Below are 115343 nucleotides of genomic sequence, written 5' to 3'. Positions count from 1 at the left end.
CGGGCATCGAGGCGCGCGTGAACCCCGTGCGGTAAATGGCTGGGTACTGCGCGCCAGGCGCTCGGCGCGCAGACGGGAAACGGCATGGCTCATTGCGGATCACGGTAGAGTCTGGGGGCGCGGATTCTAACAGAGCTGGCTCCGGAACGATGTCGATGGTGAGCAGACGTGCCGCGCCGTATAATCGGCTACCCTCAGAGGTGGGTGAACGCCTGCGCCATTGGCAGGTCTTACGCCCACTTGTCTTGCCCGGCTTTTCGCCCAGGAGTGTTTCATGCTGCGCTTTATCGCCCCGTCCCTCGCCTTGCTGCTTGCCTTGCCGCTGGCCGCCCACGCTGCATCGCTGAAGGAACTGGAGCTGTCGAAAAACCTGCAGAAAGTGGCTCAGCAAAGCAGTGTGGGTACACCGCGCGCAATCAATGAAGACATCCTCGATCAGGGTTTCACCGTCGAAGGCAACCAACTGGTCAATCACTTGAGCGTTCGCGAAAGCCAGGCCTACGAGATGCGCCGCGACCCCAAAACCGTTTACCTGCAACTGGGCGCAAGCGTATGTCGCAACAAGGGTTTTCGTGATCTGATGGCACAGGGCGCCGTGATGCGCTATGACTTCACCGAATACAAGACCAATCGCGCCATCGGCAGCCAGTCCTACACTGCCAAGGACTGCGGCAAGTAATACTCCAGGAAATGTGGCGGTGCTACTCGACGAACACCGCTGCCTCATCGGCAGAAGGGATCAGTCCAGATCCTTGCCGTTGAGCAGGCGAGAAATCAGCTCCATCGGGTAGCCCCGATAGGCCAGAAAACGCGTCTGCTGGGCGCGCTCCTTGAGTTCAACGGGAAGCCTGGCAGCGAATTTGCGCTCCCAGAGCTCGCGTAGCTGCAACGCCCAATCGAATCCGCTTTGACGAAGTGCCTGCTCGACATCGGCGCGCTGCAAACCGCGCTGGGTCAGGTCTTCGCGTATTCGTGCGGGACCGTAGCCGGAGTTGGCCCGATAGCGAATGAAGCTTTCCAGGTAGCGTGCTTCCGACAACAAGCCTTCGTCGGTCAGACGATCAAGCTCGGTATCGATCATTTCGGGAGGGGCGCCGCGCTGACGCAATTTGCGCGTCAGCTCGACTCGACCATGCTCGCGACGTGCGAGCAGGTCCATGGCAGACCGTCGCACGGCGACGGGTGTATCCAATACGACAGGTGGCATGAGGCTGATCAGAAATCGGCTTCAGCTTCAGCCGTATCGGCAGCTGGTGCAGTGGCGGAAGCCTTGTCAGCTGCAGCCTTGTCGGTACCGCCAGTCAGCAGCTTGTCGCGGATCTGCTTTTCCAGGGTGGCCTTGATCTCGGGGTTGTCTTGCAGGAACTTGGCCGAGTTGGCCTTGCCCTGACCGATCTTGCTACCTTGATAGCTGTACCAGGCGCCCGATTTCTCCAACAGGCCGTTGGCCACACCCAGGTCGACGATTTCACCGTTGAGGTAGATGCCCTTGCCGTACAGGATCTGGAATTCAGCCTGACGGAATGGCGGTGCCACCTTGTTCTTGACGACCTTGACGCGGGTTTCGCTGCCCACCACTTCGTCGCCTTCCTTGACCGCGCCGGTCCGGCGAATGTCCAGACGAACCGATGCGTAGAACTTCAGCGCATTACCACCGGTGGTGGTTTCCGGGCTGCCGAACATCACACCGATCTTCATGCGGATCTGGTTGATGAAGATGACCAGGCAGTTGGCGTTCTTGATGTTACCGGTGATCTTGCGCAGTGCCTGCGACATCAGGCGTGCCTGCAGACCGACGTGCATGTCGCCCATCTCGCCTTCGATCTCGGCCTTGGGTACCAGTGCAGCGACGGAGTCGACGATGATGACGTCAACCGCATTGGAGCGCACCAGCATGTCGGTGATTTCCAGCGCCTGCTCACCGGTGTCCGGCTGGGATACCAGCAGGTCATCGACATTGACGCCCAGCTTGCCGGCGTACTCGGGATCCAGCGCGTGCTCGGCGTCGACGAAGGCGCAGGTTGCACCGGCCTTCTGGGCCTGGGCGATGACCGACAGCGTCAACGTGGTTTTACCCGACGATTCCGGGCCATAGATCTCGACGATCCGGCCTTTTGGCAGACCACCGATACCCAGCGCGATATCCAGGCCGAGCGAACCGGTAGAGATGGCCGGGATCGCTTGGCGCTCGTGGTCACCCATGCGCATGACAGCGCCTTTACCGAATTGACGTTCGATCTGACCCAGGGCCGCAGCCAAGGCACGCTTCTTGTTGTCGTCCATTGAAGTCCTCACGTAATCAATAAGGCCTGACGGCCATAACACCTGTATAAGTAGCCAGTATTATTCCACACACCATGCCCCTCGCCTACCCCTGAAATGGTTTTTCTCCAGTGGCAAGGTGTAACAAACCCTGCAGGGCTGCCACGACGGTTTGCCGGCGCACGGCCTCGCGGTCGCCGGCAAACTGCTCGCGTCGACAAAACGTCTGCGCACCGTCAGCCCAGGCCAGCCATACCGTGCCGACAGGCTTTTCAGCGGAGCCGCCGCCGGGGCCGGCAACGCCGCTGACCGCCACCGCAAAGCGCGCTTTGCTGTGGCCCTGAGCACCGCGCACCATGGCTTCGACCACTTCGCGGCTGACCGCCCCGACCTGCTCGAACAGCTCGCTCGGAACCTGCAGCTGAGCGGTTTTCTGCGCATTGGAATAAGTGACGTAGCCGGCCTCGAACCAGGCCGAACTGCCGGCGATGCGAGTGATCGCCTCGGCGATACCGCCTCCCGTGCAGGACTCCGCCGTGGTGGCTTGGGCGCCCAGGGCAAGCAGGTGCTGGCCGAGTTCGGCAGAGAGTGAGGTCGAGGCGTCCATAACAGCTCCTTGATCAGGCGGCCGATGAGGCTACGCCCTCCTGCCATGCAGGTCAAAAGTCGCCATGGCGTGCCTGCGTATGACCGGCCCGAAGGGCAATCGTGCCACCGCGTAACCGGTGCCAACGTCCTACATGGTGAAAAAAATCCCTGTACTATTGGCGCCTGCCTTACGTCCCCAAGACACCCGCGAGCTAAGTCCTTGAATGTCCGATTTTTCTAACCACACCCCGATGATGCAGCAGTACTGGAAGCTGAAGAATCAGCATCCCGACCAGTTGATGTTCTACCGCATGGGCGACTTCTACGAAATCTTCTACGAGGATGCGAAGAAGGCTGCCAAATTGCTCGACATCACCCTGACCGCCCGTGGACAGTCGGCGGGGCAGTCGATCCCCATGTGCGGTATTCCCTACCATGCCGCCGAGGGCTACCTGGCCAAACTGGTCAAGCTGGGCGAGTCGGTGGTGATCTGCGAGCAGATCGGCGACCCGGCCACCAGCAAGGGGCCGGTCGATCGGCAAGTGGTACGGATCATCACGCCCGGCACGGTCAGTGACGAAGCACTGCTCGACGAGCGCCGCGACAACCTGATCGCGGCCGTGCTGGGCGACGAGCGCCTGTTTGGCCTGGCGGTGCTGGACATCACCAGCGGCAGCTTCATGGTCATGGAGTTGGCGGGATGGGAAAACCTGCTGGCGGAGCTCGAGCGGATCAACCCGGTCGAACTGCTGATTCCCGATGACTGGCCGCAAGGGTTGCCGGCGGAAAAGCGCAAGGGCTCGCGCCGCCGGGCGCCCTGGGACTTCGAACGGGACACTGCGCACAAGAGCCTGTGCCAGCAGTTCGCAACCCAGGATCTCAAGGGCTTCGGCTGCGAGAAGCTGACGCTGGCCATCGGCGCCGCCGGCTGCCTGCTCGGCTACGCCAAGGAAACCCAGCGCACCGCCCTGCCCCACCTGCGCAGCCTGCGTCACGAACGGCTGGACGACACGGTGGTGCTGGACGGCGCCAGTCGCCGCAACCTGGAGCTGGACACCAACCTTGCCGGCGGACGCGACAACACCCTGCAATCGGTCATCGACCGCTGCCAGACCGCCATGGGCAGCCGCCTGCTGACCCGCTGGCTCAATCGACCACTGCGTGACCTCAAGGTGTTGCAGGCGCGTCAGGGCTCCATCGGCTGCCTGCTCGAGGGCTACCGCTTCGAAAGCCTGCAACCGCAGCTCAAGGAAATCGGCGACATCGAGCGAATTCTCGCGCGAATCGGCCTGCGCAACGCCCGACCGCGGGACCTGGCGCGACTGCGCGATGCGCTGGCCGCCCTGCCCGAACTGCAGGTGGCAATGGCCGAACTCGAAGCGCCGCACCTGGCGCAGCTGGCGGCCATTGCCGGGACCTACCCGGAACTGGCCGATCTGCTGGCCAAGGCCATCGTCGACAATCCGCCCGCCGTCATCCGCGACGGCGGCGTACTGAAAACCGGCTACGACAGCGAGCTGGACGAATTGCTGTCGCTGAGCGAGAACGCCGGCCAGTTCCTGATCGACCTGGAAGCCCGGGAAAAAGCCCGTACGGGCCTGTCCCACTTGAAAGTGGGTTACAACCGCGTCCACGGCTACTTCATCGAACTGCCCAGCAAGCAGGCCGAACAAGCCCCGGCGCACTACATCCGGCGGCAGACGCTCAAAGGTGCCGAGCGCTTCATCACCCCTGAACTCAAGGCCTTCGAAGACAAGGCGCTGTCGGCCAAGAGCCGTGCCCTGGCCCGTGAGAAATCGCTGTACGAAGCGTTGCTGGAAAACCTCATCGGCCATCTGCCGCCACTGCAGGACACCGCCGCGGCGCTGGCTGAACTGGACGTGCTGAGCAACCTCGCCGAGCGAGCGCTGAACCTGGACCTCAATTGCCCCCGCTTCGTCGACGAGCCGTGCCTGCGTATCAACCAGGGTCGCCACCCGGTCGTGGAACAAGTGCTCACCACACCCTTCGTGGCCAACGACCTGAGCCTGGACGACAGCACCCGCATGCTGGTGATCACCGGTCCGAACATGGGCGGTAAATCCACCTACATGCGCCAGACTGCCTTGATCGTGTTGCTGGCGCACATCGGCAGTTTCGTGCCAGCGGCCAGTTGCGAGTTGTCGCTGGTGGACCGTATTTTCACCCGAATCGGCTCCAGTGATGACCTGGCTGGCGGCCGCTCGACGTTCATGGTGGAGATGAGCGAAACCGCGAACATCCTGCACAATGCCACCGAGCGCAGCCTGGTGCTGATGGACGAAGTGGGCCGCGGCACCAGCACGTTCGATGGCTTGTCGCTGGCCTGGGCTGCCGCCGAATGCCTGGCCGGACTGCGCGCCTATACCTTGTTCGCCACTCACTACTTCGAGCTGACCGTGCTGCCGGAAAGCCAGCCACTGGTGGCCAACGTGCACCTGAGCGCCACCGAACACAACGAGCGCATCGTTTTTCTACACCATGTGCTGGCTGGCCCTGCCAGCCAGAGCTACGGGTTGGCGGTCGCGCAATTGGCCGGGGTACCGGCCGCAGTCATCCTGCGCGCCAAGGAACACCTGAGCCGTCTGGAAACCACAAGCCTGCCCCATGAAACCCCAACGCCCATGCCCGGCAAGACAGCGAAGCCCCATCAGGCTGACCTGTTTGCCAGCCTGCCGCACCCGGTGCTGGAACAGATTGCCAAGACCGACATCGATGGACTGACCCCGCGGCAAGCGATCGAATTGCTCTATGCACTGAAGAACCGGGTCTAACGCTTATTCCTACAAGCTGATAGAATCCCGCGCGGTTTGGGAATGCCAATGGCTTTTAGCCTGGTCTGCGGCTGACCTGCCCAAACCAAGCGGCCCTGTGAAGGGCTTCGCTGCCGCCGCCTGAGGAGAGAAATAGAAATGACCTTCGTCGTCACCGACAACTGCATCAAGTGCAAATACACCGACTGCGTGGAAGTCTGTCCGGTGGACTGCTTCTACGAAGGCCCGAACTTCCTGGTGATTCACCCGGATGAGTGCATCGACTGCGCACTGTGCGAGCCTGAATGCCCGGCCCAAGCCATCTTCTCCGAAGATGAAGTGCCCGAGGACATGCAGGAATTCATCCAGCTGAACGTGGACTTGGCCGAAGTCTGGCCGAACATTACCGAGAAGAAGGATGCGCTGCCCGAGGCTGAAGCGTTCGACGGCGTGAAAGGCAAGATCAAGGACCTGGAGCGCTAGGGCACGCTCGTTGCCTCGTGCCAGCTGATAGCGACCGCCACGCCTGCCGCGCAGGCGTGCGTGACACCGGACGGCGCGGCTGGCCACTCGCTCTCGACCTCAAAAAAAAGTCAAAAAAAGGGGCGGTAATGAGCCGCCCACCTTTCCCTGTCCCTTTTATCCCTGTCATCGTCCTGATGAATCGCGTCACTGCGATATCCCTTTTGGGCGCTCGATCCTGAGCACCTGTGTCGTCCCTGAACACGCCTTGATATTAACGCATCCGGTGCGTAGGACAACCGTGAATAATCCCCATCATAATCTGACTTGGGTGTCAGCTTATTCGATAATGTGTTCAAGAACGTGCAGTTAGATAGACAAGAGTTCCAGCTTACAAAACTTTGACTGGATAAATAGCCAAAGGCTTACACAAGGTCACAGTGAACACTGACAACATCGCACTGCGACTAGGCCAACAATAAAAACGCCCCTTGAAAAAGGGGCGTTCAAGTCGTGCGGTAACGGCGGCTATTGAAACAATGACTCGCTGGACAGCCCGTTCTTTTCGAGTATCTCGCGTAGTCGCTTGAGGCCTTCCACCTGGATCTGTCGCACGCGCTCGCGGGTCAAGCCGATTTCCAGGCCAACGTCTTCCAGCGTGCTGCTCTCGTGGCCCCGCAGGCCAAAACGGCGTACCACCACCTCGCGCTGCTTGTCGGTCAGCTCGGACAGCCACTGGTCTATGCTCTGCGAGAGGTCGTCGTCCTGCAGCAGCTGCAAGGGGTCGGTGGGCCGGTCATCGGTCAGGGTGTCGAGCAAGGTCTTGTCCGAATCCGGCCCGAGCGAGACATCCACCGAGGACACCCGCTCGTTGAGCCCAAGCATGCGCTTGACCTCGCCCACCGGCTTTTCGAGCAGGTTGGCGATTTCTTCGGGGGATGGTTCGTGATCGAGTTTCTGGGTCAGTTCGCGCGCGGCGCGCAGGTAGACGTTGAGCTCCTTGACCACGTGAATGGGCAGGCGAATGGTCCGAGTCTGATTCATGATCGCCCGTTCGATGGTCTGTCGGATCCACCAGGTGGCGTAGGTCGAAAAACGGAAACCACGCTCGGGATCGAATTTCTCGACCGCACGAATCAGCCCCAGATTGCCCTCCTCGATGAGGTCGAGCAAAGACAGGCCGCGATTGACATACCGGCGGGCGATCTTGACCACCAGGCGCAGGTTGCTCTCGATCATGCGTTTGCGACCGGCCGGGCATCCGCTCTGGGAAAGTCGTGCGAAGTGCACCTCTTCTTCGGGAGAAAGCAGAGGCGAAAAACCGATTTCATTCAAATACAGCTGGGTCGCATCGAGCGCCCGCGTGTAGTCAATGTATTTATGCTGTTTGAGCGATGTGGAATTGCGTGCCTTGGTGCGAACCGCAGGTGCAGCAGGTTCTTCGTTCGACATCACATCCAATACGACGCCGGGTTCCATAAGGAGCACCTCATCGTCGATGTCAAACTCCGGCGCTTCTTTGCTGAGAGCCATTGTTATAGTCCTTTGCTGAGTTCGACCTCAAGCTCCAGCGGCGCCAATCTCCATGGCAGCGCGTGAGCCCGTCCCCACTACGTGGAGGAACAGGCTGGTAGTGCAAATCAACGACGTGGCAGGAATTGCAGCGGATCTACGGGCTTGCCTTGGCGGCGAATCTCAAAATGCAGCTTCACCCGGTCCGTCCCCGTTGAACCCATTTCGGCAATTGTCTGACCGACCTTGACCTGCTGACCCTCCCGAACCAACAACCTGCGGTTATGACCGTAGGCACTGACGTAGGTATCGCTGTGTTTGATGATGACCAATTCGCCGTAGCCCCTCAAACCACTCCCGGCGTAGACCACCGCACCATCAGACGCAGCAAAAACAGGCTGTCCCAAATCACCGGCGATATCAATTCCTTTATTCAAACTGCCGTTTGAAGCGAATTTTCCGATCAAAACACCGTTTGCCGGCCACGCCCAGCCGCCCTGGGTGCGCTCGCCGGCAGGTACCGGAGTGGGCGAAGGCACGGGAATGGCAACGCTGCTGGTGGCGGTCGGTGCTGGGGTGAGCGGACGGCGGGTGACGGTGGTGCGGCTCGAGGAAGACGCAGACGCGCCGCTCTGGGTAGTCACCACGGTGGTGGCTGGCGCGCCCGAGTTGCCGTCGAAGCGGATCACCTGGCCTGGGCGGATGGTATAGGGCACGGGAATGTTATTGCGCGCAGCCAAGGCCTTGTAGTCCCAGCCGTAGCGAAAGGCGATGGAAAACAGCGTATCGCCTCGCCTGACTGCGTATTGGCCTGTGGTCACGGGCTGTCGCTGCGCCGCTTTGGCCGCGTTGTTGCGATCGACCACGCTGACCTGGCTGGAGGTGCTGGAACAGCCGGACAGAAAGGCTGCGACCGCAACCCCGAGCATCAGGAGCTTGACGCTCGAACTACCTGCACGCTGCCCAATGATTGTGAGGCTCACCCGCCGCTCCTTTGTTGTGGTGACAAGAAAATATCCAACTTCACTACTCGACTACAAGGCGCATGGGTGCAAGCTGTGGCCATGCCTGCGCCATGACCCGCTGTCAGACAGACGGCGCCGCGCAGAATTCACTGCAGGAGCCCGGGCCGGTCACGCCAGCGGACCATTGAGCAACGGCACGAACCGCACGGCTTCCAGAACATGCCGGGAGAACCCGTGCTCTTCGCGTACGATCAACATCAGTTGCTGAACGTCGCCGGAGCCTACCGGGATCACCAGCCGGCCACCGGGCGCGAGCTGATCGAGCAGGGCCTGGGGCACATCGGTCGCCACTGCGGTAACGATGATGCCGTTGTACGGTGCCAGGGCCGGCCAGCCTTCCCAGCCATCGCCCCAGCGAAAGACCACGTTGCGCCGCTCGAGCGTCTGCAGGCGTTCCTTGGCGCGATCCTGCAGGACCTTGATCCGCTCGACCGAGAACACCCGCTCGACCAGCTGCGACAGCACGGCGGTCTGGTAGCCCGAGCCGGTGCCGATCTCCATGACCTTGTCCAGTGGCCCCGCCGCCAGCAGCAGCTCGCTCATGCGTGCAACCATGTAGGGCTGGGAAATGGTCTGGTTGTGGCCGATCGGCAGTGCGGTGTCTTCGTAGGCGCGGTGCGCCAGTGCTTCGTCGACGAACAGATGGCGCGGTGTGCGACGCAGTACCTCGAGCACCTGGGTATTGGCCAGGCCTTCGTCGCACAGGCGCTGAATCAAGCGTTCGCGCGTGCGCTGCGAAGTCATGCCGATGCCATGGTGCTGATTGTCTCTCTGGCGCATCAGCCAAGCTCCTCCAGCCAACCTTGAACGTGGCCGAAGGCCGCGTTGAAGGTGCGATCCAGTTGCAGTGGCGTGACCGACACGTAGCCCTGCATGACGGCATGGAAATCGGTGCCCGGGCCGCCATCTTCGGCGTCGCCGGCCACGGCGATCCAGTAGCCCGGCTTGCCCCGCGGGTCGACCATGCGGATCGGCGCCGCAGCCCGTGCCCGATGGCCCAGGCGAGTCAGCACCATGCCGCGGATACGCTCGATCGGCAGGTTGGGGATGTTCACGTTGAGCACGGTACGAGGCGGCAGGTTCAACCGGTCTCGGGCCTCGATCAGCTTGCGCGCGTAGTAGGCTGCCGTCGGCAGGTGCTCAGGCTGGCGAGACAACAACGAGAACGCAAACGAGGTATGCCCCAGAAAACGCCCCTCGAGGGCAGCAGCCACCGTGCCCGAATACAGCACGTCGTCGCCCAGGTTGGCCCCCAGGTTGATACCTGAAACCACCAGGTCGGGCTCGAAAGGCAGCAGGCCGTTCAGGCCCAGGTGCACGCAGTCGGTGGGTGTGCCGTTGACGCTGATGAAGCCGTTGGGCAAGGTCTGCGGATGCAGCGGCCGGTCCAGCGTGAGCGAACTGCTGGCGCCGCTACGGTCCTGATCGGGGGCGATCACCGTGCACTGGGCATAGTCCTGCAACACGTCGTGAAGCGCGGCCAGGCCGGGGGCGGTGACCCCATCATCGTTGGAAATCAGAATACGCATGGACTTTCCGTCTGCCCTGTCGGCACCAGATCGACGAGTTCGCGCACCACGACAGTGGCGAAGCAACCGGCCGGCAGGACGAAGTGCAACTGCAGGATGTCAGGCTCGGGATAATGCCACGTCAGCTCGCCGATGGGCAGCCGCAGGATGCGTCGCTCCTGTGCCAGGCCCGCTTTTGCAAGCCAGGCACACAGCGCCGGGTGCTGGTCGCCGATGGCATTTTCCAGCTCGGCGCAGCGACCGGCGGCGACCGATGCGCCCTCGCCCCACAGCGCTCCGGTAGGGTGCAGGTCGAGGATGTCCAGGCGTGGATCACTGCATTCGGCTTCACCGGCGGGAAAGAAGCTGCGGCTGTCGGTGAACGCCAGCAGATCACCGATCCGGGCGCGGTTCCAGGTACCGTCGGCGACGCGCGCGGCAAGTATCTGGTTGAACAGGAAACTGCGCGCCGTGGAGAGCAGCCGCGAACGCACATTGCGCTGCTCGGGCAGCGCCTGGCGTTCGGCATACTGCTGAGCGTCGAACACATTGCCGCCCTGGAAACCGAAGCGCTGGGTGCCGAAATAATTCGGTACGCCGGTCTGCTGGATTTCTCCAAGGCGCGCATCGAGCGCGGCCCGGTCGGCCTTGAGCGCGGTCAGGCGCACGGTGAAGCCGTTGGCCGAGTGCGCACCGCGTTGCAGTTTGCGCGAGTGCCGGGCCTGCTTGAGGATGGCCAGGGTGTCGCCCTGCGCCGCGCTCAGGTCCGGATCGGCCTTGCCTGGCAGATGCAGGCTGAACCACTGCCGGGTCAGCGCCTGGCGATCCTTGAGGCCTGCATAGCTGACCGTGCGCAACGGCACGCCAGCGGCCTTGGCCAGACGGCGGGCTGCCTCTTCGGTATTGAGGTTGCGTTTCTCGACCCAGAGCCAGAGGTGCTCGCCCTGGCCGGCCAAGGGAATGTCCAGCACTTCGTCGACCTGGAAGTCTTCGGCGCTGGCCTTGAGTACGGCGCTGCCCAGGCTGTCGCCCGTGGCCCGCGGACCCAGCAATTCGAATTCGGTCATGCGCGCAGCAACAAGGCGACCGCATGCACGGCGATACCTTCCTCGCGCCCGGCGAACCCGAGCTTTTCGGTAGTGGTCGCCTTGACGTTGACTTGATCCAGCTCCACGCCCAGGTCGGCGGCGATCCGTTCACGCATGGTTTCTATGTGGGGCGCCATTTTCGGCGCCTGGGCGACGATGGTGGCGTCGACATTGCCGACCTTCCAGCCTTTGCTCGCCACGACCGCGAGCACGTGGCGCAACAGCACGCGGCTGTCCGCGCCCTTGAACTGCGGATCGGTGTCGGGAAAATGCTTGCCGATGTCGCCCAAGGCAGCTGCGCCGAGCAAGGCATCGCTCAAGGCATGCAGTACGACGTCGCCGTCGGAATGAGCCAGCAGGCCGAACTTGTGTGGGATTCGCACGCCACCCAGGGTAATGAAGTCACCCTCGGCGAAACGGTGCACGTCGTAGCCGTGGCCAATACGCATAGAAAAAAACGCCCCGATTGAGTCAGGGCGTGATTCTACCTGCTTTGGCGCAGGTTTGGCGGATCAAAACATCTGCAGGTGACTGTGCTGGCGCCTTCGCGGGCAGAGAGCGCCAGCGCCGTCACTTCAAGGCCTTTGCATGATGGCGCAAATGGTCATCGATGAAGCTGGCGATGAAGTAGTAGCTGTGGTCATAGCCCGGTTGCATGCGCAGCGTCAGTTCATAGCCGGCCGACTTGGCCGCCTGACTCAGAGCCTGGGGCTTGAGCTGGCTCTCGAGGAAATCATCGCGATCGCCTTGATCCACCAGCAGCGGCAGATGTTCCGCCGCATCGGCGATCAGCACGCTGGCATCCCATTCGCGCCAACGCGAGCGCTCCTCGCCCAGGTAATGGGAAAACGCTTTCTGGCCCCAGGGGCAATCCATCGGATTGCTGATGGGCGAGAACGCCGAGATCGACCGATACCGCCCCGGATTGCGCAGCGCGCAGACCAGCGCTCCGTGGCCACCCATGGAATGGCCACTGATGGAGCGCTTGTCCGACGCGGGGAAATGCGCCTCCACGATGGCTGGCAATTCATGCACCACATAGTCATGCATGCGGTAATGCTGCGCCCACGGCTGCTCGGTGGCGTTCAGATAAAACCCGGCACCCAGACCGAAATCCCATGCCTGGTCCGGATCATCCGGCACTCCCGCCCCGCGTGGGCTGGTGTCGGGCGCAACGATGATCAAGCCCAACTCGGCAGCCAGCTCCAGGCCGCCGGCCTTCTGCATGAAGTTCTCGTCGGTACAGGTCAGCCCCGACAGCCAGTACAGCACCGGCAACTTGCCGCCCTGCTCCGCTTGCGGCGGCAGGTACACGGCGAAGGTCATGTCGCAACCCAGCTCCTTGGAGCGGTGCTTGTAGCGTTTGTGCCAGCCGCCGAAGCTCTTCTGGCAGGACAGGTTTTCCAGGCTCATGGCAGACCTCAGAAGTGGATGACCGAACGAATGCTCTTGCCTTCATGCATCAGGTCGAACGCTTTGTTGATGTCTTCCAGGCCCATGGTGTGGGTGATGAAGGTATCCAGCGGAATCTCGCCGGTCTCGGCCATTTCGACGTAGCTGGGCAACTCGGTACGCCCGCGCACGCCACCGAATGCCGAACCGCGCCAGACCCGTCCGGTGACCAGCTGGAAAGGGCGCGTGGCGATTTCCTGGCCAGCGCCGGCCACGCCGATGATCACCGACTCACCCCAGCCCTTGTGGCAGCATTCGAGCGCCGCACGCATCAGTTGCACGTTGCCGATGCACTCGAACGAGAAGTCCACGCCGCCATCGGTAAGGTCGACGATGACTTCCTGGATCGGCCGGTCATATTCCTTGGGATTGATGCAGTCGGTTGCACCCAGCTGGCGGGCGATCTCGAATTTGCTTGGGTTGATGTCGACGGCGATGATGCGACCGGCCTTGGCCTTGACCGCACCGATGATGGCCGACAGACCGATACCGCCCAGGCCGAACACGGCCACGGTATCGCCCGGCTTGACCTTGGCCGTGTTGAGCACCGCGCCGATACCGGTGGTGACGCCACAACCCAACAGGCAGACCTTTTCCAGCGGCGCCTGCTTGTCGATCTTCGCTACCGAGATCTCCGGCAACACGGTGTACTCGGAGAACGTCGAGGTGCCCATGTAATGGAACAGTTCCTTGCCGTTGTACGAGAACCGCGTGGTGCCGTCCGGCATCAAGCCCTTGCCTTGGGTGGCGCGAATGGCCTGGCACAGGTTGGTCTTGCCCGATTTGCAGAACTTGCACTGGCGGCATTCGGGCGTGTACAGCGGAATGACGTGATCGCCCACCGCAACCGAAGTGACCCCTTCGCCTACCGCTTCGACGATGGCGCCACCTTCGTGGCCCAGTACCGACGGGAAGATGCCTTCAGGGTCCGCACCCGACAGGGTGTAGGCATCGGTATGGCAGACCCCGGAAGCGACCACGCGCAACAGGACTTCGCCTGCCTTGGGCATGGCCACGTCGATCTCGACGATTTCCAATGGCTTGTTGGCTTCGAATGCAACCGCAGCGCGGGACTTGATCATCAATGCTTGCTCCTGAAATGAACGGGACTGCCAACAGTGTAATTCATGGGCGGATGCGGAATAATCGCCCCTTTCGCAAAACATTGATGCCGTACAGGGATAATCGAGTGAATGAAAACCGCTGGGAGGGTATCGACGAGTTCGTCGCAGTGGCCGAGTGCGCGCACTTCACGGCCGCAGCGCAGCGGCTGGGCGTGTCGTCGTCCCACGTCAGTCGCCAGATCGCTCGATTGGAAGAACGCCTGCAGACCCGCCTGCTCTATCGCAGCACGCGACGGGTAGCGCTGACCGAGGCAGGGCAGACATTCCTCCAGCATTGCCAACGCCTGCAGGACGGTCGCGACGAAGCCTGGCGCGCCATGAGCGACCTGACCGGTGAACCCAAGGGACTGCTGCGCCTGACCTGCGCCGTGGCCTATGGCGAGCGCTTCATCGTGCCGCTGGTCACGCGCTTCATGGGGCTGTACCCGCAACTGCGCGTGGAGATCGAGCTGAGCAACCGCACCCTCGATCTGCTTCACGAAGGTCTGGACCTGGCCATCCGCCTGGGACGCCTGCAGGACTCGCGACTGGTGGCAACCAGGCTGGCGCCGCGGCGAATGTTCCTGTGCGCTTCACCGCACTACCTGGCGCGCTATGGCCGGCCCCACAGTGTGTCGGAGTTGACGCGGCACAACTGCCTGGTGGGCAGTTCGGATATCTGGCCGCTGCAGGTCGATGGCAAGGAGCAGGCACAACGCGTGCAGGGCAACTGGCGCTGCAACAGTGGCCAGGCGGTCCTCGACGCGGCGTTGCAGGGCGTCGGGCTGTGTCAGCTGCCTGATTACTACGTGCTGGAACACTTGCGCAGCGGCGCACTGGTGTCGCTGCTGGAGGCGCACCAGCCGCCCAACACGGCGGTGTGGGGGCTTTATCCGCAACAGCGGCACTTGTCGCCGAAGATCAGGAAGCTGGTCGATTATCTCAGAGAAGGGTTGGCCGAGAGGCCAGAGTATCTGTAGGAGCGGTCATCGGCCGCGAACGACGCCACCTCCCCTTCCCTCAGCCACGCATCGCCCAACGCTGGCGCAGCCACTCCAGATCTTCAGGCCGGGTGACCTTGAGGTTGTCCGCCCGGCCCTCCACCAGCTTCGGCGCGAAACCGGCCCACTCGATGGCCGAGGCCTCGTCGGTAATCGCCACTCCGGCCACAAGGCTATCGGCCAGAGCCCGATGCAGGGCGCCCAGACGAAACATCTGTGGCGTGAACGCTTGCCAGATCGTGCTGCGATCCACCGTATGCTGAACCCGCCCAGTCGCATCGGCACGCTTGAGCGTGTCGCGCGCGGGCACGGCCAACAGACCGCCGACGCTGTCATCAGCCAGCTCGGCAAGCAGTTTGTCGAGGTCGGTGCGAGAAAGGTTGGGCCGCGCCGCATCGTGCACCAGCACCCAATCACTGCCGTCGGCGCCCTGGGCGTGTAAATGCAGCAAGGCGTTGAGCACCGAGTCGGCACGCTCGCGACCACCGGCAACGCGCTGGATCAGCTCGTTGCTGGCACTGGGCAGGTCGGGCCAGAACGGGTCATCGGCGGCGATGCTGACGAGCACGCCCTTGAGCTGTGGATGGCCGAGGAAACAGTCGATGCTGTGTTCCAGGATCGTGCGACCGCCCAAGGTCAGGTACTGCTTGGGGCGGTCCGCTGCCATGCGCGCACCTACGCCCGCAGCGGGAATCACTGCCCAGAAGGCTGGCAGCGAGGTATTCATTGGGCCAACTGGTAGAGGGTTTCACCCTCCTTGACCATGCCCAGTTCATGGCGAGCGCGTTCTTCGACGGTCTCCATGCCCTTTTTCAATTCGAGTACTTCGGCGTCCATCACGCGATTGCGCTCCAGCAGCCGTTCGTTCTCGGCATGCTGTTCGGCGATCTGCTGTTTCAGCTCGGCTACCTGCTTGAGACTTCCGTTTCCGACCCACAGGCGATACTGCAAACCACCCAGGAGCAGAAGCAAGACAAGAAACAACCAATAAGGACTGCGCATCACGTTACCCAGTGGTAAAAAACTTCAACTCTGCGACCAGATAGCACGAAGCCTGGCATCCGCCAGGCTCCGCATGTCGTCTTTCTACCATCTATTGCTTAGCCGCGAAACTCGTCGCGACCACGATAGATCGCCTTGGAACCCAACTGCTCTTCGATACGCAGCAGTTGGTTGTACTTGGAAACACGGTCCGAGCGGCACAGCGAGCCGGTCTTGATCTGGCCCGCAGCGGTGCCCACGGCCAGGTCGGCAATGGTCGAATCTTCGGTTTCACCGGAACGGTGCGAGATTACCGCGGTGTAGCCGGCAGCCTTGGCCATCTGGATGGCTTCCAGGGTTTCGGTCAAGGTACCGATCTGGTTGAACTTGATCAGGATGGAGTTGGCGATCTTCTTGTCGATGCCTTCCTTGAGGATCTTGGTATTGGTCACGAACAGGTCGTCACCCACCAGCTGGACTTTTTCGCCGATCTTGTCGGTGAGAATCTTCCAGCCAGCCCAGTCGGATTCGTCCAGGCCGTCTTCGATCGAGATGATAGGGTAGCGCTCGGTCAGGCCCTTGAGGTATTCGGCGAAACCTTCGGCGTCGAACTTGTGGCCTTCACCGGCCAGGTCGTAGGTGCCGTTTTCGAAAAACTCGCTGGCGGCGCAGTCCAGGGCCAGGGTCACGTCGGTGCCCAGTTTGTAGCCGGCTTTCTCGACGGCTTCGGCAATGGCGCTCAAGGCATCTTCGTTGGACGCCAGGTCCGGCGCGAAACCACCTTCGTCACCGACAGCAGTGCTCAGGCCGCGAGCTTTCAATACCGCCTTGAGGTGGTGGAAGATCTCGGTGCCCATGCGCAGGGCGTCGGAAAAGGTCTTGGCGCCAACCGGCTGGACCATGAATTCCTGAATGTCGACGTTGTTGTCGGCGTGCTCGCCACCGTTGATGATGTTCATCATCGGCACGGGCATGGAGTAGACGCCCGGCGTGCCGTTGAGGTTGGCGATGTGCGCGTACAGCGGCAGGTCCTGATCCTGTGCGGCGGCCTTGGCTGCGGCCAGGGACACGGCGAGGATGGCGTTGGCGCCCAGCGAAGCCTTGTTCTCGGTACCGTCCAGGGCAATCATGGCGTGATCCAGACCCTTCTGGTCGACCGGATCCTTGCCCAGCAGCGCATCGCGGATCGGGCCATTGATGTTGGCCACAGCCTTCAGAACGCCCTTGCCCATGTAGCGGCTCTTGTCGCCGTCACGCAGCTCCAGCGCTTCGCGCGAGCCGGTGGAAGCGCCCGACGGTGCGCAGGCGCTGCCGATGATGCCGTTTTCCAGAAGCACGTCGGCTTCTACGGTAGGGTTGCCACGGGAGTCGAGAACTTCACGACCTTTGATGTCGACGATTTTTGCCATTGTTATGAACACTCCAAAGTAGACGAGACGACGCAGCTTGGGCTTTAGCGATCCCCTCGCGGGCATAGACCCGCTCCCACCGGGCTCGATGTGGGAGCGGGTCTCTGCCCGCGAAAGGGTCACCGCAACAAATCGGGCACTACTTTACCGCAATCAGGCCGTTTCGATCGCCGGGAAACCTTTGACCAATTCATCCAGCGCCTTGAGCTGGGCAAGAAACGGTCCCAGCTTGTCCAGGCGCAGCGCGCAGGGGCCGTCGCATTTGGCGTTGTCCGGGTCCGGGTGGGCTTCCAGGAACAGACCGGCCAGGCCCTGGCTCAGGCCAGCCTTGGCCAGGTCGGTGACCTGGGCGCGACGGCCACCGGCCGAGTCGCTGCGACCGCCCGGCATCTGCAGGGCGTGGGTCACGTCGAAGAACACCGGGTACTCGAACGACTTCATGATGCCGAAGCCGAGCATGTCCACTACCAGGTTGTTGTAGCCGAAGCTCGAACCGCGCTCGCAGAGGATCAACTGGTCGTTACCGGCTTCCTCGCACTTGGTCAGGATGTGTTTCATTTCCTGCGGCGCGAGGAACTGGGCTTTCTTGATGTTGATGACCGCGCCGGTCTTGGCCATGGCCACCACCAGGTCGGTCTGGCGCGACAGGAAGGCAGGCAGCTGAATGATGTCGCAGACTTTGGCAACCACGGCGGCCTGTTCAGGCTCGTGCACGTCGGTGATCAGCGGCACGTTGAAGGTCTTCTTGATCTCTTCGAAGATGCGCATGCCCTCCTCCAGGCCGGGGCCGCGGTAGGAGGTCACCGAAGAACGGTTGGCCTTGTCGAAGCTGGCCTTGAACACGTAGGGGATGCCGAGCTTGTCGGTCACACGCACGTATTCTTCACAGACCTTGAGGGCCATGTCGCGTGATTCCAGCACGTTCATGCCACCGAACAACACGAACGGCTTGTCGTTGGCGATCTCAATATCGCCAACGCGGATGATCTTCTGCGCCATGGTGATCAGGCCTTCTTCTGATGTTGAGCCAATGCGGCCTTGACGAAGCCGGTGAACAACGGATGACCGTCACGCGGCGTCGAGGTGAACTCGGGGTGGAACTGGCAGGCCACGAACCATGGATGGTCCTTGGACTCGACCACTTCGACCAGCGCGCCGTCACCCGAGCGCCCGGAGACGACCAGCCCGGCTTCGACCAGTTGCGGCAGCAGGTTGTTGTTCACTTCGTAGCGATGACGATGACGCTCGACGATCACGTCGCGGGCGTAGCAGTCGTGGACCTTGGAGCCGCCGACCAGCTGGCAGTCCTGCGCGCCCAGACGCATGGTGCCGCCCAGGTCGGAGGCTTCGGTGCGGGTTTCCACGGCGCCGGTGGCGTCTTCCCACTCGGTGATCAGACCGACGACCGGATGGCCGCTGGCGCGATCGAATTCGGTGGAGTTGGCGTCTTTCCAGCCCATGACGTTACGGGCGAACTCGATGACCGCCACCTGCATGCCCAGGCAGATACCCAGGTACGGCACCTTGTTCTCGCGAGCGTACTGCACGGCGGTGATCTTGCCTTCCACGCCACGCAGGCCAAAGCCGCCGGGGACCAGAATGGCGTCGACGCCTTCGAGCAGGGCGGTGCCCTGGTTCTCGATGTCTTCGGAATCAATGTAGCGCAGGTTGACCTTGGTGCGGTTGCTGATGCCGGCATGGCTCATCGCTTCGATCAGCGACTTGTAGGCATCGAGCAGCTCCATGTACTTGCCGACCATGGCGATGGTCACTTCGTGTTCAGGGTTCAGCTTGGCATCGACCACCGCTTCCCATTCGGACAGGTCGGCGCCGCCGCATTGCAGACCGAAGCGCTCGACGACGAAATCGTCCAGACCCTGGGAGTGCAGGATGCCCGGGATCTTGTAGATGGTATCGGCGTCTTCCAGGGCAATCACCGCACGCTCTTCGACGTTGGTGAACTGAGCGATCTTGCGGCGCGAAGACGTGTCGATTGGGTGATCGGAACGGCACACCAGCACATCAGGCTGCAAGCCGATGGAGCGCAGTTCCTTGACCGAATGCTGGGTAGGCTTGGTCTTGGTCTCACCCGCGGTGGCGATGTAGGGGACCAGCGTCAGGTGCATCAGCATGGCGCGCTTGGCACCGACCTCGAAACGCAGCTGGCGGATCGCTTCCAGGAACGGCTGGGATTCGATGTCGCCAACGGTGCCGCCGATTTCGACCATGGCCACGTCGGCATCGCCGGCGCCCTTGATGATGCGCCGCTTGATCTCGTCGGTGATGTGCGGGATGACCTGGATGGTCGCGCCCAGGTAATCACCACGGCGCTCCTTGCGCAGCACGTGCTCGTACACCCGGCCGGTGGTGAAGTTGTTGTTCTGGGTCATGGTCGTGCGGATGAACCGCTCGTAGTGCCCCAGGTCCAGGTCGGTCTCGGCGCCGTCGTGGGTGACGAACACTTCACCGTGCTGGAACGGGCTCATGGTGCCCGGGTCGACGTTGATGTACGGGTCCAGCTTGAGCATGGTGACTTTGAGCCCCCGCGCCTCCAGGATGGCCGCCAATGAAGCCGAGGCAATGCCTTTCCCCAATGAAGAAACAACACCGCCCGTGACGAAGATGTAGCGCGTCATGAAAAACCCTAGAAGTCTGCGTTAAAGCGGCAGAAGCCGCCGGGGAAAGCGAAGGAAGGCCGAAGCCCCCGACGGCCAAAAACGGTTTGGCAATCGGCAACGTCCGTGAATCCGGTGGGTTCACAGAAGTTGTATCAAGAAGGGAGCGTAGTCTACCGGATTCCCCCTTTCATCTCAAACTCTGCTCGCCGGTTGTCGGCGACCAGAGCAGTCGTCCTTCGATGGCAGACAGCGGCAGGTTGGCCACGGCAACCAAGCGGTCGTGGATGAACAGCAGCGGCAAACGATCGCGCACGAACCCTGGCAGCCGGCTTTCATTGAGCAAGCGCTTGAGGTCACGCTCGCCGCGAACGGGCAGGCGCAGGCGCTCGCCGCCCTGGCGGTAGCGGATCTGCGCGTGCCCCGGCAACGGGCCGCCCTGCCAATGCACCTCGCCGTTGCCGACCAACTGCAAGGCTTGTCGGGTGTCTGGCCAATCCTGAGACGGGGGCTGGGCCTGCGACCATTGGCCACTGACCCACCAGATCCGCCCGTGGGCCCTGTGCAGCTCGCCGTCGGCCAGGCGCCAGACGGGCGTAGCGGCGGGATCCGCGTCGCGCAGGGACGTCCAGCCAACCCAGTGCTGGGTATCGGGCAAGCGCGTCAGAGGCGCAAGCCAGTATTGCAGGGCATTGCGCTGACGGCTTTCGGACAGGGTACGAAGCGGCGCCAGGGTCAGGCTGGGCAATGCCAGCCAGGAAGGTTCGCCAGCTGCGTGCGCAGGCGCAAGGTCCGCGGCGGCCAGTTCATCCAGCAGCTGCGCCGCCTCGCTCAGGTGCGCGGCGGCCCTGGCGATACTGCCGGCAGCCTGGGGCCAGCGCGCCGTGATCACGGGCAGGACCTCGCCACGCAGATAGTTGCGAGAGAAACGCGTGTCGGCGTTCGAGGGGTCTTCGATCCACTGCAGGCCATGGTTGCGAGCGTAGGCAAGCAACTCGGCGCGAGGCTCGTCGAGCAACGGCCTCACCAGTATCCCCTGCCCTTGCGGTCGCTGCCTGGGCATTGCCGCAAGCCCTCGCACACCGGCGCCGCGCAGCAGACGAAACAGTACGGTTTCGGCCTGATCGTCCTGATGCTGGGCTGCGAACAGCACATCAGCGGCGCCGAGCAGCGCATCGAAAGCGCGATAGCGCGCCTGGCGTGCGGCTTGCTCCAGGCTGGCACCGTCCTGCACTCGAACCTTGATCACTTGCAGGGGCACATCGAGCTGATCGCAGAGTGCCTGGCAGTGGGCAGGCCAGGTGTCGGCAACCGCTTGCAGGCCGTGATGGATATGAATGGCGGCCAGCGCTGGACGGTTGGGCACGCTGGCCAACAGGTGCAGCAGGACGGTGGAATCAAGGCCACCGGAGAGGGCGAGGTGCCAGGCGGGGGATTGCAGATAAGGCTGCAGCCTGTTGCTCAGGCGCTGGGCCAGGGCGGAGGGTTCACGCATGGGGCGACCCCTTTTCAGTCCATGGTTCGGGATCGGCGGTGCGCTCTTCGCGGGCAGAGGGCTCAGCCCGCGAAGGGCGCGCTGCGGTCTGAACCCTTACAACCCGTAGCTCATCAAACGGTCATAGCGGCGGCCGAGCAAGGTCTCGGTGTCGAAACCCTTGAGCATGTCCAGCTGGCTGGTCAGCTCGGCGCGAATAAGGGCCGAGGCAGCGGCCGGATCGCGATGGGCGCCACCCAGGGGCTCATCGATCACCTTGTCGACGATGCCCAGGTGATTCAAGCGTTCGGCGGTGATGCCCATGGCTTCCGCAGCGTCCGGCGCCTTCTCGGCAGTCTTCCACAGAATCGACGCGCAGCCTTCGGGCGAAATCACCGCATAGGTCGAATACTGCAACATGTTCAGCTGGTCGCAGACGCCGATGGCCAGCGCACCACCGGAACCCCCTTCGCCAATGACCGTGGCGATGATCGGCGTCTTCAGCCGCGCCATCACCCGCAGGTTCCAGGCAATCGCTTCGCTCTGGTTGCGCTCTTCGGCATCGATACCCGGATAGGCGCCCGGCGTGTCGATGAAGGTGAGGATCGGCATCTTGAAGCGCTCGGCCATTTCCATCAGGCGGCAGGCCTTGCGATAGCCTTCAGGGCGCGGCATGCCGAAGTTGCGGCGAACCTTCTCGCGCACTTCACGGCCTTTCTGGTGGCCGATGATCATCACCGGCTGATCGTCGAGGCGTGCGACACCACCGACGATGGCGGCGTCGTCGGAGAAATGCCGATCGCCATGCAGTTCATCGAACTCGCTGAAGATGTGCTGGATGTAGTCCAGGGTGTACGGGCGGCGCGGGTGACGCGCGAGCCGGGCAATCTGCCAACTGGTCAGGTTGCCGAAGATGCTTTCGGTCAGCGTGCGGCTTTTGTCTTGCAGACGAGAGATCTCGTCGCCGATGTTCAACGAATTGTCGTTGCCTACCAGGCGCAGCTCTTCGATCTTGGCTTGCAGGTCAGCGATCGGCTGTTCGAAATCAAGAAAATTCGGGTTCATAGGCATCCGTCTTGGGTCGACGGCCAAGCGGCCGGCCGGTTGATCCGTTTGGCGCCATACCTTAAAGGAAACGGCGCGTTCAGGTCGAGTTTATTAATTGTGGTCGAACCCGCCCCGCAGGGCCAGTTCAACGATATTGCAGAAAGACGTTCTCGCGGCCGAACTGGTCACGCAGCGCTTGAATCAAGCTGTCGGCCGGGTCGATGCGCCAGCCCTCGCCGAACTGCAGCGTCGCCTTGGCATCGCTGCTGGTGTACTCCATGGTGATCGGGCAGGCGCCACGGTGCTGACGGCACAATTCGCCAAGCCAGCTCAACCGGTCCCCCCCCAGCCCATCGGCGTGCACCTTGAGGCGCAGGCTTTCGGCCAGGTTGGTGCGCGCATCCTCCATGCTCATCACGCGCTTGACGCGCAGGCGCAGGCCACCGGAGAAATCGTCGTTACTGACCTCCCCTTCCACCACCACCATGGCATCGGTCTGCAGCAGCGACTGAGCCGACATGAAGGCATCGGCGAACAACGACGCCTCGATACGTGCCGAACGGTCATCGAGGGTGATGAAGCCCATCTTGTCGCCCTTCTTGTTCTTCATCACCCGCAGGGCGATGACCATGCCGGCCACTGTCTGGGTCTCGCGCGAAGGCTTGAGGTCGATGATGCGCTGGCGTGCGAAGCGGCGGATCTCGCCTTCGTATTCGTCGATCGGATGCCCGGTCAGGTACAGCCCCAGGGTTTCCTTCTCGCCGCGCAGCCGCTCCTTGAGCGTGAGTTCCTTGGCCTTGCGATGGCTGGCATAGACATCGGCGTCGGCTTCGACGAACACCCCGCCAAACAGGTCGTCGTGGCCGCTGTCGTGGGTGCGTGCAGTCTGTTCCGCTGCCTTGATCGCCCCTTCCATGGCCGCCAGCAAGACCGCGCGGTTGCGGTCGATGTTGGCCTGGTAGGCCTTGGTTTCATCATGGAAATGCGGGCCCAGGCGGTCGATCGCGCCACTGCGGATCAGGCCGTCGAGTGTGCGCTTGTTGATGCGCTTGAGGTCGACGCGCTCGCAGAAGTCGAACAGGTCCTTGAACGGGCCGGCCTGACGCGCCTCGATGATCGCCTCCACCGGGCCTTCGCCGACACCCTTGATCGCGCCCAGCCCATAGACGATGCGGCCGTCGTCGTTGACCGTGAACTTGAACTCGGAATTGTTCACGTCCGGCGCGTCCAGGCGCAGCTTCATGGTGCGCACTTCTTCGATCAGGGTCACGACCTTGTCGGTGTTGTGCATGTCCGCCGAGAGCACCGCAGCCATGAACGGCGCCGGGTAGTGGGTCTTGAGCCAGGCGGTCTGGTAGGACACCAACCCATAGGCGGCAGAGTGGGACTTGTTGAAACCGTAGCCGGCGAATTTTTCCACCAGGTCAAAAATGTTCCCGGCCAGGTCCGGGTCGATATTGTTGCTCGCGCAGCCTTCGATGAAGCCACCGCGCTGCTTGGCCATCTCCTCGGGCTTCTTCTTGCCCATGGCGCGGCGCAGCATGTCGGCGCCACCGAGGGTGTAGCCCGCCATGACCTGGGCGATCTGCATCACCTGCTCTTGATACAGGATGATGCCGTAGGTCGGCGCCAGCACCGGCTTCAGGCCTTCGTACTGGTAATCCGAATGCGGATAGGCCAGTTCGGCGCGGCCGTGCTTGCGGTTGATGAAGTCGTCCACCATGCCCGACTGCAGCGGCCCCGGTCGGAACAGGGCCACCAGGGCGATGAGGTCTTCCAGGCAGTCGGGCTTGAGCTTCTTGATCAGCTCCTTCATGCCGCGCGACTCGAGCTGGAACACCGCCGTGGTCTCGGCCTTCTGCAGCAGCTGGTAGGTCGGTTTGTCGTCGAGCGGAATGAACGCGATGTCCAGCGGCGCTTCGTTGACCTTGGCACGGTCGCGGTTGATGGTCTTCAACGCCCAGTCGATGATGGTCAGGGTGCGCAGGCCAAGGAAGTCGAACTTGACCAGGCCGGCGGCTTCCACGTCATCCTTGTCGAACTGGGTCACCAAGCCGTCGCCGGCCTCGTCGCAGTAGATCGGCGCGAAGTCGGTCAGTTTGGTCGGCGCGATCACCACACCACCGGCGTGCTTGCCGACGTTACGCACCACGCCCTCGAGCTTGCGCGCCATGTCCCAGATTTCCGCGGCTTCTTCGTCGACCTTGATGAAGTCGCGGAGAATTTCTTCCTGTTCGTAGGCTTTTTCCAGGGTCATGCCGACTTCGAACGGAATCATCTTGGACAGCCGGTCGGCCAGGCCATAGGACTTGCCCTGCACCCGCGCCACGTCGCGCACCACCGCCTTGGCCGCCATGGAACCGAAGGTGATGATCTGGCTCACCGCATTGCGGCCATATTTGTCGGCCACGTAGTCGATGACCCGGTCGCGGCCATCCATGCAGAAGTCGACGTCGAAGTCGGGCATGGAGACCCGCTCGGGGTTGAGAAAGCGCTCGAACAGCAGGTCGTATTCCAGCGGATCGAGGTCGGTGATCTTCTGCACGTAGGCCACCAGCGAACCTGCGCCCGAACCGCGGCCCGGACCGACCGGCACGCCGTTGCTCTTGGCCCACTGGATGAAGTCCATCACGATCAGGAAGTAGCCGGGAAAGCCCATCTGGATGATGATGTCGAGCTCGAAATTCAGCCGGTCGACATAGACCTGGCGGCGCGCCTCGTAATCCTCGGTGGTGTCCCTGGGCAACAGCACGGCAAGGCGTTCTTCCAGGCCGTCGAACGAGACCTTGCGGAAATATTCGTCAATGGTCATGCCATCGGGAATCGGATAGTCGGGCAGGAAGTGCTTGCCCAGCTTGACGTCGATGTTGCAACGCCTGGCGATCTCGACCGTGTTTTCAAGCGCCTCGGGCAAGTCGCTGAACAGCTCGGCCATTTCCTCGGCGCTCTTGAGGTACTGCTGGTCGCTGTAGTTCTTGTTGCGGCGCGGGTCGTCCAGCGCCCGGCCTTCACCGATGCACACGCGGGTTTCGTGGGCTTCGAAGTCTTCCTGCTTGATGAAGCGCACGTCGTTGGTGGCCACCAGTGGCGCGCCCAGACGGTCGGCCAGGGCCACGGCCGCGTGCAGGTATTCTTCGTCGTTGGTGCGATTGGTCCGCTGCACCTCGACATAGAACCGCTCGGGGAAAATCGCCATCCATTCGCGCAACAGGTTGTCGGCATCGCCCGGGTAACCGCCCAGCAGCGCCATGCCGATCTCGCCCTCCTTGCCCGCCGACAGGCAGATCACCCCTTCACTGGCTTCGGCCACCCACTGCCGTTCGACGATCACCTGGCCATTGCGCTGGCCCTCGATGAAGCCACGGGAAATCAGTTCGGTAATGTTGCGATAGCCGACTGCGTTCATCGCCAGCAGGCTGATGCGGCTCAACTGGCCATCGGGGTCGCGGTTGGCCAGCCACAGGTCGGCACCGCAGATCGGCTTGATGCCGGCGCCCATGGCTGCCTTGTAGAACTTCACCAGCGAACACATGTTGTTCTGGTCGGTCACCGCTACCGCCGGCATGTTCATGCCGGCCAGCGCCTTGACCAGCGGCTTGATCCGCACCAGGCCGTCGACCAGCGAGTATTCGGTGTGCAGGCGAAGATGAACGAAGGAAACCGACATGTTGATCCTATGGGTTGCGGTAGAACGACAAGGCCCGGATTGTACCGGGCCTTGATCAAAACATCAGCCTGCTAGACCCACGCGGGCGCTTGATCGCTGCTTTCGCGCGCCTGCCATGCGGCACGAACCGGTGCGAACGATCGCCGGTGAATGGGCGTCGGGCCCAGCCGGGCCAAGGCTTCCAGGTGCACCGGTGTAGGGTAGCCCTTGTGCCCGCCCATGCCATAGCCGGGGTAGATCAATTCGAATGCAGACATTTCCCGGTCGCGGCTGACCTTGGCCAGGATCGAAGCGGCGGCGATCGCCGGGACCTTGGCATCACCCTGGATCACCGGAGCGCTGGGCACGTCCAGTTGCGGACAGCGATTGCCGTCGATCAGTGCAAGCCTTGGCGTGATGCTCAGGCCCTGCACCGCCCGCTGCATGGCGAGCATGGTTGCGTGCAGAATGTTCAGACGGTCGATCTCTTCGACTTCGGCGCGAGCGATGCACCAGGCCAGGGCTTTCTCGCAGATCTCTTCGTAAAGCAGTTCACGACGCGCTTCGGTGAGCTTTTTCGAATCGTTGAGCCCGAGGATCGGCCGTCGCGGATCGAGAATCACCGCTGCCGTCACCACCGCGCCGCACAGCGGCCCGCGGCCGACTTCGTCGACACCGGCAACCAGCTCTTCGACCAGATCGAAATCCAGCCCCATCTGCAGTTGCCTGCTTGTCTGTGGAGGCTTAGCCATCGTTCCTGCCTATCAGTTGCAACACGGCCTCGGCCGCCTGGTTGGACGCATCACGGCGCAGCGTGCGGTGAATAGCATCGAAGCCGCTGGTCTGTTCTTCACCGCTCGCCAGCAGGGGCAGCAGCCGGTCGGCCAGGGCCTGGGGCGTGGCCTCATCCTGCAGCAGCTCGGGGACCAGCATGCGCTGGGCCAGCAGGTTGGGCAACGACACGTAGGGGCTTTTGACCATACGCTTGAGAATCCAGTACGTCAGGGGCGCCAGCCGGTAGGCGACTACCATCGGGCGCTTGTACAACAAGGCTTCGAGGGTGGCCGTGCCGGAGGCGATGAGTACCGCATCACAGGCGGCCAGCGCGGTGTGCGAGTCACCGTCGAGCAAGGTCACCGGCAACGTCCGCCCGACGAGCATCTGCTCCAGTTGCGCGCGGCGCTGTGGGTTGGCGCATGGGATGACGAAACGCATCTGCGGGTGCGCCTGCAACAGCAACTGGGCGCTGTCGAGGAACAACTCGCCCAGGCGACCGACTTCGCCGCCGCGGCTGCCCGGCATCAGCGCCACGACCGGAAAATCACCCGCCAGGCCCAGCTGTGCGCGGGCCTGACCGCGATCGGCGTGCAGCGCAATGGTGTCGGCCAAGGGATGGCCAACGAAGCGCACCGGCACGCCCTGCTCCTCGTAGAACCTGGCCTCGAAGGGCAGCAGCGTCAGCATCAGGTCGCAGCCCTGGCGAATCTTCAGCACCCGCTTCTGCCGCCACGCCCACACCGAAGGGCTGACGTAGTGCACGGTCTTGATACCGGCCTGGCGCAGCTTGAGCTCGATGTTGAGGGTAAAGTCAGGAGCGTCGATGCCGATGAACACGTCCGGCTTGCACGCGATCAGCTCGGCAACCAGCTGCTTGCGCCGGGCCAGCAGTTCGCGCAGGCGACCCAGCACCTCGACCAGGCCCATGACCGACAGACGCTCCATGGGGAAGCGACTGACCAGCCCTTGGGCTTCCATCAGCGGACCCCCGACGCCGATGAACTGGATGTGCGGATGGCGTGCCTTGAGCGCGCGCATCAGCCCCGAACCCAGGATATCGCCGCTGGCTTCACCTGCCACCAATGCCACGGTCAGCGCTGCGGGGTGAGACATCAACGGGTGATGCCGCGGGTCGAGGACTGGATCGACTTGAGGAAGACGTCGACCTCGGGGTACAGACGCGCTGGCTCGGCCAGATCGAGCAATGCCTGCTCGACGGTCAAGCCTCGGCGATAGACCGTCTTGTAGGCACGGCGCAGGGCGTGGATGGCGTCGTCGCTGAAGCCGCGGCGGCGCATGCCTTCGAAATTCATGCTGCGGGCTTCGGCCGGGTTGCCGAACACCGTGACATAGGCCGGCACGTCCTTGCCGATGGCCGTGCCCATGCCCGAAAAGCTGTGGGCACCGATGTGGCAATACTGGTGCACCAGGGTAAAGCCGGAAAGGATCGCCCAATCGTGCACGTGCACATGGCCGGCCAGTGCCGTGTTGTTGACTAGGATGCAGTGGTTGCCGATCACGCTGTCGTGCCCGATGTGGGCGTAAGCCATGATCAGGTTGTGATCGCCCAGCGTGGTTTCGGCGCGGTCCTGCACGGTGCCACGGTGAATGGTCACGCCTTCGCGGATGACGTTGTGGTCACCGATGACCAGACGGGTTTCTTCGCCCTTGTACTTGAGGTCCGGCGTGTCTTCCCCGATGGAGGAAAACTGGTAGATGCGGTTGTGCCTGCCGATGCGGGTCGGCCCCTTGAGGATGACATGGGGACCGATCACGGTGCCCTCGCCGATTTCCACGCCCGCACCAACGATCGACCAAGGGCCGACTTCGACGCCATCTGCCAGAACGGCGGACGGGTCGATGATGGCGCGAGGGTCAATCAAACTCATAGCTTGCGTTCCGCACAGATGATCTCGGCCGAGCAGACCGGCTTGCCGTCGACCGAAGCCTTGCAGTCGAACTTCCAGATCTGCCGCTTGCAGCTGATGAACTTGGCTTCCAGGATCAGTTGGTCGCCGGGCAGCACGGGCTGGCGGAAACGCAGCTTGTCCGAACCCACGAAGTAGTAGAGCGTACCGTCGGCCGGTTTGACATCGAGCATCTTGAAACCAAGGATGCCGGCGGCCTGGGCCATGGCTTCGATGATCAACACGCCCGGCATGATCGGGTGCGCGGGAAAGTGACCATTGAAGAACGGCTCGTTGATGCTGACATTCTTGTAGGCGCGAATGCTCTGGCTTTCGACGTCCAGCTCCACTACGCGATCCACCAGCAGAAAGGGATAGCGGTGCGGCAGGTATTCGCGAATCTCGTTGATGTCCATCATTTCGGGGGGAAGCCTGTAGTAAAGATAGGGAGCGCGCGGCTGACGCGCGACACTCCTATTGCAAATCAAGGGGCAGTCTAGCGGCTGGGCACACTTGATATGGAAAGGGTATCAGCCATCAGATGACGCTTTACCGCCTTGGGTCACTGCCTCGACACGCTTTTCCACCTGCTTGAGGCGGCGCGCCATGTCGTCCAACTGCCGCAGTCGCGCGGCGCTCTTGCGCCACTCGGCCGCTGGCTGCATCGCCGTACCCGAGGAATAGGCACCGGGTTCGGTGATCGAATGGGTCACCATGGTCATGCCGGTGATGAATACCCCATCGCAGATCTCGATGTGCCCGACCAGGCCTACACCGCCTGCGAGCATGCAATTCTTGCCGATCTTGCTGCTTCCCGAAATGCCGACACAGGCGGCCATGGCTGTGTTGTCGCCAATCTGCACGTTGTGGGCAATCTGGATCTGGTTGTCGAGCTTCACACCGTTGCCGATCAGGGTATCGGCCAACGCGCCGCGGTCCACGGCGGTGTTCACGCCGATCTCGCAGTCGTCACCGATGCTGACCCCGCCGATCTGGGCGATCTTCTGCCAGACGCCCTTCTCGTTGGCGAAACCAAAGCCCTCGCCACCCAGCACCGCACCGGACTGTATGACCACGCGCTTGCCGATGCGCACGTCGTGATAGAGGGTCACGCGCGGCGCCAACCAGCCACCTTCACCGATCTCGCACCGCGCACCGATGAAGCAATGCGCGCCGACGGTTACCCCGGCAGCGATCCTGGCACCGCTTTCGATCACGGCAAACGGCCCGACACTGGCGGCGGCATCGACCTGTGCGTCGTCTGCAATGACGGCCGTCGGATGAACACCGGCGCTGGCGCGGGGCTTGGGATCGAACAGGTGGGAGATCCGCGCATAGGCAAGGTAGGGATCGGGGACGATCAGTGCATCGCCTTGAAAGCCTTCGGCATCGGCGGCCTTGAGCAGTACGGCGCCGGCATGGCTGTCGGGGAGGAACTTGCGGTACTGCGGGTTGGCCAGAAAGCTCAGCTGAGCTGGGCCGGCCTCCTGCAAGGTGGCCAGCCCAGTGATGATCTTCTCCGGGTCGCCACTGACCGTGGCCCCCAGGAACTCGGCCAATTGGCCGAGCTTCATGGTCGCTGTCATATCAGCGCGACTGATTCATGCGCTCGATGACCTGGCGCGTGATGTCGAACTGAGGCTTGACATCAATCACCGCACCGCGCTCCAGAACCAGGTCGAAGGCGCCCTTCTTGATGACTTCTTCAACGGCGCCGTCGAGCTTGGGCTTGAGCTGCTTGAGCATTTCGCGGTCGGCAACGGCCTTGGCTTCGTTCAGTTCCTTGGACTGGAACTGGAAGTCGCGGGCTTTCTGCTTGAATTCAAGCTCCAGACGCTCGCGCTCGGGCTGGGCCATCTTGTCGCCACCGGCAACCAGACGGTCCTGAATGCTCTTGGCGCTGCTTTCCAGGGTTTTCAGCTTGCTCAGCTGCGGGCCGAATTTCTTCTCCGCGTCGACCGCGTATTTCTTCGCGGCGTCGGACTCGAGCAAGGCCATCTGATAGTTCAGAACGGCGATTTTCATGTCGGCGAAAGCCGGAGTGGCACCCAACGAGGCGGCGAGGGTCGCGGCCAGAACAACCATTTGAGTCAACTTGCGCACAATAAACTCCTACAAAATCCGTTGTTGTTGCCAAGGAGCAGACCTTAGAAGGTCTGGCCCAGAGAGAATTGGAAGACCTGGGTTTCGGCATTGTCAGGCTTCTTGACCGGCATCGCCAGGCTGAAGCTCAGTGGGCCGAGGGCGGTGATCCAGGTCACACCCAAGCCGGCGGAGACGGCCATGTTGGCAATGTCGATGTCGTTGCAACGCACCGTTTCGCCTGTCGACGTCTTGCTGTCATTGCAGTTGGTGTCGAACACGTTACCCACGTCGACGAACAGCGAGGTTCGCAGCGAGCGCTGATCCTTGACGAACGGCAGCGGGAAGAGGATTTCGGCACCACCGGTGATCTGTACGTTGCCGCCGAAGGCCAGGGGGTCCTGATCCGGGTCTTCGAGCGTGCCGCGCGCGTCGTTACGCTGACTCGGGGTACTGCGCGGGCCCAACGTGCTGTCCTTGAAACCACGGACCGAGTTGAAGCCACCGGCATAGTAGTTCTCGTAGAACGGCAGGCCGTCGGTGGAACCGTAGCCATCGCCGTAGCCCAGTTCGGTGTGGAAGCGCATGGTGTAGTTTTCGGTGATCGGCACGAACGCCTGGTTGCGGTAGTCGATCTTGAAGAACGACAGGTCGCTGCCAGGAATGGTCACTTCACCGGTCAAGCTTTGCGAAGCACCGCGGGTTGGCAGTACGCCCTTGTTCAAAGTGGACGACGACCAGCCGGCCGATGCCTTGAAGTTGAGGAACTTGTCGCCTTCCTTCTCGGTGAAATCGAAGATCTCTTCGACGGTGTAGTTACCCGTCTTGATTTCGTCCTGCTGGACGCTCAAGCCGAAGGTCAGTCGCGAGGTCTCGCTGATCGGGTAGCCGAAGTTCATGCCGGCGCCGAGGCTGTCCACGGCGTAGCTGGCCACGTCGACGTCGAGGTCGTCGTAGTCGGTGGTGCGGTAGAACGCGTTGTAGCCCAGGCTGACGCCGTCCGGCGTGTAGTACGGATCGGTGTAGCTGAAGTTGTAACGGCTCTGGTATTCGCTGCGGGTCAGGCCGATGGACACACGGTTACCGGTACCCAGGAAGTTGTTCTGGCTGATCGAACCACCGAGGATCAGGCCGGCGCTCTGGGCGAAGCCGACGCTGGCGGTGATCGAACCGGAGGCTTGCTCTTCCACGGCGTAGTTGACGTCGACCTGGTCGTCGGTGCCCGGTACGGCCGGCGTCTCGACGTTCACTTCCTTGAAGAAGCCAAGGCGCTCGAGGCGGGTCTTGGATTGGTCGATCAGGTAGGTCGACGCCCAGCCGCCTTCCATCTGGCGCATTTCGCGACGCAGCACTTCGTCTTCCGACTTGGTGTTGCCGCGGAAGTTGATGCGGTTGACGTAGGCACGCTTGCCCGGATCGACCACGAAGGTGATGTCGACCGTGTGGTCCTCGTCGTGCGGCTGAGGCACGCCGTTGACGTTGGCAAAGGTGTAGCCGTCGTTACCCAGGCGGCGGGTGATCAGCTCGGACGTGGAGGTCATGACCTTGCGCGAGAACACCTGGCCCTTCTTCACCAGCATCAGCTGCTGGACCTGATCTTCGGGGACCTTGAGGTCGCCGCTGAGCTTGACGTCGCGAACGGTGTACTTTTCACCTTCGTTGACGTTGACGGTGATGTAGACGTGTTTCTTGTCCGGGGTGATCGACACCTGGGTGGACGCGATGTCCATGTTGATGTAACCGCGGTCCAGGTAGTAGGAACGCAGACGCTCCAGGTCACCGGACAGCTTTTCCCGTGCGTACTTGTCATCGTTGCGGAAGAACGACAGCCAGTTGGACGTCTTGAGTTCGAACAGGTCGGTCAGGTCTTCCTCGGGGAACACCGAGTTGCCCACCACGTTGATGTGCTGGATGGCCGCGACCGTGCCTTCGTTGATGTTGATCTTCAGGGCCACGCGGTTGCGCGGCTGGGTGACCACTTCGGTGTCGACCGACGCCGAATAGCGACCCTGAGCCACGTACTGGCGCTGCAGTTCGTTGCGCACGCCTTCGAGGGTGGCACGCTGGAAGATCTCGCCTTCGGCCAGGCCGGACTGCTTGAGGCCCTTCATCAGGTCTTCGGTGGAGATGGCCTTGTTGCCTTCGATGTCGATACTGGCCACCGAGGGTCGTTCGACCACGGTGATCACCAGGACGTTACCGTCCCGGCCCAGCTGGATATCCTGGAAGAACCCGGTTTTAAAGAGTGCACGGGTCGATTCCACCAGGCGACCGTCGTCGGCCTGGTCACCTACGTTCAACGGCAACGCGCCAAACACGCTGCCGGCGGAAACCCGCTGCAGCCCGTTGACACGGATATCGGAGATGGTGAAGGACGCGGCGTGAACTTCAGCGATCATCAGTACGGCAAGAACCGCAGTTAGCAGCAGACGTTTCATGAAGTCCTTTCTTATTCCAACTGGCAATAAACAAACTGCCGCAGAAGCGGCAGGTTCGCAAACGAGCGAAGCGTTACAGTCGACCCAGATCGTTTATCAGGGCAAGCAGCATGACCCCAACCACCAGACTGATGCCGATCTGGATTCCCCAACCCTGTACCCGATCGGAGACTGGGCGACCACGCACCCACTCGATCAGGTAGAACAGCAGATGCCCCCCATCCAGTACTGGAATGGGCAGCAAATTGAGAACTCCGAGGCTTATGCTCAGGTAGGCGAGGAAATTCAGGAAATCCCCAAAACCCGACTGGGCCGAAGCGCCCGCCACTTTAGCAATGGTTATCGGTCCACTCAAGTTTTTTACCGAGAGCTCGCCGAACAGCATTTTCTTCAGGGAATCAAGGGTCAGCACGCTCATGGTCCAGGTACGCCTGGCGCCCTCGACCACGGCATCGAGCGGCCCGTAGCTGACTTCACGCAGCATCTGCGGTGGCCACTCGACCGGTTTCACCCCGGCGCCGAGGTACCCGGCGGCCTTGCCTTCACCTTTGGAAACCAGGTTGACCGGGACATCCAGTGGCGCGTTGTCGCGCTCCACGCGCAGCACGATTCGGCTGTCGGGACGCTCGCGGACCAGGTCCACGACCTGCTGCCAATCGCCCAGGGGCTGGCCGTCCAGCGCCAGCAGACGGTCCCCGGTACGCAAACCGGCGGCCTGCGCCGGGCCGTTGGGATCAAGCTCGGCGAGTATCGGCGCCAGCGCCGGACGCCACGGCCGAATGCCCAGCGAGCGAATCGGATCAGGCTCGTCGGAACCTTGCAACCACTGGTTAAGGGCCAGCGAGCGAGTGGCTTCATTGCTGGAGCCAGGTTCGCGCACGGTCAACTGCAAGGCACCGGTTTCGCCCAGGCGCCGTACCATTTGCAGGTTCACCGCAGCCCAACCGGCGGTGCTTTCGCCATCCACCGCAACGATTTCCTCACCTGCCATCAGACCGGCGGTTGCCGCGATGCTGCCCGGCTCGACCGAACCGACCACCGGCTTGAGCTGCTGGGTGCCGAGCATCGCCAGCAGCCAGAAGAACACTAGGGCGAGCAGAAAGTTGGCCGCAGGCCCGGCGGCGACGATGGCGATGCGCTGACGCACACTCTTGCGATTGAACGACTGCTCGACCTGATCGGCCGGCACGTCGCCCTCGCGCTCGTCGAGCATCTTGACGTAGCCACCCAGCGGAATCGCCGCCACCACGAACTCGGTGCCCTGGCGGTCATGCCAGCGCAACAGGGGCGTGCCGAAGCCCACGGAAAAACGCAGCACCTTGACGCCACAACGCCGTGCGACCCAGAAATGGCCGAACTCGTGAAAGGTAACCAGCACACCCAATGCCACCAGGGTGCCGATAATCATGTAGAGCGCACTCATAACTCTCTCCGAACTACGGCCATGCAGGGGTCAGCACCCGTGCTGGTTCAACCATTGCTGGGCCAGGTCCCGCGCGCGAGCATCCGCGGCGAAGACCGTGTCGAGCGTATCCAGCGCCACCACCGGTTCCCGATTGAGGACGTCCTCGATCATACGCGGGATCTGCGGGTAGCGTATGCGACGCTCGAGGAACGCCGCTACCGCGATTTCGTTCGCCGCGTTGAGCATGGCCGGGGCGCTGTCGCCCGCCTCCGCGGCCTGCCGAGCCAGGCGCAGGCAAGGAAAGCGTTGTTCATCGGGCGCTTCGAAATCGAGCCGCGCAATGGCGAACAGGTCCAGGGGTGCCACACCCGAATCGACACGCTGCGGCCAGGCCATGGCATGGGCGATCGGCGTGCGCATATCAGGGTTGCCCAGCTGAGCCAGCACCGAGCCGTCGACATAGTCGACCAGGGAATGGATCACGCTCTGCGGATGCACGACCACTTCGATCTGCGCGGGTCGCGCGTCGAACAGCCAGCACGCCTCGATCAGCTCCAGGCCCTTGTTCATCATGCTGGCCGAGTCGACGGAAATCTTGCGCCCCATCGACCAGTTGGGATGAGCGCACGCCTGCTCCGGCGTGACCTGTTCCAATTCTTCCAGCGGTGTCTGCCGAAACGGACCACCCGATGCAGTCAGCAAGATGCGCCGCACGCCGACATTGCCCAGGCCGCGCTCGAAATCACCGGGCATGCACTGGAAAATCGCGTTGTGTTCGCTGTCGATAGGCAGCACCACGGCCCCGCTGTCGCGTACGGCCTGCATGAACAGTGCCCCGGACATGACCAGCGCTTCCTTGTTGGCGAGCAGCACTTTCTTGCCGGCATGGACCGCGGCCAAGGTCGGGCGCAGCCCGGCTGCGCCGACGATGGCCGCCATCACCGCATCCACTTCCGGCGCAGCGGCCACCTGGCACAGCCCTTCTTCACCCACCAGCACTTCGGTGCGCGAGCCGGCCTGGCGCAATGCCTGCTGCAAGGCGCTGGCACGTTCCTGACTGGGCACCACGGCAAACACCGGGCGATGCACAAGGCACAGTGCCAACAGCTCGTCCATGCGCGAGAAGCCGCTCAGGGCAAATGCGCTGTAGCGGTCCGGATGCCGGGCGATGACGTCGAGTGTGCTCAGGCCGATGGAGCCGGTCGCGCCCAGCACGGTAATGCGCTGCACGCCGCTCACATCACGCCCCAGCCGGCAGCCCACAGCAGCACGGCAAACACCGGTACCGCCGCGGTCAGACTGTCGATGCGATCGAGCACACCGCCATGGCCCGGCAACAGATTGCTGCTGTCCTTGATGCCGGAGCGACGCTTGAACATGCTTTCGGTCAGGTCACCGACGACCGAGAGGGCCACCACGATCGCCGCGCCGATCAGGCCCGCGAGCGTCTGGCCGATTCCCCAGTCGCGCACCAGGCCGATCGCCAGGGTGATCAGCAGGCTGGTCACCAGCCCGCCGTAGAAACCTTCCCAGCTCTTGCCGGGGCTGACCTGGGGCGCCAGCTTGCGCTTGCCCAGGGCCTTGCCGGTGAAGTAGGCGCCGATGTCGGCACCCCATACCAGCACCATGACGGTCATGATCAGCCAGTTGCCCAGCGGCCAGCCCTTGAGCAGCACCAGCCCTTGCCAGGCCGGCAGCAGGATCAGCAGGCCAATGAGCAGCTTGCAGGCAAGGCTGGCCCAATGTTCGCTGGTGCGCGGGTAGGTCAGCACCAGGAACGTGGCCAGGCACCACCACAGCACCGCCGCGCCGAGCACGAACGGCGCCAGGCCCGGCGTCAGGTAGAGGAAGAACAACAGACCCGCTACCACAGCGGCGAAGGCAATGCGCGCCGACTGTTTTTCGAACCCGGCCAGCCGCGCCCACTCCCACGCGCCCAAGGTAACCACCAGGCCGATGAACAGGGCGAACCCTGCGCCTTCGAGCAGGAAGAAGCCGCACAGGGCAATCGGCAGGAGGATCAGCGCAGTGATGATGCGTTGTTTAAGCATTAAGCACGGGCTCCGGCTTCGACCTGCTCGCTCGTTTTACCGAACCTGCGCTGGCGCGAAGCGAAATCGGCCAGCGCCGTGCGCATGGCCTCGTGTTTGAAATCCGGCCAGAACAGGTCGGAAAAATACAGCTCGGCGTAGGCCAGTTGCCACAGCAGGAAGTTGCTGATGCGATGCTCGCCGCCGGTACGGATGCACAGATCCGGCAAAGGCAGGTCACCGGTGGCCAGGCAGGTCTGCAACAGATCGGGAGTGATCTCCTCCGGCTTGAGGTGACCGGCCTGGACTTCCCGGGCAAGACGCTGCGCCGCCTGGGCAATGTCCCACTGGCCACCGTAGTTGGCGGCGATTTGCAGCACAAAACGGTCGTTACCGGCGGTGGCCGCTTCGGCTTCGCGCATGGCGGCCTGCAGGTCGGGGTGGAACCGCGAGCGATCACCGATGATCCGCAGGCTGATGCGGTTGTCGTTCAGCCGCCGTGCCTCGCGGCGCAGTGCACTGAAGAACAGCTCCATCAACGCCCCGACCTCGTCGGCCGGGCGCTGCCAGTTCTCGCTGGAAAAGGCGAACAAGGTCAGTACCTCGACCTTGGCCTCGGCACACACCTCGATGACCGCGCGCACAGCATCCACACCGGCCTTGTGCCCAGCGACACCGGGCAGCAAACGTTTCTTGGCCCAGCGATTGTTGCCATCCATGATGATCGCAACATGCCGCGGTACCGTGGAAGGTACAGCCAACTTGGTCTTTTCCATGAGACGGACTAATTCCTTAAACGGCCATCAGGTCCGCTTCTTTCTGCTTCACGGCCGTTTCGATGTCCGCGACGAACTTGTCGGTCAGCTTCTGGATGTCATCGGCGGCGCGACGTTCTTCGTCTTCGCTGATTTCCTTTTCCTTGACCAGATCCTTGTACTGGCTCAGTGCGTCACGGCGAATGTTGCGCACGGCCACGCGGGCGTCTTCGGCAGCGTCACGCGCCTGCTTGGTGAAGCCCTTGCGGGTTTCTTCGGTCAGCGCAGGCATGGAGATCAGCAGCAGCTCGCCCAGGTTGGTCGGGTTGAGGTTGAGACCGGCGGCACCGATGGCCTTGTCGACCGCGCCGAGCATGTTGCGCTCGAACGCGACAACCTGCAGGGTGCGCGAATCCTTCACGCTGATGCTGGCGACCTGGTTGATAGGGGTGTCGGCACCGTAGTAAGGGACCTGAACGCCTTCCAGAATGCTGGGGTGCGCCTTGCCGGTACGGATACGACCGAACGCGTGCTGCAGCGACTCCAGGGATTTCTGCATGCGCGCCTGCGCATCTTTCTTGATTTCGTTGATCATACTTCGCCTTCCTCGATCAGAGTTCCTTCGGCGCCGCCCACTACGATGTTCAGCAGAGCGCCAGGCTTGTTCATGTTGAATACCCGCAACGGCATCTTGTGATCGCGGCACAGGCAGATGGCGGTCAGGTCCATCACGCCCAGCTTGCGATCCAGTACTTCATCGTACGTCAGGCGGTCGAATTTCTCAGCATGGGGATCCTTGAACGGATCGGCCGTGTAGACACCGTCGACCTTGGTCGCCTTGAGCACCACGTCGGCATCGATCTCGATGGCGCGCAGGCAGGCTGCGGAGTCGGTGGTGAAGAACGGGTTGCCGGTGCCGGCGGCGAAAATTACCACATCGCCGGAATTGAGGTGACGAATACCCTTGCGGCGATCGTAATGATCGGTCACGCCGACCATCGAGATGGCCGACATGACGATGGCGGCGATGTTGGAGCGTTCCAGCGCATCGCGCATGGCCAGGGCGTTCATCACGGTCGCCAGCATGCCCATGTGGTCGCCGGTGACACGGTCCATGCCGGCTGCGCTCAGGGCGGCACCGCGGAACAGATTGCCACCGCCGATGACCAGACCCACCTGGACGCCGATGCCTACCAACTGGCCCACTTCGAGGGCCATGCGGTCCAGCACTTTCGGGTCGATCCCGAAATCTTCGGACCCCATCAGGGCCTCGCCGCTAAGTTTGAGCAAAATGCGTTTATAGCGAGGTTGACGACCACTCACCTGCTGAGCCATTGCGTGTCTCTCCTGCGGCGTTTAATAAATTCTGGACGGGCCGATGTACGGCGCGCCTAACTCTAGCTTGCGGCACTGCGACAGTACCACCGGACCTGCGCCTTGTAAGCGGCTAAATCCGGGTGCCAACTTTGAAAAAGAGGCTGCGCGCGTAAGCGGGCAGCCTCTTTGGGGCAACAGGACGAATCCGTCTTATTGCTTGCTGGCAGCGGCCACTTGTGCGGCAACTTCGTCAGCGAAGTTGTCGACAGGCTTCTCGATGCCTTCGCCTACCTTGAAGTAGGTGAACGAAACGATTTCGGCACCGGCTTTCTTGGCCAGGTCACCGACCTTGACTTCAGGGTTCTTGACGAACGCCTGCTCGACCAGGCTGGCTTCGGCAAGGAACTTGCTGATGCGACCGGCAACCATCTTCTCAACGATCTCGGCTGGCTTGCCCTTGATCTTGTCTTCGTTGAGGCTCATGAAGACGCCCTTCTCGCGCTCGATGGCCTCGGCCGAAACCTGCGATGGCAGCAGGAATTCCGGGTTGCTGGCTGCAACGTGCATGGCGATATCGCGAGCCAGTTCGGCGTTGCCGCCGTTCAGGGCCACGATGACACCGATCTTGTTGCCATGCAGGTAGGCATCGACAACGTCGCCTTCCACACGCACCAGGCGGCGGATGTTGACGTTTTCGCCAACCTTGCCGACCAGGGCTTCACGCGCTGGCTCTTGAGCGGCGATCAGTGGAGCGGCGTCGGTCAGCTGGTCGGCGAAAGCCTTTTCCACGCTGGCGGCGACGAAGTTCTTGAAGTCGTCCTGCAGAGCCAGGAAGTCGGTCTGCGAGTTGACTTCCAGGATGACTGCGGACTTGTTGTCGGCAGCAACCTTGACGGCAATGGCGCCTTCGGCAGCAACGTTGCCTGCTTTCTTGGCGGCCTTGATGGCGCCGGAAGCACGCATGTCGTCGATGGCTTTTTCGATGTCGCCGCCGGCCTTGGTCAAGGCCTTTTTGCAATCCATCATGCCTTCGCCGGTACGCTCGCGCAGTTCTTTGACCAACGCTGCAGTAATCTCTGCCATTTCAAATTCCTCTTGGATAGGTGTCTAACCATTCCACCCGTTAACGGGCGCTCAATTCTTGACCTTGCCAGCGGCTCTTTACAATTGGAGCGGTGACGATGCCGGCAATGGTTCTCGAGGTGGCAAAAAGGGGGCCTAGCCCCCTTTTTGCGTACCGAGTAAACGCTGGGCGTCTAGACTCAGCCTTCTACCGCTGCGGCAGGTGCGTCCTGAACGTATTCTTCAGTACCGCCAGCCACGTGGTTGCGACCACGGATGACCGCGTCGGCCATCGAACCCATGTACAGCTGGATGGCGCGAATGGCGTCATCGTTGCCTGGGATGATGTAGTCGACGCCTTCAGGGCTGCTGTTGGTGTCGACGACGCCGATGACCGGGATACCCAGCTTGTTGGCTTCGGTGATCGCGATGCGCTCGTGGTCAACGTCGATGACGAACAGTGCGTCAGGCAGGCCGCCCATGTCCTTGATACCACCCAGGCTGCGATCCAGTTTTTCCAGATCACGGGTGCGCATCAGCGCTTCTTTCTTGGTCAGCTTGGTGAACGTGCCATCTTCGGCCTGGGTTTCCAGGTCACGCAGACGCTTGATCGAAGCGCGGATGGTCTTGAAGTTGGTCAGCATGCCGCCCAACCAGCGATGGTCGACGTACGGCGAGCCGCAACGTGCTGCTTCCTCGGCCACGATCTTGCCGGCGGAACGCTTGGTGCCGACGAACAGGATCTTGTTCTTGCCCTGGGCCAGGCGCTCTACGAAGGTCAGTGCTTCGTTGAACATCGGCAGGGTTTTTTCGAGGTTGATGATGTGGATCTTGTTACGCGCGCCGAAAATGTACTTACCCATTTTCGGATTCCAGTAACGGGTTTGGTGACCGAAGTGCACACCGGCCTTCAGCATATCGCGCATGTTGACTTGGGACATGATAGTTCCTTGATAAGTCGGGTTAAGCCTCCACGTATCCCAATGACCAACCGGCGGCATAACCTCCGGCACCCAGGTCATCGTGTCGACACGTGTGTGGGTTTGGTTGCTTCCAGGGCATCCCCGGAAAGCGGCGCATTTTATACCATAGCCGCCCCGATATAGAAACCTGAAATAGCGTCGATGCACAACGGCTTTTGCGCCGCTGCCTGATTCGCGCGACAATGCGCGCCATCACCTCTTATATAGAGGCGCCGCCAGCGCCGCGCGGCAGTCCGCGGCGGCTCTGGTAGAATCGCCTCGATTTCCAGCCTGCGAACGCGCGCAAGCGCTCAGAGAGCCCCGAATGACCGTTACCATCAAGACCCCCGAAGACATCGAGAAGATGCGAATTGCCGGCCGCCTGGCGGCCGATGTGCTGGAGATGATCGCGCCTCACGTCAAGCCCGGTGTCACTACCGAAGAGCTCGACCGCCTGTGCCACGACTACATCGTCAACGAGCAACAGGCCATCCCTGCCCCGCTCAACTACAAGGGTTACCCCAAGTCGATCTGCACCTCGATCAACCATGTGGTCTGCCACGGCATTCCCAATGACAAGCCGCTGAAGAATGGCGACGTGCTGAACATCGACGTCACCGTGATCAAGGACGGCTACCACGGCGACACCAGCCGCATGTTCCACGTCGGCAGCGTGCCGGTGTGGGCCGAGCGCCTGTCGCAGGTGACCCAGGAATGCCTGTACAAGGCCATCGAGCTGGTCAAGCCCGGATGCCGCCTGGGCGACATCGGCGAAGTCATCCAGAAGCACGCCGAGAAGAACGGTTTTTCCGTGGTACGCGAATTCTGCGGCCACGGCATCGGCAAGGTGTTTCACGAAGAACCGCAGGTGCTGCACTACGGGCGTGCCGGCACTGGCATGGAGCTCAAGGAAGGCATGACCTTCACCATCGAGCCGATGATCAACCAGGGCAAGGCCGACACCAAGGTGCTGGGCGATGGCTGGACGGCCATTACCAAGGACCGCAAGCTGTCCGCGCAGTGGGAGCACACCCTGGTGGTGACCGCCAGCGGCTACGAAATCTTCACCTTGCGCAGCGACGACACCATTCCCCGCGTCTCGGCGTGAAGCCACGCGTGCGGGCAACCCGTTCAGGCCACTAATCTCTTCAGGAATACGACATGCCGCAGGTGGATCCGGAGTTGTTCGATCGCGGCCAGTTCCAGGCCGAACTGGCGCTCAAGGCCAGCCCTATCGCAGCCTTCAAGAAGGCGATTCGCCAGGCTCACGATGTGCTCGACGAGCGTTTTCGCAACGGACGTGACATTCGCCGGCTGATCGAAGACCGTGCCTGGTTCGTCGACAATATCCTGGAGCGGGCGTGGAGCCAGTTCGACTGGGACGAGGATGCCGACATCGCCCTGGTCGCCGTGGGCGGCTATGGCCGCGGCGAACTGCACCCCTACTCCGACATCGACCTGATGATCCTGCTCGAGAGCGCCGACTACGAGGTGTTCCGCGATTCGATCGAGCGTTTTCTCACGCTGCTGTGGGACATCGGCCTGGAAGTGGGCCAGAGCGTGCGCTCCATAGATGAATGCGCCGAGCAGGCGCGCGCCGACATCACGGTCATCACCAACCTGATGGAAAGCCGCACCATCGCCGGCCCGGAACGGCTGCGCAAGCGCATGCTCGAGGTCACCAGCACCGAGCGGATGTGGCCCAGCCGCGAGTTCTTCCTGGCCAAGCGCGCCGAGCAGAACGCCCGCCACCACAAGTACAACGACACCGAGTACAACCTGGAACCCAACGTCAAGGGCTCGCCCGGTGGCCTGCGCGACATCCAGACCCTGCTGTGGGTGGCGCGCCGTCAGTTCGGCACGCTGAACCTGCACGCGCTGGCCGGGGAAGGCTTCCTGGTAGAGAGCGAGAACAACCTGCTGGCCTCTTCCCAGGAATTCCTCTGGAAAGTGCGCTACGCCCTGCACATGCTTGCCGGGCGTGCGGAAGATCGCCTGCTGTTCGATCACCAACGCTCCATCGCCGGCTTGCTGGGCTACAAGGACAGCGATGCGAAACTGGCCATCGAGCGGTTCATGCAGAAGTACTACCGCGTGGTGATGAGCATCGCCGAACTCAGCGACCTGATCATCCAGCATTTCGAGGAAGTGATTCTCGGCGACCCCGAAGCCGGCTCCACGGTGCCGATCAATTCGCGCTTCCAGCTGCACGATGGCTACATCGAGGCCACCCACACCCAGGTCTTCAAGCGCACACCGTTCGCCATGCTGGAAATCTTCGTGCTGATGGCGCAGAACCCGGAGATCAAGGGCGTGCGCGCGGACACCATCCGCCTGCTGCGCGAGCATCGCCACCTGATCGACGACAGCTTCCGCAACGATATCCGCAACACCAGCCTGTTCATCGAGCTGTTCAAGTGCGAAGTCGGCATTCACCGCAACCTGCGCCGCATGAATCGCTACGGCATCCTGGGCCGCTACCTGCCCGAGTTCGGCGATATCATCGGCCAGATGCAACACGACCTGTTCCACATCTATACAGTGGATGCGCACACGCTCAACCTGATCAAGCACCTGCGCAAGCTTCAGTACACCCAGGTTTCGGAGAAATTCCCGCTGGCCAGCAAGGTCATGGAGCGCCTGCCCAAGCCGGAGCTGATCTACCTCGCCGGGCTGTACCATGACATCGGCAAAGGCCGCAACGGCGACCATTCCGAGCTTGGCGCAGTGGATGCCGCGCAGTTCTGCCAGCGCCACCAGTTGCCCGCCTGGGACAGCCGCCTGATCGTCTGGCTGGTGCAGAACCATCTGGTGATGTCGACCACCGCGCAGCGCAAGGACCTGTCCGACCCGCAGGTCATCCATGACTTCGCCCAGCAGGTGGGCGACGAGGTGCACCTGGACTACCTCTACGTGCTCACCGTGGCCGACATCAACGCGACCAATCCCAGCCTGTGGAACTCCTGGCGTGCCAGCTTGCTGCGCCAGTTGTACACCGAAACCAAGCGCGCACTGCGTCGCGGGCTGGAGAACCCGCTGGATCGCGAAGAACAGATCCGCCGCACGCAGAGCGCGGCGCTGGAGATACTGGTACGCGGCGGCACCGATCAGGACGACATCGAGCAGCTCTGGTCGCAGCTTGGCGACGACTATTTTCTGCGCCACAACGCCGGCGACGTGGCCTGGCATACCGATGCCATCCTGCAGCAGCCCGCCAATGGCGATCCGCTGGTGCTGATCAAGGAAACCACCCAGCGCGACTTCGAGGGCGGCACGCAGATCTTCATCTACGCGCCCGACCAGCACGATTTCTTCGCGGTGACGGTGGCGGCCATGGACCAGCTCAACCTGAACATCCACGACGCCCGCATCATCACCTCCAGCAGCCAGTTCACGCTCGATACCTACATCGTGCTGGACAACGACGGCGGCTCGATCGGCAACGACCCGCGCCGCATCGCGCAGATTCGCCAGGGCCTCAGCGATGCGCTGCGCAACCCCGATGACTACCCCAACATCATTCATCGCCGCGTGCCGCGTCAGCTCAAGCATTTCGCGTTCCCCCCGCAGGTCACCATCCAGAACGATGCCCAGCGTCCGGTCACCATCCTGGAGCTGAGCGCGCCCGACAGGCCCGGCCTGCTGGCACGCATCGGCAAGATCTTCCTGGAGTTCGACCTGTCGTTGCAGAACGCCAAGGTTTCCACGCTGGGCGAACGCGTGGAAGACGTGTTCTTCATTACCGATGCGAACAATCTGCCCCTGTCCGACCCGCAACTGTGCAGTCGGCTGCAGGCCACCATCATCGACCAACTCAGTGTCAGCCAGGCGCCCGGCGTCGAGCTGTCCCGTTTGAGCATTTGATATGAACCACGCGTTGAACCAGCTGCAGCCCTACCCTTTCGAGAAACTGCGCGCCTTGCTGGCGGGCGTCACGGCCGCTGCGGACAAACGTCCGATCGCCCTGTCCATTGGCGAACCCAAGCACGCCTCGCCAGCCTTCGTGAAGCAGGCACTGGCCGACAACCTCGACCAGATGGCGGTGTACCCGACCACCCAGGGCATTCCAGCACTGCGCGAAGCCATCGCCGCGTGGTGCGAACGACGCTTCCAGGTCCCGGCGGGCTGGCTGGATCCGGCGCGCCACGTATTGCCGGTCAACGGCACCCGCGAAGCGCTGTTTGCCTTCACCCAAACCGTTGCACAGCGTGACGTCGACGGGCTGGTGGTCAGCCCCAATCCGTTCTACCAGATCTACGAAGGCGCCGCCCTGCTCGCCGGTACCACACCGCATTACCTGCCTTGCCTGGACCAGAACGGCTTCAACCCGGATTTCGACGCGGTACCGGCCGAGGTCTGGCAGCGCTGCCAGATCCTGTTCCTGTGCTCGCCCGGCAATCCAACCGGTGCCCTGGTACCGATGCCGACCTTGAAGAAACTCATCGCCCTGGCCGACGAGCATGACTTCGTGATCGCTGCGGACGAGTGCTACAGCGAGCTGTACTTCGACGAAGACGCGCCACCGCCCGGCCTGCTGACCGCCTGTGCCGAGCTGGGGCGCAGCGATTTCAAGCGTTGCGTGGTGTTCCACAGCCTGTCCAAGCGCTCCAACCTGCCGGGTTTGCGCTCGGGCTTCGTGGCCGGCGACGCCGACATTCTCAAGGCCTTCCTGCTGTACCGCACCTATCACGGCTGTGCGATGCCCGTGCAGACCCAACTGGCCAGCATCGCCGCCTGGGAAGACGAAGCCCACGTACTGGCCAACCGCGACCTGTACCGGGAGAAATTCGATGCCGTGCTGGATATCCTCACCCCGGTAATGGACGTCAAGCGCCCCGACGGCAGCTTCTACCTGTGGGCCAAGGTGCCCATGGACGACGCGCAGTTCTGCCGCGAGCTGTTCGAGCAGGAGCACGTCACCGTGGTGCCCGGCTCCTACCTGTCGCGCGACGTCGATGGGCTCAACCCAGGCGCCGGACGCGTGCGCATGGCGCTGGTCGCACCGCTGGGTGAGTGTGTCGAAGCCGCCCAGCGCATTCGTCGCTTTCTCGAGCGTCGATAACACATAGCTACGCTTTTGCATGGCGTTTGAACGACATCATCGGTGGCTCTTTTCAAGGAGTCATCGATGATGTGCAATCCCCTGTTCTGCAAGACCCTTCCTGAACTGGATGCCGAGGCATCACGCCGCGTTGCCATGGCCGAACGCCCGACCAATGCGCTGAGTGCTTCGCCGAACGGACGCTCCAAGCGCGCCCTGGGCCAGTTCTCGAAATTCTGGGCGCCCGGCCGCACGCTGACCATTGGTTTCTTCAACGACACCCCTATCGTGCACAAGGCAGCCATCGAGAAAGTGGCGCGACAGTGGCTGCGGTCGGCCAACCTGAAGTTCGATTTCGTCGACGGCATGCTTGCCGATATCCGCATCTATACCGACGGCGACGACAACTACAGTCAGGTCGGCACCGATGCGCTGCTGGCCAGCCCGATGGATGCAACCATGGCCCTGGGCGTCAAACCGGACGATCCGTTGTTCGGGCGTACCGTCTTGCACGAGTTCGGCCACGTGCTGGGGCTGCTGCACGAGCATCAGCACCCCAAGGCAAACATCCCGTGGGACATCCCCAAGCTGTATGCGTACTTCGCCGCCAAGGGCGTTGATCAACAGACCGTCGACATCAACCTGCTGGACAAGACCGACAAGGCGCTGGCCAAGGGCACGGCCTATGACCGCGCGTCGATCATGCATTACTCGGTGCTGCAGGAGCAGACGGTGGGCGACTGGGAAGTGGGGATCAACCATACCTTGAGCCGCCGCGACCGGATGTTCGCTCGGCGCATCTACCCCAAGGTCGTGGCCTAGCGTGCGTGGCCGAGGCTGGCTTGGTTGATGTCGAACTCGGCCAGCGCCTCATTCATGGCCGCACTGTCCATCAGCCGATGTCGACGCACTACCGGGCGCACCGTATAACGCGGTAGATGCGCGAACTCCTCTTGCGCCCACGCCTGCTGGTGGCCGGTGCGCTGGAAATCGGGCCACTCGCCAATCACCAGAAAAACCACCTGCGGTACCAGCGCGATAGCCAGCAGGGTATTGAAGTCAACCAGGCCCAGCCCGCCCAGCGCCGAGCCAACGACCACGGGTACAGCGCTACCAACGGCAGTCCACAGTTTGGATAATCGGCGCATGGGATGTGACCTCGCATGAGTTACTGTATGCATATACAGTACACAGAACCGGCCGCGTGTTCAATCCCTGAAAGCGCATCGATAACCCGTCCAACGCCTGCATCAGATCAAGCGAACGCCCCAAACATGTCCGCCACCGCCTGCTCGCCCAGAGCCGGTCCGACGCTCATGCCCACTCCGCTGTGCATCAGCGTCGCACTCAAGCCTGGCGCGATGTTCAAGCGGGAAAACGGCTGGGGCCCCTTGGCACCATAGACACCTTGCCAGCGCTCTATTACCTGAATGTTGCAACCCAGGGTGTCCTGTGCCAGCTCCAGCATCCACTGGTCGACCTGCTCGGCATTGAACGGCGAAGCGTCCACACCGTATTCATGGGAATCGCCGATGATCAGGTCACCGTAGGGTGTCGGACTGATCAGCAAGTGAATGCCGTGCGTTTCGAGGTGCGGACTGTCGCGCTCGATTTCGTGGCGGATGGCAGCCGCTTCGGGCAGATCGGCGAAAGCCCCGTAGTGAACGCAACTCAAACCGGTAAGTACCGAGTGCTGCAGGTTCAGGTTCGACACAGGGCGAGCGCGGAGCATCTGTAGACGGCACACCTGGGGCTTCAGCGCAGCCATGGCTTCGGCGAGCAGCGTCAGGTAATCGTGACCGGAGCACACCACGACCTGCTGGCCGCGAAAGGGGCCAGCAGTGCTCTGCAGCTTTCCGGGCTCGACGCCATTGACCAACGTCGAGAAGTGAAACTCCACGCCCAGCTCGCGCTGCAGATAGTCAACCAGCTTGGGTATGGCTTCGCGCGAATACAGTTGCTGGTCGTCGATGCCGTGCAAGGCCGCTCGGTGGTGGCTGAATCGGCCGCCGTACAAGTCGTCCAGCGGCTTGCCGCGCAACAGCTCGACCCGGTAGCCGTGCTCCGTGGCGCGTCCTGTACTGAAGGCGGCCAACAGGTTCTCCTCAGCTTCGGTACGGGCGAACAACAGCGAGCCGTTACGCTTGAGTTCGAAGCCCGCTCGAGCGCTCCAGTTCGCCCAGATACCGCGGCTGGCTTTGGCCAGGTCGAGCATGATGCCCGGTGGCTGACCGGTCACCAGGGCTTGACCGAAGTTGCGCACCGACGCGCCGATCGGACTCGCCGAACGCTCGAACACCCGCACTTTCAAGCCACGCCTGGCCGCCGCATAGGCGTGGGAAAGCCCGAGAATACCCGCACCCACCACCAGCAAATCACTTTCATACCGATTCATTTCAACCCACTCCCTACGGCTTGGCCGATTTGCCGTCATAGCGTTTGCGCCATTCGGCCAGAATGTTGTCGCGCTCTTTCGAGGCCCAGGCAAAGTCATTCTTGATCAGGCGCTGCTCGTAGTCGGCAGGCAGCTCGGTGGGAGGCTTGGCCAAGCCTTCCTGGGCCAGCACCGCGAAGTTTTGCTTGTACAGTTCCATGCCCGCCGCGCTGGCGGAGAAATCAGCCAGGCGCTTGGCGGCCTCGGGATGGGCGGTGCCCTTGATCACGGCAGTGGCCTCGATCTCCCAGCCAAGGCCTTCCTTTGGCAGGATGATGTCCAGTGGCGCACCCTGACGTTTGAGCTGTACCGCCGGGTATTCGAATGAAATGCCGATAGGGAACTCACCCGCTGCGGCCATCTTGCAGGGCTTCGAACCGGAGTGGACGTACTGCCCGATGTTCTGGTGCAACGCGTCCATGTAGGTCCAGCCTTGTGCCTCGCCAAAGGTTTGCAGCCAGGCGCTGACGTCCAGAAAGCCCGTACCGGACGAGGCCGGGTTGGGCATCACGATCTTGCCGCGATAGACCGGATTGGTCAGATCTTGCCAGCTCACCGGGCGCGGCAGGTTCTGCTTCTCGGCTTCGATGGTGTTGAAGCAGATGGTAGCGGCCCAGACATCCATGCCAACCCAAGCCGGCGGATTGGCCGGGTCGCGGTACTTGGCGCCGATCTTGGGCAGATCCTTGGGGGCATAGGCTTCGAGCATGCCTTGCTGATCGAGGATTGCCAGGCTCGAGGCGGCCAGACCCCACACTGCGTCGGCTTGCGGGCGAGCTTTTTCGGCCAGCAGTTTGGCCGTGATGATGCCGGTCGAATCCCTCACCCATTTGATGTCGATATCCGGGTTGGCTTTCTCGAACGCTTTTTCATAGGTCTGCAGCTGCTCGGCTTCCAGTGCGGTGTACACAGTGAGCTCGGTGGCGGCACTGGCGTGAAGGCTGAAGCCTGCGAACACTGCAGCGAAGGCAAGGGGCTTGAACATGGTTTGATCCTGAGTGAAGTGGACAAGGCGGTATCGGTTGGCCGAACAGGTTCTATCAATGGCTGCCGGGGGTTTCACCACGAGCCATGCGTGCGTTGATCCGATCGATGATCGCTGGCAGATCGGCAATGGTGTCGGCCAGGTAATCGGGCCGTACCGGGGCGAACAGGGCATCGATGCGCAGCCTGTGCCGATCGAGCTCGGAGGGCGTGAGCGCCTGGAAGGCTGGATAATCCAGGCCAAGAAAATTGCCGGAAAAGCGCAGCCCGACCGTCCACATCCCTGCGCTGCGGCCTTCGAGAATGCCCGGCAAGGTGTCGTCGACCTTCACGCAGGCAGCGACGTCACCGATGCTCAGCGCGATGACGTTGGCCAACGCCTGGGCGGGGCCGGGGCGGCCGGTTGGCAGATCGTCGGCAGCCACCACATGATCGGGCTGATAGCCCGCCACTGCGGCCAGTGCCACGACGTGGTCCATGACCTGTCGAGGGTATCCGGAGGTGGTGCCGATCTTGAGCCCGGCTTGACGCATGTGCTCGATGGCCGGCAGCGCACCGGGGATGAGCGCGCTGTGCTTGCCGACATTGGCAATCTGCAGCGGCATGAAGCGCTCGTAGATGGCCGTCACGTCCGCGTCGCTCGGTGGCCTGGCGAAACGCTGCTCGAAGCGCGCCGCGATCTGCGGCTGGTCGCACAGGCTGCGAATATGGTCCCACTTGCCCATGCCCATGGGGCCACGAGCTTCATCCAGGCTCAGTTCGATATCGAACGTGGCAAACGCTTCGACGAAGATTCGGGTGGGCGCGAACGAGCCGAAATCGACGACGGTGCCGGCCCAGTCGAGAATGGCCGCTTGCAGTTGGGCAGGGGCTTGATAGTGCATGGTGTTCTCCGAAAATCAGCAGGTAGGCGTGCTCTGGCGCCAGGCTTGTGAACGTCGCAGCAAGCCGCGTGAAACCCAGGCGAGCAAAAGGGAAACGGCTGCCGAGGTGAACAGGATCAGTGTCGACATGGCGGCGGCGCCGCCGACATTGCCCGCGTCGTCCATGTTCAGTACGGCCACCGCCGCGAGGATGCTGTCTGGCGAGTACAAAAAGATGGCAGCGGAAACGGTGGTCATTGCCGAGACGAACAAGTAGCGAATGATGTCCAGCAGCGCGGGCAGGCAAATCGGCAATGTGACGCGCAGGTAGTGCCGATACAGGGGAGCCTTGAGCGATCGCGCGGCCGCCTCGAATTCGCTGTCCAATTGGCGCAGAGCGGTAGTTGCCGTCATGTGCGCGGTGGTCAGGTAATGAGCGATGGTGCAGATCACCAGCAGCGCCATGCTTCCATAGAGGCTGTGCAATGGGTTGTCAGGCAGGTTGAAGAAGAAGACGTAGCCCAGGCCTAGCACCAGGCCCGGCACGGCCATGGGTATGAAGGTGAGTATGCGCAGGGCCAGGTTGAGGGCGGGTTGCCCATGGGTTTTCTCCATCAGATAGGCCCCGGTGAAGATCAGCGCGCTCCCCACCACCGCGCTGCAGCTCGCCAGTACCAGGCTGTTGCGATAGGCCAGCCATCCCCCGCCTGCGGTTTCACTGAACAGGTAGTGCTTGAACGACAACGAAAGGTTGTAGGGCCAGAACTTCACCAGGGAAGAAAACACCGCCATGCCCAGCACCGCCAGCAGGCAGCCGCAGATGAGCATCACGATCAACAGGTAGCAACCGTCCCGTCCTCGCGAGGGCTGGGGCGTGAGTACCTGCGCCCGGCCACTCATGGACGAACGTTGGCGGCGGCGCAACCAGGCATCCATCGAAAAGCTGATCAGTGCGGGCACCAGTAGCACCATGCCGATCAGCGCCCCACGGCCGAACTGTTGCTGACCCACCACTGCCTTGTAGGCTTCGATGGCCAGGACCTGATAGTCACCGCCGACGATCACGGGCACACCGAAGTCAGTGATGGTCAGGGTGAACACCAGGCAGAACGCGGCGAACACGGCTTGTCGCGTCGCGGGCCAGGTGATGCTGTGGAATGACCGCCAGGTGCTGGCGCCCATGCTCGAGGCCGCGTCGAACAGGCGTGCATCGCTCAATGAGAGCGCAGAGAGCAGGATCATCAGGGCGTGGGGAAACGTGTAGATCACCTCGCCGATGACGATGCCCCAGAACCCGTAGATGTTGTCGGTGAACAGGCCGCGCAGCAGCCCCTGGTTACCGAAAAGGTAGATCAGCGCGATGGCCGGCAGCATCGATGGCGCCAGCAGGGGCAGCAGGGATATCCCACGCCACACGCCCTTGGCAGGAATCAGGGTGCGTTGCAGCGCGTAGGCGAACAGGTAGGCCAGGGGGACGACGATGAGCGCAACGCTGACCGAAACGCGCAGGCTGTTACCCAGCAACCAGTGAAAGTTGTCGCTGCCCAGCAGCTCCCGGGCTGCGATCAGCCCCCCGCCCTGCCCTGCATCGTCGCTGAAACCGCGCCAGAAGATCGCCAGCAACGGCAACAGCAGCGCTATCACCAGGAGCAGCAAGAACAGCACTTTGCCCCCGACGACGAATACCCGGTCGCCCAGGTCGGCGCGCTGAACCCGGCGTGCATGACCTTTGCCGGTCAGTGACAGCTTGGCGGTAAGCATCTCAGGCAAACACCTGCAGGCTGTGTGGCGGCAGTGCCACCTGAATATGCCGCGTGCCAGAAGGTGGCAGCTGACGCGCGCTGATTTCGGCGGTCAGCGACTGGCCCGGCAGTTCGTCGAATTCGAAGCTCATTCGGCACCGGTTGCCGAGGAAGGTCACGTCCTGCATCTGCGCCGCGAACAGGTTTTCCTCCGAGTGCCGAGGGTTCACGCAGATCGACTCGGGACGGCAGAACAGGCGCCCGACGCAGCGGGGTGCGACGGCATCGGCCAGTCGCAATTGCAGTGCGCCCACTTGCGCATGACCATTGCCATTGCCTTCGAAAGCCAGCCAGTTGCCCTGCCCCACGAAGTTGGCCACAAACGGCGTCTCGGGACTTTCATAGATCGATTGCGGGCTGGCGTACTGCTCGATGCGCCCCTGGTTCATCACCGCAATCCGATCAGCCATCAGCATGGCTTCTTCCTGATTATGCGTAACCATCAGGGTGGTGATGCCAAGCCGCTGCTGCAGCGTGCGCAGCTCGGTGCACAGGTGTTCGCGCACTTGGGCGTCGAGCGCAGACATCGGTTCATCCAGCAGCAGCAACGACGGCGCGGGGGCCAGCGCACGCGCCAGTGCGACGCGCTGCTGCTGGCCGCCGGAAAGCTGGCCCGGATACTTTTTCTCGCTGCCGGTCAGCCCTACCAGCTCGAGCATGGCAGCGACCCGCTGACGAACGATATCGCGCGCGCTGCCGGCGAGGCCGTAGCCGATGTTTTGCTCGACGGTGAGATTGGGGAACAACGCGTACGACTGAAACACGATGCCATAGTCCCTGGCCTGAGGCGGCAGGTTGGAGACATCCCTGGAGCCCATGTAGATGGCCCCGCGATTCTGCTGTTCCAGCCCTGCGATGCATCGCAACAACGTGGTCTTGCCGCACCCCGACGGGCCGAGCAGGCACACCAGTTCGCCTGGCGAGATCTCCAGCGATACGTCGTCCAGCGCCTTGAACGCGCCGAAGTTCTTGCGCAGACCGGCGATCCGTATCGTCACGCCTGGAGAGGCTTCATCAGTAGGGCTGGAACGCAGCATGGGGCACCTCATCAAGTGGAGCACGCGCCGCCTGTGGAGTGCGGCATGCGTGTCGATGAGGCAATGCTAGGGCGTTATTGCGACGACGATGTGGCAGATAGCCAAAAGCTGGCGATAGTCCTATTGGTGAATTTGCCCAGTCTCCAGGACGGCTACGTCTGACGCGCGACGCTGTCGCGAGCGACGTCGAGAAAAGCCGCTGGCAAACGGGCCTGCCTGCGGTCCTTGAGGCAATACAGATACTCGGCGATCTGCGGCGCGCCTTCTATAGCAATGATCCGCAGATCCGGGTTGACGGGCACTTCCTGGCGAGCGATCAAGCTCACGCCGATATTGCGCAGAACGGCTTCGCGGATGGATTCCCGGCTGCCGATTTCCAGCTCGATGCCTGGGCGAACCTGATGGGTGTTCAAAAACTGCTCGGTCAAGGTTCTGGTGGTCGAGCCATGTTCGCGCATCAACAGGCATTGGCCCGCCAGCGCGCTGGGCGGTACACATTGTTGCACAGCCAGCGGGTGCTGCTTGTGAACGGCCAGTACCAAAGGATCGGTGCCCAGCACCAGGTGCATCAGGCGAGGGTCGTCGAGCCATTGCGAGGAGGCCGCCAGGTCGACCCGGTAGTCTTCGAGCGCCTCGAGTACATCCTGGGAGTTGCCGATCTGCACCGACACATCGATGTGTGGCAGCCGCTCGCGAAATGACTTGATGAGATCGAGGATATAGTAAGGCGCCGTCGCTCCGATCCTCAATGCGCCAAGGGCCTGGCCGCAGTTTCGCAAATGAAACTCGATATCTGCCTCATGCTGCAACAGCGCCTTGACCTTGGGCAACAGCCGGGCACCCTCGTCGCTGACAGTCAAACGACGCCCTCCCCGATAGAACAATTCCACGGCGTAGCGGCTCTCCAGTTGCCGAATCTGCGTGGTGACCGTCGGCTGGCTCAAGCCAAGCTTCTTGGCGGCCTGGGTGACGCTGCCTAGAAGCGCGACGGTGTAGAAAGCCTTGAGTTCTGCACTGAGCATGAGTGGCCGGGTTCCTTGCAATGCAGCGAGATTGGGTTGTCCGCAGGGTGACATGGCGCCAGGTTCTGTCGATGGCCAGGCCCGGGCCTCGAGGTTACACCGCAGCGGCGGCTCGACTCTGCGGCCAACGCTCAGCGCCCACGGCCCAGATTCGCCTCGTTCATGTCCAGTTCGGCCAGCACTTCGCGCACGACGTCGTCGCCGATCTTGCGTTGTCGACGCATTTCATACAACGCCAGGCGTTGCGCACGCAGGGCCTTGATGCGCAGGTGGCGTTCCAGTTGGTCCATCTGCCGGGCCAGCGCCTGGGCTTCGGCGGAGTCTTCGAACACCGCCAACTGCTGCCGGTACTCGGACATGATGCGCGCCTTGAGTTCGGTTGCCAGTGCGGCCTGGCTGGCGTCCTGTTCGGTGGCCTTCTGCGCCTGGTCTTCCTCTTCCAGCGAACGGATGGCCGATTCGGCGGTGTAGCGCCAGGCATCGCGCACTTCTTGGCGCGCACTCTGGTCATCGCTGGCGGCGACTCCGCGCAACAACAGCGGCAAAGCGATGCAGGCCACTACCAGCGAGAGCAGGATGACACCGGCGGCGATGAAGATCAGCAGGTCACGCTGGGGAAAGGTCTGGCCGGGCGCCATCAGCAAGGGCACCGACATGACACCGGCCAAGGTCACCGCGCCACGCACGCCGCCCAGGGTCAGCAAGGCGCAGGAGCGTGCGTCCGGCAGGCGGGTGATGGTGGTCTTGCCGCGCAGGCGACGTACCCACGATATCGCCCGCCAGGTGCTCTGGACCCAGACGAAGCGCAGCAACAGCAGGATGCCGAAGATCGCCAGCACTTCCAGGCAGCGCCACGACAAGGCTGGCCACAGCGTGGGTTCGTGGCTGATCACCGCCTTGACGATGTCCGGCAACTGCAGACCCAGCAGCAAGAAGATCAGACCGTTGAAGGCGAACTCCAGCAAGGCCCAGACGCTACGGTTGAGGATGCGCGTGCGCGTCTGCCGAGGCAGCAAGTCGAGCCAGCTCTGCATCATGCCGGCGGCCACTGCGCTGAGGATACCCGAAGCTCCCAGGCGCTCGGCCAGCACATAGGCGGCGAACGGCAGCAGCAGCATGAACACCACGTGCGTGGCTGGATCGTCCCAGCCACGGGCGATCATCCACACGCGCAGACGCCCTACCACCCAGCTCAGCAGCACGCCCAATGCCAGGCCACCGACCGCGACCAGAACGAACGTCACGCTGGCATCGGCCAGGGAGAATACCCCGGTGATCGCTGCTGCCAAGGCGAACTTGAAGGTCACCAGGCCCGATGCGTCGTTCATCAGTGCCTCGCCCTGAAGGATGCGCATCAAGGGTGTCGGCAAGCGGTCCTGAGCGATGGCCGATACTGCCACCGCATCGGTAGGTGAAAGCACGGCGGCCAAAGCAAACGCCACCGGCAGCGGAATGTCGGGCAGCAGCCAATGGATGAAGTACCCGGCGCCCAGCACCGTGAACAGCACCAGACCCACCGCCAGCATCAGCACAGGGCCGCGGTAATGCCACAGGTCACGCTTGGGGATGCGCCAACCATCGGAGAACAGCAGCGGCGGCAGGAACAGAAACAGGAACAGCTCGGGCTCCAGTGCGACGTGCAGGCCCAGGGTCGGCCAGGCGAGAATCGCCCCGGCGGCGATCTGCAAAAGTGGCAATGGCAGGGGAATGACGCGGGCGACCAACCGCGAAACGCCGACCAGCATGAGCAGGATCAGCACGGTGTAGGCGGTTTGCATGGGGCAGGATTTCCTTTGAATCGACAGACAGTGGCCATGGTAACGGCTTACGCAGGGTCGGCGCATGACATGACACAACGCGACTCGTGCGTGGAGCGGGTCGGCAACCTTCGTCGGGCAGCCCGGCGCTGATAACCCTGGATCATCCTAAGCCCGGCGAAAATGTAGATTCTTGCGCCATGGGCTTGTCCGTAGACTGGACACACCCGTCAGGATCAAGCAGCCAAGGTGGCTGACCCGCAGTGCGCAGTCGTATACCGCGCAACCGCCTGCCCCGAAACGGCTGAAACCGGCGTTTGCCAGTTCCATGACTGGTACTTCGATACCATGCTCGATCGCCTTCAGGGGCCGATCCCTTTGAAGTCGGTTGGCTAGGTTCGAAGCCGGGGGCTCATTTGGGCTCCCAGGCGCCGTCTGCAGCGCGGCATGCGGCTGAACGACCTTGGATGCGCTCCACCAGCCCCATCACCAGAACGAAAAACACCGGTACGAAAATGATCGCCAGGGTAGCGGTGAGCATGCCCCCTATCACCCCTGTACCAATGGCCTGCTGGCTGGCAGAACTGGCCCCCGTCGCGAACACCAGCGGCACGACGCCCAGAATGAACGCCAGCGAGGTCATGATGATCGGTCGCAGGCGCAGACGCGCGGCGCGGATCGCCGCCTCGACGCGGCCCATGCCTTGCTCGTGTAGGTGCTTGGCAAACTCGATGATCAGGATCGCGTTCTTCGCTGAAAGGCCAATGATGGTGATCAACCCGACCTTGAAGAAGACATCGTTCGGCATGCCGCGCAGGGTCACCGCCAGCACGGCGCCGATGATACCCAGCGGCACGACCAGCAGCACAGCGGCAGGGATCGCCCAGCTTTCGTACAGCGCCGCCAGACACAGGAACACCACGATCATCGAAAGGCCCAAAAGCAACGGCGCCTGCCCTCCGGAGATCCGTTCCTGAAGTGACAGGCCCGTCCACTCCAGGGCGAAACCCTTCGGCAAATTTGCGGCCAGCCGTTCCATTTCTTCCATCGCCTGGCCGGTACTGTGCCCGGCCGAAGGCTCGCCCGACAGACTCACCGAAGGGTAGCCGTTGTAACGGTTGAGTTGTGCCGGCCCCCGGGTCCAGTTCGCCGTGGCGAACGCCGACACGGGCACCATTCGGCCCTGGCTGTTTTTCACTTCAAGTCGCAGCACGTCTTCGATCTGCTGACGGCGCTCGCCCTCGCTCTGCACAATGACCTGCTGCATGCGCCCCTGGTTGGGAAAATCGTTGACGTAGGCCGAGCCCAGGGATGTGGACAATACGCTGGCAATATCGGCAAAGGAGATGCCCATTGCGTTGGCTTGCACACGATCGATCTCGATGTCGATCTGCGGCGTTTCCGCCAGGGAGGCCTCGCGTACGCTTTGCAGCAACGGGCTGGACGTGGCCTTGCCCAGCAGCTCATCGCGCGCCTGCTGAAGCGCGGCATAGCCTTGCGCACCCCGGTCTTGCAAGCGCACTTCAAAACCGCCGGAGGTGCCCAGCCCTTCCACCGGAGGCGGCAGCAGGCTGAACGCGATGGCGTCCTTCAAGCCGGAAAACACCGCGCTGGCGCGATCGGCAATCGCTTGCGCGGAGTCTTCGGCGGAACGCTGCGACCAGTCCTTGAGGGTGGTGAACGCCAACGCCGCGTTCTGCCCGCTGCCGGAAAAACTGAAACCCAGAATCATCACGGTGTTGGCGACACCGGGCTCCTGGGCATTGTGCGCCTCGATCTGTTTGGCCACGGCAATGGTCCGGTTCTGGCTGGCACCCGGTGGCAGCTGTATGTCAGTGATGGTGTAGCCCTGATCCTCGACGGGCAGGAAAGATGAGGGCAAGCGGTTGAACAGCAAGACCAGGATGCCGACCAGCATCACGAACACCAGCATGTATCGGCCCACTCGGCGCACCGCGCCGCGCACCCAGCCCTCGTAGCGCTTGCTGGCGCGTTCGAACCTGCGGTTGAACCAGCCGAAGAATCCCTTCTTCTCGTGGTGGGCACCCTCGGCGATGGGTTTGAGCAGCGTGGCGCACAATGCCGGCGTGAGGCTCAGGGCCAGGAACGCCGAGAAGATGATGGCCACTGCCATCGAGATCGAGAATTGCTGATAGATCACGCCGACCGATCCCGGCATGAACGCCATGGGAATGAACACGGCCGTCAGCACCAGTGTTATGCCAATGATAGCGCTGCTGATCTCGGTCATGGCCTTGCGGGTGGCATCCCTGGGCGACAAGCCCTCCTGCACCATCAAACGTTCGACGTTTTCCACCACCACGATGGCATCGTCCACCAGAATACCGATGGCCAGCACCATGCCGAACAGGGTCAGCACGTTGATGGAAAAGCCGAGCAAAAACATCACCGCAAAGGTACCCATCAGCGCCACAGGTACGACCAGGGCAGGAATCAGCGTGTAGCGGATGTTCTGCAGGAACACGAACATCACCACGAAGACCAGTGCCATGGCCTCAAGCAAGGTGTGGATGACTTTGGTGATCGAGACTTTGACGAAGGGTGAGGTGTCGTACGGAATGTCGTACTTGACCCCGGCCGGGAAGAACTTCGACAGTTCGTCGAGCTTGGCACGCACCTGAGTGGCAGTGCTCATGGCGTTGCCAGCAGGGGCCAGCTGCACCCCTACGGCCACGGACGCATTGCCATCCAGGCGTGTGCCGAAGTTGTAGCTCTGGCCACCGACTTCCACCCGTGCAACATCACCCACGGTCACGTTGGCGCCATTCGGGCTTGCCTTGAGCACGATGGAGGCGAATTCATCCGGCGTGCTCAGCTGCCCCTTGACCATGACCGTGGCCGTCAGCTCCTGATCGGTCGAGCTGGGCAGGTCACCGATGCTGCCGGCCGACACCTGCACGTTCTGCTCGGCGATGGCCTGGCTGACATCGGCCGGGGTCAGCTGGAAGGCCACCAGCTTCTGCGGATCCACCCAGATGCGCATGGCACGCTCGGAGCCGAACAGCTGAGCCTTGCCGACCCCATCCAGACGCTTGATCTCGTTGACCACGTTACGCGCCAGATAGTCGCTCAAGGCAATCTCGTCCAGACGCCCGTCGATCGAGCTCAACGTGGCGATCATCAGAAAGCCCGCGGAAGTTTCTTCGATCTGCAGGCCCTGTTGCGTCACGGCGCGGGGCAAGCGCGGCTCTACCACCTTCAAACGGTTCTGCACATCGACCTTCGCCAGCTCAGGGTCGGTGCCCGGCTGGAAGGTGATGGTCAAGGTCGCCGTACCCTGGCTACTGCTGGAGCTGAAATACAGCAGGTGATTGACCCCATTGAGCTCTTGCTCGATCAGACTGACCACGGTTTCGTCGATGGTCTGCGCCGACGCGCCCGGGTAGGTCGCCGTCAGCTCGATCTGCGGCGGAGCCACACTGGGGTACTGCGCCACCGGCAGGTTGGGGATGGCCAACAGGCCGGCCAGCACGATGAACAGCGCAATGACCCAGGCGAACACCGGACGGTCGATGAAGAACGGAGCCATCAGCGTTGTTCCCCGGAATCGGTCCCATTGCCCACGTCCTGCACAGTCACCGCCATGCCGGGTTGAACATGCTGCAAGCCCTCGATGACAACCCGCTCGCCGGCGCTCAACCCGTTCTGCACGACCCAGCGATGGTCTTTGACGCCATTGACCTCGATCTCGCGCTCTTGGACCTTGCCTTGGGCATCGACGATCAGCACGATCGCCTTGCCCGCCGCATCACGCTGCACGGCGCGCTGAGGCACCGTGATGCCGTCCGCATCATGGGCCTGATCCAGTTGGACGCGGATGAAGCTGCCCGGCAACAGCAATTTCTGTGGATTGGGAAACTCGCTGCGCAAGGTGATCTGCCCAGTGCTTTGATCAACCGCCAGATCCGAGAACAGCAGCACGCCCTTGAGTGGGTAAGGCGTGCCGTCCTCCTGGATCAGGGTGGCGCTTATCTGGGGCTTCGCTAACGCCTGCAGCCGTCCACCCTGCAGTGCCTTACGCAACTGGCTGATCTGCCGCGTTGACTGGTTGATGTCGGCATAAATGGGTTCAAGCTGCTGAATCGTGGCGAGTGCGGTGGTATCGCCCTGCCCCACCAGTGCCCCTTCGGTGACCAACGCCTTGCCGATACGTCCGTGGATGGGCGCGGTCACCGTGGCATAGCCCAGATTCAAGCGGGCCCTCTTCAACGTCGCACGTGCTGAAGCAACGTCGGCTTCAGACTGCAGAAAGCCCGCACGGGCGTTTTCCGCCTCCTGGCGGCTCACTGCGTTTATCTTCACCAGCTCTTGGTAGCGCTCGGTTTGCAAGCGGGTCTGGTAGAGATTGGCCTCGGCTTTTTTCACACCGGCTTGCGCACTCTCGACTTCGGCTTGCAGAGGCTCCGGGTCGATGAGAAACAGCACGTCGCCCTGCTTCACGTCGCTGCCCTCGCGATAGACACGCTTGAGGACGATGCCTGCGACCCTGGCACGAACCTCGGCCGTGCGCGGGGAAACCAGACGCCCGTTCAGTTCGGTGGTGAGCGTCAGCGCTTCAGGCTTTACCGATTCGACGGTCACTGCGGGCGGCGGTGCCTGTTCAGGCGCCGCAGGCTCGCCACACGCAGCCAACAGCAGAAAACCAAGGCATGAAAACAGGCGACAGCAAGCAGGACGAAATGGCGAAGACATGATGGGGTTCCCTGAAAGGTCGCCCATGCTAGCGGCACTTGCCCTCGATACTTGTAAAGAAGTGTTGGAAGTTGTTAAGGAGTGTCAAGCCACCGCACTGCCGACGTCTTCGTTGGTTATGCTATCGCTTTCCAAGCTGGCTGAATCGACATGACTAGAATCCTGCTGGTGGAGGACGACGAAGAGCTGGCCGAGCTGATCGCGAGTTATCTGCAACGATCCGACTACGACGTCAGCGTCGTTCATCGCGGCGACCACGTCCTGGCCGCCATGCGCCGGCACGCGCCTGATCTGGTCGTACTGGACCTGATGATTCCAGGCATCGATGGGCTGCAGGTCTGCCGCCTGATCCGTCAGGACAACGCTGAACTGCCGATCATCATGTTGACCGCCCGTCACAACAGCGACGACCAGATCCTGGGATTGGAAACGGGCGCCGACGACTATGTCGCCAAGCCGTGCGAGCCGCGGGTGTTGCTTGCGCGGATTCGCACGTTGTTGCGGCGCAGCGCCCATGCCGAACCCGCCAACGAAGCCCGGCTGATCGTGCTGGGGCAACTGACCCTGGACCTGGCGGAGCGCCAGGTTCAATGGCGCTCGCAACGGGTCGATCTGTCTTCCGGGGAGTACAACCTGCTGGTTGTCCTGGCTCGGCACACCGGTGAAGTCTTGAGCCGCGAACAGTTGATCCATGAGCTGCGGGGCATCGAGTTCAATGGCATCGACCGGTCGGTCGACGTAGCCATCTCGAAGTTGCGCCGCAAGTTCGAAGAAAACCCAAGCGACCCCCAGCGCATCAAAACGGTATGGGGCAAGGGCTACATGCTGAGTCGACGCGAGTGGGACGAGTAACTCTGCAGACCCTGCGTTTTCCCCACCCTTCGAGTTCGATCGACCATGTTCAAGATGCTGACCCGCCTTTACCTGATCTTGCTCGTGACCTACGGGCTTGCGCTCTACATCGTTCCCGAAGCGGTGCTGAAACTGTTCGACGAGCGTAATTTCACCTACAATATGGAAGAAGCCAGAGGGCCATTGAAGCTCATTCAGCAGCGTTTCCTCGCTGTTCCGGAGACGGCCTGGGCTGACGTCGAACAGGCGCTTCAGGCGGATTTCGCTCCGTTGGAACTGCACCTGATCAGCACTGACGATCCTCGCCTGAGTGCCAAAGAAGTGACTGACCTGAGCCTTGGACGCAACGCAGTGCGGATGGGCTTCTATGGCGAACTGGGCACCGCGCTGACGCCGCTGTCCAGGCGCGTGGCGGTCGAGGTCATCTGGCCGGACCCGCCGGTGGATATCAATGCGATGTACTGGCTGATGAACATTCTCATCGGCGCGGCGCTGCTGGGTTGCCTGCTGATATGGGTGCGCCCGCACTGGCGCGATCTGCAGCGCCTCAAGCTCACCGCAATGCGCCTGGGCCAAGGCGACCTTGGGGCAAGAACGCAGATATCGCAGCACTCCAACATCGGAGAGCTGGCGCAGGTCTTCGACAAGATGGCCCAGGACATAGAAGCGCTTCTCACCCAGCAGCAGGACCTGCTCAACGCGGTTTCCCATGAGCTGCGCACGCCGCTGTCCAGGCTCGAGTTCGGCATGGCGCTGATTCGCTCGGATGAGTTGGCGCCCTCCACGCGCGTCAGGCTCGACCAAATGATCGGTCACGTGAGAGAGCTCGACGCCTTGGTCGGCGAGCTGTTGTCGTATACCCGCTTGCGGTCACCTTACGAGCGCGCCAACCTGGAGGCCGTGCATACCGCGGCGTTTCTGGACAGCGTGTTGATCGGATTCATCGAAGAGCAGGAGCGGCGCGGCGTGGATCTGCTCGTCGATACCGCGCTGGCCGCGGATGCGTTCGTGTTCGATCCCAGGCTGACCGCCCGTGCCCTGCAGAACCTTGTCGGCAATGCCTTGCGCTACTGCCAGCATCAGGTGCGGGTATCGGCGATGAACGGCCAAGACCGCGGCCTGGTGATCCGCATCGAAGACGACGGCATAGGCATCCCGGCCAGTGAACGAGCGCGAATCTTCGAACCTTTCTATCGCATGGACCGCAGTCGCGACCGTGCCACGGGGGGCTTCGGGCTTGGCTTGGCGATCAGTCGGCGCGCCATTCAATGCCAGGGCGGCGAGGTTACTGTCGACGTATCGCCATTGGGCGGCAGCCGCTTCGATATTCATCTGCCCCATACCTCGCCACGCAAGCATGGCGCTGTCACAGTCGATGCCGCATAATTCCCCGATTCGTTTTCGGGAGGCAGTGGGGCGCATTCGTAGCCCCTCCTAGATCAATGGCTCATATTCTCTACGGCATCAAAGCCTGCGACACCATGAAAAAGGCCCGTACCTGGCTCGACGAGCACCAGGTGGAGTACGCCTTTCATGACTACAAGAGCGCCGGTATCGACCGCGAGCACCTGTCCCGCTGGTGCGACGAGCACGGCTGGCAAATGGTGCTCAACAGGGCCGGCACCACCTTCCGCAAGCTCGGCGACGAACAGAAGGCCGATATCGACCAGGCCAGGGCCATCGAGCTGATGCTCGCCCAGCCGTCGATGATCAAGCGCCCGGTGTTGCAGCTTGGCGACAAGACCGTGATCGGCTTCAAGCCTGATATCTACGCAGCGGCCCTTGCCTGACGCGGGCCCGCACTTATTCTGCACGAGGTAATTCCATGTCCAATTCCCTGTTCAGCCTGGCCTTCGGTGTCGGCACGCAAAACCGTCAAGGCACCTGGCTGGAAGTGTTCTATGCACAGCCGTTGACCAACCCGTCCACTGCACTGGTCGATGCCATCGCTCCGCTGCTGGGTTACACCGGTGGCAACCAGGCCGTTGCCTTCAGCAACACCCAGGCCTCGCAGCTGGCCGAGGCGCTCAAGCACGTCGACCCGGCGCAAGCCGCCCTGTTGACCCGCCTGGCCGAGAGCCACAAGCCGCTGGTCGCGACGCTGCTGGCCGAAGACGCCGCGCTGACCTCCACGCCCGAGGCGTACCTGAAGCTGCACCTGCTGTCGCATCGCCTGGCCCAGCCACACGGCCTGAACCTGGCCGGCATCTTCCCGTTGCTGCCCAATGTCGCCTGGACCAGCCAGGGCGCGGTCGACCTGGCCGAACTGGGCGAGCGTCAGCTGGAAGCCCGCCTGAAGGGCGAGTTGCTGGAAGTGTTCTCGGTGGACAAATTCCCCAAGATGACCGACTACGTGGTACCGGCCGGCGTGCGTATCGCCGACAGCGCGCGCGTGCGCCTGGGCGCCTACATCGGCGAAGGCACCACCGTCATGCACGAGGGCTTCGTCAACTTCAACGCCGGCACCCAAGGCCCAGGCATGATCGAAGGCCGTGTCTCGGCGGGCGTGTTCGTCGGCAAGGGCTCGGACCTGGGCGGCGGCTGCTCGACCATGGGCACCCTGTCCGGTGGCGGCAACATCGTCATCAAAGTAGGCGAAGGCTGCCTGATCGGCGCCAATGCCGGTATCGGCATTCCATTGGGCGACCGCAACACCGTCGAAGCCGGTCTGTACATCACGGCAGGCACCAAAGTGGCGCTGCTCGATGAACAGAACCAGCTGGTCAAGACCTTGAAGGCACGGGACCTGGCTGGCCAGCCCGACCTGCTGTTCCGTCGCAATTCGGTCACCGGTGCCGTGGAGTGCAAGAGCCACAAGTCGGCCATCGAACTCAACGAAGCGCTGCACGCTCACAACTAAGTGGCGATATCGGGCCCGGCATCCCTGCCGGGCCTTTTGCCTGGGGTCTTCGACCATGTTCCACGCCTCCCCCTGGCGCTCTGACTTTCCAGCCATCGCCGCCTTGCACCAGCAGCAGCAGACCTACCTGGACAGCGCTGCAACCACCCAGAAACCGCAAGCCCTGATCGACGCCATCGGCCACTACTATGGCCACGGCGCGGCCAACGTACATCGCGCCCAGCATCTGCCGGGATCCTTGGCGACCCGTGCGTTCGAAGCCAGCCGCGAGAAGGTCGCGCGATGGCTGAATGCAGGCAGTTCCGAGCAGATCATCTTCACCCACGGCGCGACCAGTGCGCTGAATCTGCTCGCCTATGGCCTGGCCGAGCAACTGCAGCCCGGCGACGAACTGGTGATCAGCGCCGCCGAACACCATGCCAACCTGCTGCCGTGGCAACAGCTGGCCAAACGTCGTGGCCTGCCACTGCGGGTGCTGCCGCTGGATGCCAGTGGCGTGGTCGACCTGCAGGCGGCCGCGCAGATCATCGGGCCACGTACCCGGCTGCTGGCAGTGACCCAACTGTCCAACGTCTTCGGCGCGTGGCAACCGCTGCCGGAACTGCTGGCGCTGGCGCGTGCGCAAGGGGTGATCACGGTGGTGGATGGCGCTCAGGGCGTCGTCCATGGACGCCATGATGTCGAGCGTCTGCAGTGCGATTTCTATGTATTTTCCAGCCACAAGCTGTATGGCCCGGACGGTGTCGGCGTGCTGTATGGCCGGCGCGAGGCCTTGCAGAAGCTTGCGCACTGGCAATTCGGCGGCGAAATGGTGCACCAGGCCGATTACCAGAGTGCGAGCTTTCACCCGGCGCCCTTGGGCCATGAAGCGGGCACCCCAGCCATTGCCGGAGTGATCGGACTGGGCGCGACCCTGGATTACCTCAGCGGTCTGGACGCCCAGGCCGTGGCCACACACGAAGCGTGCCTGCATGCGCAATTGCTGGCGGGGCTGCACGCGCGCAGCGGTGTGCGCTTGCTCGGCACGCCGCAGATTGCGCTGGCCAGTTTCGTCGTGGACGGCGTACACAACGCCGATCTGGCGCACTTGCTGACCGATCAAGGTATCGCCGTACGCGCCGGGCATCACTGCGCCATGCCATTGATGAAGCACCTTGGCCTGTCCGGCGCCATTCGTGTGTCCTTGGGCCTATACAACGACTCAGCCGACCTGCAACGGTTTTTCGAGGCACTGGACAAGGCGTTGGAGATACTCACATGACCTTGAATCCACAGGCTGAAGACGCACTTCAGGCTTTCAAGCAGGCCGCCGGTTGGGAACAACGGGCGCGGCTGTTGATGCAGTGGGGCGAACGCCTGGCGCCGCTGGGCGAAGGGCAGAAAGTGGACGCCAATCGTGTGCACGGGTGTGAAAGCGTGGTGTGGTTGGTGGCTGAGCGGCAGGATGAGCGCTGGCACTTCAAGGCCGCCAGTGATGCACGGATGATCCGTGGCTTGCTGGCGCTGCTGCTGGTGCGGGTCGAGGGCCTGGATTCGCAGGCGCTGCGCGAGCTGAAGCTGGCCGACTGGTTCGAACAACTGGGCTTGGGCCGCCAGCTGTCGCCTTCGCGCAGCAATGGGCTGAACGCGGTGTTGAAGCGGATGGCCGAGCTGGTGTGAACCTTGTAGGTCCGGTGGGCAGCCCTCTGCCCGCGAAGAAGCCGCCGCGGCGTTATGGCTACCTCTCCCTCAGACTTCCGCCTTGACCCTATCCGCCGGACGCCGCACCCCGGCCACGATCTTGTCGACCGCCTTGGTCGCCGCCACCATGCCAAAGGTCGCCGTCACCATCATCACCGCCCCGAACCCCCCGGCGCAGTCCAGCTTCACCCCGTCACCGACGAAACTCTTCTGCAGGCAAATGCTGCCATCGGGCTTGGGGTACCGCAGCTGTTCGGTGGAGAACACGCAGGGCACGCTGTAATGGCGCGTGACCGTGCGTGAAAACCCATAGTCGCGACGCAGTGTCGAACGCACCTTGGAGGCCAGTGGATCGTTGAACGTACGGTTCAGGTCGCAGACCTGGATCAAGGTCGGGTCGATCTGTCCGCCGGCGCCCCCGGTGGTGATGATCTGGATCTTGCGTCGCTTGCACCAGGCGATCAGCGCGGCCTTGGCATTCACGCTGTCGATGCAGTCGATCACGCAGTCGATGTTTGGCGTGATGTATTCGGCCATGGTGTCGCGAGTGACGAAATCCGCCACCGCGTGCACCGTGCAGTCGGGATTGATGCCGCGCAGCCGCTCGGCCATCACCTCGACCTTGGGCTTGCCCACGGTGCTGTCCAGCGCGTGCAACTGCCGGTTGGCATTGCTGACGCAGACGTCGTCCAGATCGAACAGCGAGATCTCCCCGACCCCGGTGCGGGCGATCGCTTCCGCCGCCCACGAGCCGACGCCACCCACACCGACGATGGCCACGTGGGCGTCACGCAGGCGCTGCATGCCCTCTAGGCCATAAAGGCGGGCAATGCCGGCGAAACGGGGATCTTCTGTACTCATCACACGGCACCTCAAAAAACCGGCGCGCAGTATACACCACCGCCCAATGCAGGAGCGGTCATCGGCCGCGAAGGGCGCACCGCGGTTCGCCTGATACACCGCGCCGCCCTTTTCGCGGCCACGGGCCGCTCCTACGGACGAACGCGGAACCATTCCCACCGTAGGAGCGGTCATCGGCCGCGAAAGGCGCGCCGCAGTCTGCCTGAGGCACCGCAGCGCCTTTTCGCGGCCACGGGCCGCTCCTACGCGAGGGAAAACGTTAATATAGCGCCTGACCGTCATTATCCGAGGTGAACCCCATGAGTTCGTCCACACCCCATACCGCCAAGCTCGATCGCATTCTCGCCGATGCCCAGCGCGAGCGCGAAAGCGGCTACCGCGACAAGGCCCTGCGCATGTACCCGCACGTGTGCGGCCGCTGCGCCCGCGAGTTCGCCGGCAAGCGCCTGAGCGAGTTGACCGTGCACCACCGCGACCACAACCACGACAACAATCCCCAGGACGGTTCCAACTGGGAACTGCTGTGCCTGTACTGCCACGACAACGAGCACTCGCGCTACACCGACCAGCAGTACTACGCCGAAGGCTCCACCAGCAGCCCGACCATCGCCAAGGCGACCCACAACCCCTTCGCGGCCCTGGCCGGATTGATGAAAAAAGACTGAGCGAGCACGTGGCCAACAAACGGTACAGCTGCATCGGGTTGTTCAACCCCAAATCCCCGGAAAACGTCGGTTCGGTCATGCGCGCCGCCGGTTGCTACGGGGTCAACTCGGTGTTCTATACGGGCAAGCGCTACGAGCGTGCACGTGATTTCGTCACCGACACCAAGCGGGTTCACTACGACATTCCGCTCATCGGCATCGACGACCTGCAGAAAATCATCCCGCTGGGCTGCACCCCCGTGGCCGTCGAGCTGGTCGACGGCGCACGCCCGCTGCCCGAATACACCCACCCGGATCGCGCCATCTACATCTTCGGCCCCGAGGACGGCAGCCTCGACCAAAGCGTGCGCGACTGGTGCGAAGACACCATCTACATCCCCACCACCGGCTGCATGAATCTGGCCGCCACGGTCAACGTCGTGCTTTACGACCGCCTGGCCAAGGGCAACAACACGCGCTCCGGGCCCAAATTCAAATAAGCCGATGGAACAGCGTGAAGATTTGGCAGTCAGCTTGTTATCACTGCCCTATCAGGAGATTCACCATGAGCGACAGCAAAACCGTGGACGTCATCAAATCCGTTACCCAGCCCGACTACCATAACGTCAAGGGCTGGGAACGCGCCGGCTCGTTGCTGGTAGGCGTCGTCTCGATCGGCAAGGGTCTGCGCCGCGGCGGGATCTTCGGTCTGATCCAGGTGGCCATTGGTGGCGCAGCCCTGGCCCGCGGCTGGAGCGGTCACTGTGCAGCCAAGTCGCTGGCCGAGAAAGGCCGCAGCGATCTGGAAGAGATCCGCAACAAGATCGAACGCGCTGGCGAAGATCTGCTGAACCTGAAGAAGAATGCCGATTCGGCGACCGACACCGCTACCGTGACTGGCGAAGACCCGGCGGTAACGCCAAAGATCTGACTGCCTCGAGCCTCAAACGCGCCCCTCTGCAGTCATGCTGCAGCGGGGCGCAGCTTTATCGGCCGAGCGACCGGCGCGACGAATCAACCCGCGCGAAAGATCAGATAGTCTTCCCAATCGTCTTCGTCGACATCCTTCTCGCTGACCATTTTGCCGGACTGCGAAATACCCTGTTTGTGCACCTGTTCGCGGTCACCGCAGACCAGATGATGCCAAAGCGGCAGGTCCTGGCCCTGGCTGACCAGGCGATAACCGCAGGTCGGTGGTAGCCATTTGAATTGGTCGGCCTGGCCCGGCGTCAGCTGGATGCAGTCCGGCACGAAAGACTTGCGCCGCGGATAGTCGCTGCACTGACAGGTCTTGAGGTCGAGCATCTTGCACGCCACACGGGTGTAGTAGACGCTCTCGTCGTCTTCGTCCTCGAGCTTCTGCAGACAGCACAGGCCACAGCCGTCGCACAGGGACTCCCACTCGAGCGGGTCGAGTTGCTCGAGCGTCTTGCGCATCCAGAAGGGTTCGACGATGGCAGCCATGTGACCGAATGTCCTGTACGAAATTGACGGCTCAGGCGCGGGCAGTACCTGAAAGGGCCGCCAGTCTAGTGCGCCCTGCAGCGCGGGCCAAGCTCTGGCGACTGCCGGTAAGCTTCACTTGTCAGGCGCGATCGATTCGCAGTAGTTTTTACCCCCTGCCCTCCATCACCCTTCAATCAGGAATGCCATGAGCGCCAATCCCCGCATCGCCGACTATGCCATCCACGAGCAATTCATCAATCGCTGGTCGCCGCGCGCGTTCGAGCCGGTCGAAATCGAACAGGACACCCTGCTCAGCTTCTTCGAAGCCGCCCGCTGGGCCGCCTCGGCCTACAACTCGCAACCCTGGCGCTTTCTCTACGCGCGCCGCGGCACGCCGAACTGGGAGCGCTACCTGGGCCTGCTCAATGAATTCAACCGTTCCTGGGCGCAGCACTCGTCGGCCATCGTGATCATCGCCTCGAAGACCACCTTCACCGCCCCCGGCGCCACCGAAGAATCGCCGGCGTTGTGGCACACCTTCGACACCGGCTCGGCCTGGGCGCACCTTGCGCTGCAAGCCAGCATCAGCGGCTGGCACACCCATGGCATGGCCGGCTTCGATCAGGATAAAACCCGTGAAGAGCTGAAGATCCCGGCTGAATATGCCGTGCATGCAGCCGTGGCCATCGGCAAGCTGGGTGACAAGGCCACCCTGGCCGAGTACCTGCAAGGTCGCGAACTGCCCAGCCCACGCCTGCCGTTGAGCCAGCTGGTGGCCGAAGGCGATTTCACGCTGTAAGCCAACCCGTAGACCGATGGGGCGGCAGACTCTGCGCCGCTGCCCCTGACCCACTCAATACCCGCGAGCGAAATCCACTTCGCCGCGCAGCGCCTTGCCGTCCTGCCACGCCTGCAGGTTCTCGACGAACAGCTCGACCATGGCCGGTGGCGAGGTTGGCGCTGCGCTGTGGCCGGTGAGCAGCAAGCCCCAGGCCGTCCAGAACGGGTGCTTGACCGGCAGCGGCTCCTGACGACAGACGTCGATCACCGCTCCAGCCAGGTGCCCTTCCTTGAGCGCTTCCACCAGATCGGCATCCACCACCGCCACGCCGCGCCCGGCATTGATGAACAGCGCCTGCGGCTTGAAGCGCTTGAACAGCGCGGCGTCGAACAGATCGTGGGTCTGCACGGTGTCGGGCAGCAAGTTGATCACGTAGTCGGCCTCTTCCACCAGACGCCCGAGCTCAGCGAGCGGCGCCACCTCGATGAACGGTGACAATTCTCTCGCCGTGCTGGCCACGCCCAGCAGCGTGACCCCGAAGGGTTGCAGGAACCTCGCCACGGCCTGGCCGATCTCGCCGATGCCGACGATCAGCACGCGACGCCCGGCCAGGCTGCAACCGGGACGTGGATCCCACTTGCGCTCGACCTGGCTGACCAGCCGCGCCAGCACTTCGCGCTCATGGCCCAGCATGTAGGTCAGCATGTACTCGGCCATGACCTGGCCGAAGATGCCCACGGCGCGAGTCAGGCGATAGGCACGCGGCAGGCCGTCGCCCAATAGCGGGGTGATGCCCGCCCACGTCGACTGCGCCCATTGCGGGGTCGCGCCGGTGCGCAGCAGGTTGACGAACAGGTCCGGCTGGCCCAGCCAGACCGGGCAGTCCGCCGCCAGCCGCGCCAGCTCGGCAGGGTCGCCGCTGGTGTGTACATTCAAATGGGGAGCAGCTGCGCCGAGCAACTTGGCGTAAACGGCATAATCGTGTTCGGCGATCAGAACGCGGGTCATTGCGAGGCCTTGGTCAAGACAGCTGCGCGACCCCGTATCGGCAGGGCGGCAGCAGGCAGGGTTGGTCAGATAAGGAAAGTCAGATAGGGTCGTTGCGGCGCAGCAGCTCTTCGGGAAGATGCTCGATGTACTCGTCTTCGGCAGGCGGCATCTGCAGGTGGTAACCCTGTGTTTCCAAGTGCTCGAGCACCAGGTTGATGTCTTCGCGCGCCAGGGCACGTTCCGGGCTGAGCACTAGATCGAAGGCGTGCACCGGTTTGCCGAACACGCTCAACAGGCCTTCGGGAACGCGCTCGAGCGCATCGCTCTTGAGCACATAGAGGTACATTCCGTTCTTGCACGGGCTACGGTAGATCGAACAGATACGTTTCATGGCTGGTCTCCAGCGGTGGCCAGGCTATCGAGCAGGGCCTGCCCCATGCGCTCGCGTCGCCATCCACGCAGCGAATCGGGCAATTGATAGGGGCCGTCGGGGTAGCCTGTCTTGAGCAACGCCTCGAGGGTCTTCTTGCGCAGCATCAGCTCGGGCGCCATGTTCAGACGCTCGGCTTCACGCTGGCCAATCGCACGCAACTGCTTGAGCACGGCCGACGCTTCGATCGGCAGCGGCTCGGGCAGCACCGCAGGCCACTGCTCGGGCGCAACGCTGGCCGCAGCCTTGATCAACGCCAGGATCTGCTCGCCATCCTGGCGGACGGTGCGCGGATGCATGTCTTCGATCTTGGCCAGCGTCTGCAGGTTATCCGGTTGCAGCTTGGCCAGCGGCCACAGCGACTGCTCGCGCACGATGCGGTTGCGCGGCAGATCGCGCGCACGGGCTTCCCGTTCGCGCCACGCGCACAGTTCGCGCAGTACCGCCAGTTGCGCGCGTGACAGTTTCCAGGCCAGCTTGGCGTCACGGTACAGCTCGTCGGGGTTCACTTCGCGGCGCAGCTGTGCCACCAATTCGGCGCCGTCTTCGAGGACCCAGGCGTACTTGTCGTCGGACAGCTGCGGGCGCAGCTTCTCGAACACTTCGGCCAGGTGCACGGCATCCTCGGCAGCGTAGCTGACCTGGGTGTCGGACAACGGCCGCTGCAGCCAATCCGAACGCGTCTCGCCCTTGGGCAACTCGATGCCCAGCACTTCCTGGACCAGGCGCGAGTAGCCCATGGAGAACCCCAGGTTGAGGTAGGCGGCGGCCAGCTGCGTGTCGAACAACGGCGCCGGCAGGCTGCCGGTCAGGCGCAACAGCACTTCCAGGTCTTCGCTGCAGGCGTGCAGCACCTTGATGACTGCAGGATTTTCCAGCAGTTGGGTCAGTGGCTGCCACTGGGTAATCGACAACGGATCGATGAGGAAGGCGCTGGCGCCATCGCCGATCTGCAACAGCCCTGCGATGGGGTAGAAGGTGTCGACCCGCATGAATTCGGTGTCGAGGGCAACGTACGGCAAGCTCTGCCAGTGGGCGCAATGCTCAGCCAGGCTGGCATCGTCGCGAATCCAGTGAATATCGATGGCCACAAGGCTCTCCCACGAATAATGGCGCGCAGTATATATCGGCCCTGCTTCCACGGGGACATCCATGCGTGCCTGCGGTCGTTAATCCGGCGAGCGCCCGTTGCGGGCACATGCATTGAACGATCTGCCCCCAACGGGGGGTCGAACCTAGGCATCGGGTCATTTTCCATGGCCCACCATTCTGTCCACCCCACCCAGAGGTGTCGAGATGCCGGTAAAACACAACCTGTTCGCTGATCTGAAACAGAGCAAGGAAGAAGTCGAAACCCGCGCCAAGAGCGACGATCGGCTTAGCCAGCTACTGACCCAGTACCATGTCAGCGATGCCGACGTGGTCAAGGCCGAAGACCGCGCCGCGCCGGACGACGAGGTCAAGAAGCTCAAGGAAAAACGCCTGCTGATCAAGGACAAGATCGTCCAGCATCTGGGCTGACCCTACCCATCGCAGCGGCGCATGCGCGCCGCCTCCCGCCGCACCGATCCTGCACGCTTCACAGCGTCGACGATTCGCGCTTCAGGTCTGCATGGCGAAAGGGCTTTGTCGCCCCGGACAGCGATGTGGCCACTTGATCGAGCCAGTGCTCGGCAGTGAATTTTGGCGCAGCCCCGGCGAGCGTGATCAGCATCAGGCCAGGCAGCAACGTAGCCGGCCCCAGGCGCTGCAGGTTCCAACGCTCCAGCGCCAGCAAGAATCCAAAGGCGGCGCTACCGCCAATCAGCGCACCCATGATGGCCTCCGCCATCGGGTGGATCACATTGCCCACCAGCGTCGCGGCGAACCATACCCCGAAGCCGATACCCGCCAAGGCCGCCGGCCAGCGCAGGTACGGGTGAACCTGCCGCGCCAGAACGCTCGCCAGCACCGGCACCATCAGGCAGGCATTCATCGCATGACCGCTGAACACGGCAATGTTCAACGACGGCAGGCCGATGCCCCAGCCCTTGAACAGGATCTTGCTGGCACCCACCAGGCCATAGGCGCACAGCACCGTCAGCAACCACACCGTACAAGCCGCGCGTGAACCGGCCAACCATAACCAACCGGCAATCACCAGCGCAATTGGAAACATCACGGTGATAGCACCGTATTCCAACAACATGCATCACTCCTTCAAAATCGAACAGGCGGCGCCAGGCATGAAAGCCCGGCGCAACGTCAAAGCGTCTTGTTGAGCGTTATACGCGAGATATCATTCACCGCGATGTACTTCTTGGCATTCTTCGACACACGCATGCAACCAAACACCAGCACGTAGGCGCCGGCCAGGTCTTCCAGCTCATGGATGGGGAAACGCTGGGTGAAATCATCGACCAGCGAACCGTCGACCACCACGCTCAAGTCCTGCCGCCCGCCGGTGTTGAGCCACAGGCTCGGCGGCTGATCGCCCGACTGCGCCGCATCGGACACCAAGCCCCAGTAACCGCGCATGCGCTCCAGCTCATCGAACTCGGCGCGGGCGAACGGCACGAAGAAATCGCGCACCTTGAACAGCCCGCTTTCCACCGAAATCAACTGCTCGGAGCGACGGAAGTCCTCACTCAGGATCAAGTTCTTCAACAGCGTGCTCAACCGACGCTGACGCGTCTGCGCCCCCTGGGCGGCATGCCCGCCACTGTGCCGGCCCACCCCGTAGACCGGCTCGGCACCCTCCTCTACCCCGTAGTGACGCAGCGGCGCACCGAAGGCAAAGTCCACCTCGATGCGCTCGCCACGATTGACCACATCATCCTGCTCCAGCGTATCACCCCGATACGACTCACTTTGCGGGCCGCCCATGTCGCAGAAGTCGGCATGCGGCCGCGCGCCGAAACACGAGGCCTGGCCACTGCGCGCCGCCTTGCGATAGAACCCCGGCCCCAGGCAACGCGGGCACAATAGATTGCGCCGCATGACAGCCACGCAATTGGGGCTCAGCGCCTCGAATCCGGCGATGTCGTAAACGGTGTTGTTGATGGTGCACAAGGCGACGTCCATGCAGCTCTCCGGCTCAAGCGTTTGGTAAGGGAAAGCCGAAGGTTGGCAGGGGGTGGGGTGGGACGATAGGCGAAGAGGGGATTTTCAGATTTGTCCTACAGGGTTTCTTCAATGCGGCGTATGTATGCCGAAGAGCCTGAGTAGCGAGCCGGTAACCGGCTCACCCTGGACGCAGGTAGGGGCTGCTGGACCCATGGAAAAAAATTTCGCCAGACCGCTTTTCAGGCCTTGGCAATCTCTGGCGCCAGCAGCCATTCGGCACTGTCATTCCAGACGTCCATGCGCACTATCTTGCCATTGCGTACCTCGAACCGATCCAGATAACGATTACCCGAGAAACTGCGGCCATCAACCCATTCGCCGAACAGCGTGCCGTTCGAATACACCACGGTGTGATCGCCACGATCCATCCAGTCGAAGTTACCCAAGGCCTTTTTGACCCAAGCGTAACGTGAACCGTTGAACGCAGTGATTGCCTGGGGATCGGGCATCACCCGCCCGCCGGTAAAGGTGATCTGCACATCCTCACTCATGAACGTCGCAGCGCGGACCGGATCCGGCGCCATCGAAGCCTCGAGGAAACTGCTAACAATCTGTACGTCTTCGTTCATATCGATCATTGCCATAACTCCTGAATCAAGGGAAACCCGGCAACCAAGGATGCCTCTGCCTGGTGCGGAACGCTTTATTTTGGCGCGTAAACAGGCGCTCGGATGGCTGGTTAAGCCGTTTTCAAGGATGTAACGACTGGCACCCTACTTGCTAGCAATAAATATGCAAATGCTAGCAATCAGGAGAGTAAACCATGGCCACCTGGCTTCCAAACCTGCAACGTCTGCTGTTCCCCGTGGCTGCGGCAGCCACTCTCAACCTGGCAATGGTTCTGGGCGCGCACGCGGCCGAACCGCCGATCAAAGTCGGTCTGGTAGCCGCCCTCTCGGGTCAGTCGGCCAAGTCGGGCGAAGCCCTGACCCGCGGCCTGAGCATGGCCATCAATGAGGTCAACGCCCGCGGCGGAGTACTTGGCCGTCAGTTGGAGTTGGTGCGCCGTGACGACGAAAGCAACCCGTCCAAAGGTATGCTCGCCGCCCGCGAACTGGTCCAACGCGAAAAAGTCACCGTGCTGTTCGGCGGCTTGGACACGCCGGTTTCTCTGGCAATCGTACCGCTGGCCAATCAGCTGAAAGTACCGTTCATGGGCATCTGGGCAGCAGGTACGAAGATCACCGAGAACGGCGCGGCAGATAACTATGTGTTCCGCGTCTCTGCCGTTGACGAGCTGGTGGACGAGGCGCTGGTGCAATACGGCGTCGCCAACGGCATGAAAAAGCCGGGCATGATCCTTATCAATAACCCATGGGGCGAATCCAACGAGGCAGGTTTCAAACGTGCCCTGGAAAAACGCAGCCTGGCCAATGCCGGTGTCGAGCGCATCCAGGACAGCGATCTGGATGTAGTGCCACAACTGACGCGCCTGAAAAACGCCGGTGCGGACACTTTGCTGATGGTTGGCAATGTGGGTCCATCGGCGCAGGTCGTGAAGTCTCTGGACCGCATGGGCTGGGACGTCCCGGTGGTTTCCCACTGGGGGCCGGCCGGTGGTCGCTTCGGCGAACTGGCAGGCCCGAATGCGTCCAAGGTGCATTTCATCCAGACCTACGTGTTCACCGAACACAACGGCGCCAAGGGCGATGCATTGCTGGCCGCATTGAAAACAGCCTACCCGCAGATCAAGACCGTGGCCGACGTGACCCCGGCAGTCGGCATTGCCAATGCGTACGACGCGCTGCATCTCGCCGCTCAAGCCATCGAAAAGGTCGGCAAAACGGACGGCCCGGCCGTGCGCGATGGTTTCTACGCCATCACCGACTATGACGGCTTGATCAAGCACTACAAGCAGCCGTTCAGCCCATCCAAGCATGACGCCTTGGGGCCTGACGACTATATCTTCAGCCACTTCGTCAACGACCAGATCGTACCGCTCAAGCCGCAGGAGTAAGCGATGTTCACCGCCGCCATTATCACCGGGCTCGGCCTGGGCAGCATGTATGCGTTGCTGGCGTTAGGTTTTCACCTGACCTACGTCGTATCGCGCACCGTCAACTTTGCCCAGGGCAGCGCCATGATGGTCGGTGCGGTGCTCGGCTACACGTTTTGCATCAACTGGGGCTGGCCACTGTGGCTGGGCGTGCCGCTGACACTGATCCTCTGTGCGCTGTATGGCCTGGTGATCGAGCGCTACCTGGTGCGACCTTTCCACAGCCGTGGCTCGCAGGCCTGGCTGATGGCAACGGTCGCGGGCGGAATTCTGGTGGACAACCTTGCGCTGTTTACCTTCGGCAAGGAGCCTCGGCAGTTCGAAAGCGCCTTGGTGAACCTGAGTGTCGAGCTGTTCGGCAGCCACATCAGTGCCCTGCAATTGCTGATTCCGCTGGCGGGCGCAGCCGTCGCCTTGGCGCTGCATCTGGTGCGGCGCTACACCCGGCTGGGCAAGGTACTCGAAGCCTGCGTGCAGAATCCGCGCGCCGCGATGTTGATGGGCATCAACGTCAATCGTGTGGTGGCCATCGCCTTTGCGTTGTCGACCGTCTTCGCGGGGGTGGCGGGCCTGCTGATTGCGCCGCTGTTCAGCGTCAACGCGGAAATGGGCATGTTGTTCGGCCTGAAAGCCTTTGCGGTCGCGATTCTCGGCGGCATCGGCAGCGCCGGCGGGGTCTTTGCCGCCGGATTGCTGTTCGGCCTGACCGAAGCATTGATCACCTTGTACTTCGGCTCTGCATTCACCCAGATATTTACCTTCGCGCTGGTCATTCTGGCGCTGGCGATTCGTCCAAACGGTCTGTTTGGCAGCCGGGCATTGGTGAAAGTATGAATAACCTCAAAACCCTGGTCGCTCCGGCGTTCATCGCCTTGCTCGCTGTGCTGTCTGGCGTTCTGGCGTTCACCCTCGACAGCTACTCGCTGTTGGTTTTCACCCTCTGTGCGCTGGCGGCAGTGGTCGGTGTGGGCCTGAACATCCTGATTGGCCTGAGCGGGCAAATTTCCTTCGGACATATCGCGTTCTACGCGATTGGCGCTTATGTATCGGCCCTGCTGAGCATGGCGGGATGGTCGTTGTGGCTGGCCCTGCCGATGGCCGGTGCCGTGGCGGGTCTGATCGGCGCGCTATTGGCGATCCCCGCGCTTCGGGTCAGCGGCCCGTATCTGGCGATGATCACCATCGCCTTCTCGTTCGTGGTGCACCACGGCTTGATCGAATGGCGGGATGTAACAGGTGGCTCAAATGGCCTGATGGGTATCCCGTTGCCGGAGTTCGCCGGCCTCGATCCGGCGATCCTGCTCGCGCTGCTGGCCGCCGCGCTGATGATCGGCGCGCTGTTGTTCTATCGGCGCCTGAGCCAGAGCGGCTGGGGCAAGGCCATGCTGGCGGTGAAAACCTCGGAAATCGCCGCGCGCTCGCTGGGCTTCAACCCGGTGATAAGTAAAACCCTGGCATTCGCATTGTCGGCGGCCTTGACCGGGCTGGCAGGTGGGTTGCTCGCGCCCTTGCTGATGTTCATCAACCCGGAGTCCTTCCCCTTCTCGCAATCCATCCTGTTCGTTCTGGCCGTGATCGTGGGCGGCAGCGGTATGCTGTTCGGGCCGCTGATCGGTGCCGTGTTGATCGTGCTGGTGCCGGAACTGCTGTCGGATTTCGCCGAATACCGGTTGCTGATCTTCTCCATACTGCTGCTGATCGTACTGTGGATCGCGCCCAACGGGTTGCTCGGTGCCCTCGCCCGGCGCGTGATCAAACCCGCTCGCCTGCTGCCGCCGACGTGCATCGATCACGCACGCATCGCTGCTCATCTGCGCAGCCGCGGCCCGTCCTCAGGGCTGCGGGTTACCGATATCGGCATCCGCTTCGGCGGCGTACAGGCTGCGCAACACGTCAGTCTGCAGGCACCCGCCGGCAGTATCACCAGCATCATCGGCCCCAACGGCGCAGGCAAAACCACGGTTCTGAACATGATCAGCGGGTTCTACGCACCGGACAGCGGCCAGATCGAGTTGCAACAACCGCTGGCTGGGCTGCCTGCCTGGAAGACTGCCCGGGCCGGCATTGCCCGTACGTACCAGACCACCTTGTTGTTCGGCGAACTGTCCGTGCTCGACAACCTGCTCGTGGCGATGCAGAAGGGGCGCCTGGGCCTGCCGTTCAGCCGTGCCCTGGAAGCGCAACGCAGCCTGGCGCTGGAGTTGCTGGCGTTGGTGGGCTATCGCGGCGAAGTGAATATTGCCGCCGAGGATTTGCCCCACGTAGACCGCCGCCTGGTGGAAATAGCCCGGGCGCTGGCGACTGCACCGACCGTGCTGTTGCTGGACGAGCCAGCGGCAGGCCTCAGCCGTCGCGACACCGACGACCTGGCGGTACTGCTGCGCAAGCTGGCGGATTTTGGCCTCACGGTGATTCTGGTCGAGCACGACATGGCGCTGGTGATGTCGGTGTCCGAGCATTTACTGGTGCTCGACGCGGGCAAGCCGATTGCGTCGGGGCCACCCTCGGAAATCCGCCAGAACCCGCAAGTCATCGCTGCGTATCTGGGCGGCACCGACTACCAAGCCACCCCGCGCGCGCAACCCTGGGCGGGTAGCCGCGACGCGCGTTTGTACGTCAAGGATCTGGTCATTGATTACGGCGCGTCCGCCGTGGTCAACAAGGTCAATCTGCTGGTGAATCCCGGCGAACTGGTGGCCATCCTCGGCGCGAACGGCGCGGGTAAATCGAGCATCCTGCAATGCCTGGCCGGCCTGCATCGCGCCAGCAGTGGCAGCATCCTGCTCGACAACGAAAATATCGAACAGACCAGTGCCAGCCTGATCGCCGCGCAGGGCCTGGCGTTGGTACCCGAAGGTCGTCAGGTCTTTCCTTACCTGAGCGTGCGCGACAATTTGTTGCTGGGTGGTTACTCACGTCGCGAAGCCTTCGATACCGACGCTGAAATCGAGGCCATCCTCAAGCGCTTCCCTCGTCTGCGCGATCGCATCGACAACCCGGCCGGTCTGCTGTCCGGTGGCGAGCAACAGATGGTCGCGGTGGGTCGCGGCCTGATGGCAAAGCCGAAAATCCTTCTGCTCGATGAACCGTCGCTGGGCCTGTCACCTGCCATGATCGGCGAGCTTTACGACGCGCTGGCTGCGCTGCGCGACGAGGGTGTGACCATTCTGCTGGTAGACCAGATGGCCAACCTCGCGCTGCAAGTGGCTGACCGCGCGTATGTGCTGGAAACCGGAGCCATTGTGAAGTCCGGCAGCGCCGCGCAATTGCGCGACGACAAAGATCTGGCCGCGGCCTACCTGGGCGAAGGAGTGGGCGCATGAACGCTTTGAAGATCATCAATGCGCGGCTTGGCGACGGTAACCACCTGACCCAGCTGCAGGTAGAGAACGGCTATTTCGTCGACGCCTGGAGTGCCGACACACACCAGTGGGACACCCTCGATCTGCAGGGGCAGCTCATCATGCCCGGCCTGATCGAAACCCACATTCATCTGGACAAGGCCTGCATTATGGAGCGCTGCCACCTGCAGGAAGGCACACTGGCCGAAGCAGTGGCCCAGACCCGAGCGGCGAAAGCGGGGTTTACCGAAGACGATGTCTATCGGCGCGGTGCTCTGGTGCTGGACAAAGCCATCGTGCAAGGCACGACACACATGCGCACCCATGTCGAGTTGGACCCGCAGATCGGCTTGACCGGCTTCCATGCCATTCGCCGCTTGCAGGCTGACTATGCCTGGGCGATCAGCCTGGAGCTGTGTGTATTCCCGCAGGAAGGGCTGCTGAACAACCCGGGGACCGAAGCACTGTTGTGCGAGGCGCTGGAAAGCGGTGCAACGGTCCTGGGTGGGTGCCCGTATATGGACAGCGACCCGCTAGGGCAGATCCAGCGGCTATTCGAACTGGCCACACGCTACGACTGCGACCTGGACCTGCATCTGGATTTCGATTTGAACCCCGAAGGCCTGACCGTCATGGAAGTCGCGCGCTGCACTCGGCTGCATGGTTGGGGCGGACGTGTGACCATCGGCCATGTGACCAAGCTGTCCGCCTTGCCCCAGGAATCACTGACGGTGCTCGCACTGGAGCTGGCCGAAGCGGGCGTTCAGGTGACCTGTCTGCCCAGCACTGACCTGTTCCTGATGGGTCGCGACGTGTTCCACAACAAACCTCGGGGGCTGGCCCCGCTGGCGCATCTGCACGCCTGTGGCGTGACGTGTTCGGTGTCTACCAACAATGTCGGCAATCCGTTTACGCCCTATGGCGATGCCTCGCTGGTGCGTCAGGCCAATCTGTTCGCCAACGTCTGTCAGATGGGTACTGTAGGGCAGCTGCTGCAATGCCTGGCTTGGGTCTCCAGCGAGTCGGCACGCCTGCTCAGGCTGAAAAATTACGGCCTGCTACCAGGCTGCCGCGCCGACTTCATCGTCTTCGACGCGCCCTCACCCGCTGCGGTGATCGCCGAGATAAGCGCCCCGGTGATGGGTTTCAAGGGTGGCAGGCAAACCTTCAGCAGACCGGCGGGGAAGTTGCTGAGGCCGTGATCGAACAGGCAACGCCTGCGCATCAGCCACGCAGCGCTTGCTTGAGGTTGAACTCCTCCAGCGCTCGCTCTTCCAGCGCCAGCTGCCCTTCCAGTTCGTCCAGGTGTTCGAGCATGACCGCCACGGCCCGTGCATTATCGCCTTGCTCCAGCGCGGTAATGATTTCCTGATGCTCATCCGACGCGCACGACGGCACGTCGTTACGCTGGTACAGCGCCACGATCAACGAGCTGCGCACCATCAGGTTGCCCAGGATATCGCTGAGCACGGTATTGCCGCTGATCTCGCCGAGCAGCAGGTGAAATTCGCTCAGCTCGCGAACGATGGCGCGGCGATCGGTATCGCTGGTGGCTTTTCGCTCGTTACTCATATGGCTGGCAATGCGTTGCCGCTGTTTGCGCATCACGGCCGGGGTAATGGCCTCGACAATGGCCCGCTCGATGGCACGACGGGCGCTGAAGATGTCCCGCGCTTCCTTCGCCGTCGGCTGGGCAACCATGGCGCCGCGATTGGCTTCGATGGTCACTACTTTCTGCATCGCCAGGCGCTGTAGCGCGACCTGCACATGATTGCGGTTGGCCTGCAAGGTTTCGACGATGTGGGCTTCGACCAACCGGGTGCCGGGCGGCAGGCGATGTTGGGCAATGGCCTTGAACAACGCATCGACGATACGCTGCACCTCGAGCTGTTTGGCAGTGACGGTACTCAACCCCATCGTTTCCTCTGTTGTCTGGAAGGCCTCATGCCTATACACGAGATGCCCCGTATCCGGCAAATGCCCGGTTCGACCCTCAGTCTACCTGGCCAAGGGCCGTACCCTCACCTCGCGGATCATGCATGGCGCTGCGCCGACCCTGGGCATCAATGGCAATGATACCGGCATGGCCCGTCATCGGGCTCTGCGCAGCTATGATTTCCACCTCATGGCCGAGCGCCGCCAGGCCTTCGATGGTCGCGGCAGGCATATCGCCCTCGAGCTTGAGGTTGTCGGTGCTGTCGAAAAAACTGCGGCCCAACAGAAAGCGCGGTGTGGCCAGCGCCTGATCGATGGGCTGCCGATAGTCGATCAGCTGAGTCGCCAGAGCCATCTGTGTCTGCGGTTGGCCGTCGCCCCCCTGCGTGCCGAAGAACCAGCGCTGGCCATCGTCCGCCAGGTAACAGGACGGGTTGAGCGTGTGCGCGGGACGCTTGCCAGGAGCCCAGCCGTTGACGTGTTCGGGGTTGGCGTTGAAACCCGCAGCACGGTTCTGCCATAGCACCCCGGTGTCACCCAGAATACAGCCAGAGCCGAAGTCGTGAAACAAACTCTGGATAAGGCAGGCCGTCCGCCCCTGAGCATCGGTCGCCGCCATCCACACCGTATCGGCCGGACGTCCCGGCTCGTTCCACGGAGCTGCACGCTGGTCGTCGATGGCATCGGCATACCCTTGGATGTGCCGTTCATCGAGACTGGCGGCAAAATCCCAAGGCGTGTTCAGGGGGTCGCACAACTGCGCGTTGCGGCGCAGCAGGCCCTGCTTGATGGCTTCGACCAGGTAGTGGTAGTAAAGCGCGCCGCCGTTGCCGACCCGCGCGAGTGGCTTATGCTGCAGAGCGGCCATGGCTTGCAACGTATAAAGCCCCTGGCACGGCGGTGCAACGTTATAGAGATGGCCCTGGCGGTAACGTACCGAGATCGGGGCCACCAGCGGTGCACGCGTAGCCGCCAGGTCGGCCTGGGTCAAGCCACAACCGAGCCGATCGAACGCCGCACCGAAGGCGTGGGCCAACTCGCCCTGATAGAAGTCCTCGACACCGTGCCTGGCCAGATGTCGCAAGGTATTGGCCAGCGCCGGCTGGCGCAGCGTATCGCCCGCGCGTAGCCAACGCCCATCGGTTTTACAGACACCGTGCAGGTCCGGCAATTGCTCGATGAGTGGCTGCCGCAATGTCTGCCAAAACAGCTGCGACTGTGAAACCGGCGTGCCCGCCTCCGCCACGCTGGCGGCGTCCTGCAACAGGTCGGCCCAACCAAAATTCGAACCCCACTCATGTCGGCTGATCGACGCCGCCGTGTGCCAGCTCGCCAGCGCACCCGCCGTGGTGGCGACCGACGATGGCCCTCTCAAACCGATGACTCCGCCGTCGGGCAAACGCTGTCCGGCCTGCCCGATCCCCACGATGGTGCGCACCTGGGTGTCGTGGATCATCCACAGGGCATCCCCGCCCAGGCCGGTCATGTGCGGGAAGACCACGGCGAGCATGGCGCTGGCTGCCAACATGGCATCAATGGCAGTGCCACCGGCTTCGAGGATCTGCATCCCAGCGGCACTGGCCTGGGCGTGAGGCGTGCAGATCACCGCACGAGAGGAGGTAGCGATCATGATTTGGGGGCCCCGGCTTTGCTAGCTATCTATGAAATTATTGTTAGCAGAGCAATATGTGTGCCGTGGTTTTTACTGGTGGCGGATGAGGCAGGGGGCACGATCTATGCCCCCCATCCGGTCATTGTGCAGCGTCGAACTTCGGCGTGGCCTCAATGGGCGCCCTGACCAACAGGTAAGGCGGCTGCCGGGTGTCGAATCCCTTACCCATCCGGCTCCACTGCCCCAGCGTCACGTACACAGAATCGGCGGTCACGAATACGCCGTCCGGCCACACCAGTCGCGGGTCACGCAGCACCACATCGAGGCGGCCATCCGGCCAGCGACGCAGCACCTGATGATGCTCGGCATCGGTCATGTACAGACGGCCCTGAGCGTCCATGTCCATCCCATCGACCATCAACTTCTCCCCTTCATCTTTGATCTGCTCAGCCAGCTGTCGATCATCGAGACTGAAGTCAGCAAGGGCCGCGGTCGGCAGGCTCCACAGGTGTCGACTGGTGAGCGGCGAGTAGAACAAACGCGAGCTGTCGGGCGTCAGCGCCAGACCATCGACACCACCATGAGGAAATGCGCTGTTCTTGCCGTCGTAGCGCATGGGCACACCGTCGAGCTGGGTGACGAAATCTTTTTGCGCAACGATGGAGGGATGACCGGCGAGCACACGACGCTGCTTGCCGGTGGCCAGATCCACCACCACCAAAGCCGGGTCGTCGCCGAAGGATGAATCGGCGACATAAGCGGTGCCTTGGCTGCCGTGGGTCAAATCGATGCGCAGGTCATTCATGTGGCTGTCTTGACGCAAGGCATCCTTGAGCTCGATGGAGGTCACGATGCTGTTGCTGCTCAAGTCGATACCCACCACCTTCGCTGCACCCGCCGGAATGCCCGGCTTGCCTGCGCGTTTGCCATCGTCGATCAACCAGAGGCGCCCACGCTTGTCCAGGGTCATGCCATGCAGGGAAACAAGCCGCTTGGCGTCGGATAGTTCAGACGGCAGGCTGACATCGGCGGAGGGATAGGGAACCAGCTTGCCGTTGACCAACTCACCCAGCGTCATGCCCGCGTGATCCTCGGCATGACGCGGAAAGCCAACGAACGTGCGCCCTTCCGGGGTCACCACGATACCTGACGGACCTGGGCCGCTGAACGTAGCCACCTCCTGGATCGAACCAATGGGAACTAGGCTGCGATCGATGGTCTCGGCATGGGCTGCGTTCACTGCCAGCGCCAATGTTGCGGCCGCCAGGACGGGGATTGAGGTTCGCTTGAATAGGTTTCTGTTCATCCGTTCCAGGCTCCTGCGGGATGTGATGGACTGGTATAGGGTCGAGCCTGAAACCGGTTTCAGGATCAACCGAAAAAAAACCTGCTCAGGTAACGATAGGAACAGACGCCGCGACAGGTTCATGGGTATTGAAGGGAATTTGGGTGGGGAAGTTCCACCCGTAGGTGGCGACGTATGGTTGGGAACTGACTGAAAGGTCGTGACGACCCAGGTGTTTAGATAGAAGTGGTGGGCGTCGGAGATTATCAGGGCTATGTAGGCACCGAAACAGAGCTTGATGCGCGACTCTCAGATCATTTGCGTGCGGCCCGTGCTTTTACCAAGTTAACTTGAGTAACATATCTCACTAATTAATCGCGAACCGATTAATCTTGTTTTTCCAGTCATCTGCCGCTAACGGTTCGCGGTGATAGTTTCAATATTACTGCAACCCAACCGGCTACGCATATCTCTCGTACTCCAGCACGAAGCTATAGCGTTCGAGACTTACTAAAAGTTGTTTTAATTCATCCCATAAAGTTTGCGTCAGACGGGAAAAATTATTCCCTGCTGGAAACCCCGAGAAAAATCCCTATAGGGATTTTTTCGGAGCCACACCACCTAGCTCCCTAACCGACAGCTCCACACTGCCCGCGCACGACACAAGCGCGAAATACTCTTTGCCAGGGCTGTCTACCGAAACTATCCAGCCTTTGGTCGAGGGGTTGTATTCTTCGTCATGAAATATCTGGACGAAATTGCCCCCTTGATTCGGCTTGAACCTATCAAAGTAGGCCCGCACCGATCTCTCCAGAAAGTCTCTCCCTGCCTGGGGGCATGGTTCTATCTGCCGTTTTTCGCAGCCCATCATAAAAATACAGCATGCAGTTGTTACGATCATTCTGAACGAGCACATTTGTTCCTTCCTTTGAATAGTAGGCGACCCTGCCGTTGGGTTTCCGTTTGGCCGCTGGAACTTTACTCGGTCCGATGTGAAACGCGTCTGATTTCTTGAAAGCTGCTGTGTCGATATTGTAGGCGCCAAACAGGATTCGCAGAGGCCAGCATTGCGCTGAAAGCCATGGACTGAAGCGTCAAGGGCTGGCCGGCTGCAGACGCACAGGCACCCACTACTTAAATCCCTGACACAAAAAAGCCCCGAGGCTATAAGCACTCGGGGCTTTTCAAATAATGGCGGAGAGATAGGGATTCGAACCCTAGGTACCGGTGAAGGTACAACGGATTTCGAATCCGTCCCATTCGGCCACTCTGGCATCTCTCCAACGGCGCGAATCATACCAGCGTCTGCGCCAAACGCGAAGCCCCTGATGCAAAATAATTTGCGAATTCAGGCGCTTGCGCGTCTGCAGCGGTGTTACAGCGGCACGCCCAGGCGGTTGGCCACTTCTTCGTAGGCTTCGATCACGTCGCCCAGGCCTTGACGGAAGCGGTCCTTGTCCATTTTTTTGCGGGTGTCCTTGTCCCACAGGCGGCAGCCGTCGGGGCTGAATTCGTCGCCCAGGACGATGGAGCCGTCGCTGAACACGCCGAACTCGAGCTTGAAGTCGACCAGCAGCAAGCCGGCGTCGTCGAACAACTGGGTCAGCACAACGTTGACCTTGAGCGACAGCTCTTTCATCTTCGCCAGTTGCTCGGCGGTGCCCCAGCCGAATGCCACCACGTGGGATTCGTTGATGAACGGGTCACCCTTGGCGTCGTCCTTGAGGAACAGCTCGAAGGTGTACGGGTTCAGCTTCATGCCTTCTTCGACGCCCAGGCGCTTGACCAGGCTGCCGGCGGCGTAGTTGCGCACCACGCATTCAACCGGAATCATGTCGAGCTTCTTGACCAGCACTTCGTTGTCGGCCAGCAGCTTGTCGAATTGGGTCGGGATGCCAGCGGCTTCCAGTTTCTGCATGATGAAGGCGTTGAACTTGTTGTTCACCATGCCCTTGCGGTCGAGCTGTTCGATGCGCTTGCCGTCGAACGCCGAGGTGTCGTTGCGAAACAGCAGGATCAAGCGGTCGGCGTCGTCGGTCTTGTACACCGACTTGGCTTTGCCGCGGTAGAGTTCTTCACGTTTTTCCATGATGGGCTCCGCTTGCTAAAAGTATGGGCTAGGCGCCCCTTTGGGACGCTAGGCGATGTGGCGCCAGTCGAGCCCTGAATCTTGGTCGGCCAGTTGCAGCCAGTCCGCGTCGCACCCCAGGGTGTCGACGAAGCATTGCCGGGCCAGCTGCGGCAGGTTGTTCTTGCTGCTCAGGTGGGCCAGCACCAGGTGTTGCAGGTTCTGCCAGCCCAACTGCGCCACCAGGCCAGCAGCCTGGTGATTGTTCAAATGGCCCCAGTCACCGCCGACGCGCTGCTTGAGGAAATAAGGGTAGTGCCCACGGGCAAGCATATCGCGGCAGTGGTTGCTTTCGATCATCAGGGCATCCAGGCCCTGGTAGTGGTCACGCACCCTGGCGCAGTGGGAGCCCAGGTCGGTCAACAGGCCGAAGCGCCGCTTGCCGTCGCTGAACACGTACTGGGTAGGCTCCAGGGCGTCGTGAGCCACGGCAACCACTTCGACACGCAACGCACCGATTTCCAGCACGTCGCCGCAGCGCACGTGAGTGCGTACCGGCACCGGCTTGCGCAGGCCGCGCTCGGTGCCGAGGCTCATGTAGACAGGCACACCATGGCGACGCGCCAGCAGTTCCACGCCATGCACATGGTCGGCATGTTCGTGAGTTACCAACACGGCGCTCAATTGCGCGGCGCTCAGGCCCAGGCGGGCGAGCCGACGTTCGGTTTCGCGCAGAGAGAAACCGCAATCGACCAGCACATGGGTGTCTTCGCTGCTGATCAGCGTGCCATTCCCTTGGCTACCGCTGCCGAGAACGGCAAAACGCATCGCTTAACCCAGGTTGTCTTGAATCACACCCAACACACGGCGGGCAACATCTGCCGGGGCCACGGTGTTGATGTTCTTCTCGACAGTGACCTGGACGCTGTCGCCCACCTTGCTCAGGCGCACCTGATAACGCTCGGCGCGGGCTTCGATTTCTTCCTTGCTCGGCGCATTGCCGAACACGCGGCTGAAGAAGCCCGGCTTGTCGTCGGCGCGCTGGGCGGATTCGGCAACGTTGATGTAGTACAGGCCCAGGCTGCGGTTGATGTCTTCGATGCGCCACTGGCCCTGCTCCAGGGCACGGCCCACGCTGGACCAGGCACGGTCCAGGTCGGCGCCGACGTTGAGCACCGGGTTGCCGCTGCCGTCTTCGCTCATGGCTACACGGCTGGGCGCGTCGAAATCACGTGCGGCTACCAGGGACACCGAGCCACCGCGTTCCGAGTCGCGGGTCATGCTGGCGAGCATCTGGTCGACCAGGATCGAGTCCAGGCCGGTGTTCACCGAGCGCGCCGGGAAATCGGGCTCGGTGCTGCTGCCGGCCGGGCGCTCGACGCTGACCACGTAGATTTCACTGCTGTTGCGCTGCACGCCGGGTTCGATGCGCACGCGCACACGGGTTTCGCTTCCACTGGAGGTGGTGGCACCGCTCAGGCGCTGTGCCATAGAGGCGGAGAGCTCGTCGAAGCGCTGCCAGGTGGTGGTGAATTCACCGGTTTGCGGACGGTCTTCGGCGATGCGGAAACCGTTGTCCTCGAAGAACTGGTGAGCAATCGGCCAGACTTCGGCAGGCGCACGCTGGGCCATGATCCAGCGGTTTTCACCGCTGCGCTGCAGCGAGAAATCACTGGCCTGCGCAGCTACCTGCAAGGGCAGTGGGCGCGGCACTTCGAATTCGGAAGCCTTGGCGTTATCGTCGGCGACGTTGCGCGGGATCGGCAGCAGCGGATCCAGACGCTTGTCGGTTTGCACGCCGGGCGGCAGTTGCATCGGGGCGGTTTGGGTCGCCTCGAGGTAATCATTGCCACGATCGCGGAAGTAACCGTTTTCGCCCCAGAGCCACCCGCAACCGCTGGTGCTCGAAATGACCAAGGCAAGGGCAGAAAGGCCAGCCAATCGCTTCATGCGTCTTACTTCCTCAATTAAACCAGGACGCCGGACTGGCGCAGGGCCTGCCGCAGCGGTTCATGACAGGTGGCGCTCAACCAGGTGAGCGGCAGGCGAATGCCTTCGGGCATCAAGCCCATTTCATGCAACGCCCATTTGACCGGAATCGGGTTGGCTTCCAGGAACAGGTTCTTGTGCAGCGGCATCAGCTTGTCGTTGATGGCACGGGCCAGTTCGGCCTCGCCCTTCAACGCCGCATTGCACAGGTCGGCCATGGCGCGCGGGGCGACGTTGGCAGTGACCGAAATATTGCCCTTGCCACCCAGCAGAATGAGCTCGACCGCAGTGGGATCATCGCCGGACAGCACGAGGAAGTCGCTGTCGACACGGCTGATGATGTCCTTGGCGCGGGCCAGGTCGCCGGTGGCTTCCTTGATGCCGATGATGTTCGGCACGCTGGAAAGGCGCACGACGGTGTCGGCCAACATGTCGCAGGCAGTGCGGCCGGGAACGTTGTAGAGGATCTGCGGAATGTCGACGGCTTCGGCGACGTGCTTGAAGTGCTGGTACAGGCCTTCCTGGGTCGGCTTGTTGTAGTACGGCGTGACCAGCAGGCAGGCATCGGCGCCGGCCTTCTTGGCATTGCGGGTCAGCTCGACGGCCTCGCGGGTGGAATTGGCGCCGGTGCCGGCGATGACCGGGATACGCCCGTTCACCTGCTTGACCACGTGCTCGATGACCTTGATGTGTTCTTCGTAGTCGAGCGTCGCCGATTCGCCGGTGGTGCCGACCGCGACGATGGCATGGGTGCCCTCCTGCAGATGGAAGTCCACCAGTTTGCTCAGGCTGTCCCAGTCCAGACGCCCTTGGGCGTCCATGGGTGTGACCAGTGCCACCATACTGCCCGCAATCATGCAACCGCTCCTGCCGGAAAAAGAGAGCGGTAATGGTACTGGCGCTATCCACCTTGCACAAGCGAAGTACCACGCCGCGAGCATTCCCCTTGGCGCCGGTTTTCTATACCCTTTCAGACTTTGATCGGCAGGGGTTGCCTTTCTTGCCTGGTCATCGCCTGCCGTAACGGCGCTTCGAACCCCGTCCCTGAGCCTTGCCACCTGGCTTTACCCCGTATTTGCGGGCGTTGCCGGGCGGTCGGCAGGGGTACGCACGAGGTACGGCGCAGGCCTTGAACCAGTCATCCGGCCCCTTGACGCCGCCGACCGCTCATCGCTTTAGGAATGCTGCATGTCCACCCCCACAGTTCGCGAACAATTCCTCGTCATCAGCGCCCTGGGCCGCAATCCCATGGAACTGACCAATGTACTGTGCCGCGCGGCCCACGACGCCCGCTGCTCGGTGTCCACCTCGCGCCTGACCCGCCACGGCGAATACAGCGCCCTGGTGCTGCAGGTGGCAGGCAACTGGGACGCCCTGGCGCGCCTGGAAACCAGCCTGGCCTCGCTGGCCAAGAAGCACGACTTCACGGTCAGCCTGGTGCGCAGCGCCACCCTCGACAGCCGCCCGCAAGCGCTGCCGTACGTGGCCTACGTCAGTTCGGCGTACCGCTCGGACATCATCAACGAGCTGTGCCAGTTCTTCATCGACCACAACGTCGAGCTGGAGAACCTGACCTGCGACACCTACCAGGCGCCGCAGACCGGTGGCACCATGCTCAATGCCACGTTTACCGTGACACTGCCCGCCGGCGTGCAGATCAGCTGGTTGCGCGACCAGTTCCTGGACTTCGCCGATGCCTTGAACCTGGATGCGCTGATCGAACCCTGGCGCCCACAGAACCCCATGTAAGGACTGACCGATGGCTGTCGCTCTCAATGAACCTGTAGCCGATTTCAAAGCCCAGGCCACCAGCGGCCAGAGCGTCCGCCTGAGCGAGCTCAAGGGTCGCCAGGTGGTGGTCTACTTCTACCCCAAGGACAGCACGCCGGGCTGCACCACCCAGGGTCAGGATTTCCGTGACCTGCTCGAGCAGTTCAAGGCCGCCGACACCGAAGTGTTCGGGGTGTCGCGCGACGGGCTCAAGTCCCACGAGAATTTCAAGGCCAAGCAGGGCTTCACCTTCGAACTGATCAGCGATCAGGACGAGGCGTTGTGCCAGCTGTTCGACGTGATCAAGTTGAAGAAGCTGTATGGCAAGGAATACCTGGGCGTGGATCGCAGCACCTTCCTGATCGACCGGGACGGTGTGTTGCGCCAGGAATGGCGTGGCGTGAAGGTGCCGGGGCATGTGCAGAGCGTGCTGGAGGCGGCACAGGCGTTGAGCAAGGGTTGAGAGGGGGTTGGATTTTTCGCGGCTACTGACCGCTCCTGCGACGATCGTGTGTAGGAGCGGTTAGCGGCCGCGAAGGCCGCGCCGCAGTCTCAGAGCATCGGCGCCACGGTGGGCTCCTGGCGCGGCCAGGCATCGAGCACGGCCTTGAACAAGGTTGCCAGGGGAATGGCGAAGAAGATCCCCCAGAACCCCCACAGCCCGCCGAACAGCAACACCGCGCAGATGATCGCCACCGGGTGCAGGTTCACCGCCTCGGAGAACAGCAGCGGCACCAGCACGTTGCCGTCCAGGGTCTGGATGATGCCGTACACCACCATCAGGTAGATGAACTGGTCGCCCCAACCCCACTGGAACAGCGCGATCAAGGTCACCGGTACGGTCACCACCACGGCGCCCACATAGGGCACCACTACCGACACGCCTACCAGCAGGGCCAACAGCGCCGCGTAGTTCAAGCCCAGCGCGACGAACGCGATGTAGGTCACTACGCCGCAGATGAAGATCTCGATGACCTTGCCACGGATGTAATTGGCGATCTGCCGGTTCATCTCCTGCGCCACCCGGGTCAGCAGCGCCCGCTCGCGCGGCAGGTAACCGCTGACCCAGCGACCGATCATCACCCGGTCCTTGAGAAAGAAGAACACCAGGATCGGCACCAGCACGAAATAGATCATGATGTTCACCAGCAGTGGCAGGCTGGACAGGGAAAAGGTCAGTGCCCACTGGCCGAACTTGCCGATCTCGCCGCGCGCCGCTTCGATGGCCTGCAGCACCTGTTCGTCGCTGACCAGGTGCGGATAGCGTTCGGGCAGCAGCAACAGCAGTGACTGCCACTTGCCCAGCATGCCGGGCAACTCGTTGAACAGCGTAATCAACTGGTGCCAGAGCAGCGGCACGAGCACCAGCATGAACAGCGCCAGCGCACCCATGAACAGCGCGAACACCGCTCCCACGGCCACGCCCGAAGGCACCCGCAAGCGTTCCAGGAAATTGACCAGGCCCTGCATGAGAAACGCCAGCACCATCCCTGCCAGCACCGGCGCCAGCATACCGCCCAGGGTCAGTACGGCGGTGAACGCCAGCACCAGCAGCACCGCCAGGACGACGGCCTCTTCGTCGGAGAAGTACCGCTGGATCCAGTTGCGTAACACTTTGAACATTGAAATTCCCTTGAATGGCCCAGCTACCGAAGGTGGTGGCTCAGGCCTTGCGCAACCAATACGAGTAGACCCCGTCCAGCGCCTGTTCATGTAACAGCGCGTGACCTGCCAACGTGGCGAACGAGCGGAAGTCGCGCTGCGAGCCGGCGTCCGTGGCGATCACCTTCAATACCGTGCCACTGGCCATCCGGTTCAGTTCCAGCTTGGCCTTGAGCAGTGGCAACGGGCAATTAAGACCGCTGGTGTCCAGCTCGGCGTCACATTCGGGCGCATCGCTCATCGATATCTTCTCCAACCAAAGAAAGCCGTGATGCTGCCTCGATCGCGGCAGCCAGCGGCGCGACAGGATAACCCAAGGCCGGCGCCTCTGGTGGTCGTCGGATGGGGCGGCTACAGTAGGGCCTTTCATCTGCCGAGCTCAGTGCATGCCCTTTCTGCGCCCTACCCTGCTGACACTTGCCTGCCTGCTGGCGCTGCCGGGCCACGCCAGCGATCTGCCGTCACTTGGCGACGCCAGTTCCGCGATCGTCTCGCCCCAGCAGGAGCATCAGTTGGGTCGTGCCTGGCTGAGCCTGCTGCGCGGTCAGGTCAAACAGCTCAATGACCCACAGCTCAAGGATTTCGTCGAAACCAGCGTGTATCGGCTCTCTGAAACCAGCCAGCTGAACGACCGGCGCCTGGAGTTCATCCTGATCGACAGCAAAGAGCTCAATGCCTTCGCTGCGCCAGGGGGCATCGTCGGGGTCAATGGCGGGTTGTTCTTCAATGCCGAAACCGAGGGTGAGTACATCGGTGTGCTGGCCCACGAACTGGCGCACTTGTCGCAACGCCACTTCGCGCGCGGGGTCGAGGCGCAGCAGCGCATGCAACTGCCGATGATGGCGGCGCTGCTGGCTGGCATCGTGATCGCCGCGTCCGGTGCCGGTGACGCCGGCATTGCGGCAATCGCCGGCAGCCAGGCTGCGGCGATCCAGGAACAGCGACGCTTCTCCCGGCAGAACGAGCAGGAGGCGGACCGCATCGGCATCATCAACATGGAAAAGGCCGGCTACGACCCGCGCAACATGCCGACCATGTTCGAACGCCTGATGCGCCAGTACCGTTTCGATGCACGGCCGCCGGAATTCCTCCTGACTCACCCGGTCAGCGAATCGCGTATCGCCGACACGCGCAACCGCGCCGAACAAGCGGCCAAAGGGGGCAAGGAAGACAGCCTGTGGTACCAACTGATGCGCGCGCGGGTTCAGCTGTACTACGAGGAAACCCCAGGGCTGGCAGCCAAGCGCTTCCGCGCGCAACTGGATGAAAACCCCAATGCGCTCCCCGCGCGCTATGGCTTGGCGCTGGCTCAGGTCAAGGCTGGCCAACTCAACGAAGCGCGGGAGAACCTCAAGCAGCTGCTCGGCAAACAGCCGGACGACATCACCTTCAACCTGGCGCAGGTCGATCTGGACATCACCAACAACCGCATTCCCGATGCCCAGCAGCGCATCGATCGGCTGGTGACGCAGTATCCCGGCAACTACCCGATCAACCAGAAGCGGGTCGACGTGCTGCTCAAGCAGAACCGCATGGCGGATGCCGAAAAAGGCCTGGAAAACCTGCTCAAGAGCCGCTCGGACGACCCGGACGTGTGGTACCTGGTGGCCGAAACGCGCGGACAGAATGGCAACATCGTTGGGCTGCATCAGGCACGCGCCGAGTTCTTCGCCCTGGTCGGCGAGTTCGACCAGGCCATCCAGCAACTCGATCTGGCCAAGCGCCGGGCCGCCGACAACTTCCAGCTCGCCTCGCGAATCGATGCACGGCAACGCGAGTTGATCGAGCAGGATCGGCTGGTCAAGGAAATGCTGCGCTGAGGCTGCGGCGGGCCGAATCGGACCCGCACGGTCGATCGGAATGAACTGACGTATCAGACACATTGATTTTCACATTTTTTTCACGCAACTGCTCTAGCGTCTAGACTTGCTCCAGGTGCGATGAATTTTCCGTGACCGGTGTGAATATCTATGGGCGTTTTGTGGCAAACCGAACCTGACAAGACTGCAACCCCCGCTGTCAGTCCTGACCCGTCTCCATTGCCAGATAGCCCACGTCAACGTCACCTGTGGTGGCGTCTGTTCTGGTTGCTGGTGGTGATCACTGTCGCGGCGCTGGCGTATGCGATGTACGCGGAAATGCGTACGTCGCGACTGCAGGCGCGCGAATTCAGCCGTTGGGCGGCGTCGCTGACCTACGAGCTGCAGCCGGGGCCAAGCGAAGCTATCGTCTATCCAGGCGAGGGCCCGTTCGACAAGCGCCTGGGCTACAGCGCCCTGGGCGATTTCATTCCACGCCTGCTCAAGCGCAATTACGTGGTCGAACGACAGACGCATTTTTCGCCGGCGCTGATGCGTTACGCCGGGCACGATCTGTTCGTGCCCTATCAGGAAAAACCCCAGGCCGGGCTGGTGATCACCGATTGCCGGGGCGACCCGTTGTACCTGTATCGCTACCCCCAGCAGCTCTACACCGAGTTCGCCCAGATTCCGCCAGTCATGGTCAACAGCCTGCTGTTCGTCGAGAACCGCGGCCTGCTCGACAGCCCCGAACCCCTGCTCAACCCTGCCGTGGATTGGCCGCGTTTTGCCAAGGCGGCCTGGTCGCAGGTAGCCAAGATGTTCGCCCTCCCCGGGCAGTCGGCCGGTGGCAGCACCCTGGCCACGCAATTGGAGAAGTATCGACACTCGCCCGACGGCCTGACCGGTTCCGGGCCGGAGAAGATTCGCCAGATGATCTCGGCCAGCGTGCGTGCCTATCAGGACGGTCCGCAGACCCTGGAGGCACGCCAGCGCGTCGTGCGCGACTACCTCAACAGCGTGCCGCTGTCGGCCGTGCCCGGCCATGGTGAAGTGCACGGCATGGCCGAAGGCTTGCGGGTCTGGTATGGCGCCGATTTCGAGCAGGTCAACCGCGCCCTCGCCAGCACCACCACCGACCCCGCCAGCGAAGCCGCGCGTGGGCTCGCCCTGCGCCAGGTACTGTCGCTGATGATCGCCCAGCGCCGTCCTTCGTACTTCCTCAACAAGGGCCATGACGACCTCGCCGAGCTGACCGACAGCCATATTCGCCTGCTGGCCGCCAACGGTATCGTTGACCCGACCCTGGCCACCGCAGCCCTGGCCAGCCAGGTCATGTACCGCGATTGGGTGCAGGAGCCTACCTGGCAACCCAACGAGTCGAACAAGGGCATCAGCGTGGCGCGCAACCGCCTCTCGTCCATGCTCGACCGACCGTTGTATGACCTGGACCGGCTGGACCTCTCTGCCACCACCACCCTGCATGCCGATCTGCAGAAACAGGCCAGTGATTATCTGCGCCACCTTGCCGACCCGGCCTTCGCCCAGCAGATCGGCCTGATCGGCGAGCGCCTGCTGACCTCGGCCAGCACCCGAGAGGTCAGCTACAGCTTCACCCTGTTCGAACGGACGGCCGACGGCTCGCGGGTAAGAGTGCAGACCGACAACACCGACCAGCCCTTCGATATCAACGAAGGCAGCAAGCTGGAGCTGGGCTCGACGGCCAAGATGCGCGTGCTCACCACTTACCTCGAGATCATTCACGAACTGCATGAGCGCTATGCCGGGCAGACGCCCGCGCAACTGCGCCAGGTGAAGATCGAAGAAGCCGATCGGCTTTCGCGCTGGGTGCTCGACTACATGATCCAGAACCCCGGCGTCGATGCGCGGGCACTGCTCGGCGCCGCCCTGGAGCGCAAGTACTCGGCAAGCCCTGCCGAGAGTTTCTTCACCGGCGGCGGGATCCACACTTTCGGCAACTTTCGCCGCGAGGACAACGGCCGCATTCCCACGCTCAAGGAAGCGCTGCAGGAATCCATCAACCTGCCCTTCATCCGCCTGATGCGCGACCTGGTGCGCTACAGCACCTACTCCGCGCCAAGCAACAGCGGGCAGTTGCTCAGGGACGACGACGATCCGCGTCGCCAGGAATACCTGGCACGCTTCGCCGATCGCGAAGGCACGGAGTTCCTCCAGCGCTTCTGGAAGAAGTACCAGCGCAAGACCACCGAGCAGCGCCTGGAAACCTTCCTCGACGGCATGCGCCCTACCCCGCAGCGGCTGGCGGCCGTGCATCGCTACCTGTACCCCAATGCGCCCCAGGCGCAATTCGATCGCTTCGTGCGCGAGCACAGCAAAAGCGACAACGTCACCGACAAGCGCCTGAACGAGATGTATACCGGCTATGGCCCGGGCCGCTACAACTTGCCGGATCAGGGCTACATCGCGCGCGTCCACCCGCTGGACCTGTGGCTGCTGGGCTACCTGCTCAATCATCCGGACGCCAAGTTCGGCGAGGCGGGCGCGGCCAGTCGGTTCGAACGGCAGGAGGTTTACAGCTGGTTGTTCAACAGTCGCCACAAGCGCGCCCGCGACAACCGTATTCGCACCATGCTCGAGATCGAAGCGTTTACCGATATCCATCAGCGCTGGCAGCGCGTGGGTTATCCGTTCGATCATCTGGTGCCATCGCTGGCGACCGCCATCGGCAGCTCGGGTGACCGCCCTGCGGCCTTGGCCGAGCTGATCGGCATCATTCAGAACGATGGCATCAAGCTGCCTACCGTACGCATCGACACCCTGCATTTTGCTGCCGACACCCCCTACGACACGCGAGTGATCAGCGATCCGGACCGCGGCAAGCGAGTTCTGCCCGCCGAGGTCGCGGCGGCCATGCGCGAGGCGCTGTCGCAGGTGGTGGACGCCGGCACCGCGCGGCGGGTATCGGGCAGCTTCAAGACCGATGACGGCACGGCGCTGGTGATGGGCGGCAAGACCGGCACCGGTGACAACCGCATTTCCAGCTTCGGTGCCGGTGGCCGGGTGATCAGCTCGAAGGCCATCAACCGTACCGCCACGTTCGTGTTCTTCATCGGCGAGAACCACTTCGGCACCCTGACCGCATTCGTGCCGGGCAAGGCGGCGGAGGGCTTTCGCTTCACTTCGGCGCTTCCGGTGCAGGTGCTCAAGGGCATGGCTCCGATTCTCACTCCCTACCTGCAGCCGGGTGCACACACCCAGTGCAGTGCGCCCTTGCAGGCTGCACGTTGAATGGCAGGGCGCGCGGCGAACGAATTCATTCACGCGCGCCTGGCGGCGTAATAAGCTATGTCGATAGCCCCCTATCGGACCAGGAGTCCCGCAATGAAGGCAGACAACCCATTCGGTATTCATCGTGTCATGCACGAGATCAAGCGTCGCCGCCTGCAGGTGTTGCGTGTTGTGCAGCTCACCCCACGCATGCGCCGCATCACCCTCGGCGGCCCCGAGCTGGCCGGTTTCGTGAGCGAAGGCTGCGATGACCACATCAAGCTGATGTTCGCCACCACCCCGGAGCAGCAAGCGGCGCTCGACACCATGGTGCTGGGTGCACCGACGCCGGACGAAGCCAAGCCCGACATGCGCGACTATACCCCACGGCGCATCGACCTTGCAGCCGGCGAGCTGGACATCGACTTCGTCCTGCACGGCGACGGCCCCGCCGCAACCTGGGCGGCCCAGGCCGAGCCGGGTCAATTCCTGCACATCGGCGGCCCACGCAGCTCGATGCATGTACCGGATGTGTTCGACGCCTACCTGCTGATCGGCGACGAAACGGCGATCCCTGCCATGGCGCGCCGTCTGGAAGAACTGTCGGCCAACCGTCGTGCGCTGCTGGTGGTCGAGGTGGAGAACGCCGACGAGCAGCAGCCGTTCGACAGCGCTGCGGCATTCGAGGTGATCTGGGTCGACCGTCGCCATGGCGACCTGCTGCAGACGGTCAGCGACCTGCGCCTGCCCGAAGGCGTGGTCTATGGCTGGATCGCGACCGAGGCGGGGCTCTCGCGCAAGTTGCGGCGCGTGTTGCTCGACCAGCATGGGCTGAGCGAAGAGCAGATCAAGGCCGCCGGCTACTGGCGGCTCGAAGGTGACGACGGCGAGTGACGCTGGCGCCTGGTCGGTGCACGGGGTCGCCTAGCGCGTGCCCCGACGCCCCCACCAGCGGTCCACAGCCAACACCAGCACGGAGCAGCCAAGGAAGGCCATCAATACGCCTAGTGCATTCAACCAGACCTGCCCCATGCCCAGCTTCGAAACGTCCAGGAACGGATAAGGGTAGACGCCGATGCTCTGTCCACGCAGCAACAGGTAGGCGAAATACACCAGTGGATAGATCGCCCACGCCAGTACGTGCCACAAGCGCAACGTACCTTTGGGCACGCAGAGTGCCCAATACAGCACGAAAGCGACCGGCAGCACATCGTGCAGCAACTCGTTGGCCAGCCATTGCCAACCCTGGGGCTGCCACAGGTTGCGCAGCAACAGGCTGTAGGCCACGCCGACCACAACGATACTGACCATGACCCCACTGCTCACCGCGGGCCGCAGGCAGATACGCCGCCATTTCGAGTCGCACGTCGACACGTGAGCGGTCAACACGCCAGCCACTGCCGTATTGGTAAGAATGGTGAAGAAGCTGAAGAAATGCACCAGCCCACCCAGCAGGCTCGCTTCGATCTGCCAGCGCGACCACAGCACCAGATACAGCTGCAGGGCCAGAGCAAACCAGGTGGCGGCCGCCGCCAGCGCAACCAACCGGCGTTCGCCAGGGATCAACGCTTGCCGCGCTGCAGTTGCACATAGAGCCGTTCGACTTTTTCCCGCGCCCAGGGCGTCTTGCGCAGGAAGGTCAGGCTCGACTTGATGCTCGGGTCGCTCTTGAAGCAGCGGATGTCGATCCGCTGCGCCAGCCCTTCCCATTGGTAATGCGCCACGAGCGCAATAAGGATCTGCTCCAGCGTCACGCCGTGCAGGGGGTTGTGTGTAGGCTCATGCATGCCAGGCTCCAGAAACGGCGGGGCAGAAGGTGCGCACCTTAACCAACGGGCACGGCGGCGCAAAGCTTTTATTGGGCGCTCGCCATCGGTCGCAATGCCCATTCGGGCAGGCGCCAGACCGCGCCGTGCGTGCGCGCCACCTGCGGCAAGCCGCCGCACTGTTGCAGTTTCGGCAACTGACCCTCTTTCAAACCCGGCTTTAAAAGCATGGCCTCGAGCTATATCCTTCCGCCGCAACAAACTGAAACGTTTCACTTTTGAAAAATAACGAAGCGCTTCTCGAACAGCTTCGGACCCACCAGAAGAACTCTCTGCCAATGCCTCTTACTGCCCCCTCACGCCCCATGGCGTTTTTGCCGTTCACTGCCCTGCTCGCGTTGAGTGCCCTGGGCACCAGCCAGAGCGCTGTTGCCCTGCCCGCTTTCGATTCGCAGTCTCCGTTCATGTTCGGCGACTGGAACGGCACCCGCGGCGATCTTTCCGCCAAGGGTTACGACTTCAAGCTCGACTACACCGGCGAAGTCGGCAGCAACCTGCACGGCGGTTACAACCACGACCATGCCACGCGCTACAGCGACCAGTTTGCATTGGGTGTGCACATGGACCTGGAGAAGATCCTCGGTTGGCACGACGCCGAGTTCCAGCTCACCCTGACCGACCGTAACGGCGACAACATCAGCAACGACCGGATTAACGATCCGCGTGTCGGCGGTTTTACATCGGCGCAGGAAGTCTGGGGTCGCGGCAACATCACGCGGATCACCCAGCTGTGGTACCAGCAGAAGTTCTTCGACCAGCGCCTGGACATCAAGGCCGGTCGCTTCGGTGAAGGCGAAGAATTCAACAGCTTCCCGTGCGACTTCCAGAACCTGGCGTTCTGTGGCTCACAGGTGGGCAACTGGGTCGGCAGCGTCTGGTACAACTGGCCGGTGAGCCAGTGGGCATTGCGCATCAAGTACAACATCACGCCGCAGTTGTATGCCCAGGTCGGCATTTTCGAGCAGAACCCCTCGAACCTGGAGAACGACAACGGCTTCAAGCTCAGCGGCAGCGGTACCGAAGGCGCCATGCTGCCGGTCGAGCTGATCTGGAAGCCGACGCTCGGCGGGCTGCCGGGCGAGTACCGTGCCGGCTACTACTACAGCACCGCAGACGCCGACGACGTCTACAAGGACCGCAGCGGTCAGCCTGCTGCCATCACCGGCCAGGATTACCGCAGTGCTTCCAGCCGCCACGGTTTCTGGCTGGGTGCCCAGCAACAGCTGACCCGTGTCGCCAGCGACAACTCGCGGGGCCTGAGCGTGTTCGCCAACGCCACCCTGCATGACAAGAAAACCAACGCCATCGACAACTACGTCCAGGCCGGCGTCGTCTACAAGGGTCTGTTCGATGCGCGTGCGCGCGATGACATCGGTTTCGCCGTGGCCAGGGTCCACGTCAACCCGGCGTATCGCAAGAACGCCGAGTGGCACAACCGTACCCTCGCGCTCAGCGATTACAACGATGCCGCGTACCTGCCGATCCAGGACACCGAGTACAGCGCCGAGCTCTATTACGGGGTTCACATGGCCAACTGGCTGGTGCTGCGACCGAACCTGCAGTACATCCGCCACCCGGGCGGCGTCAGCCACATCGACGACGCATTGATTGGCGGCTTGAAGATTCAAGCATCGTTCTGAAACTAAACGGCGCTGAAATACCCTTACACACACGAGCTCAGAAAAACTTGAACTCTGCTGAACCATTTGAACATGACGGAGAAAACTCACTATGAGCACTGACGGTGCTTTGCGTCGGTCGCGCCTGCTGCCCAAACTTCTGGGTATCGTGATGCTGCTGATGGGTCTGGCCTTGCTGGCCGGCGGTATCAAACTGGCCACCCTGGGTGGCTCGCTGTACTACTTGATCGCCGGTATCGGCGTAGGCTTCACCGGCGTGCTGCTGCTGCAGGGTCGTCGTTCGGCCATCGGCCTGTATGCAGCGGTATTGTTCGCCAGCACCGTCTGGTCGTTGTACGAAGTGGGTCTGGACTGGTGGCAACTGGTGCCGCGCCTGGCCCTATGGTTTGCCTTGGGCGTGGTCCTGCTGCTGCCCTGGTTCCGCAAGCCACTGCTGCGCCAGCCTGCACCCAAGGCCACGGCTGCGCTGAGCATCGCCGTGGTTCTGGCGGGCCTCTGCGCACTGGCCAGCCAGTTCACCAACCCTGGTGAAATCAAAGGCGAGCTGGACCGCGAAACCGCCAACATGCCCAACACCGCACCGGCGATGCCCGACGGTGACTGGAACTCCTACGGTCGCAGTGCCCACGGCGATCGCTACTCGCCACTGGCGCAGATCACCCCGGAAAACGTCAGCAAGCTGACCCCGGCCTGGACCTACCGTACCGGCGACATCCCTGGCCCGAACGATCCGGGCGAGACCACTGCGGAGAACACCCCGCTCAAGGTCAACGGCATGCTCTACGTGTGCACGCCACACAGCCAGGTCATCGCCCTGGACCCGGACACCGGCAAGGAAATCTGGCGTTTCGACCCGAAGATCAGCACGCAGAACGCGCCGAACTTCAAGGGCTGGGCCCACATGACCTGCCGTGGCGTGTCGTATCACGATGACGCCGCCTACGCCGCCGCCAGCCCGGCCACCGACGCCACCGCACCTGCGGCTGCGCCGACTGCCTGCCCGAAGCGCATCTTCGTGCCGACTGCCGACACCCGTCTGATCGCTCTGAATGCCGACACTGGCAAGATGTGCGAAGACTTCGGCGACAAGGGCCAGATCGACCTGCGCGCCAACATCGGCGAGTTCGCTGCGGGTGGTTACTACTCCACTTCGCCACCGGCCGTGACCAAGAACCTGGTCGTGATCGGCGGCCACGTTACCGACAACGTTTCGGTGGACGAGCCTTCGGGCGTGATCCGCGCCTATGACGTGCACGACGGTCACCTGGTATGGAACTGGGACAGCGGCAACCCCGACGACACCACGCCGATCGCTGCGGGCCAGACCTATACCCGCAACTCGCCGAACATGTGGTCCATGTTCAGCGTCGATGAAAAGAACGGCATGCTGTACCTGCCCATGGGCAACCAGATGCCCGACCAGTGGGGCGGCAACCGCACTCCCGAGTCGGAGAAGTACAGCGCTGGCCTGACCGCGCTGGACATCGACACCGGCCATGTGAAGTGGACCTACCAGTTCACCCATCACGACCTGTGGGACATGGACGTGGGCGGCCAGCCTACCCTGATGGACCTCAAGACCGCCGATGGCGTGAAGCCGGCCGTGCTGGCCTCGACCAAGCAGGGCAGCATCTACGTGCTGAACCGCTTGACCGGCGAGCCGATCGTGCCGATCCACGAAGTGCCGGTGCCCCAGGGCGCGGTGGAAGGCGACCATACCTCGCCGACTCAACCAAAATCCGACCTCAACTTCATGCCACCGGTCATGCAAGAGCGCGACATGTGGGGTGTGACGCCATTCGACCAGATGCTGTGCCGGATCGACTTCAAGTCGCTGCGCTATGAAGGTCCGTTCACGCCACCTTCGCTGCAGGGCACCTTGGTGTACCCAGGCAACTTCGGCGTGTTCGACTGGGGTGGCCTGTCGGTCGACCCAGTGCGTCAGGTGGCGTTCGTCAACCCAAGCTACATGGCTTTCCGCTCCAAGCTGGTGCCTGCGGCAGAAGTGGCCGGCGGCCCTGGTCGCAAGAGCGAAACCGAGGGTGTGCAGCCCAACAAGGGCGCGCCGTACGGGGTAATCCTGGAGGCGCTGCTGTCGCCGATGGGCCTGCCTTGCCAGGCGCCTGCCTGGGGCTACGTGGCTGCGGTCGACTTGACCACTCACCAGACCATCTGGAAACACAAGAACGGTACCGTGCGCGACAGCTCGCCTGTGCCAATCCCGTTGAGCATGGGCGTGCCGAGCCTGGGTGGCGCTTTCACCACGGCCAGCGGCGTGTCGTTCCTCAGCGGTACGCTTGACCAGTACCTGCGCGCATACGATATCCGCAACGGCAAGCAGCTGTGGGAAGGTCGCCTGCCTGCAGGCGCACAGACCACGCCGATGACCTACACCGGCAAGGATGGCCGTCAGTATGTACTGGTGGTCGCTGGCGGGCATGGCTCGCTGGGTACCAAGCAGGGTGACTACGTGATGGCGTTTGCACTGCCTGAAAACAAGTGATGTCGATGTAATGAAAAACGGCTCCTTCGGGAGCCGTTTTTTTGAGTGTGTCAGTGACGACCATTCACCCCCCTACTTCTCGATCACCTCCCCCCGCTGCGCCGCCAACCGGGCCAACAACCGATTCTGCGCCGGCACCGGAACACCCTGGGCTTCCATGGCCTTGATCAGATCCTCCACCAGCGCGTTGAACTCGCTGCGGCTGATCTGCTGGCCCTTGTGCGCTTCCACCATGTCATCCCCGGTGTACTCGCACGGCCCGCCCGCCTCGACACAGAACTTGTCGATCAACTGCGCACGCAGCAACTCGATGTTGACGTTGCGAAAGTGCGCCACGATCCGCTCATCCCGGGCCACGTTCAGCAACATCCCCTCCACGATCCGGCTGATCCCCGGTTTGCCACCCAGCGCCTGGTACAGGCTGTCGTCCTTGGCCGGCTGCTGGTGACCCGTGCAGGCACCCAGCAGCAGGGCCACGCCCAGCACATACATGCGCATGTCAAAAACTCCCTTGCACGGAAAGGTAGGTGCCGTTCTGGTTGTCCAGCGTGGCAATCTCGCCCAGTTTCGCGTAGGCCAGCACGATCGCCAGATGCTTGTTGGGGAAATACCCCAGGAACACATCCGCCCAGTCGCTTTCGCCGGCGAACGACAGGTTGTCCGGCTTCTCTCGGTACTCCACGCCCAACGCCCAGCGCGGGTTGAACAGCACGGCCAGCGAACCCTCCTTGAGCAGGCTGCGGCTGTCGCGGCGATCACCGCCGAAGCCCAACAGCCCCAGTTCGTTGGCGCGGCTGTAGCGCACTCCGCCATTGACCAGCAGGTTGTAGCCAAACGCCGCGCCCATGAATAGGCGACTGGCCGTCAGGTAACCCTCGACATCTTCATCACGCTTGGCGCCGACCAGGCTGGGAATGAGGAAATCCTTCTGCCGCTTGTACGCCAGGCCCAGCGCCACCTGTGGCAGTTGGTCGTAGATCAGGTCACCGAACAGGCGCACCTTCACCCCGAAAACGTCCTGGCTGAGGCTGTCTTCGGGCAGCCCCAGCTTGTGCACCAGCGAGCCCAGGTCGAAGCGTTGTCGGGCGTAGGAGAATTCGATGCGATTGTCGTAGCTGGCGGCCATGCCTGACACGTCGAGCCGGTAGTCCGGCAGGTCCACGCGGGTGGCAAATGCCGTGGCGCCCCACTCGCCCTGCTCGCCATAGCCGGAAAGCACGGCCCAGGGCGTGATCCCCCCACCGGCGGCGCCGTCGATACTGCTGGCACCGCCGGTGGCCAACAAACGGCCCTCGTTGGCGTGGAGCGACGGTTGCCAGCACAAGGCCAGCGAGCACAACAACATGGCTTTTCGCATCATGACATCAGTGAACCACAGCAATTGAAATGGGCGAGGACTGCTGCATCCAGGCTTCGAAGGCGACAGCGGTCAGCGGCCGGCTGATCAGATAGCCCTGGGCGGTGTCGCAGTTCCAGCGTTCGAGCAAGCGCAGGCTGTGTTCGTATTCGACGCCCTCGGCCACCACTTTGAGGCCCAGGTTATGGCTCAGTTCGATGGTGGAACGTACGATCACCGCATCCTCGCTGGTTTCGTCGAGGTTGCGCACGAACGACTGGTCGATCTTGAGCTCCTGCACCGGCAGGCGCTTGAGGTGGGCCAGCGACGAATAACCGGTGCCGAAGTCGTCGACAGACAAACTGATACCGCAGTCACGCAGGCTGTTGAGCACCTTCAACGCCTTCTCGGGCTCGCGCATGATCGCGCTTTCGGTGATCTCGAAAATCAACTGCTCGGCCGGTACCTGGTGCAGGCCGAGCAGGCGCACGACCCGCTCAGGCAGGTCGGACCCCAGCAGGTCATCCGCCGAGATGTTCAGCGACAACTGCACGACCAGGCCGCGCGTGTTCCATTCGCTCAACTGTCGAATGCCTTCCTCGATGACCCACCGGGTCAGCGTCTGGATACTGCCGGTGCGCTCGGCCAGCTCGATGAATTCACCGGGCGAGACATTGCCCAACTGTGGATGCTGCCAACGCAGCAAGGCTTCGGCCTGGCGTACCTGCTTGTCGCGCAGGTCCAGCTTGGGCTGGTAGTGCAGGGACAACTCGTTGTTCGCGGCGGCCCGACGCAGGTCGCGGATCAGCCGCACCTGACGCTGGTGCGCAAGGTCGCGACCGTGCTGATACACCTGCAGGCGACCCGGCATGTCGGCGGCGTCTTTCATCGCGATTGCCGAACGCGCCAGCAACTCCTCGGCACTCAGGCCGTCGGAGGGAAAGGCCGCGATGCCGATACGGCAGTCGATGGCAACGTCGTGGCCACCGAAACGGTGGGGTTGCAGCAGCACCTGTTGCAGTTTGTCGGCCACCGCCACGGCGCTGTCGCTGTCGAGGTTTTCCAGCAGCAGGAGGAATTCGTCGGTGATCAGGTGCGCCACCGTGTCGCCGGGTCGCACCAGCTCCAGCAGGGTTTGCGCAACTTGCTGGAGCAGTTTGTCGACGAAGGTCGGTCCGCCGCTTTCACTGAGTTCGCGCAGGTTATCGATACCGATGTACAGCAGGCCGATCGGTCGGTCGGCGGCAATGGCGCTGCCCAGGCGCTCCATCGCCAGCGTGCGGTTGGGCAAGCCAGTCAGCGCGTCGTGCAAGGCATTGTGAGCCAGCTGCAGCTCGCGCTCGGCGATCCCGGCCTGCATGCGACTGATGGCCTTGGCCAGCACGCCCAGTTCGTCGGTGCGGTCCAGCGGCACGTCGGTCTGGTAGTCGCCATGGCCGATGCGCCCAGCGGCCCGCGCCAGGCTCTGCACCGGCAGCGAGACACTGCGCGCCAGCAGCAAGGCACCCACCAGGGAGGCCAGCAATGCGGCGAAGGCAATGCCGAAGATATTGCGATCCAGGGCGACGAACGCGCGCATCGCTTCATCCAGCGGGCTCTGCAGCAGTGCCATGACCTTTCCGCCCTCCGGGCCACTGCTGCTGGCCAGCAGCAAGGGCTGGCTGAGGTAGGTACGATCATTGTGTTCGGAAAGGGAAATGTGCTGCGCCGCCGATTCATTGACCTGCATCCATTGACTGATGCTGGCGGACAATTCGGTCGGCTGGGTGCTCACCAGCGTGCCGACCTTGCTGGCCTCGGTAGTCAGGAAGGACACCTGCAAGTTGGTCAGCGAGTGCAATTCCTGGGCAAGGGTCACATCCATGCTGAAACCCATCACCACCCGCGCGATCGGCAGCGGTGCCAGCACCGGCGCTTCCACCAGCAAGTGCGGCAGCCCCTGCAGCGGCACGAACAGCATCGACTGGCTGGTTCGGCGGGCTTCGCGCAGCGCCGTGTCATAGGGAAACACGCTGCCGGTGGGGACCTGGTCCACGGTACTGGCCAGGACACGACCGTCCATGCCCAACACGAACATGTCGGTGGCGCCGATGCGCGCGCCCTGGTTCTGCAGCGCCGAACGGATGGTCGGCGAGTCACCGCTGGACACCGCATCGCGGAAACCGAAGTCGGCAGCCAGCAACTGCACGCCGTCGCGCAGGCGCCGACCGCGCACATCCAGCAGACGCTCGAACACGCGCGTGCCCACTTGCAGCTGCTCGCGGGCCTGGGCGCGCACGGCATCGTTGGTGGCCACTTTCACGGCCACGGTCAACGCCCCCACTACCACCGACAGCAGCAGAATGAGTACGCAGGCGATGCGCGCCTGGAAACTATTGCGCAGCTTCACCGGCAGCCTTTTTGAACGCATCGCTGAACGCGCCGGTCGCCGGCTCCTGGGCACCGTCTTCCGCCGTTGCCTCGACCTTCAGGGTGTAGTTCTGCGTCATGGCCGTAGCCGTCATGTCGATCTCGCCTCCTGGCTGTACTTGCGCATCCACGCTGCGCGGATGCCACAGGCTCACTTGGTAGCGGCCCGCGGGTAATTGATCGAAACGCACGCGCCCCTGCTCGTCGCTGACGGCGAACCAGGGGTCATCGGTGACATAGATATAGCCAAGCATCCAGTCGTGAATATTGCAACCCAGGACTACCACACCAGGCTTGTCGAACAACTCCGGCTTGCTTGGCGTACCCTCATAAAGCCGCAGCTCGAAGCGCTTGGCGGGCGAAAAGGAATACACCTGATGGCGGATATTGTCGCTGTTGGGAAATGAAACCGAGGTACCGGTGGCCACGGCCAGCACGTGCGGCAGGTACTTCTGCGCGCGCTGGTCCATGACCGCCGTGGCCTGCCTGGATCCGGCGGCCGCCGGCCCTCCGGACAGGCTGAACACTGCGTCGGCCAGAGGCTTGCCGTCGGCCTGGGTGATACGTGCCTCGAAGGAGGCCGCGCTGACCCACGTACTGAGGACGAGACTGCCGAGCAAGGCGCCAAACCTGATCATGAAAATTTACCTGACGGATGAAAGTGTCGCCTGCCGCGGCCCACTTGGGCCACAAGCCCGGTTACAACCTTATCGGCAGCCGGCCGCAAAGCTTCAGTGCAACCATTGAAACCAGTCGCACCCTGCCCCATCTAAGCAGCATAGTCATTGACGCAGGTGCCCCATGAGCGACCAGCAGGAATCCAACGAGAATCCGTCCGAAGATCTGGACAACGAGCACATCGAGCACTCGACCCACTCCAGCACCGAGCTGGCCCTGCCTGGGCAGAACCTGCCGGACAAGGTCTACGTCATCCCGATCCACAACCGCCCGTTCTTCCCCGCGCAGGTGCTGCCGGTCATCGTCAACGAAGAGCCCTGGGCGGAAACCCTGGACCTGGTCTCCAACACCGAGCACCACTCGCTGGCGCTGTTCTTCATGGACACCCCGCCCGACGATCATCGTCATTTCGACACTTCCAGCCTGCCGCTGTACGGCACGCTGGTGAAGATCCACCACGCCAGCCGCGAAAACGGCAAGCTGCAATTCGTCGCGCAGGGGCTGTCGCGCGTGCGTATCCGCACCTGGCTCAAGCACCATCGCCCGCCGTATCTGGTAGAAGTCGAATACCCGCAGCAGCCCATCGAGCCCACCGACGAGGTGAAGGCCTACGGCATGGCGCTGATCAACGCCATCAAGGAGCTGCTGCCGCTCAATCCGCTGTACAGCGAAGAGCTGAAGAATTACCTCAACCGTTTCAGCCCCAACGACCCGTCCCCACTGACCGACTTCGCCGCCGCGCTCACCTCGGCCACGGGCAACGAGCTGCAGGGCGTGCTCGACTGCGTGCCGATGTTGCGGCGCATGGAAAAAGTCCTGCCGATGCTGCGCAAGGAAGTCGAAGTCGCACGGCTGCAAAAAGAAATTTCCGCCGAAGTGAACAAGAAGATCGGCGAGCACCAGCGTGAGTTCTTCCTCAAGGAACAGCTCAAGGTCATCCAGCAGGAGCTGGGCCTGACCAAGGACGATCGCAGCGCCGACGTCGAGCAGTTCCAGCAGCGTCTGCAGGACAAGACCTTGCCGCCCGCCGCGCAGAAGCGCATCGACGAGGAAATGCAGAAGCTGTCGATCCTGGAAACCGGCTCGCCGGAATACGCCGTCACGCGCAACTATCTGGACTGGGCCACGGCCCTGCCGTGGGGTGTGTACGGCAAGGACAAGCTCGATCTGAAGCATGCGCGCAAGGTGCTCGACCAGCACCACGCCGGCCTCGAAGACATCAAGACACGCATCATCGAATTTCTCGCGGTGGGCGCCTACAAAGGCGAGATCAGTGGCTCCATCGTGCTGCTGGTAGGCCCGCCGGGCGTGGGCAAGACCAGCGTCGGCAAGTCCATCGCCGAATCCCTGGGTCGTCCGTTCTATCGCTTCAGCGTCGGCGGCATGCGTGACGAAGCCGAGATCAAGGGCCATCGCCGCACTTACATCGGTGCCCAGCCGGGCAAGCTGGTGCAGGCGCTCAAGGACGTCGAGGTGATGAACCCGGTGATCATGCTCGACGAGATCGACAAGATGGGCCAGAGCTTCCAGGGCGACCCGGCGTCGGCGCTGCTGGAGACGTTGGACCCGGAACAGAACGTCGACTTCCTCGATCATTATCTGGATCTGCGTCTGGACCTGTCCAAGGTGCTGTTCGTGTGCACCGCCAACACCTTGGACTCCATCCCCGGCCCGCTGCTCGACCGCATGGAAGTGATCCGCCTGTCCGGGTACATCACCGAAGAGAAAATGGCCATCGCCAAGCGCCATCTGTGGCCCAAGCAACTGGCCAAGGCCGGTGTCGACAAGAATCGCCTGACCATCAGCGACAGTGCGCTGCGCACGGTGATCGAAGGCTATGCCCGCGAGGCCGGCGTGCGCCAGCTGGAAAAACAGCTGGGCAAACTGGTGCGCAAAGCGGTGGTGCAGTTGATCGACAAGCCTGATGTACCGATCAAACTAGTGCCCAAGGACCTCGAAGCTTCCCTGGGGATGCCGGTGTTCCGCAGCGAGCAGGTGCTGTCGGGCAAGGGCGTGATCACCGGCCTGGCCTGGACCAGCATGGGCGGCGCCACCTTGCCGATCGAGGCGACACGTATCCATACGCTGAACCGTGGCTTCAAGCTGACCGGGCAATTGGGCGAGGTCATGAAGGAGTCGGCGGAAATTGCCTACAGCTACGTCAGCTCCAATCTTGCGCAGTTCGGCGCCGATTCCAAGTTCTTCGACGAGGCCTTCGTGCACTTGCACGTACCCGAAGGCGCCACGCCCAAGGACGGCCCGAGCGCCGGGGTGACCATGGCCAGCGCGTTGCTGTCCCTGGCCCGCGACCAGGCGCCGAAGAAGGGCGTAGCCATGACCGGCGAGCTGACCTTGACCGGGCATGTGCTGCCGATCGGTGGCGTGCGCGAAAAAGTCATCGCCGCACGGCGGCAGAAGATCATGGAGTTGATCCTGCCCGAGCCAAACCGGGGCAATTTCGAAGAGCTGCCGGATTACCTCAAGCAGGGCATCACCGTGCATTTCGCCAAACGTTTCGCCGACGTCGCCAAGATCCTCTTCTGACCCATCCACCCCCTGTAGCGGCGGCGCAAGCCGCGTCAGGGGGGCATTGCGTTCGGTCAGACACACCTCATGTACCGCCGACGCGGCTCGCGCCGCTGCTACAACGGCCCTATCCGCCACACCCCTTGCGCCCTGACGCGGCTCGCGCCGCTGCTACAACGGCCTCATCCGCCACACTCCTTTGCGCCCTGACGCGGCTCGCGCCGCTGCTACGGCGGCCCATCCGCCACACCCCTTGCGCCCTGACGTGGCTCGGGCGGTGGCTGCAACGCCCCGAAACAACACGATCCCCTGTAGCAGCGGCGCGAGCCGCGTCCGGCCCCACCACCGCCCCACCAGACTCACCACAATCTCCCCAAACGCGGCTCATACGCCTCACTCCTGCACATTCGACTAACTGGGTTATGCTTTCCAGATCCTCGTCCGTTCGGAGCCACCATGTCCGTCGTCCGCCTGATCCTTCCCGCCAGCCTTGCCGCGCTTACAGCCTGCGCCCAGCAACCGCTTCACAGCGTCGTGCTGGAAAGTCAGAGCCAATGCCCGGTTTTCCTCAACGTCGACCAGACCGTCACCCTGCAATTGCCGACCAACCCCAGTACCGGCTACCGCTGGCTGGTACAGAATCCGGGCGCGAGCGTTTTGCGCAGCCTCGGGCCAGAGGTCTACAGCCATCCCGAAGAAGCCGGGGTGGTCGGGGCTGCCGGGCAATCCACCTGGCGTTTCCAGGCGCGCACCCCAGGCAAGGGTCACCTGATGCTCGTGCTGCAGCAACCCTGGGCCCCGGAAATCCCCCCAGCCCAAACCTTCAGCTGCGACATCACCGTAAAATAATCCGTAGGAGCGGTCATCGGCCGCGAAACAGGCACCGCAGTCCAACTGCTACACCGCGGGGGCCCTTCGCGGCCACAGACCGCTCCTACAGCAATCGTCATCCCCCGTAGGAGCGGTCATCGGCCGCGAAACGGGCACCGCGGTTCAACTGCTACACCGCGGGGGCCCTTCGCGGCCACAGACCGCTCCTACAGCAATCGTCATCCCCCCGTAGGAGCGGTCATCGGCCGCGAAACGGGCACCGCGGTTCAACTACCACACCGCACATCCCACAAAAAATGCACCCCCGCCCTACATCCGCTAAAATGCCGCCCCGATTTCCCGCAACCCGCCTGGATCGCCCCGTGAGCAAAGAGCCCGACCGCCTATTCGCCCAGCCCCTGAGCCAGGTCCCCGACTTCGCCTTCAACGAAGACGTGGTGCGCGTGTTCCCGGACATGATCAAACGCTCGGTCCCCGGCTACCCTACTATCGTCGAAAACATCGGCGTGCTCGCGGCGCAATTCGCCCAGCCCAACACCACACTCTACGACCTGGGCAGCTCCCTGGGCGCCGTCACCCAAGCCTTGCGCCGCCACGTGCGCGCCGAAGGCTGCCAGGTGATCGCCATCGACAACTCCCAGGCGATGGTCGAGCGCTGCCGCGAATACCTCAACGCGCAGAACTCCATGTTTCAGGAACTGCTGCCGGTCGACGTCATCGAGGGCGACATCCTGGCCCTGGACTTCAAGCCCGCGTCGGTCATCGCGCTCAACTTCACCCTGCAGTTCATCCCCCCGGCCCAGCGCCTGGAACTGCTCACCCGCATCCATCAGGCCCTGGTCCCCGGCGGCGCACTGATCCTCTCGGAAAAATTGCGCTTCGAAGACGACCAACAACACGACCTGCTCACCGACCTGCACATCGCCTTCAAACGCGCCAACGGCTACAGCGACCTGGAAATAGCGCAGAAACGCAGCGCCATTGAAAACGTCATGAAGCCCGACAGCCTCGAAGAAAACCGCGACCGTTTGCTCGCCGCCGGCTTCAGCAAGGTCGTGCCCTGGTTCCAATGCCTCAACTTCGCCTCGATGATCGCCCTGCCATGATTGACCTGTCCCCGCTCGTCCGCCGCCTGGCCAACACCCCGCTGGCCAACTGGGCCAACGGCCTGCAAGCCCAGCTCGACACCAAGATGGAAAAAGGCCACGGCGACCTCCAGCGCTGGCAGAGCGCCCTCGACGCCCTGCCCCCGGTAACCGCCTGCAACATAGACTTGGTCAACGGCCTGCGCCTGGACTGCGAAGACAACCCCGCCACCTACGACCAGATGCGTGCCGCTTTAATGGGCCTGTCCCCGTGGCGCAAAGGCCCTTTCGACCTGTTCGGCGTCCAAGTCGACACCGAATGGCGCTCGGACTGGAAATGGGACCGCGTCGCCCCCCACCTCGACCTGCGCGGCAAACGCGTGCTCGACGTCGGCTGCGGCAACGGCTACTACCAGTGGCGCATGCTCGGCGCCGGTGCCGACAGCGTCATCGGCGTCGACCCCAACTGGCTGTTCTTCTGCCAGTTCCAGGCCGTGCAACGCTACCTGCCCGACCTCCCCGCCTGGCACCTGCCCTTCGCCCTGGAAGACCTGCCCGCCGGGCTGGAAGGCTTCGACACCGTGTTCTCCATGGGCGTGTTCTACCACCGCCGTTCTCCGATCGAGCACTTGTTGGCGCTCAAGGATTGCCTGGTCAAAGGCGGCGAACTGGTCCTGGAAACACTGGTAGTGCCCGGCGACGAGCACCAAGTGCTGGTCCCCGAAGACCGCTACGCGCAGATGCGCAACGTCTGGTTCCTGCCTTCCGTCCCGGCCCTGGAAAAGTGGGTGCGCCGCGCCGGCTTCACCGACGTGAAATGCGTGGACGTGAGCATCACCACCGTGGCCGAGCAACGCGGCACCGAATGGATGAAATTCCAGTCACTGAGCGACTTCCTCGACCCCGACGACCACAGCAAAACCGTCGAAGGCCTGCCGGCGCCGATGCGCGCGGTGATCACTGCCCGGAAATAGGCCGTGAGGCTGGAAGGGGCAAATGGACGGTGAAATAAACGCCGTCGCACTTCCCTTCTTGCCGCTCATCGACTCCTTCACAGAACCATAAAAAAACTTGAAATGGTTGCATTTGCTGCAAGCCAAGCAGGGCAAGGTTTTGCGCCCAGCACATCGATAATCTGGCTGATTTCTAACCAGCTCATTGGGTTTTCAACCCGAACTCAAGCCTATATCCTGTGTCCACTTCTTACCAAAACCACCACATAGGCGATTTTTGGTGCAAACCAGGGCTTTCAGGTCCTGACCGGACGACTGGCATCAAGGTTGTAAGAAATACCCGTTGCGGCGGTTTTTTTGTGTCCTGGCGTGAACACGAGCAGGCAAAAAACCCTATAATCGCCGCCCACTTCAAGGACCTGAGACATGACCCATCGCGACATCGAAGCCGGCACGAGCACCTCGACCGAAGCTTGCCCGCGAAGTCAGCGTCTCAGCGCGCTCCAACCGGATCGTTGATAGCCCACGCCAGGGCACCACGCTGAAAAAGCCTGGACCTGGCGACGCAACACGCACACCAAGCCAGCTTGCGCCACGCAACCTCGGCAATCAGATTTCTAAATTCATCAGCCGCCCACAGCGGCCTCGAGCAGGAGCCTCCCCCATGCTGAGCTGGGACGAATTCGACAAAGAAGACGCAGCCGAACCCGCCAAAGGCGCCAACGCCGGCCACGCCAGCGAAGCTGCGATGGACAAGCTCGACAGCGCCGGCGGCGCCGCCGCCCAAGAGGCCCGCGCCGCCAGCGCCAGCGACTCCGCTGCCGTAGCCCGCGCCAAAGCCGCGCTGAACAAACTCGACATCGCCGAAGGCCTGGCCGAGCTCGAAGGCTCCGCCGCCCGCGTCGCCGTCGACGAGAAGCGCATGATCAACTGCCGCGCCGACCTCAACCAACTCGTACCCTTCAAGTACGACTGGGCCTGGCAGAAGTACCTGGACGGTTGCGCAAACCACTGGATGCCGCAAGAAGTCAACATGAACGCCGACATCGCCCTCTGGAAAAACCCGGAAGGCCTGACCGACGACGAACGCCGCATCGTCATGCGCAACCTGGGCTTCTTCAGCACCGCCGACTCCCTGGTCGCCAACAACCTGGCCCTGGCCGTGTACCGCCTGATCACCAACCCGGAGTGCCGCCAGTACATCCTGCGCCAGGCCTTCGAAGAAGCGATCCACACCCACGCCTACCAGTACTGCATCGAATCGCTGGGCATGGACGAAGGCGAAATCTTCAACATGTACCACGAGATCCCATCGGTCGCTAAAAAAGCCGCCTGGGGCCTCAAGTACACCCGCGCCATCTCCGACCCGGAATTCAACACCGGCACCGTCGAAACCGACAAAGAACTGCTGCGCAACCTGATCGGCTACTACTGCGTACTCGAAGGCATCTTCTTCTACTGTGGCTTCACCCAGATCCTCTCCATGGGCCGCCGCAACAAGATGACGGGCGTCGCCGAGCAGTTCCAATACATCCTGCGCGACGAATCCATGCATCTGAACTTCGGCATCGACGTGATCAACCAGATCAAGATCGAGAACCCACACCTGTGGGACGCCGAACTCAAGGAAGAAGCTTCGCAGATGATTCTGCAAGGCACTCAGCTGGAAATCGAATACGCCCGCGACACCATGCCTCGCGGCGTGCTGGGCATGAACGCGGCGATGATGGAGGACTATCTGAAGTTCATCGCTAACCGTCGCCTGTCGCAGATTGGGTTGAAAGAGGAATACCCAGGGACCACGAACCCGTTCCCTTGGATGAGCGAGATCATGGACTTGAAGAAGGAGAAGAACTTCTTTGAGACTCGGGTTATTGAGTATCAGACGGGTGGGGCCTTGAGCTGGGATTGATGGTTGGTCCTGCTTAGCACTACTAGGAAGAGGCCGCCTTTGGGCGGCCTTTTTTTGTGCCGGGAATTCAGGGGTTTTTGACCCATCGGCCGCGCAAGATGCTCTTCAGTTCATCGAGGGACAACGTCATATCGCGCTTACGATGGACCACTGCATGACAGTTGGCGCAAAGCGTCACAAGATCTGTTTCCGGGTTGACGGCTTTTTGGCCACCGAAGTCTGAAATAGGTACTACATGGTGAACATGGATGAAGGCTTTCGCGTGGTCACCATAAGCCTGTTCGAAATTGAAACCACACGCTTTGCAGTCCAGCCCATGGATCGCAATAGCCTTCACCCGCAAATCTTTGCGGCGCTCGTAGCGCGTTCCGAAGTAGCTTGTCTTGCTGCCTTCGTTCGCGGATATGAAGGTCAACGGATCATCCTGAATATCCGGTACATCCGGCTCAACCTGAGCAGGCAAAAGCGTCGCGTGGCTCAGGATCCGATCATAATCAGCCTGAGAGATAGGTCGGACTCCATCACGCCAATAGTTTTTTAGACGGCTCTTGGGGATAGTTTCTAGATATTCATCCCCAGTTTTTGACGGTACTGCCCTTTCAAAAGGAGTGAAGTTTTCGATCAGTGCGAAAAGATCACCTTTCTCGCTGCTTTGGTCGGCGTACACCTTGCCGATACGTGCCATACCAAAATAATGCGGCTCGCCGCTAAGGCGCGTAGGGGCAAATGCTTTGTCCTTAATGCGTCCCTTGTAGTAGATCACTTCGGCGCCGGTGGAAAGCCAGGGGCGGTAGCGCTTTGGAAAATGGTAAACGGAACCTGTCTCGTCTTCCCATTGCGATGTGTCGTTTTCAACGATGACTACGGGCATTCCATTTCCTCTCACGTGGTGGCAAAAGCCTACCAAAGATGAGGAAATTTCCTACAAGATATTGGGAGCTACTTGTAGTGGTCAAC

Annotated in this window: 104 protein-coding genes and 1 tRNA gene (1 of these 105 running past the window's edge); 35 read left to right on the top strand and 70 right to left on the bottom strand. The window is 62.4% G+C overall.

The features are described 5' to 3' along the window. Positions 1-93, bottom strand: partial view of a tRNA-uridine aminocarboxypropyltransferase gene (locus tag H7993_RS09970; RefSeq protein ID WP_185794278.1) — the 5' end (the start) only. 618 nt of this gene lie to the left of the window's left edge; the window shows 93 of its 711 coding nt (coding positions 1-93); it begins with the start codon at positions 91-93; its stop codon lies beyond the left edge, outside the window. A 181-nt stretch (positions 94-274) separates the two neighbouring features. On the opposite strand from H7993_RS09970, the gene H7993_RS09965 reads away from it, so the two are divergent. Beyond that, positions 275-679 carry a PA3611 family quorum-sensing-regulated virulence factor gene (locus H7993_RS09965; RefSeq protein WP_122476523.1) on the top strand — a complete coding sequence of 135 codons (405 nt, stop codon included), beginning with the start codon at positions 275-277 and terminating at the stop codon, positions 677-679. A gap of 60 nt (positions 680-739) precedes the next feature. On the opposite strand, the gene recX is transcribed toward H7993_RS09965, so the two are convergent. The 3 genes from recX to H7993_RS09950 all read right to left on the bottom strand — a co-directional run bounded on the left by recX (position 740) and on the right by H7993_RS09950 (position 2869). Then, positions 740-1207: a recombination regulator RecX gene (gene recX / locus H7993_RS09960; protein WP_185794277.1), complete on the bottom strand. Its 468-nt coding sequence runs from the start codon at positions 1205-1207 to the stop codon at positions 740-742. Between the two features lie 8 nt (positions 1208-1215). After that, entirely contained in the window at positions 1216-2283 is a 1068-nt protein-coding gene (gene recA, locus H7993_RS09955) for a recombinase RecA (protein WP_122476527.1), read from the bottom strand. A gap of 85 nt (positions 2284-2368) precedes the next feature. After that, positions 2369-2869, bottom strand: coding sequence for a CinA family protein (locus tag H7993_RS09950; protein WP_185794276.1), 501 nt, complete (start codon positions 2867-2869; stop codon positions 2369-2371). A 205-nt stretch (positions 2870-3074) separates the two neighbouring features. Between H7993_RS09950 and mutS the strand changes: the two genes are divergently transcribed. Together mutS and fdxA are read left to right on the top strand one after the other, a co-directional pair. After that, positions 3075-5642: a DNA mismatch repair protein MutS gene (gene mutS, locus H7993_RS09945; RefSeq protein WP_185794275.1), complete on the top strand. Its 2568-nt coding sequence runs from the start codon at positions 3075-3077 to the stop codon at positions 5640-5642. Positions 5643-5780: 138 nt separating this feature from the next. Continuing rightward, positions 5781-6104: a ferredoxin FdxA gene (gene fdxA, locus H7993_RS09940; protein ID WP_122476533.1), complete on the top strand. Its 324-nt coding sequence runs from the start codon at positions 5781-5783 to the stop codon at positions 6102-6104. 507 nt (positions 6105-6611) lie between these two features. Here the strand turns inward: fdxA and rpoS are convergent. The 8 genes from rpoS to H7993_RS09900 form a co-directional block, all read right to left on the bottom strand. After that, a complete protein-coding gene (gene rpoS / locus H7993_RS09935; protein WP_122476535.1) occupies positions 6612-7616 on the bottom strand; it encodes an RNA polymerase sigma factor RpoS in 1005 nt (334 codons plus the stop codon). 107 nt (positions 7617-7723) lie between these two features. Next, on the bottom strand, positions 7724-8578 hold the full coding sequence (locus tag H7993_RS09930) for a peptidoglycan DD-metalloendopeptidase family protein (RefSeq protein WP_122714020.1): 855 nt from the start codon (positions 8576-8578) through the stop codon (positions 7724-7726). A 150-nt stretch (positions 8579-8728) separates the two neighbouring features. Next, on the bottom strand, positions 8729-9364 hold the full coding sequence (locus tag H7993_RS09925; protein ID WP_185794556.1) for a protein-L-isoaspartate(D-aspartate) O-methyltransferase: 636 nt from the start codon (positions 9362-9364) through the stop codon (positions 8729-8731). A gap of 35 nt (positions 9365-9399) precedes the next feature. Continuing rightward, the gene (surE, locus tag H7993_RS09920) at positions 9400-10149 is read right to left on the bottom strand and encodes a 5'/3'-nucleotidase SurE (RefSeq protein WP_185794274.1); all 750 of its coding nucleotides are present in this window, start codon (positions 10147-10149) and stop codon (positions 9400-9402) included. Beyond that, a complete protein-coding gene (truD, locus tag H7993_RS09915; protein ID WP_122476540.1) occupies positions 10137-11195 on the bottom strand; it encodes a tRNA pseudouridine(13) synthase TruD in 1059 nt (352 codons plus the stop codon). Before truD ends, surE begins: the two co-directional genes overlap by 13 nt. Continuing rightward, positions 11192-11665: a 2-C-methyl-D-erythritol 2,4-cyclodiphosphate synthase gene (gene ispF, locus H7993_RS09910; protein ID WP_122476541.1), complete on the bottom strand. Its 474-nt coding sequence runs from the start codon at positions 11663-11665 to the stop codon at positions 11192-11194. The genes truD and ispF overlap by 4 nt, the downstream gene beginning before the upstream one ends. 121 nt (positions 11666-11786) lie before the next feature. Continuing rightward, on the bottom strand, positions 11787-12629 hold the full coding sequence (gene fghA / locus H7993_RS09905; RefSeq protein ID WP_122476543.1) for an S-formylglutathione hydrolase: 843 nt from the start codon (positions 12627-12629) through the stop codon (positions 11787-11789). Positions 12630-12637: 8 nt separating this feature from the next. Further along, the gene (locus H7993_RS09900) at positions 12638-13750 is read right to left on the bottom strand and encodes an S-(hydroxymethyl)glutathione dehydrogenase/class III alcohol dehydrogenase (RefSeq protein ID WP_185794273.1); all 1113 of its coding nucleotides are present in this window, start codon (positions 13748-13750) and stop codon (positions 12638-12640) included. Between the two features lie 107 nt (positions 13751-13857). On the opposite strand from H7993_RS09900, the gene H7993_RS09895 reads away from it, so the two are divergent. Then, positions 13858-14751: a LysR family transcriptional regulator gene (locus tag H7993_RS09895; RefSeq protein ID WP_122476546.1), complete on the top strand. Its 894-nt coding sequence runs from the start codon at positions 13858-13860 to the stop codon at positions 14749-14751. A 40-nt stretch (positions 14752-14791) separates the two neighbouring features. On the opposite strand, the gene ispD is transcribed toward H7993_RS09895, so the two are convergent. The 23 genes from ispD to rpsB all read right to left on the bottom strand — a co-directional run bounded on the left by ispD (position 14792) and on the right by rpsB (position 40658). Further along, positions 14792-15499 (bottom strand): 2-C-methyl-D-erythritol 4-phosphate cytidylyltransferase, encoded by a 708-nt coding sequence (gene ispD / locus H7993_RS09890; RefSeq protein ID WP_185794271.1) that lies wholly within the window; start codon positions 15497-15499, stop codon positions 14792-14794. Beyond that, positions 15496-15774 (bottom strand): cell division protein FtsB, encoded by a 279-nt coding sequence (gene ftsB, locus H7993_RS09885; RefSeq protein WP_043185120.1) that lies wholly within the window; start codon positions 15772-15774, stop codon positions 15496-15498. Before ftsB ends, ispD begins: the two co-directional genes overlap by 4 nt. Positions 15775-15872: 98 nt before the next feature. Further along, on the bottom strand, positions 15873-17162 hold the full coding sequence (gene eno / locus H7993_RS09880; protein ID WP_185794270.1) for a phosphopyruvate hydratase: 1290 nt from the start codon (positions 17160-17162) through the stop codon (positions 15873-15875). Between the two features lie 153 nt (positions 17163-17315). Beyond that, positions 17316-18161 (bottom strand): 3-deoxy-8-phosphooctulonate synthase, encoded by an 846-nt coding sequence (gene kdsA, locus H7993_RS09875; protein ID WP_185794269.1) that lies wholly within the window; start codon positions 18159-18161, stop codon positions 17316-17318. A 5-nt stretch (positions 18162-18166) separates the two neighbouring features. Further along, complete coding sequence (locus H7993_RS09870) at positions 18167-19798, bottom strand: CTP synthase (protein ID WP_122476552.1); 1632 nt, start codon at positions 19796-19798, stop codon at positions 18167-18169. Between the two features lie 169 nt (positions 19799-19967). Next, entirely contained in the window at positions 19968-21272 is a 1305-nt protein-coding gene (gene tilS, locus H7993_RS09865; RefSeq protein ID WP_185794268.1) for a tRNA lysidine(34) synthetase TilS, read from the bottom strand. Between the two features lie 96 nt (positions 21273-21368). Continuing rightward, positions 21369-22316, bottom strand: a complete 948-nt coding sequence (locus H7993_RS09860; protein WP_185794267.1) for an acetyl-CoA carboxylase carboxyltransferase subunit alpha — start codon at positions 22314-22316, stop codon at positions 21369-21371. Between the two features lie 127 nt (positions 22317-22443). After that, positions 22444-25965, bottom strand: a complete 3522-nt coding sequence (gene dnaE / locus H7993_RS09855; protein WP_185794266.1) for a DNA polymerase III subunit alpha — start codon at positions 25963-25965, stop codon at positions 22444-22446. A 71-nt stretch (positions 25966-26036) separates the two neighbouring features. Then, positions 26037-26666 carry a ribonuclease HII gene (gene rnhB / locus H7993_RS09850; RefSeq protein ID WP_163007437.1) on the bottom strand — a complete coding sequence of 210 codons (630 nt, stop codon included), beginning with the start codon at positions 26664-26666 and terminating at the stop codon, positions 26037-26039. Between the two features lie 22 nt (positions 26667-26688). Further along, positions 26689-27834, bottom strand: coding sequence for a lipid-A-disaccharide synthase (lpxB, locus tag H7993_RS09845; RefSeq protein ID WP_185794265.1), 1146 nt, complete (start codon positions 27832-27834; stop codon positions 26689-26691). Next, positions 27834-28610: an acyl-ACP--UDP-N-acetylglucosamine O-acyltransferase gene (gene lpxA / locus H7993_RS09840; protein WP_122476561.1), complete on the bottom strand. Its 777-nt coding sequence runs from the start codon at positions 28608-28610 to the stop codon at positions 27834-27836. The genes lpxB and lpxA overlap by 1 nt, the downstream gene beginning before the upstream one ends. Beyond that, positions 28607-29047 (bottom strand): 3-hydroxyacyl-ACP dehydratase FabZ, encoded by a 441-nt coding sequence (gene fabZ / locus H7993_RS09835; RefSeq protein WP_043185101.1) that lies wholly within the window; start codon positions 29045-29047, stop codon positions 28607-28609. The genes lpxA and fabZ overlap by 4 nt, the downstream gene beginning before the upstream one ends. Positions 29048-29158: 111 nt before the next feature. Further along, positions 29159-30214 carry a UDP-3-O-(3-hydroxymyristoyl)glucosamine N-acyltransferase gene (gene lpxD / locus H7993_RS09830; RefSeq protein ID WP_122476563.1) on the bottom strand — a complete coding sequence of 352 codons (1056 nt, stop codon included), beginning with the start codon at positions 30212-30214 and terminating at the stop codon, positions 29159-29161. A 1-nt stretch (position 30215) separates the two neighbouring features. After that, positions 30216-30731 (bottom strand): OmpH/Skp family outer membrane protein, encoded by a 516-nt coding sequence (locus tag H7993_RS09825; protein WP_049862282.1) that lies wholly within the window; start codon positions 30729-30731, stop codon positions 30216-30218. Between the two features lie 44 nt (positions 30732-30775). Next, positions 30776-33148 (bottom strand): outer membrane protein assembly factor BamA, encoded by a 2373-nt coding sequence (gene bamA, locus H7993_RS09820; protein WP_185794264.1) that lies wholly within the window; start codon positions 33146-33148, stop codon positions 30776-30778. Positions 33149-33221: 73 nt separating this feature from the next. Beyond that, entirely contained in the window at positions 33222-34571 is a 1350-nt protein-coding gene (gene rseP, locus H7993_RS09815; protein ID WP_122476566.1) for a sigma E protease regulator RseP, read from the bottom strand. Positions 34572-34601: 30 nt separating this feature from the next. Further along, positions 34602-35792 (bottom strand): 1-deoxy-D-xylulose-5-phosphate reductoisomerase, encoded by a 1191-nt coding sequence (gene ispC / locus H7993_RS09810; RefSeq protein ID WP_185794263.1) that lies wholly within the window; start codon positions 35790-35792, stop codon positions 34602-34604. Next, entirely contained in the window at positions 35789-36604 is an 816-nt protein-coding gene (locus H7993_RS09805; RefSeq protein WP_185794262.1) for a phosphatidate cytidylyltransferase, read from the bottom strand. The genes ispC and H7993_RS09805 overlap by 4 nt, the downstream gene beginning before the upstream one ends. Then, complete coding sequence (gene uppS / locus H7993_RS09800; RefSeq protein WP_122476571.1) at positions 36604-37359, bottom strand: polyprenyl diphosphate synthase; 756 nt, start codon at positions 37357-37359, stop codon at positions 36604-36606. The genes H7993_RS09805 and uppS overlap by 1 nt, the downstream gene beginning before the upstream one ends. A gap of 16 nt (positions 37360-37375) precedes the next feature. Beyond that, positions 37376-37933, bottom strand: a complete 558-nt coding sequence (gene frr / locus H7993_RS09795; RefSeq protein ID WP_122476572.1) for a ribosome recycling factor — start codon at positions 37931-37933, stop codon at positions 37376-37378. Beyond that, positions 37930-38673 (bottom strand): UMP kinase, encoded by a 744-nt coding sequence (gene pyrH / locus H7993_RS09790; protein ID WP_049862287.1) that lies wholly within the window; start codon positions 38671-38673, stop codon positions 37930-37932. The genes frr and pyrH overlap by 4 nt, the downstream gene beginning before the upstream one ends. A gap of 192 nt (positions 38674-38865) precedes the next feature. Further along, positions 38866-39738 carry a translation elongation factor Ts gene (gene tsf / locus H7993_RS09785; protein ID WP_122476588.1) on the bottom strand — a complete coding sequence of 291 codons (873 nt, stop codon included), beginning with the start codon at positions 39736-39738 and terminating at the stop codon, positions 38866-38868. Between the two features lie 179 nt (positions 39739-39917). Then, positions 39918-40658 carry a 30S ribosomal protein S2 gene (rpsB, locus tag H7993_RS09780; protein ID WP_049862289.1) on the bottom strand — a complete coding sequence of 247 codons (741 nt, stop codon included), beginning with the start codon at positions 40656-40658 and terminating at the stop codon, positions 39918-39920. Positions 40659-41004: 346 nt separating this feature from the next. On the opposite strand from rpsB, the gene map reads away from it, so the two are divergent. From map to H7993_RS09760, 4 genes are all read left to right on the top strand, one after another. Further along, positions 41005-41787 (top strand): type I methionyl aminopeptidase, encoded by a 783-nt coding sequence (gene map, locus H7993_RS09775; RefSeq protein WP_122476589.1) that lies wholly within the window; start codon positions 41005-41007, stop codon positions 41785-41787. Between the two features lie 53 nt (positions 41788-41840). Then, positions 41841-44543, top strand: a complete 2703-nt coding sequence (locus H7993_RS09770; protein ID WP_122476591.1) for a [protein-PII] uridylyltransferase — start codon at positions 41841-41843, stop codon at positions 44541-44543. A gap of 1 nt (position 44544) precedes the next feature. Further along, positions 44545-45741: a succinyldiaminopimelate transaminase gene (gene dapC, locus H7993_RS09765; RefSeq protein ID WP_185794261.1), complete on the top strand. Its 1197-nt coding sequence runs from the start codon at positions 44545-44547 to the stop codon at positions 45739-45741. A 66-nt stretch (positions 45742-45807) separates the two neighbouring features. Continuing rightward, on the top strand, positions 45808-46542 hold the full coding sequence (locus H7993_RS09760) for a M12 family metallopeptidase (RefSeq protein ID WP_185794260.1): 735 nt from the start codon (positions 45808-45810) through the stop codon (positions 46540-46542). Here the strand turns inward: H7993_RS09760 and H7993_RS09755 are convergent. The 10 genes from H7993_RS09755 to H7993_RS09710 form a co-directional block, all read right to left on the bottom strand. Then, positions 46539-46868 (bottom strand): hypothetical protein, encoded by a 330-nt coding sequence (locus H7993_RS09755; RefSeq protein WP_185794259.1) that lies wholly within the window; start codon positions 46866-46868, stop codon positions 46539-46541. The genes H7993_RS09760 and H7993_RS09755 overlap by 4 nt on opposite strands. A 107-nt stretch (positions 46869-46975) precedes the next feature. Then, positions 46976-48115: a TIGR03364 family FAD-dependent oxidoreductase gene (locus tag H7993_RS09750; RefSeq protein WP_185794258.1), complete on the bottom strand. Its 1140-nt coding sequence runs from the start codon at positions 48113-48115 to the stop codon at positions 46976-46978. Positions 48116-48128: 13 nt separating this feature from the next. Beyond that, on the bottom strand, positions 48129-49139 hold the full coding sequence (locus H7993_RS09745) for a putative 2-aminoethylphosphonate ABC transporter substrate-binding protein (RefSeq protein WP_122476599.1): 1011 nt from the start codon (positions 49137-49139) through the stop codon (positions 48129-48131). 55 nt (positions 49140-49194) lie between these two features. Continuing rightward, positions 49195-50022 (bottom strand): phosphonoacetaldehyde hydrolase, encoded by an 828-nt coding sequence (phnX, locus tag H7993_RS09740; RefSeq protein ID WP_185794257.1) that lies wholly within the window; start codon positions 50020-50022, stop codon positions 49195-49197. 15 nt (positions 50023-50037) lie between these two features. Continuing rightward, entirely contained in the window at positions 50038-51762 is a 1725-nt protein-coding gene (locus tag H7993_RS09735) for a putative 2-aminoethylphosphonate ABC transporter permease subunit (protein ID WP_185794256.1), read from the bottom strand. Position 51763: 1 nt separating this feature from the next. After that, a complete protein-coding gene (locus H7993_RS09730) occupies positions 51764-52840 on the bottom strand; it encodes a putative 2-aminoethylphosphonate ABC transporter ATP-binding protein (protein ID WP_185794255.1) in 1077 nt (358 codons plus the stop codon). A gap of 152 nt (positions 52841-52992) precedes the next feature. Next, on the bottom strand, positions 52993-53862 hold the full coding sequence (locus H7993_RS09725; RefSeq protein WP_185794254.1) for a LysR substrate-binding domain-containing protein: 870 nt from the start codon (positions 53860-53862) through the stop codon (positions 52993-52995). Between the two features lie 131 nt (positions 53863-53993). Beyond that, positions 53994-55640 carry a Na+/H+ antiporter gene (locus H7993_RS09720; RefSeq protein WP_122476607.1) on the bottom strand — a complete coding sequence of 549 codons (1647 nt, stop codon included), beginning with the start codon at positions 55638-55640 and terminating at the stop codon, positions 53994-53996. A gap of 391 nt (positions 55641-56031) precedes the next feature. Next, the gene (locus H7993_RS09715; protein ID WP_185794253.1) at positions 56032-59169 is read right to left on the bottom strand and encodes an efflux RND transporter permease subunit; all 3138 of its coding nucleotides are present in this window, start codon (positions 59167-59169) and stop codon (positions 56032-56034) included. Next, on the bottom strand, positions 59169-60332 hold the full coding sequence (locus H7993_RS09710; RefSeq protein WP_185794252.1) for an efflux RND transporter periplasmic adaptor subunit: 1164 nt from the start codon (positions 60330-60332) through the stop codon (positions 59169-59171). Before H7993_RS09710 ends, H7993_RS09715 begins: the two co-directional genes overlap by 1 nt. A 150-nt stretch (positions 60333-60482) precedes the next feature. Between H7993_RS09710 and H7993_RS09705 the strand changes: the two genes are divergently transcribed. From H7993_RS09705 to H7993_RS09680, 6 genes are read left to right on the top strand one after another with little or no spacing between them, the layout of a single operon-like run. Next, positions 60483-61184 (top strand): response regulator, encoded by a 702-nt coding sequence (locus H7993_RS09705; RefSeq protein WP_185794251.1) that lies wholly within the window; start codon positions 60483-60485, stop codon positions 61182-61184. A gap of 45 nt (positions 61185-61229) precedes the next feature. Beyond that, complete coding sequence (locus H7993_RS09700) at positions 61230-62570, top strand: ATP-binding protein (protein ID WP_185794250.1); 1341 nt, start codon at positions 61230-61232, stop codon at positions 62568-62570. A gap of 56 nt (positions 62571-62626) precedes the next feature. After that, positions 62627-62974: an ArsC family reductase gene (locus H7993_RS09695; RefSeq protein ID WP_185794249.1), complete on the top strand. Its 348-nt coding sequence runs from the start codon at positions 62627-62629 to the stop codon at positions 62972-62974. 35 nt (positions 62975-63009) lie between these two features. Next, a complete protein-coding gene (dapD, locus tag H7993_RS09690) occupies positions 63010-64044 on the top strand; it encodes a 2,3,4,5-tetrahydropyridine-2,6-dicarboxylate N-succinyltransferase (protein ID WP_122476625.1) in 1035 nt (344 codons plus the stop codon). 55 nt (positions 64045-64099) lie between these two features. Further along, positions 64100-65305 carry an aminotransferase class V-fold PLP-dependent enzyme gene (locus H7993_RS09685; protein WP_185794248.1) on the top strand — a complete coding sequence of 402 codons (1206 nt, stop codon included), beginning with the start codon at positions 64100-64102 and terminating at the stop codon, positions 65303-65305. Next, a complete protein-coding gene (locus tag H7993_RS09680; RefSeq protein WP_185794247.1) occupies positions 65302-65703 on the top strand; it encodes a SufE family protein in 402 nt (133 codons plus the stop codon). The genes H7993_RS09685 and H7993_RS09680 overlap by 4 nt, the downstream gene beginning before the upstream one ends. A gap of 69 nt (positions 65704-65772) precedes the next feature. Here H7993_RS09680 and tcdA read toward each other — a convergent pair whose 3' ends face one another. Next, positions 65773-66585 carry a tRNA cyclic N6-threonylcarbamoyladenosine(37) synthase TcdA gene (gene tcdA, locus H7993_RS09675; RefSeq protein ID WP_122714058.1) on the bottom strand — a complete coding sequence of 271 codons (813 nt, stop codon included), beginning with the start codon at positions 66583-66585 and terminating at the stop codon, positions 65773-65775. A gap of 299 nt (positions 66586-66884) precedes the next feature. Between tcdA and H7993_RS09670 the strand changes: the two genes are divergently transcribed. From H7993_RS09670 to H7993_RS09660, 3 genes are all read left to right on the top strand, one after another. Next, the gene (locus H7993_RS09670; RefSeq protein ID WP_043185061.1) at positions 66885-67250 is read left to right on the top strand and encodes a YajD family HNH nuclease; all 366 of its coding nucleotides are present in this window, start codon (positions 66885-66887) and stop codon (positions 67248-67250) included. Positions 67251-67258: 8 nt separating this feature from the next. After that, positions 67259-67729 (top strand): RNA methyltransferase, encoded by a 471-nt coding sequence (locus tag H7993_RS09665; protein WP_049862310.1) that lies wholly within the window; start codon positions 67259-67261, stop codon positions 67727-67729. Between the two features lie 65 nt (positions 67730-67794). Then, positions 67795-68160, top strand: coding sequence for a YgaP family membrane protein (locus H7993_RS09660; protein ID WP_122476633.1), 366 nt, complete (start codon positions 67795-67797; stop codon positions 68158-68160). Positions 68161-68243: 83 nt separating this feature from the next. Here the strand turns inward: H7993_RS09660 and H7993_RS09655 are convergent, their stop codons facing one another. After that, positions 68244-68693 carry a YcgN family cysteine cluster protein gene (locus H7993_RS09655; protein ID WP_185794246.1) on the bottom strand — a complete coding sequence of 150 codons (450 nt, stop codon included), beginning with the start codon at positions 68691-68693 and terminating at the stop codon, positions 68244-68246. A gap of 187 nt (positions 68694-68880) precedes the next feature. Between H7993_RS09655 and H7993_RS09650 the strand changes: the two genes are divergently transcribed. Beyond that, positions 68881-69474: a nitroreductase family protein gene (locus H7993_RS09650; protein WP_122476637.1), complete on the top strand. Its 594-nt coding sequence runs from the start codon at positions 68881-68883 to the stop codon at positions 69472-69474. 54 nt (positions 69475-69528) lie between these two features. Here H7993_RS09650 and H7993_RS09645 read toward each other — a convergent pair whose 3' ends face one another. The 3 genes from H7993_RS09645 to rnd form a co-directional block, all read right to left on the bottom strand. Continuing rightward, positions 69529-70464 carry a D-2-hydroxyacid dehydrogenase gene (locus H7993_RS09645; RefSeq protein WP_185794245.1) on the bottom strand — a complete coding sequence of 312 codons (936 nt, stop codon included), beginning with the start codon at positions 70462-70464 and terminating at the stop codon, positions 69529-69531. Between the two features lie 79 nt (positions 70465-70543). Next, on the bottom strand, positions 70544-70837 hold the full coding sequence (locus H7993_RS09640) for a YcgL domain-containing protein (RefSeq protein ID WP_122476641.1): 294 nt from the start codon (positions 70835-70837) through the stop codon (positions 70544-70546). Continuing rightward, on the bottom strand, positions 70834-71967 hold the full coding sequence (gene rnd / locus H7993_RS09635; RefSeq protein ID WP_122714063.1) for a ribonuclease D: 1134 nt from the start codon (positions 71965-71967) through the stop codon (positions 70834-70836). Before rnd ends, H7993_RS09640 begins: the two co-directional genes overlap by 4 nt. Before the next feature lie 205 nt (positions 71968-72172). Between rnd and H7993_RS09630 the strand changes: the two genes are divergently transcribed. Further along, the gene (locus H7993_RS09630) at positions 72173-72397 is read left to right on the top strand and encodes a hypothetical protein (protein ID WP_122476645.1); all 225 of its coding nucleotides are present in this window, start codon (positions 72173-72175) and stop codon (positions 72395-72397) included. Between the two features lie 58 nt (positions 72398-72455). On the opposite strand, the gene H7993_RS09625 is transcribed toward H7993_RS09630, so the two are convergent. The 3 genes from H7993_RS09625 to H7993_RS09615 all read right to left on the bottom strand — a co-directional run bounded on the left by H7993_RS09625 (position 72456) and on the right by H7993_RS09615 (position 74559). Continuing rightward, a complete protein-coding gene (locus H7993_RS09625) occupies positions 72456-73064 on the bottom strand; it encodes a hypothetical protein (protein WP_244647016.1) in 609 nt (202 codons plus the stop codon). A gap of 56 nt (positions 73065-73120) precedes the next feature. Next, complete coding sequence (locus tag H7993_RS09620) at positions 73121-73939, bottom strand: hypothetical protein (protein WP_185794244.1); 819 nt, start codon at positions 73937-73939, stop codon at positions 73121-73123. Between the two features lie 221 nt (positions 73940-74160). After that, a complete protein-coding gene (locus H7993_RS09615) occupies positions 74161-74559 on the bottom strand; it encodes a nuclear transport factor 2 family protein (RefSeq protein WP_185794243.1) in 399 nt (132 codons plus the stop codon). Positions 74560-74744: 185 nt separating this feature from the next. On the opposite strand from H7993_RS09615, the gene H7993_RS09610 reads away from it, so the two are divergent. From H7993_RS09610 to H7993_RS09595, 4 genes are read left to right on the top strand one after another with little or no spacing between them, the layout of a single operon-like run. Next, positions 74745-75938 (top strand): ABC transporter substrate-binding protein, encoded by a 1194-nt coding sequence (locus tag H7993_RS09610; RefSeq protein ID WP_185794242.1) that lies wholly within the window; start codon positions 74745-74747, stop codon positions 75936-75938. Positions 75939-75941: 3 nt separating this feature from the next. Continuing rightward, positions 75942-76811, top strand: a complete 870-nt coding sequence (locus H7993_RS09605) for a branched-chain amino acid ABC transporter permease (protein WP_185794241.1) — start codon at positions 75942-75944, stop codon at positions 76809-76811. Continuing rightward, a complete protein-coding gene (locus H7993_RS09600) occupies positions 76808-79300 on the top strand; it encodes a branched-chain amino acid ABC transporter ATP-binding protein/permease (protein WP_185794240.1) in 2493 nt (830 codons plus the stop codon). Before H7993_RS09605 ends, H7993_RS09600 begins: the two co-directional genes overlap by 4 nt. Then, positions 79297-80520, top strand: coding sequence for an amidohydrolase family protein (locus H7993_RS09595; RefSeq protein ID WP_185794239.1), 1224 nt, complete (start codon positions 79297-79299; stop codon positions 80518-80520). The genes H7993_RS09600 and H7993_RS09595 overlap by 4 nt, the downstream gene beginning before the upstream one ends. Before the next feature lie 22 nt (positions 80521-80542). Here the strand turns inward: H7993_RS09595 and H7993_RS09590 are convergent, their stop codons facing one another. The 8 genes from H7993_RS09590 to dapA form a co-directional block, all read right to left on the bottom strand. Next, positions 80543-81235 (bottom strand): GntR family transcriptional regulator, encoded by a 693-nt coding sequence (locus H7993_RS09590; protein WP_122476658.1) that lies wholly within the window; start codon positions 81233-81235, stop codon positions 80543-80545. A 76-nt stretch (positions 81236-81311) separates the two neighbouring features. Beyond that, positions 81312-82883 carry a gamma-glutamyltransferase family protein gene (locus tag H7993_RS09585; RefSeq protein WP_185794238.1) on the bottom strand — a complete coding sequence of 524 codons (1572 nt, stop codon included), beginning with the start codon at positions 82881-82883 and terminating at the stop codon, positions 81312-81314. 121 nt (positions 82884-83004) lie between these two features. Further along, on the bottom strand, positions 83005-84171 hold the full coding sequence (locus H7993_RS09580) for an SMP-30/gluconolactonase/LRE family protein (RefSeq protein WP_185794237.1): 1167 nt from the start codon (positions 84169-84171) through the stop codon (positions 83005-83007). A gap of 1171 nt (positions 84172-85342) precedes the next feature. Beyond that, positions 85343-85432, bottom strand: a tRNA-Ser gene (locus H7993_RS09575). Between the two features lie 93 nt (positions 85433-85525). Next, the gene (gene purC / locus H7993_RS09570) at positions 85526-86239 is read right to left on the bottom strand and encodes a phosphoribosylaminoimidazolesuccinocarboxamide synthase (RefSeq protein ID WP_185794236.1); all 714 of its coding nucleotides are present in this window, start codon (positions 86237-86239) and stop codon (positions 85526-85528) included. Positions 86240-86287: 48 nt separating this feature from the next. Further along, positions 86288-87046 (bottom strand): MBL fold metallo-hydrolase, encoded by a 759-nt coding sequence (locus H7993_RS09565; protein ID WP_185794235.1) that lies wholly within the window; start codon positions 87044-87046, stop codon positions 86288-86290. Positions 87047-87049: 3 nt separating this feature from the next. Continuing rightward, positions 87050-88168 (bottom strand): outer membrane protein assembly factor BamC, encoded by a 1119-nt coding sequence (gene bamC / locus H7993_RS09560; RefSeq protein ID WP_185794234.1) that lies wholly within the window; start codon positions 88166-88168, stop codon positions 87050-87052. A 17-nt stretch (positions 88169-88185) separates the two neighbouring features. Continuing rightward, positions 88186-89064 (bottom strand): 4-hydroxy-tetrahydrodipicolinate synthase, encoded by an 879-nt coding sequence (gene dapA, locus H7993_RS09555; protein WP_185794233.1) that lies wholly within the window; start codon positions 89062-89064, stop codon positions 88186-88188. A gap of 331 nt (positions 89065-89395) precedes the next feature. On the opposite strand from dapA, the gene H7993_RS09550 reads away from it, so the two are divergent. Both H7993_RS09550 and H7993_RS09545 read left to right on the top strand, forming a co-directional pair. After that, positions 89396-89956 (top strand): glycine cleavage system transcriptional repressor, encoded by a 561-nt coding sequence (locus tag H7993_RS09550; protein WP_122476686.1) that lies wholly within the window; start codon positions 89396-89398, stop codon positions 89954-89956. A 10-nt stretch (positions 89957-89966) separates the two neighbouring features. Then, positions 89967-90440 (top strand): peroxiredoxin, encoded by a 474-nt coding sequence (locus H7993_RS09545; RefSeq protein WP_185794232.1) that lies wholly within the window; start codon positions 89967-89969, stop codon positions 90438-90440. Between the two features lie 89 nt (positions 90441-90529). On the opposite strand, the gene H7993_RS09540 is transcribed toward H7993_RS09545, so the two are convergent. Both H7993_RS09540 and H7993_RS09535 read right to left on the bottom strand, forming a co-directional pair. Beyond that, entirely contained in the window at positions 90530-91600 is a 1071-nt protein-coding gene (locus H7993_RS09540) for an AI-2E family transporter (RefSeq protein WP_122476688.1), read from the bottom strand. A gap of 40 nt (positions 91601-91640) precedes the next feature. Then, a complete protein-coding gene (locus H7993_RS09535) occupies positions 91641-91880 on the bottom strand; it encodes a sulfurtransferase TusA family protein (protein WP_122476689.1) in 240 nt (79 codons plus the stop codon). A gap of 145 nt (positions 91881-92025) precedes the next feature. Here H7993_RS09535 and H7993_RS09530 point away from each other — a divergent pair, with 145 nt between their 5' ends. The 3 genes from H7993_RS09530 to H7993_RS09520 all read left to right on the top strand — a co-directional run bounded on the left by H7993_RS09530 (position 92026) and on the right by H7993_RS09520 (position 97581). Further along, positions 92026-93459: a M48 family metalloprotease gene (locus tag H7993_RS09530; RefSeq protein WP_122476690.1), complete on the top strand. Its 1434-nt coding sequence runs from the start codon at positions 92026-92028 to the stop codon at positions 93457-93459. Between the two features lie 150 nt (positions 93460-93609). Next, positions 93610-96708 (top strand): transglycosylase domain-containing protein, encoded by a 3099-nt coding sequence (locus H7993_RS09525; protein ID WP_122476691.1) that lies wholly within the window; start codon positions 93610-93612, stop codon positions 96706-96708. A 93-nt stretch (positions 96709-96801) separates the two neighbouring features. Further along, positions 96802-97581, top strand: a complete 780-nt coding sequence (locus H7993_RS09520; protein WP_185794231.1) for a siderophore-interacting protein — start codon at positions 96802-96804, stop codon at positions 97579-97581. A gap of 30 nt (positions 97582-97611) precedes the next feature. On the opposite strand, the gene H7993_RS09515 is transcribed toward H7993_RS09520, so the two are convergent. Together H7993_RS09515 and H7993_RS09510 are read right to left on the bottom strand one after the other, a co-directional pair. Then, positions 97612-98250, bottom strand: coding sequence for a Pr6Pr family membrane protein (locus tag H7993_RS09515; RefSeq protein ID WP_425312006.1), 639 nt, complete (start codon positions 98248-98250; stop codon positions 97612-97614). Then, a complete protein-coding gene (locus tag H7993_RS09510; protein ID WP_122476696.1) occupies positions 98250-98474 on the bottom strand; it encodes a VF530 family protein in 225 nt (74 codons plus the stop codon). The genes H7993_RS09515 and H7993_RS09510 overlap by 1 nt, the downstream gene beginning before the upstream one ends. A 317-nt stretch (positions 98475-98791) precedes the next feature. Here H7993_RS09510 and H7993_RS09505 point away from each other — a divergent pair, with 317 nt between their 5' ends. Further along, the gene (locus tag H7993_RS09505) at positions 98792-100153 is read left to right on the top strand and encodes a carbohydrate porin (protein ID WP_185794229.1); all 1362 of its coding nucleotides are present in this window, start codon (positions 98792-98794) and stop codon (positions 100151-100153) included. Between the two features lie 91 nt (positions 100154-100244). Beyond that, on the top strand, positions 100245-102656 hold the full coding sequence (locus tag H7993_RS09500) for a glucose/quinate/shikimate family membrane-bound PQQ-dependent dehydrogenase (RefSeq protein WP_185794228.1): 2412 nt from the start codon (positions 100245-100247) through the stop codon (positions 102654-102656). A gap of 72 nt (positions 102657-102728) precedes the next feature. On the opposite strand, the gene H7993_RS09495 is transcribed toward H7993_RS09500, so the two are convergent. From H7993_RS09495 to H7993_RS09480, 4 genes are read right to left on the bottom strand one after another with little or no spacing between them, the layout of a single operon-like run. Beyond that, the gene (locus H7993_RS09495; protein ID WP_185794227.1) at positions 102729-103154 is read right to left on the bottom strand and encodes a group I truncated hemoglobin; all 426 of its coding nucleotides are present in this window, start codon (positions 103152-103154) and stop codon (positions 102729-102731) included. Between the two features lies 1 nt (position 103155). Further along, complete coding sequence (locus H7993_RS09490; protein ID WP_244647030.1) at positions 103156-104001, bottom strand: DUF3034 family protein; 846 nt, start codon at positions 103999-104001, stop codon at positions 103156-103158. A gap of 19 nt (positions 104002-104020) precedes the next feature. Further along, the gene (locus H7993_RS09485) at positions 104021-106381 is read right to left on the bottom strand and encodes an EAL domain-containing protein (protein WP_185794553.1); all 2361 of its coding nucleotides are present in this window, start codon (positions 106379-106381) and stop codon (positions 104021-104023) included. Further along, a complete protein-coding gene (locus tag H7993_RS09480; protein WP_185794226.1) occupies positions 106365-107039 on the bottom strand; it encodes a methylamine utilization protein in 675 nt (224 codons plus the stop codon). The genes H7993_RS09485 and H7993_RS09480 overlap by 17 nt, the downstream gene beginning before the upstream one ends. A 163-nt stretch (positions 107040-107202) precedes the next feature. On the opposite strand from H7993_RS09480, the gene lon reads away from it, so the two are divergent. From lon to H7993_RS09455, 5 genes are all read left to right on the top strand, one after another. Continuing rightward, entirely contained in the window at positions 107203-109623 is a 2421-nt protein-coding gene (gene lon / locus H7993_RS09475; protein WP_185794225.1) for an endopeptidase La, read from the top strand. Positions 109624-110061: 438 nt separating this feature from the next. Then, positions 110062-110454 (top strand): protease inhibitor I42 family protein, encoded by a 393-nt coding sequence (locus tag H7993_RS09470; protein WP_185794224.1) that lies wholly within the window; start codon positions 110062-110064, stop codon positions 110452-110454. A gap of 305 nt (positions 110455-110759) precedes the next feature. Continuing rightward, complete coding sequence (gene cmoA, locus H7993_RS09465; RefSeq protein WP_185794223.1) at positions 110760-111542, top strand: carboxy-S-adenosyl-L-methionine synthase CmoA; 783 nt, start codon at positions 110760-110762, stop codon at positions 111540-111542. After that, positions 111539-112495, top strand: a complete 957-nt coding sequence (gene cmoB / locus H7993_RS09460; RefSeq protein WP_185794222.1) for a tRNA 5-methoxyuridine(34)/uridine 5-oxyacetic acid(34) synthase CmoB — start codon at positions 111539-111541, stop codon at positions 112493-112495. The genes cmoA and cmoB overlap by 4 nt, the downstream gene beginning before the upstream one ends. 643 nt (positions 112496-113138) lie before the next feature. Further along, positions 113139-114386 (top strand): ribonucleotide-diphosphate reductase subunit beta, encoded by a 1248-nt coding sequence (locus H7993_RS09455; protein ID WP_122476712.1) that lies wholly within the window; start codon positions 113139-113141, stop codon positions 114384-114386. Between the two features lie 67 nt (positions 114387-114453). Here H7993_RS09455 and H7993_RS09450 read toward each other — a convergent pair whose 3' ends face one another. Next, entirely contained in the window at positions 114454-115257 is an 804-nt protein-coding gene (locus tag H7993_RS09450; RefSeq protein WP_185794221.1) for an HNH endonuclease, read from the bottom strand. Positions 115258-115343 lie beyond the last annotated feature (86 nt).

Origin of the sequence: Pseudomonas baltica (genome assembly GCF_014235765.1) — a bacterium.
GTDB classification, from domain to species: Bacteria; Pseudomonadota; Gammaproteobacteria; order Pseudomonadales; family Pseudomonadaceae; genus Aquipseudomonas; species Aquipseudomonas baltica.
The sequence above is the reverse complement of the archived record's forward strand: the minus strand, read 5'-3'. Positions and strand labels throughout refer to the sequence as shown.

Bases quoted from the DNA above. Each gene is read 5' to 3' on its own strand.
- H7993_RS09965 (WP_122476523.1), top strand. From the start codon at position 275: ATGCTGCGCTTTATCGCCCCGTCCCTCGCCTTGCTGCTTGCCTTGCCG.
- recX (WP_185794277.1), bottom strand. From the start codon at position 1,207: ATGCCACCTGTCGTATTGGATACACCCGTCGCCGTGCGACGGTCTGCC.
- recA (WP_122476527.1), bottom strand. From the start codon at position 2,283: ATGGACGACAACAAGAAGCGTGCCTTGGCTGCGGCCCTGGGTCAGATC.
- H7993_RS09950 (WP_185794276.1), bottom strand. From the start codon at position 2,869: ATGGACGCCTCGACCTCACTCTCTGCCGAACTCGGCCAGCACCTGCTT.
- mutS (WP_185794275.1), top strand. From the start codon at position 3,075: ATGTCCGATTTTTCTAACCACACCCCGATGATGCAGCAGTACTGGAAG.
- fdxA (WP_122476533.1), top strand. From the start codon at position 5,781: ATGACCTTCGTCGTCACCGACAACTGCATCAAGTGCAAATACACCGAC.
- rpoS (WP_122476535.1), bottom strand. From the start codon at position 7,616: ATGGCTCTCAGCAAAGAAGCGCCGGAGTTTGACATCGACGATGAGGTG.
- H7993_RS09925 (WP_185794556.1), bottom strand. From the start codon at position 9,364: ATGACTTCGCAGCGCACGCGCGAACGCTTGATTCAGCGCCTGTGCGAC.
- surE (WP_185794274.1), bottom strand. From the start codon at position 10,149: ATGCGTATTCTGATTTCCAACGATGATGGGGTCACCGCCCCCGGCCTG.
- truD (WP_122476540.1), bottom strand. From the start codon at position 11,195: ATGACCGAATTCGAATTGCTGGGTCCGCGGGCCACGGGCGACAGCCTG.
- ispF (WP_122476541.1), bottom strand. From the start codon at position 11,665: ATGCGTATTGGCCACGGCTACGACGTGCACCGTTTCGCCGAGGGTGAC.
- fghA (WP_122476543.1), bottom strand. From the start codon at position 12,629: ATGAGCCTGGAAAACCTGTCCTGCCAGAAGAGCTTCGGCGGCTGGCAC.
- H7993_RS09900 (WP_185794273.1), bottom strand. From the start codon at position 13,750: ATGATCAAGTCCCGCGCTGCGGTTGCATTCGAAGCCAACAAGCCATTG.
- ispD (WP_185794271.1), bottom strand. From the start codon at position 15,499: ATGAATACCTCGCTGCCAGCCTTCTGGGCAGTGATTCCCGCTGCGGGC.
- ftsB (WP_043185120.1), bottom strand. From the start codon at position 15,774: ATGCGCAGTCCTTATTGGTTGTTTCTTGTCTTGCTTCTGCTCCTGGGT.
- eno (WP_185794270.1), bottom strand. From the start codon at position 17,162: ATGGCAAAAATCGTCGACATCAAAGGTCGTGAAGTTCTCGACTCCCGT.
- kdsA (WP_185794269.1), bottom strand. From the start codon at position 18,161: ATGGCGCAGAAGATCATCCGCGTTGGCGATATTGAGATCGCCAACGAC.
- H7993_RS09870 (WP_122476552.1), bottom strand. From the start codon at position 19,798: ATGACGCGCTACATCTTCGTCACGGGCGGTGTTGTTTCTTCATTGGGG.
- tilS (WP_185794268.1), bottom strand. From the start codon at position 21,272: ATGCGTGAACCCTCCGCCCTGGCCCAGCGCCTGAGCAACAGGCTGCAG.
- H7993_RS09860 (WP_185794267.1), bottom strand. From the start codon at position 22,316: ATGAACCCGAATTTTCTTGATTTCGAACAGCCGATCGCTGACCTGCAA.
- dnaE (WP_185794266.1), bottom strand. From the start codon at position 25,965: ATGTCGGTTTCCTTCGTTCATCTTCGCCTGCACACCGAATACTCGCTG.
- lpxB (WP_185794265.1), bottom strand. From the start codon at position 27,834: ATGTCTCACCCCGCAGCGCTGACCGTGGCATTGGTGGCAGGTGAAGCC.
- lpxA (WP_122476561.1), bottom strand. From the start codon at position 28,610: ATGAGTTTGATTGACCCTCGCGCCATCATCGACCCGTCCGCCGTTCTG.
- fabZ (WP_043185101.1), bottom strand. From the start codon at position 29,047: ATGATGGACATCAACGAGATTCGCGAATACCTGCCGCACCGCTATCCC.
- lpxD (WP_122476563.1), bottom strand. From the start codon at position 30,214: ATGACAGCGACCATGAAGCTCGGCCAATTGGCCGAGTTCCTGGGGGCC.
- bamA (WP_185794264.1), bottom strand. From the start codon at position 33,148: ATGAAACGTCTGCTGCTAACTGCGGTTCTTGCCGTACTGATGATCGCT.
- rseP (WP_122476566.1), bottom strand. From the start codon at position 34,571: ATGAGTGCGCTCTACATGATTATCGGCACCCTGGTGGCATTGGGTGTG.
- H7993_RS09805 (WP_185794262.1), bottom strand. From the start codon at position 36,604: ATGCTTAAACAACGCATCATCACTGCGCTGATCCTCCTGCCGATTGCC.
- uppS (WP_122476571.1), bottom strand. From the start codon at position 37,359: ATGGAAAAGACCAAGTTGGCTGTACCTTCCACGGTACCGCGGCATGTT.
- frr (WP_122476572.1), bottom strand. From the start codon at position 37,933: ATGATCAACGAAATCAAGAAAGATGCGCAGGCGCGCATGCAGAAATCC.
- pyrH (WP_049862287.1), bottom strand. From the start codon at position 38,673: ATGGCTCAGCAGGTGAGTGGTCGTCAACCTCGCTATAAACGCATTTTG.
- tsf (WP_122476588.1), bottom strand. From the start codon at position 39,738: ATGGCAGAGATTACTGCAGCGTTGGTCAAAGAACTGCGCGAGCGTACC.
- rpsB (WP_049862289.1), bottom strand. From the start codon at position 40,658: ATGTCCCAAGTCAACATGCGCGATATGCTGAAGGCCGGTGTGCACTTC.
- map (WP_122476589.1), top strand. From the start codon at position 41,005: ATGACCGTTACCATCAAGACCCCCGAAGACATCGAGAAGATGCGAATT.
- H7993_RS09770 (WP_122476591.1), top strand. From the start codon at position 41,841: ATGCCGCAGGTGGATCCGGAGTTGTTCGATCGCGGCCAGTTCCAGGCC.
- dapC (WP_185794261.1), top strand. From the start codon at position 44,545: ATGAACCACGCGTTGAACCAGCTGCAGCCCTACCCTTTCGAGAAACTG.
- H7993_RS09760 (WP_185794260.1), top strand. From the start codon at position 45,808: ATGATGTGCAATCCCCTGTTCTGCAAGACCCTTCCTGAACTGGATGCC.
- H7993_RS09755 (WP_185794259.1), bottom strand. From the start codon at position 46,868: ATGCGCCGATTATCCAAACTGTGGACTGCCGTTGGTAGCGCTGTACCC.
- H7993_RS09750 (WP_185794258.1), bottom strand. From the start codon at position 48,115: ATGAATCGGTATGAAAGTGATTTGCTGGTGGTGGGTGCGGGTATTCTC.
- H7993_RS09745 (WP_122476599.1), bottom strand. From the start codon at position 49,139: ATGTTCAAGCCCCTTGCCTTCGCTGCAGTGTTCGCAGGCTTCAGCCTT.
- phnX (WP_185794257.1), bottom strand. From the start codon at position 50,022: ATGCACTATCAAGCCCCTGCCCAACTGCAAGCGGCCATTCTCGACTGG.
- H7993_RS09735 (WP_185794256.1), bottom strand. From the start codon at position 51,762: ATGCTTACCGCCAAGCTGTCACTGACCGGCAAAGGTCATGCACGCCGG.
- H7993_RS09730 (WP_185794255.1), bottom strand. From the start codon at position 52,840: ATGCTGCGTTCCAGCCCTACTGATGAAGCCTCTCCAGGCGTGACGATA.
- H7993_RS09725 (WP_185794254.1), bottom strand. From the start codon at position 53,862: ATGCTCAGTGCAGAACTCAAGGCTTTCTACACCGTCGCGCTTCTAGGC.
- H7993_RS09720 (WP_122476607.1), bottom strand. From the start codon at position 55,640: ATGCAAACCGCCTACACCGTGCTGATCCTGCTCATGCTGGTCGGCGTT.
- H7993_RS09715 (WP_185794253.1), bottom strand. From the start codon at position 59,169: ATGGCTCCGTTCTTCATCGACCGTCCGGTGTTCGCCTGGGTCATTGCG.
- H7993_RS09710 (WP_185794252.1), bottom strand. From the start codon at position 60,332: ATGTCTTCGCCATTTCGTCCTGCTTGCTGTCGCCTGTTTTCATGCCTT.
- H7993_RS09705 (WP_185794251.1), top strand. From the start codon at position 60,483: ATGACTAGAATCCTGCTGGTGGAGGACGACGAAGAGCTGGCCGAGCTG.
- H7993_RS09700 (WP_185794250.1), top strand. From the start codon at position 61,230: ATGTTCAAGATGCTGACCCGCCTTTACCTGATCTTGCTCGTGACCTAC.
- H7993_RS09695 (WP_185794249.1), top strand. From the start codon at position 62,627: ATGGCTCATATTCTCTACGGCATCAAAGCCTGCGACACCATGAAAAAG.
- dapD (WP_122476625.1), top strand. From the start codon at position 63,010: ATGTCCAATTCCCTGTTCAGCCTGGCCTTCGGTGTCGGCACGCAAAAC.
- H7993_RS09685 (WP_185794248.1), top strand. From the start codon at position 64,100: ATGTTCCACGCCTCCCCCTGGCGCTCTGACTTTCCAGCCATCGCCGCC.
- H7993_RS09680 (WP_185794247.1), top strand. From the start codon at position 65,302: ATGACCTTGAATCCACAGGCTGAAGACGCACTTCAGGCTTTCAAGCAG.
- tcdA (WP_122714058.1), bottom strand. From the start codon at position 66,585: ATGAGTACAGAAGATCCCCGTTTCGCCGGCATTGCCCGCCTTTATGGC.
- H7993_RS09670 (WP_043185061.1), top strand. From the start codon at position 66,885: ATGAGTTCGTCCACACCCCATACCGCCAAGCTCGATCGCATTCTCGCC.
- H7993_RS09660 (WP_122476633.1), top strand. From the start codon at position 67,795: ATGAGCGACAGCAAAACCGTGGACGTCATCAAATCCGTTACCCAGCCC.
- H7993_RS09655 (WP_185794246.1), bottom strand. From the start codon at position 68,693: ATGGCTGCCATCGTCGAACCCTTCTGGATGCGCAAGACGCTCGAGCAA.
- H7993_RS09650 (WP_122476637.1), top strand. From the start codon at position 68,881: ATGAGCGCCAATCCCCGCATCGCCGACTATGCCATCCACGAGCAATTC.
- H7993_RS09645 (WP_185794245.1), bottom strand. From the start codon at position 70,464: ATGACCCGCGTTCTGATCGCCGAACACGATTATGCCGTTTACGCCAAG.
- H7993_RS09640 (WP_122476641.1), bottom strand. From the start codon at position 70,837: ATGAAACGTATCTGTTCGATCTACCGTAGCCCGTGCAAGAACGGAATG.
- H7993_RS09630 (WP_122476645.1), top strand. From the start codon at position 72,173: ATGCCGGTAAAACACAACCTGTTCGCTGATCTGAAACAGAGCAAGGAA.
- H7993_RS09625 (WP_244647016.1), bottom strand. From the start codon at position 73,064: ATGTTGTTGGAATACGGTGCTATCACCGTGATGTTTCCAATTGCGCTG.
- H7993_RS09620 (WP_185794244.1), bottom strand. From the start codon at position 73,939: ATGGACGTCGCCTTGTGCACCATCAACAACACCGTTTACGACATCGCC.
- H7993_RS09615 (WP_185794243.1), bottom strand. From the start codon at position 74,559: ATGATCGATATGAACGAAGACGTACAGATTGTTAGCAGTTTCCTCGAG.
- H7993_RS09610 (WP_185794242.1), top strand. From the start codon at position 74,745: ATGGCCACCTGGCTTCCAAACCTGCAACGTCTGCTGTTCCCCGTGGCT.
- H7993_RS09605 (WP_185794241.1), top strand. From the start codon at position 75,942: ATGTTCACCGCCGCCATTATCACCGGGCTCGGCCTGGGCAGCATGTAT.
- H7993_RS09600 (WP_185794240.1), top strand. From the start codon at position 76,808: ATGAATAACCTCAAAACCCTGGTCGCTCCGGCGTTCATCGCCTTGCTC.
- H7993_RS09595 (WP_185794239.1), top strand. From the start codon at position 79,297: ATGAACGCTTTGAAGATCATCAATGCGCGGCTTGGCGACGGTAACCAC.
- H7993_RS09590 (WP_122476658.1), bottom strand. From the start codon at position 81,235: ATGGGGTTGAGTACCGTCACTGCCAAACAGCTCGAGGTGCAGCGTATC.
- H7993_RS09585 (WP_185794238.1), bottom strand. From the start codon at position 82,883: ATGATCGCTACCTCCTCTCGTGCGGTGATCTGCACGCCTCACGCCCAG.
- H7993_RS09580 (WP_185794237.1), bottom strand. From the start codon at position 84,171: ATGAACAGAAACCTATTCAAGCGAACCTCAATCCCCGTCCTGGCGGCC.
- purC (WP_185794236.1), bottom strand. From the start codon at position 86,239: ATGGAAAAACGTGAAGAACTCTACCGCGGCAAAGCCAAGTCGGTGTAC.
- H7993_RS09565 (WP_185794235.1), bottom strand. From the start codon at position 87,046: ATGCGTTTTGCCGTTCTCGGCAGCGGTAGCCAAGGGAATGGCACGCTG.
- bamC (WP_185794234.1), bottom strand. From the start codon at position 88,168: ATGAAGCGATTGGCTGGCCTTTCTGCCCTTGCCTTGGTCATTTCGAGC.
- dapA (WP_185794233.1), bottom strand. From the start codon at position 89,064: ATGATTGCGGGCAGTATGGTGGCACTGGTCACACCCATGGACGCCCAA.
- H7993_RS09550 (WP_122476686.1), top strand. From the start codon at position 89,396: ATGTCCACCCCCACAGTTCGCGAACAATTCCTCGTCATCAGCGCCCTG.
- H7993_RS09545 (WP_185794232.1), top strand. From the start codon at position 89,967: ATGGCTGTCGCTCTCAATGAACCTGTAGCCGATTTCAAAGCCCAGGCC.
- H7993_RS09540 (WP_122476688.1), bottom strand. From the start codon at position 91,600: ATGTTCAAAGTGTTACGCAACTGGATCCAGCGGTACTTCTCCGACGAA.
- H7993_RS09535 (WP_122476689.1), bottom strand. From the start codon at position 91,880: ATGAGCGATGCGCCCGAATGTGACGCCGAGCTGGACACCAGCGGTCTT.
- H7993_RS09530 (WP_122476690.1), top strand. From the start codon at position 92,026: ATGCCCTTTCTGCGCCCTACCCTGCTGACACTTGCCTGCCTGCTGGCG.
- H7993_RS09525 (WP_122476691.1), top strand. From the start codon at position 93,610: ATGGGCGTTTTGTGGCAAACCGAACCTGACAAGACTGCAACCCCCGCT.
- H7993_RS09520 (WP_185794231.1), top strand. From the start codon at position 96,802: ATGAAGGCAGACAACCCATTCGGTATTCATCGTGTCATGCACGAGATC.
- H7993_RS09510 (WP_122476696.1), bottom strand. From the start codon at position 98,474: ATGCATGAGCCTACACACAACCCCCTGCACGGCGTGACGCTGGAGCAG.
- H7993_RS09505 (WP_185794229.1), top strand. From the start codon at position 98,792: ATGCCTCTTACTGCCCCCTCACGCCCCATGGCGTTTTTGCCGTTCACT.
- H7993_RS09500 (WP_185794228.1), top strand. From the start codon at position 100,245: ATGAGCACTGACGGTGCTTTGCGTCGGTCGCGCCTGCTGCCCAAACTT.
- H7993_RS09495 (WP_185794227.1), bottom strand. From the start codon at position 103,154: ATGCGCATGTATGTGCTGGGCGTGGCCCTGCTGCTGGGTGCCTGCACG.
- H7993_RS09490 (WP_244647030.1), bottom strand. From the start codon at position 104,001: ATGTTGTTGTGCTCGCTGGCCTTGTGCTGGCAACCGTCGCTCCACGCC.
- H7993_RS09480 (WP_185794226.1), bottom strand. From the start codon at position 107,039: ATGATCAGGTTTGGCGCCTTGCTCGGCAGTCTCGTCCTCAGTACGTGG.
- lon (WP_185794225.1), top strand. From the start codon at position 107,203: ATGAGCGACCAGCAGGAATCCAACGAGAATCCGTCCGAAGATCTGGAC.
- H7993_RS09470 (WP_185794224.1), top strand. From the start codon at position 110,062: ATGTCCGTCGTCCGCCTGATCCTTCCCGCCAGCCTTGCCGCGCTTACA.
- cmoA (WP_185794223.1), top strand. From the start codon at position 110,760: ATGCCGCCCCGATTTCCCGCAACCCGCCTGGATCGCCCCGTGAGCAAA.
- cmoB (WP_185794222.1), top strand. From the start codon at position 111,539: ATGATTGACCTGTCCCCGCTCGTCCGCCGCCTGGCCAACACCCCGCTG.
- H7993_RS09455 (WP_122476712.1), top strand. From the start codon at position 113,139: ATGCTGAGCTGGGACGAATTCGACAAAGAAGACGCAGCCGAACCCGCC.
- H7993_RS09450 (WP_185794221.1), bottom strand. From the start codon at position 115,257: ATGCCCGTAGTCATCGTTGAAAACGACACATCGCAATGGGAAGACGAG.